Origin of the sequence: Rhizobium sp. SRDI969, assembly GCF_025152725.1 — a bacterium.
In the GTDB taxonomy this organism is placed as follows: domain Bacteria; phylum Pseudomonadota; class Alphaproteobacteria; order Rhizobiales; family Rhizobiaceae; genus Rhizobium; species Rhizobium leguminosarum_I.
This window is the reverse complement of the sequence record NZ_CP104035.1, coordinates 792979-899672: the sequence shown is the minus strand read 5'-3', so window position 1 is coordinate 899672 and position 106694 is coordinate 792979. Positions and strand designations below refer to the sequence as shown.

The following is a 106694-nucleotide window of genomic DNA, read 5'->3' as shown; positions in this document are numbered from 1 at the left end:
TGCGCCGGCATCTGCTCGAGGATCTGGTGCCGGCCGGCGGTCAGGATGATATCCGGCTTTCCGAGGAGATCGAGGCCGACGGTGATCAGCTGCTGGCGAGCGCCTGCGAACATGATCTCGAGGGCATCATCGCCAAGCGTCGGGACGCGCCCTATCGGTCCGGACGTCTCGGCGACTGGGTGAAGATCAAATGCGTCCAAAGCGACAGTTTTGTGATCGTCGGCTATGAGCGATCCACAGTCGCGCGTGCCGGGATCGGTCGGCTTTTGCTGGCCGCGCGCAAGGGAAAGGCGCTGGTCTACGTTGGCGGGGTTGGGACCGGCTTCAATGAGCGGAATGCCTATGAGCTCCGGGAGAAGCTCGACGGCCTTATCACATCGACGCCGGCTGCGGCCGTCGATCGCAAAGAAGCAATTTTCGTGAAGCCAAGGCTGATCGCCGAGATCGAATATCGAGCATGGACAGACGACGGCAAGTTGCGCCATGCTTCATATAAGGGGCTGCGGGAGGAGCAGGATAACGTGATGGTTTACGAGCTATAGGAGAGAGCTTGTCTTGGCATGCCTATCTTGATGAGAGCTACACCCCGGACGGCGATGCTTATGTCATCGGCGGCTGCATCGCTACTAAAACTGACTGGATAGAATTCTCTGAAGAATGGCGTTTGTTCACAGAGCGCTTCGGCCGCATCAATGCGGCTGGAGGTAGATATTTCCATATGACGGAAATGACCCACAGATTGGAAGAAGTTGGGTTTTTCTATTCCGTGATAAGCAAATATGTGCCCGTTTTCATATCTGCACGTTTCAAACGCTCTGAGTTTGATCGCGCAAGAAGACGAATTTACGTCCCTGGTGCGGTTATCGAATGGGACCCTGCCAACTATTACTGGATCGCTTTTCGGTGCCTGATGGATAAATTCCACCTAGAGCGACCGCAGCTGGAAAAGTTGATACCGTTGGATGAGATCGTTCAATTCCATATGGATGACACGTTCGATCGGAAGTCCGTTGAGCGCCTATGGAATGAATACATTATTCATCGCCCGGGTCACATTCGCGATCGGTACGCAGATACCCCAATATTCGAAAATGATAAGAACGTGCCCCCATTGCAGGCCGCCGACTTTTGGGCCTGGTGGGTTCGTGAATGGAGTGACCGGGGCGCTCCACAGCGAATATTGCTTCATGATTTTGAGGAGTTTGCCAAGCCAAGCATTCGCCGATCACCTCGAGTTACAATGGACATAGTGTTCACTGAAGAGCAATTTTTGCCGACTCTTGCTCGAATGGCGAAGAGGCAGTCAGGTAGAGAGGTAATAATTCTGCCTCCATAGGCTTTCCCCGGCAGGGCGCGACGAAACAACGGATACAGCGTTTCAAGCCGTCCCATCCACATCGCCATCTTCATCCAGGGCGTGCACCGGCAGATAGGTGTTCTTCTCCATCCACTCCCGGACGATGTGCCTGATCGTGGCGTTGCGTCATGCCCAATTCGAGGCTCATATGAGATGACGGAGGGTGGTCGCGTGCTTTTGCGGGAACCGGCCGTCGAAGAAAGCCTCCCTGCATAATTCCTCGAATCAAAGTCGATTTTAGAGTATAATTCGCCAGTTTACCTAGAGGGCTGAAACGCCCTTGCGCGCCGCCTCGCGACGCGCGGTGCAGTAGAAGGAAAGATGAGCCAATGAAAAGGTTAGCAATCGTTACCCTATCGCTGGTGACGGCGCTGACAAGCGTCCCGCCGGCCATGGCGTTTCCCACCGTTTCCATACCGAAGATCGAAGCCGCAAAGGCGCAGCCGGTCCAGTACAGACATCACGGCGGCGGCTACGGCCATGGAGGCTACTACGGGCATGGCGGCTACTACGGGCATGGACACCACGGTAGTAACAACGGCTGGGCCTGGGGACTCGGCGGGCTGGCCGCCGGCGCAATCATAGGCGGAATGCTGGCGCAGCCGTATTACGGCCAGGGCTACTACGGTCAGGGCTACTACAATCAGGGCTACTACGGCCAGGGCTACTACGGATCGCCCTATTACGGTGCGCCGCGCTACTACGGCTCGACCCTTTACCGTCCACGCTACTACGCGCCGCGCTATTACAGCCAGGTCTATAGTGGCGGCAACGGACATACGAGCTGGTGCTATGCGCGCTACCGTTCCTACAGGGCTTACGACAACACCTTCCAGCCCTATTACGGTCCGCGGCGTGCGTGCATTTCGCCCTACTGATGATTGCGGGCGTGCTTGGTGACCACCCGGCGTTTTTTCCGGAGCGCCGGTATCGGATTCTTCGCCTTTCCCAAGTGGGATTTGACCGCTGAAGTGTGTGCGAAACTCAGCAGCCTGGCGGTCTTCTGCGTCTGAAGCCGGTGACCACGGCGTGGGTTTGGGTCGGGTTTAGATGAGCGAGTCCACGGCGCCGCCGTCGACTCTCGGCGCTGCACCGGTCGTGACAGACCACCAAGCATCGTCGCAAAAGCGCCGGACACTTTTTCGCGCCCTGCTATGTAGCTCCTCGCACTTCTGGAGGAAGCCCTCGCACAAGGCCGGTCAGTGGCCTAACCTGCATCTCGTCGTCGCCATCGTTCTACCGGCCATTGGTTCCGCCCAAGCTGTCCTTGCGATTTATGAAAGTTTCGGCTTCATCCACCACGCGTTCCTTGACGGCATCATGAGTATCGGACGCAACGTCCACAGCCTTTTGATAGACCTCCGACGCCACCTCTTTACCCTGCGCGGCGACGTCCTGCGCCTGATCGCTGAGGGTGTCTTTGGCGCTGTCTGCGGCTTCCCCGATCCATTCATCCTCAGTGTCAGTGTGCGGCAGCGCCGCGCCGATCGCCGCTCCGACCGCGAAAGCCAGGGCTCCGCCAACCAGCGGCTGGTCGCGGAAATGGGTGAGGATCGCCTCGTTGAGCTTGGTCGTTTGCTCCTGAAGACTGGTCGCCGCCGAAGAGGATCGGCTCGATAGCGAGCTTGCCGCGCCAGACGCACGAGCGGTGAGGTCGCTCGCGGCATTTTTCGCCTGCTCCCATTTCTCCGCCGCCCAGCCGGTTGCCGCGTCGAGCATTGCACCAGTCTCGTCGGCGATCTGATTGATCTGTTTTCCGCTGGCGTCGGCGAAGCCGCGATAGGTCTTGCCTGCCTCGTCGATGAAATGGCCGGCACGCCCCCCTGTTTCGTCGGTCAAGGCTTTCAGCCTCTTGCCGGATTCGTCGGCAAAGTGGCTGTAACGCGCTCCGTTTTCCATGGCCGGCGGACCGATCCTGCGGACCCGGCCGGTCGCCGGATAGAGCGGGTATTCGGGATCCTCCTCCCTCCAGGTCGCCGTATCGCCTGAGGACGGGCTGCCTTTTGCCATGAGCCAGGCGAGGCTCACGCCCATCAGGGCTACCGGCAGAGGGTTCGCCTTGAGGGCGTGGCCAAGATTGCTGACATACTCTCCGCCGCCGCTTGCCTTGGTGTAGGCAATCACCTCGTCGACCAACTGGCCCGGCGACATCCGTTCCTGGATAGCGTCAATCCGGTCCCCGATGCGGCGGCGGTCCTGGTCGATCTCCCGCTGAAGCTCGGCCGATGTTTTCTCCATTGAGTTTTCCATCAGATTTTGTCCTTCACAACATTAACGTCGCGGCGAAGCGAGGTCGCAGTTCGATCCAGTGCCATGTTGTTGCCGCGAAGCGCGGAGAGGCCCCGGGAGACCATTGCCCATGCGATGCCGGCAATGACGATGCCGACGATCAACGAGGCGAGTGCACCGGCGGTGGTTTCGGTAAAACCCTTTGTCACGAGGAAGGCCGCGAGACCGCCGACAAGGGCACTCAGCAGGACGCCGACCGCCCCGATTGCCAGGACCAAACCAAACAGGAGAATCTCCACGCCGTTGAGCGCCTGCGAAAGTTTTTCCGAAGCCTCCGTCTTGGCAAGATCGATTTCCTTGCGGAGCAGGCCCGTGACATCACCAACGAGGCCACTGACGAGTTCGGAGAGAGGTATGTTCTCTGAAGATTTAGCCATTGTTCTCGCCTCCGGTCGTTGCGGTGCCGGGGCGAAGGCCAATCGATGGTTCGCGCGGCGCGGCAGCTGTTTGCCTTTTCGCGGACGCTGTCAGGAACCGGCTTGCGGCCAGGCCTGCAAGTGCGGCGATGCCGAGAAAGGCGAGCGGTTGTTTGCGCCCGAAATCCTCGGTCATGGTGGCGATCTCGCCGATGTCCTTGCCTTCCATCCGCCGAGCGACGGTCTGCACGCTCCGGCCGATTTGCTTGGCGAATCGTCCGACTTCCGCCTGACCGGAGCTTTCCATTTCGGCGCCAGTCTTCTCGAGCGCCATTGCAACACCGCCGACTTGGCGAGCGGCAAAGTTGGTGCGTTCGGACATGACTTCCTTGGCTTTCTCGACGGCGGTGTCGGCGCCTTCCCTGATCGTTTCCCTGGCGGCGGAAACATCCTCGCTCACCTTCGCTTCCAGATCGGAAATGGACGTGCGCGTTCCCGGCGAGAAGCCGGAACCTGGTGATGAGGACGGTGTCTGCGCCGATGCGCTCCGCCCTGCCGGATCTATGAAATCGTTTTGCATGTCTAACCTCCCATTTCGTGTCGGCGATTGCCGAAGCCCCGAACCATGGGTGCCCCGCTTTGTTCCCCGGACGCGCCTGAAACGTTCCTCTTCGGCCCATGATGACATGATGGGGCTCAAAACTGCGATTGTGATGTTCTTAATCTTTGGCAGGCGTGACGATAGACGCCGCGATGTAACGCTCTTCCCTGTCGCCATCGTTGAAGTAGTAGACGGCGAGCAGGGATCCATCGCCGCGTTGTACGAGTTTGGGATAACCGAGATCAGCCGTGCCGCCGTCGCTCCGGATGACCGTCTCGGCGCCCCATGTCCGGCCATCATCGAAACTCATGCGCATCCTGATACCAAATGGCGGATCACGGTGGCCGTAAACGAGCACCAGAACGCCTTCGATCCGCCCGAGCGCCGGCGGGTTGCCATTGCTGCCGGTGTTTTCGACGATGCAGCCTTCCTGCGTCCAGGTCCTCCCTTGGTCACGGGAGGTGAAGGCCTCTATCCAACCCTTGCCACCGCCTCTGCCCATGCAGCGCGTCAGCGTCAGAATGGCGCCTCCGGACAGTGCCGTCGACGCCGGCATGATCGAATAGCCCTCAGGTTCCGGGCCGACAAAACCTTGAAGGATGAAGCTGCGCCCGCCGTCCACGGTGCGCGCGCAGAACACTCTGCCTTCCGTACCGTCGTCTTTGGACGTGCTGAGCGTGAAGAGTGCATCGTTCCTGCCGAGAGGAACGATATCGGTGCGTGCCGAGATCGGAAGGTGCAAACCGGTGAAACGAAACGGACCCTGCCATGTCAGGCACCGATCCCGGCTGATATAGAACCAGCTGACAGCATTGCCCTCTACATCGGTTCTGGCGCACATGACGATCGTCTCGGAGTCGAGAAAGTTCATGGGATCGTCAATCGAGCAGAGGTCTTCACGGACCGACAGACGGGGACGGACCTTGAGCTCGGCGTTCAGATGCTCGTCGGCCGAAAGCGAGAGCCCACCCGGCACGTGGCCGCAGAACGGCTCGTCCATCCATGTCAGTCCGCCGTCGAGGCTGCGTGCCTGCCAGGGTACGAAGGGGTAATTGCGGTCCAATTCGTGCAGCTCGCCCTTCGCCCCGAGTTTGCCGCGCGCGAAGACGACGACCATTTCGTCGCCCCACGACCAGAGACCATAATTTGCCGGCCAGCCTGCGAACTCGCCGCGTCTGCGATAGATTTCAAGATTGCGGAACTGCGTCTCCATGGAGGCTTCCAGACGGTCGGTCAGAGCGTTTCGACTGGAAGTGCCCGCACAAGCAATTCTTCCTGGGCGAGCAACTGTTCGAGTTTGCGCCGGTATTGGCGCCACCAGGCCCGATCGAGACTGTTCACCATCACTTCGATGACGATGACCGTATCTTCTTCAGTGCCCTCGCCATGGGACCAAAAGCCCTTTGCCGGGGAATTGAGGTATGAAGTCGCCCCGCCATGGCGCTCCGTCATCTCGCGCTGAATCATCGCGATAATGTCTTCGATGTCGATCGCCGCGTGCGCCGCTGCCGGAATAAACAACTGTATCAGATGCATGTGGAATTCTCCTCGTCCCGCAAACTTCGGAGGCCCGACGAGGTTCCGGCCCAGCTCGAAATCTGGCGCCTTGCCATAGGGTGGCAGCTCCCCTCGCCGCCGAATTGACGGATATCCGGTTGGAGGACGAGGAAGTGGCGACGGGCGGTCGTTCTCTCGTTAACGGTGTGCACCGGACCGCCGCGGCGATTCATGCGAGCTCCACGAGGCGGTGTCACCTATCTGCGGCGTGCCTTCGACGAACGCATCTGGGCAGCCGTCCGCGTTCTGCGAGCAGTTGGCGACAATTTTGCGATGCCTCGATTACCGTCGTCTCCGATGCCCTTGCCGCGCGGACGAAGAGCTGACCCAAGCAATCGGTGAGTTCCGCCCCTTCGTGAAACCCGGCAGACTTGATCGCGCGCGCCCTGTGAAGGCGCATGCACGACCAGAGCATGATGCCGAAACGTGTGAGCGGTTCTCTGATAACATCATGCTCCAGCTGTCTAATTCAGAACAGGATTCAGATTTGAGGCCGGCCCGGCCTCAAATCATCCTGCTTCAGCGAAAACCGCCGCTGGCAACCAGTCGCTCGCCGGTCAGCCAGCGGGCATCGTCTGAAGCGAGGAAGACGGCAATGTCGGCGATATCGTCCGGCTGGCCGATGCGGCCGAGCGGCGTCTGGGCAACCATGGTCTGCTGCAAATCCGAGCCGATGACGCCAGCCGAGTGGGCGCCCTCAGTCTCGACCATGCCCGGCAGAATGGCGTTGACGCGGATCTTGCGCGGGCCAAGCTCCTTGGCAAGCACGCTGTTGATGCCCTCCACGGCTCCTTTGGTGCCGGTGTAGACGGCCGAGGCCGGCAGCCCCAGGCTGGTGACCACCGAGGAGATGTTGATGACGCTGCCGCCCTCGCCGAGATGTTTGGCCGCCGCCTGGGTGGTCAGGAGAACGCCGAGAACATTGACGTCGAACATGCGGCGATAGTGCTCCTCGGTCACATCGCCGATCGGGGCGAATTCATAGACGCCGGAGTTGTTGACCAGCACGTCGAGCTTGCCGAATTCCTTGATCGCGGCATCGACCAGTCCCTGCGCCTCACCGGCCTTTGAAACATCGCCCTGCACCGCGATGGCCTTGCCGCCGGCCGCGCCGATCGCCTCAACCACGGCGTCTGCTCCCGCCTTGCTCGAAGCATAGTTGACCACCACTTGCGCACCCTCTGCTGCGAGTGCCTTGGCAATCGCAGCGCCAATGCCTTTGGAGGCGCCCGTTACGACAGCGACCTTTCCTGTGAGCTTAGCCATTTCTCGTTCCTTCAGATCTGGATAGCCGCCGGGATTGGCAGGCTTGTTCCATAGTTCGGAAATTCGGAACTATTGATCTCGATGTCAAGGGACGCTATATAAAATTCATGAGACCGCTCTTTCACCCAGACCTGGAGGACATCAAGCCCGAAGCGATCCTCTATGCGCTGTCGGATCCGGAGCGCGTTGCCATTTACGCGAAGCTTGCCGGCGCCGCCGGTGGCGGAACCTGTTCTGCGCTTGCCGATCTCGGCGACCGCATCATTCCCAAATCGTCGCTGTCCAACCATTTCAAAGTGCTGCGCGAGTCCGGGCTGATCCTGAGCGAGCGCCAGGGTGTGGAGATGCGCAACCAAACGCGCTGCGCCGAGCTGGATGAGCGCTTCCCGGGCCTGATCAAGGCCATTCTGACGGCTTACGGCCAACTTCCCGGGGAGCCGAAGACGGACTAGTGCCTGGCCAAGCGTCGCGTCAACCGCAGCTGAATTGCAGCCCTAGGCGCGGCTCCATGGCGGTTCCTGCTGGAACGAACCTTACCTCCTCGCCCCGCCCTCGACCGCTTGTCGCCACCAGCCCGAACCTGCCAAGGTATTTGAGGCCGGCATAATATCTTGACGCGGGTGGCGAGGATGGAATTGCCCCGCTCGCTTCATTCGCTTGTACGTATTCGAAGAGGCGGGGTGCGCCAGGATCGAGTTCCTCGTCAGCGGCATCCGACCCAAAGAATGACAGTCGTTCGGCAAAGGACGTACGTTTTGGAATGTTGCCTTTGTGACAAGTCGTCCAGTAAGCCCCTTGTTCCGGCTGGAATAAATGCAGCCCGTAGCCTGTTCCGAAATAGTAGGTCTTTCCGTCATCGCTGACGTAGGCAACCATCCCGGAATTATATGGTTTTTTCCAAATCTCGGTCCACGCGCTCGATTGCGATGGCCAGATCGCGCCGAACTTTTTAAGGGCAAATCGCTCTTCCATGCCCAAGCCCCATGCGATGCTGTAGGTCAACTGGTAGCCGGCAGGCTCAAGCCGAATTGTAGTCGACCGCGCCATCGCCATATGCCAGACCGCGTAAGCGACACAAACTGCCCCGATCATCGCCAAAACGCGGCGCATCCTGCCCCCTGGAGTTCGTCATCCTTGCAATCTTTAGCTGCAGTCTCGCGTTTCTGGAAACGCTAATCTCCGCCATGACGCTCGATCGATTGGGCGAGATCGAGCCAATGCGGGCGATTGTCCCACCAGTGAACATGATCGGGCGCAGGAAACGCTGGATCGGCGAATGTGCCGCCGGCGATGACAACGGTGCCGGGGAGGTATGTTCCGGACTTCGAGAAGCCGCCGCCACCGCAGACCCGGCAAAAGGCTTTCATCACATCAGGCGTCGTCTCGCCTTGCGGAAACCAAACGGAATAGTCTCCGGAAACGACCCGCACATGTTCCTCCCGGAACCACACATTATGTGCCAGTGCGCTGCCGGATGCACGCTGGCAGCGCGTGCAGGTGCATGTGTGATTGTGGACCGGTTCACCATCGACCTCCAGGGACAGGGCGCCGCAGCTGCATTTGGCATGAAAGACGGGCATTTGGCTCATTCCATGTTGATCAGGCTTTGTCGATCTTACGGTGCCGGAATCGACAGGGTCTATCAAAAATTCAGCATGGCAGCTCGCGGTCATAGAGGTCATTGTGGCCCTCAGACCGAAAGCGGCCTGATTTGACGCGGCGATCCGTGCGCCGGCACGAGCCGTGAAAGCGCCGGGCCTAAGATTCGCGTTGCGATGCGGCCCGCGTCATAGCCGCGTCCTCCATGACGTAGGTCGCATATCGATGGTCGCGGATCAGTGTTATCTTTTGGTCCCTCCATTCGAGCAGCATGAAGTAGGCAGGAGCAGCGGACGGCGCAGCCGAGACCAGCAATATTTCCCTGCCCTCCAGACAAGCCGGTTCGATCCAAACCCGCGGATAATCCGCATAATAGGAAAAGAATCGGCCAACATCCGCCGCACCGGAGACCTGCGGCCGTCGTGCCTGACGAAGCCGAACATCCTCGGCAAGCAGCCTGCGCAGGGCCGTCCAATCCCGCGCGTTGAAGAGCGCTGCGAAATTCAGAACCTCGGCGCTTGGGGGCAGCGGAACTTCGGACTCCCTCTCGGTGATGGATCGCAATCCTGCCCGACCACGTGAGAGATGGGCTTTGACAGCATCGATACTCAGGCCCAACAGCGCGGCGATGTCTGCGATGGGCTCTCCCAGCACATCCTTGAGGATCACCGCGCTACGCTGCGGCACCGGCAATTTGGCATAGTGAGCCAAGGCGATCCGCACCGTGTCCTGCCTTATCAGCGCATCCTCCGGATCAACAGCACTGGCATCCGCCAGATCAAAGGCCGTCTCCAGCGGCTCTGACGGATGGGTACTTCGCTGGCGCAGCGTATCGATGGCGCGATTGTGAACAATGCGAAACAGCCATGGTCGCAGCGGCGTGCCGGACGAGATCGAGCCGACCATCGCGAACGCATTGACCAACGCGTCCTGAATCACGTCCTCGCCGTCGATCACCGAGCCGACCAACCGGGCGGCATAGCGATGCAGTTCCGGGCGAACTGCATCCGCCTCCTTGGCCAGCGCCACGTAGAGTGTGCTCTTCGCTTCTGCTTCGAGGGCAGCTTCATCCATCATTGATGACCGTCACGCCCGTATCTCCACGCACGGCGTAGATCATAGCCTCTTCCAGCGCCGTCTCGCCGATCAGTTCGGCTACCGTATCGCCAAAGCCGCGCGGTGTCATGTCCGGCCAGGCAGCTGCCTGTTCTGCGAATGTCCGGCCCGCCGCCGCAGCATAACCGGAGATTCCGGCGTTGCCCACGCCGGTTCCTGCGAACATCTGCCGGGGAACGATGACCCGGAAACGCAGGCCCAGGCCGAGCTGGGTCGACAAGCCCTCGGCATATTTTGCAATGAACCACTGCGCCCGTTTTGCTCCTGCATAGCCTCCCGATAGCGGCGAGCCTTGCACCGCGGCTCCGCTGGAAACGAGAACGACCAGCCCGCCCGGCGCCATCGGCAACGTCAGAGCGGCCTGGACCCAATGCAGGGCGGCCTTCACATCGACGTTCCAGTTGGTCGTGAACGCCTCCCAGCCAATACGGTCGATACGGTCCATGGGCGGTTCCGCGCCGGCGTTCATGATGACGACATCGGGTCGTGTCTCCGACATGATCCTCTTTGCCGCGTCGGCGCTGGTCGCATCGGCAGCCACAGTCGTGACGGCCAGTTGCTCTCCCACCGCTTGCAAAATCGTCGAGTCGCGCGCCACGACGGTCACATTAGCTGCGCGCGCTACAAAGGCCCCGACCATTCCGAAGCCCAAACCGCGGCTACCACCGACGACAACGATCCGTTTTCCATCCAAATCCATGTTCTTTTCCTCATTCGATCCGACCGCGCAAAGGCAGTCGTAACAAGGACGTTCGAATGAGCTGAAAAGAGTCATTATTTTCGCGCTTGGGCGTGGATAATGAAAAGCTTGACCCGGCGCGACCCAACTCAGACGGATTTCCATCTGTGCCGGCTGCAGTTGCAAATGTGAAATCCCAATTCCTCACCATGCGGACGTTCGGCAGGCCGGCAGGTGCCTAACTTTGGCAGCGACTAATCTTGCTTCAGAAAGTACTGGATGGCGGGGTCGTTTCGGCACCTGGCTAACGGCAGCTGCTGAACTGAATAGATGCGGGTAATGGCTTCTTGATCAGCATCGACGTTCATGCATGCGCACGCGTAGCCGTGGATTGCGAACGTGTACACGTATTCACCTGCAGTCAGGTCCGGAATTTTATCGACGCCTTCAGCCCGGCTTCCGTCGCCTCCGAAAAACATGATCTGCCAGCCTCCCTTGGCATCGTACAGCTCCCACTTTCCCGTGGCCGGATTAGAAAGCCAACCGCAACGCCGTTCAGCCTGTGCAGCCGAAGCTGTACCCAACGCGAGAATGATAACTGATGTCAGAAGTTTCACAGACACTCCGGAGTCGCAAACTGTTAGCCTTGAAGCGGAAGGACAGCATCACAGGTTTCGATTGTGGATAAAAGTGTCGCTTCCACAAGCGTCGATCTGACATTACCGCGATCCGCCCTTCGACAGCAATGCCAACTACAATATCCTGTTTCGATCAACCTGGACCAGGTGCTTGCAGACGACACGAATGGTCGCAAGGATCCAGTTGCCCGTTCCACCGACGACGGAGCTGGCCCAGGCTTTGTCGATGATCGGCGAGATCGAAATCGCTGGTCTTGGCTTAATTCTTGATCACATTGATGTTGACGGTGACGTCCTTGATGGTCCCCTCCCCGTAGGACACCTCACCTTATACATGTCACGTCCAGAATAGCCGCTCCTGGAATTATAGTATTCCGACACGCCGGGAGATTTTCTGGAATTACATTTATTGCGGATACCATCTCTGTAATTGGAAGAAATATTCTCTTTGACGAATTCAACCGAGCCATGCGCGGGGGCTTCTACCAATTTTATGTTGGCTATTGTTGCAGCCGTGCAGTCTTCATTCAAATTGTAGGACTGGCCCATCTTTGTCCGCTCTCCACTCAGGGCCCGATTGTGATCCGCAGAAATAGCGACATCGTCTTTGGTGGTGACGCATCCAGACAGACCTAAAATGATGGAAAGACAGAAATCGAAATAGAGTTTTCTTGCAAAAATCGCGAAGCCCGCATTTTGTTTTTCATCTCTTGGTTTTATTAATAGCGCCGTTCACCTTATCCAAACAGCAGCTCTTTGCAATCTTACGTGCCTGCGGGAGCCACCACCTTCATGGCCTTCTCACCGCGGAAGCAGCCTGCCAGCAAAGCCCGATGGTACAGCGCCCATGCTCGACTTTAGTCCGCTCTATTCGACCCCGCAGATTGCGGCCATCGAACAGTTCATCGATCGGCATTATCCGCTTGCAGGGCCGGTTTCCTGCCGGATGCTGCAACGCGGCTTGAATGATGTGTATCTTGCCCTCGGGAGCAACGGAGAAAGTTACGTGTTCCGGCTTTCTCATCGCCGCGCCCGTGGTCTGGCCGACGTCAAGACCGAAACGGCTTTCCTGGCGCATCTCACGCAATCAGGCGTACCGGTCGCAGCAGCCATCGCGACACGCGAGGGCAGCTTATTCGTCGAGGGACAGGCGCCGGAGGGCGTGCGCCAGGCCGTGCTCTTCCGGGCGATCGAGGGCCGCAAGCCGGATGCGGCGGATGCCGGCGATGCACGGGCCAACGGCAAGACCCTTGCTCTGCTGCACAACGCCGCCGAGACCTTCCAGCCGGACGGAGCGCTCTATCGGCTCGACCTCGAACACTTGCTGCATCGGCCCCTCGCCCGCATATGCGATAGCGGCGTCGTGGAAGACGCCGAAGTCCGCAGCGATCTTGAAGCCATCGCGGCGCGGACCGCACAGGCGATTGAAGCCTTCGCCAATTTGACGTCGACCTATTGCCATGGTGACTGTCACGGTTTCAACGCACGGATCAACGACGCCGGCGAAGCCGTCTTTTTCGACTTCGATGACGGCGGTCCGGGATACCTCGCCTACGACCTGTCGGTGTTTTTGTGGGCGCAAACATCCTTCGGCCGGAGTCGACAGCCATGTGGGACGCCTTCGTCGATGCCTATCGAGCCGTCCGGCCGATCAAGCCCGATGACTTCGAAGCCGCCCACCGCTTCGTGATCGTCCGCCACATCTGGCTGATGGGCGAATACGCCAGCCGGGCACAGGAATGGGGAAGCGAGGCTGTCGGTTGGATTGCCCGGGAAGCAAATTTCCTCAAGACGTGGGAGACCGGGCGATGTGTCGACCGGCTGCTCTGAATTCAGGTCTGCTCGGCAGCGGGAGGATCGGCGGTGCGTCGGCGCTGTCGGCGCAGTCGGCCATCGCTTCGACCTTCGCCCACCCTTGGGGCAGGGTAAAGGAACGCCCGAGAAGGTCGATATAGGGGAACTTGTCAGGGACATCAGCACTTAGGGGCCACCGGCCCCGTCGGCCCTAAGCGGACTTTTTTCGTTATCGAAGGATAAGGTTGTTTTGCGCCTTCTCCTCGCCGTTCTCGGGCAAAGTGGGTCGTCCCAAAATCGGCCATCTATTCCAGATACGGCGTCAGCACATCTTCGATCCACTTCATGAATGCGCGGACTCGGCGCGACAGATTGCTCCGATGTGCTACGATGAGGGATACGGGGAGCGCCCGGCGACGAAAATCGGGCATGATCTCCACAAGCGCTCCGCTCTTAAAGTATTGGCCAATCCCCCAGAGTGGCGCCTGAATCAAGCCAAGGCCGGCGAGGGCAGCGGCGTCGTAAGTCTGCGCACTGTTGACGTGCAGCGCACCTGGCAACGGAAGCGTCGCGTAGCTGTCGCCGTCCGGATATTCCCATCCGGAGTATCCCCTCGATATGAGGCCCGGAAGCCCGGGCCTCATCCTCTGATTTCAACTACGCCGGGTGCGCCGTTACATCTTGCTCATGCCCTTCTCGGCGTTTTCCATATGCGTCACACAAGTTTTGATCTTGTGCGCCTTCATGGCATCCTTCGCCATGGCCACCTGTTTGGTGGCGGCTGTTTTCTTCGTCTGATCGGCCATTGCATCCACCTTGGTCTGCAAGGCCGTTATGGAAGCGTCGTCACATTTCGCCATAGATGCGGCATAGGCGGGCATAGTGCCCGCAGCCGCAAATACGGCTGCGATCAAAATCGATCTCAGCATGTGCATTTCCTCCGAAAGGGCATAATCGCCCCACCCGCAAACGCTTTGGTGGGGAGTGGGTTCCGACCTGCGACAATTAGACCGTGCTGGAGTACTGCGCTGCGTGCGAACGATGGTTCGGGCGGCGACAAGTCTAATCTGCCGAGCAATCGAGTCTAGAAGTCAAATGGTCCCAGAAGGGGTGCCGTAAGAGCAGCCATCAGGCCTGCACCTGCGAGCGCAGCCAGTCCTGAAGCTTGTCCACGGCTTCGGACTTCCGATATCGCGGCTTCACCAGATAGACGTGGGACTGCGCTCTGAGGGCGCCGTCGAAGACTTGCCTCAGCCTGCCCGCCTCGATGTCGGTCGAGACGAAGGCGCGGGTTGCCACGGCGATGCCCTGTCCGGCGATGGCAGCTTCGATCGCGTGCGATGTCTGCGAGAAGCTGATGCCCCGAAACAGCGAGGGATCGCCGCCGCCGAGGAAACGATCGATATATTCGGGCCAGGAATTATGGGCATCGTGAAGCAGCGTGTAGTGTGAGAGTTCTTCGGCGTTCTGCGGCTCGGCTCCCTCGGCGACAAGGCTCGGATTGCAGATGGCAATGATCTCCTGCTCGAACAGCAGTTCGGCGGCAAGGCCTGGGCCGAAGGGAGGGCTGCCATAGCGGACGGCGAGATCGACGCCGTCGACCTGGAAGCTGGAAATGCGGTCTGTCGCCAGGATGTGGAGATCGAGATCGGGATGCCTCGAGGTAAAGTCCGGAAGACGCGGGATCAGCCATCTCGAGGCGAAGGTCGGTGTGGTGCTGACCACCAGTTTGACCGGTTGAGGCTTCAGGTTCGCCATCGCGTTTGCGAGCAATTCGAAGGCGCGCCTGACATCGGCGACGTAGCTTCGCCCCTCGCCCGTCAGCGCCAATGATTTCGGCAGGCGCTCGAACAATGTCACCCCGAGTTCCGCCTCAAGCCCGCGCACATGCTGGGCGACGGCTCCCTGGGTGACGCCGAGCTCTTCGGCCGCGAGCCGGAAGTTCAGATGGCGCGCTGCCACGTCGAAGGCCTTGAGGCCGTTAAGAGAGGGAAGATTGCCGATCAGCATGGACGTTCGATAGTTTTTCTACTGGGACATTTCAGGAAAACTGGTTCGTTCCCGCTTGGGACCCATGATATCCCAGGGATCAATGCCCGGCAACGGGTGCAAACCGAGTAGGGAGAGCGGCGATGGCAGTAGAAAAGGTAGCAATCATTACGGCCGGCGGCAGCGGCATGGGTGCGGAAGCCGCGAGGCGGCTGGCGGCCGATGGCTTCAAGATCGCCATCCTATCCTCGTCGGGCAAGGGCGAGGCGCTTGCGAAAGAACTGGGCGGCATCGGCGTCACCGGCTCGAACCAATCCAACGACGACCTCAAGCGCCTGGTGGACGCATGCATGGAAAAGTGGGGCCGGATCGACGCTCTCGTCAACAGCGCCGGTCACGGTCCGCGTGCGCCGATCACCGAGATCACCGACGAACAGTGGCATACCGGCCTCGACGTCTACCTGATGAACGTCATCCGCTCGGTTCGGCTGGTCACGCCGGTCATGCAGGCGCAGAAGTCGGGCGCAATCGTCAATATCTCCACCGCCTGGGTGTCCGAACCGTCCGCGATGTTCCCGACCTCGGCCGTCTTCCGCGCCGGGCTCGCCGCCTACACCAAGATTTACGCCGATACCTATGCTGGCGACGGCATTCGCATCAACAACGTGCTGCCGGGCTGGATCGACAGCCTGCCGCCGACGGAGGAGCGCCGCGACAGCGTGCCGATGAAGCGCTACGGCACCAGCGCCGAAGTGGCCGCAACGATTTCCTTCCTCATTTCCGAGGGAGCGGGCTATATCACCGGCCAGAGCCTCAGGATCGACGGCGGCCTTACCCGGTCCGTCTGACAGGATCTCTACGCCCAAGGAAAACAGCGATGTGCTTCAACTGGAACGTCAAGGCCGGTGAGATAAAGCACGCGGAGGCGACAGAGTGACCCTCGCCGAGGTCGATGCATCGGCCTGGGCCGAGCTCGAAGGGGCCGCCGCCGACCCGCAGTCGGCCTTCCGCTACCTGAACCTCTGTTCGGTCGACGCCGGCGGCCGGCCGCAAGCCCGCATGGTGGTGCTGAGGCGCGTCGATGCGGCGCGGCGCATCCTGGAAATCCATACGGATGTCAGAAGCCCTAAATGGCTGGAAATATCGGCCAATCCTCGGGTCACCATCCTCGGCTTCGGCCCGCAGCCGAAAGTGCAGCTTCGCCTTCAAGGATCGGCCGAACTCAACGGACCGTCGAGCGAACGCGCGGCCGAGGCCTGGAGCCTGCTGCCGCTGTCGACGCGCAGCACCTATATGGGCGGGCCGCCGGGCGACGACATCGGCGAGCGGCCAGCAAGCGAGGCGGCGGTCGCAGACGCCGATGGACAGGCCTTCTTCGGAGTGCTGATATTCCGGGCCGAGACGCTGGACTGGGTCCAGCTGCGCCACGCCGACAACCGACGCGCAGTCTTTGCCTACGATCATCTCGGCGCGCTGACCTCCTCCGGCTGGGTCAACCCCTGAACGCCGGACGACGTCGAAGCGCCATCGCTTCGTCCGCCACATCCGGCTGATGGGCGAATACGTGGGGCACAGGAATGGGGAAGCCAGACTGTCGGTTGGATTGCCAGGCTGGCGATTTTCCTCAAGACGTGGGAGACCGAGCAATGTGTCGACCACCTGTTTTAAAGCAACGCGCGGCTTAGCCGCTCAGCCTTCAAGCCGAACATGATGCTCCAGCCATGCGACAGCGAAGCTGCAGATCGCGGCCGCATCGACCAGCACCGATCCTGCGTCTCCGACTAGGCCCTGCGCACCCTGCCCGCTGGTGAGAAACGCGCCCACGATCCCGCCGAAATAATCGTCGTCAAGGCCCGGCACGACCGGGTCGCTTGTGTCGAATTCTTCCAGCATCCGCCACACCACGCCGGCCGATGTGGCAAAGGGCGCCTCGTAGCGGCGGAGGCGCTTGTTCGGAATTCGCGCCAGGTGTTCTGCATGGTGGAGCAGGGTCATGGTGTCGAGCGGAGCTCCGGCCATCAGAACCTTGCCGCCTGCCGCCACCAGCCTGCCGAGCGGCGATGTCTCTCCATAGCCGTAATCGAGCGGGTGGTCGGCGGTGAGCCAATCCGCGCGCGCGCCGATCGCCGCGACCGAGGCGCCCGGATTGCCGCTGCGTCTTGCCACCGATGTCGTTCGAATGAATTCGGCGAGCACGCCGTTATCGCGGGCAGCGCGGGAAACAGCCGGATCGAACGGCGCGATATGGGCGCGCCATTCCGGCGGGACGCGGCCATTTTCATCCAGCAACGCATCATAGTCACCGTTCCAGTCGGTATAGGCAACGATGGTGCCGGCGGGGCCCACGGCATCGCGAAGCGCTTCGATCAGTACATCAGGCCCGTTGAGCAGCCGCCCCACCCGCTTCATCGCGGCGTGGACCATGACCATGTCGCCGGCGCGAATGCCGAGACTGTCGAGATCCCTGGCCAGCGAGAGGCGAGTGTGAATGCGCGGAACGATCATCGGCAGATGATCATAGGGGTCGCATGCGAGAGTCAAGCGATCGCGACCCTGCCCTGATACTCACCTTCAGCCGACGACCGCGGTGCAACTGCGTTCGGCCTCGTTGCGGCAGGCGCTACGCACATCTTATTCTGGTGGTCCCGGGTCGCATATAGTCGCGGGGCGTGTGTCACGCTGATTTCACGCGATTTCGATGGTGGATTTTACTAGATTTCTTCACGGCTTCGCCGGCACGATTTGGTGGGACGCATGTCTTCTGGATCGCGTTTCGGAGAGCGCCGGCCGCCGAAATGGCAAAGAGTTTTCGTGCCGATCAAGTATTGTCCTCGAGGGTGGGCGGCGGTCGGTCATTTTCATTGGTCATGCTGCAGTGCAGGAGGCAGCTGAAGATGCAATTTCTGGTCCATTCAAAGACGATCGCCGAACTTGAATATGATAGCGAGACCTGCGTCTTGCGGGTGCTCTACAAAGACGGACGAGTGAGCTCTGTTCCCGATGTCGCTCCCACGCTGGTGATGAAGATCGTCGCGCGGGTTCCCGTCGAGAAATCTCCTTATCTGATGCAGACCGCGATCTGAGACCTCTGCGAAAAGTCACGACCGTCGGAAAGGACGGGTAGCGCCGTTCTGATCCGCAATGAGTCGCCGGCCTGTTTGGAGCGTCGCCACCGCCCGCTTCTGCGGGCATCATGCTTTAGTAAAGTGTCCTTCGGTAGGCTTGTTCCAGGTCTTCGTCCATCTTTCGCATTTCATCCGCGTCCCTCGGCGCCCCTGTCGTCTCATCCAGAATGATCTTCATGAGCGAGGGCATCTCGGTGCGGTCCTGGAAATGATCCGGGCTCCACAAGCGGGACCGTCTGAATGCCTTGGCGCAATGCATGAAAACTTCGCTTACCGTCACGATAATAGCGAGTTTCGGGAGACGATCGGCAACGCTCATGCCAGCCAGCAGTTGAGGATCATTGGTCAGACTTGCTCGCCCGTTGACGCGCAATGTGTCGTCGAAACCGGGGACGAGAAACAACAGCCCGACATTCGGGTTGGCGATGATGTTGCTTAAGGTATCAAGACGATTGTTGCCGGGTCGATCCGGGATCGCCAGGGTGTGCTTGTCAAGAACCTTGACGAACCCCGGAGGGTCGCCGCGAGGACTGACGTCGGCCCTTCCCTCCGAACTCTGCGTGCCGATGCAGAAGAACGGCGAGCGCCGAATGAATTCCTGCGCGTGCTCGCCAAGCGAATTCTGACACTTCACGATTGCCAGGGCGTGGGTCGGCTCGAACAGCGCCCGAAGCGACTGCTCATCGGCGATGGCACATTCTGGATTGAGTTGTAAGGCCGTCATGCTCCCCTCCCGAAGTCCCTCTCATCGCATGGCCGAACTGCAGGTCTGGAATTCAGGCCTCGCAACGCTCGTCTCCGCCCGCAAGCCATGAATATGATGTACGTACCTCAGAAGGTATACATCAGTTGAGATGCAGGATCAATGCGGGATTGAATCGCCGTATTGCAAGGCAAGCCGCGCTGATAGGGGCGGAACAGGCGGAGAATATGAGGTTCGGCCAGCGGCGTGACGTCCGACGTCTGGAACACTTCTTCCATCTTTTCGATCGACGACGACATCCCGATACCGGCGATCGCCCAGGGCCGACGCTTGGTGCTTCGTGAAGGTATCGTCCTTTCGGGTGAGAAGCGGAACCGCCGAACTCTCAGGCGATTTGAGAGCCGGTCGCTCGGCTGGTTTTCACCCCGAAAACCGCTGTCTCCTGTTAAGCCGGGCGGCCGCCACGGCTTGCAGGTCGACGGTGCTCTTGATCGATGTTGCGGATCCTCCAATTCAAAGAGGACGGCATCTCACCTGCTTCACCGATGCTTGCAGCGCCCGCGCCCGGCTTGCAAATCGATCATGGCTCGAGGCTATTTCTAAGAATTTCCGCCAATATTCTTTTTCCGTTCAACTCGCTGACAGACTTCGGGCCTGTCTTATTCCAGGTGTCACATACCGCCGTGCCCGCGTCCCTCCCACCCTTCCAGCTACTGCAGAACGTGTTGCCAGAAATGCGCCACATGCCATCAATTGAGATTACATCTCCGGAATCGAGTTTAACCTGACCATGTGCGGTGCCGTCCTTGAGTACAGAAAGCTCGCCACTATAACCCTCTTTTGGGCCGCCCAGCGCAATCACTTTGCCGTCTGAAAGCAGGGCCTGAAGCTCCTTTCCTATCATCGCGGTAGCAGCAATAGCTTGGGTTCCGAGAAACACCATAGATAGTCCAGTCAGTATAGTTCTGTGCATTTGCCGATTTCTCCCACCGCCGTCAAGCACAGTCTCCGTCCACCATATACGAACTACAAGTCATCTCTTATAATTAGCTATAGTTTGATAGTTTTCAGCAGATATCTTGGAAAGATTAGTCATAAATTATAGTTTTATTGAAAATTTATGATTTGTTGGGGGCCGGATTAGCTGCATCGCGCCTTAGGATGTCAGCGATGCATGGGAAAAGCTGCGACTTTTCCGAGGTCAAGTCCGCCTGATGGGGACCCCAATGAGCCGTTCATATTCGTGCTCTGGGACACCATAGGAGCCGCCGGCCAAGTCCTCCAGCTTGGGCCGGTCCAAAATCCGGATATTCCCCCGCGTCGCCTTGATCGCGTGCACGCCCTCGAGGATGTGGATTTCATTGGTGACGCCTGCACGTCGTACGCCGAGCATAAGCGAGAGGAACTCGTGGGTAAGAGGCAGATCTCTGTCGCGCAGCCGGTCGTGGCACATCAACAGCCATCGGGCCAGCCGCCCGGGCATGGTGTAACGGGCATTGGCAAGGGCGGAATGGGCAAGCTGCAACTCGCAGCAATGCACATATTTGAGCAGCAGGTCGTTGGCCGACGGAACTCGTTGCGCCATGGAAAGAAGTGCGGATACCGGCACCGAAATTCCGTGCCCCTCGACCTGCATGAAGGTCCTGTTTGGCGTTTGATCGACCTTCAGGAACACATGGGCTCCTGCCATGCCCTCATATCCGACATGCCCGACTTCGACGGACTCGTCATCGGAGTTGGTGGCAACAATTGATGCTAAGCCACTCTCAAGGAAGCAGGCGGTCTCACTTGGCACATCAGGCGCGACCAGTTCGAACTGCACCGGAAGCTCGCGCGGCTGCATCGTCGCCTGCAGCAGATCGAATGCTTCAGGCGCAAGTGCTCTGAGAAGAAGGTTTTGGATGTTTGACTGCGAAAAGTCGGCCATGGCCCAGCCTCCGGCGGGATTGAGCCCGATCTCCTGTCGACGTACGGCGAAGCGCCGGCAATGTTTCGCTTATGTGCCAGACCATCTTCACAGGCCAAGAGGCGCCGGTCTTCTGTGCGGTTTTGACATTGCTACAATGCGCCGGATTCTTGCGTAGCAAGGTAGACCTGGTCCACGATCTGGACGGCGGCCGTGAAGGAAAGAACCATGACCGTGACCCCCTGCTCATCGGTGACGTTCATCAGCCATGCCGAGACGTCGGCCTTCTTCAACAGAGCGCCCCTCAGCCGCTCGGCTATGGTCTCAACAGCTTCGCTGCGGGCGCTTTGGAGGTCCGGGTGCTCTGAGCCCACCGTATCCTGAATGGAGATGCCGTCATGAACGTTGAAAAAGTAGCGAGCCATATCTGTTGCTCCTGTACAGGCAAGAGCAACTAATATCTCCCAGCCATCCGCGCCTGGGTCGATGGCGGATGATGATCGATTGTCGCATGTAATCACGTTTTAAAGAAGGCCCGTAAGCCCGAAAGTGCTCGCGCGGCGAGGCGGAGCGTTCATCGGCCGCGCCGGAACTTTTTTTGCTTCCATGCGTTCAGCGGGCGGATCTGAAGGTCTTTCCCCCTAGCCTTCATCGAACCCCTTTCCATGTACGCTCACTAGCCCCGCGTCCAGCGCGGGGCTTTTTTTGACAGCCTGGCTGAACCGGGGGCGCGGGTATCCATTGCGCCTTGAATATCAGCGGTCGCGCAACTGGGTCCCTTTCTCCGCCCGCGCCGCGACGCAGCATTTTACCGATTCCACACGATGGCACAGCGCAGAAATTGCATTTTTTCGTTTTGGGTGGCCGGCCCCTCTTGAACCGCTAATAGCCTGAATTAAATGATTTATGCTGGTAGCCCAATTGGGACCGGCAAAGTCCAGGAGACGCCGGTAGCTCTTGGCGTCTCCTTGTATCCATGTTGCTTCAAAGGAGGATATGGCTATGAGGACAAACCTCGATTTCTCTCCCCTGTTCCGGTCGAGCATCGGCTTTGACCGCATGTTAGGTGCGCTTCAAGCCGGCATCGACACCATCGACAACTGGCCGCCCTACGACATCCTCAAGACGAGCGAGGATGAATACCGCATCGAAATGGCGGTGGCGGGATTCTCCCAGAATGAACTGACGATGACGCAGGAGCAGAACCTGCTCGTGGTTGCGGGCAAGAAGGCGGATAGCGATGACGACGTGCAATATCTTCATCGCAGCGTCGCTCAGCGAAGCTTCCAGCGCCGGTTCGAACTTGCCGACTATGTCAAGGTCGAAAGGGCTGAACTTGTCGACGGACTGTTGATCATCGATCTGAAGCGCGAGATCCCTGAAGAAATGAAGCCGCGCCAGATCGAAATCGGAACCGGCCAGGCCCTTCCGAAGTTCGAGCCCAAGCAGATCGAAGCTGAGACGCAAGCAGCGTAAGCCTCGAAAGGCGCATCGGCGCCGGGCACACCCGGCGCCGATGTGAATGCTTCGCTGCCAATCCAAGAGAAAGGAGAAAAGACATGAGTGTTCGTGATCTCATTCCCTGGAGCGGGAACAACGGCCATCAGGCTCCCAGCCTGTTGCGTGATGATGATCGTGATCCGTTCCTGTCCCTGCATCGCGAGGTGAACCGATTGTTCGACGAGGCATTCCGCGGATTCGGTTCCAACTTTCCGTCGTTGACTGGCCCCAGAGCCTTTGGTGGCGGATGGCCGAGCGTCGAGATCTCCGACAGCGAGAAGGAGATCAAGGTGACGGCCGAGGTGCCTGGCCTTGAGGAAAAGGACATAGAAGTCCTGCTCAATGACGGCGTGCTCACGCTGAAAGGCGAAAAGCAGTCCGAGACGGAGGACAAGGATCGCCACTTCTCCGAGCGCTACTACGGTCGCTTCGAGCGTCGCATTCCGCTCGGTGCCGAGGTCAAGGAAGACGCTATCGACGCCCGCTTCAAAAACGGTGTGTTGACAGTGACCTTGCCGAAGAGTGAGCAGGCGCAGTCGCAAGTCAAGCGGATCGCCATCAAGAGCTAACCAATTGACCCAACCGACGGCCGGCCTTGTGGCGGCCGTCGGCATCCTTCGCCGATAGGGAGGGATATGATGATGGACGTTAACAGAGAGACGCACAACAGAGAGACGAAGAAACCACATACGGCTGTTTCGGCTAGTCGGCCAGCAAACGACAACCAGCGGAAGCCTCTGTCATTCGGCCGCTCGGTATTTCCCGAGGATGCTGTCGCCCGAATCTTCAAGCCATCGCGCTCGGCGATGACGTCAGGCACCCGGCGAACGAAAGACTGGCGGCTCGTCTTCCAGCGCCGTAGCGCACCGTTCATCGAGCCTTTGATGGGCTATACGGGCAGTACCGATACGCTCACGCAGGTTGAGCTGGAATTTCCAACCCTTGAATCAGCAATCCGATATGCGGAGCGCCAGGGGCTGACCTACAGGGTGCAGCGTCAGGCGAGTAGCGCCGCGGCGTCGACAAAGCAGAGAACCCGCCAGCAAACGCGCCGGCCATCTCGTGCCTTCTCCGACGCTGCATTGCAACGGCTCGGTCCCGCCGCATGTCAGAAGATCTGCGGACAGGCACAAGGCCCCGCTTTGCAGACCCACGTCTATGAACCCGCAACATGGCCATCGCCTGCTGACGTTGTCCGAGATCGGACGCTGCAGGCACTGCTTGACCTCGAGCGCAACGTCGAGAGGCGAGATCTTCAGCCGACGATCAACCGAGATGCCGCGTGAGGTGGAGCCATGAACCCATCTATCGTCTTCGATTGCGAGAAGATCCTGCCCAACAGGTTCGCCCTGACTATGGCTGCGGCCGCACGAAGCCGCGCCCTTTATCGAGGGGCGGAGCCGAGGCTGGATCCTTCAGATGCCTGCGTCAGCGAACTCGCGCTGCAGGAGATTGCAAGGGGCTCGTTCACCAGCAGCGAGCTCGCACCCTTTCTGGGCGGACCGGCAGGGACAAAGCGACTTCACTCCGCCGATCCGGCCACTCGCCTTCGCGGCAACGGCGAACGATCGCCGCTGCAGCACCCGTCTCCACGCCACCGGAGGCGGTTCAATGATGATGCAAACAAGAAGGAGAAACGACAATGATGAAGTCTCAGTCTTCGAAGGACCGTGCAGCATTCGATATCATCAATATCGTTGCTGGGCTGGCTCTTTTCCTGTCACCCTGGCTCCTTGGTTTCGCAACCGAGCCATATGCACCGTGGAATGCCTGGATTGTCGGCGCTGCCATCACCGTGATCGCCGCCGCCGCGCTCTTCGCATTTTACGAGGCGGAAGAATGGATCAACCTGGTGCTCGGCGTCTGGTCTGTCGTGGCGCCATGGGTCCTGGGTTTCTCGGCCGTGGCCGCTGCAATGTGGGCACATCTGATTGCCGGCATCGTGGTCGCGGTTTTGGCCGCGGGCAGCATCTGGTTCACTCACAACCACCCGCTGTCGACCACTTGAGGCAAATGCGAGCGGGCCCGGAACTCCGGGCCCGCTTCTTAGTTTGCGTTGCGGCTGGGCGGCATTGACCTCCCGTCAAATCCAAGGAGCAAACCATGTTCGATATCCGCCAGGGATTTCACAGGATTGCCGCGTCAGTCGTGATCGCCTTTGCAGCAATCCTGCTTACGATAGCGCCGGTCACCTCGCAAACCCCGCAATCTGGCACCGCTTCGGCGTCACTTCCATCTCTGGCGCCGATGCTTGAACAAGTCACGCCGGCCGTCGTCAACATCGCGGTCGTCTCCCGCGCACCGTCGCGAGACAATCCTCTCTTCAGCGATCCCACCTTCCGCCGCTACTTCAATCTGCCGCAACAGCAACAACGACCGAGGATGAGTGCAGGATCCGGCGTCATCGTCGACGCCGCCAAAGGATATGTGCTTACCAATCATCACGTCGTCGACGAGGGCAGTGAGATTTCTGTGACGCTGAAGGATGGACGACAGCTTTCGGCCAAATTGATCGGCAGCGACAAGGACACGGACATCGCTCTGTTGCAGGTCAATGCTGCAAACCTTACCGCTATTCAGATCGGGGATTCTCATGCACTCAAAGTCGGTGACTACGTCGTAGCGATTGGCAATCCGTTCGGGCTTGGCCAGACTGTGACCTCAGGCATCGTCAGCGCATTGGGGCGAAGCGGTCTGAATATCGAAGGCTATGAGGACTTCATCCAGACAGATGCCTCGATCAACCCTGGAAACTCAGGTGGTGCCCTGGTGACGCTCGACGGCAAATTGGTCGGCATCAATACTGCAATTCTCAGCCCCGCCGGAGCCAGCGTCGGTATAGGCTTTGCCGTGCCAAGCAGCATGGCGGCGTCGGTCATGAACCAGTTGATCGCGCACGGCAAGGTGGAGCGCGGCGAGCTAGGCATCGGCATCCAGGATCTGACGCCGGAGTTGGCGGAGGCTCTCGGACTCGGTGACCTCCGCGGCGCACTGATCGCCAACGTCGAGTCGGGCTCGCCGGCTGAACGGGCCGGACTGAAGACCGGAGACGTGGTCACCGCAACTGACGGACGCCCGATCGGTGGTGCGACCGACCTCAGGAACCGCATCGGCCTCATGCCTGCCGGCAGCAAGCTAAGCCTCACGGTGAAGCGCGGCGACGAGGAGAAGGTGATCACGGCTACCATTGCGATGGACGATCGGTCATCCGCAACTCTCTCCGGCACGCCGCTCGAGGGCGCTACGATGAGGAATGCTTCTGGCGAAGAGGCGCAGCAAGCCGGAGGTTACGGCGTGGTGATCGAAAAGGTGGCTTCCGGCAGCGCGGCTGCCGGTGCCGGCCTTCAAGCAGGTGACATGATCGTCGCGCTCAATAGAGTTCCGGTCGCTTCCGTCACCGAGTTGCAGCGCAGGATCGCCGAAAAACCTAGCGTATTGGCGCTTGAACTGATCCGTGAGGGTGCGCGACTCCTTCTGGTAATCCGGTAGGAGTAGTCGGCCATGGAGATGAATAGGAAGACGCGGTTCAACATCTGGTACTGGATTATCGCTTTCCTGCTTCTTGCGGCATTTCAGTCCTTTTTCGCGACTACTCACCAGATTGCGCGGATTCCCTACAGCCAGTTCGAGACGGATCTCAAGGAGGGGAAGATCGCCGAGGTTGCCGTTTCCGACAATTTTATCCAAGGCCGGTATAAGGAGCCTCAGAATGAGCGCCCCTTTTTCGTCACGACACGCGTCGAGCCCAATCTGGCCGAGCAGCTCCGGCAATACGGAGTCATCGTGACAGGTCAGATCGAGAGCACATTCCTGCGCGATCTGCTGTCCTGGCTCATCCCGGTGGCGCTCTTTATCGGAGTCTGGATGTTCATGATCAGGCGCATGGGCGGTGGGCTCGGCGGAGGCCTGATGCAGATCGGCAAATCGAAGGCGAAGATCTATGTCCAGACCGACACCGGCGTGACGTTCAAGGACGTCGCCGGCGTCGACGAGGCCAAGGACGAACTGAAGGAGATCGTTGATTTCCTGAAGGACCCGGCGGGTTACGGCCGCCTTGGCGGGCGTATGCCAAAGGGTGTGCTTTTAGTGGGTCCACCTGGAACCGGTAAGACGCTTTTGGCGCGCGCCGTCGCGGGCGAAGCCGGTGTGCCCTTTTTCTCGATCTCCGGGTCGGAGTTCGTGGAAATGTTTGTCGGTATCGGCGCAGCACGGGTCCGGGACCTGTTTGAGCAGGCGCGCGCCAAAGCACCCGCCATCATCTTTATCGATGAGCTTGATGCCCTCGGCCGCGCTCGTGGGATTGGTTCCATGGCTGGCGGGCACGACGAGAAGGAGCAGACGCTGAACCAGCTTCTAGTGGAGCTGGATGGCTTTGATCCCTCCACTGGCCTCGTCTTGCTGGCCGCGACCAACAGACCAGAGATTCTTGATCCCGCTCTGCTGCGGGCCGGTCGTTTCGATCGGCAAGTGCTGGTGGATCGGCCGGACAAGTCGGGCCGACTCCAGATTCTCGGCGTCCACCTTCAGAAAGTGAAGCTCGCGGCGGATGTCTCACCGGAAAAGATCGCCGCGCTCACACCAGGGTTCACCGGCGCCGACCTCGCCAATCTCGTCAACGAGGCAGCCCTGCTCGCCACGCGCCGTCGGGCGGAGGCGGTAACGATGGCCGATTTCAATGACGCCGTCGAACGCATCGTCGCCGGTCTCGAAAAGCGCAATCGGCTGCTCAATCCAAGGGAGCGTGAAATCGTCGCCTATCATGAGATGGGACATGCGCTGGTCGCCATGGCGCTGCCCGGCGTCGATCCGGTGCACAAAGTATCCATCATTCCCAGAGGGGTCGGCGCCCTCGGCTATACCGTCCAGCGTCCACTCGAGGATCGCTTCCTGATGACGCGGGAGGAACTGGAGAACAAGATGGCTGTGCTGCTCGGTGGCCGCGCGGCGGAATGGATCGTCTTTGGCCATCTTTCGACCGGCGCTGCTGACGATCTCGTTAAAGTTGCCGACATTGCCCGCGCGATCGTCACACGCTACGGCATGACCGACAAACTGGGACACGTGGCTCTGGAGAAAGACCGGCGCTCGTTACTGGAGGCTGATCGGCTGTATTACGGTCCGCAGGAACGCGACTATTCCGATGAGACTGCAGCGAGGGTCGACCAGGAGATCCGCCGGATCGTCGACCATGTCTTCGATGGAACGGTGGAGCTCCTCGGACAGCGACGAGAGATACTGGATCGGTCCGCAAGGCTTCTCCTTGAGAAGGAAACTCTCGATGAGCGTGAATTGCAGGCGTTTGTAGAGACCGTTGAACAGCCGGCACGCGGGCGCACAGCATGAATGGCGCCCCGCTTGCCGCGGCAGGATCCGGCTTGCACAGTCGCAACCGCCTCGTCTTTAGACTAAAGCAATTCCGGGAAAAGTGTGAAGCGGTTTTCCGTCCGGAATTGCGTAAAAACAGTCGGATAGAGCGGTTCAGCGCTTCGCTGAACCGCTCTAGGTTGCGCATTGGGGCGACGAATGCTTCAGACCACCGCAGTGGCGAGCGTTCTTATCGGCCAAGGCTCATCGTCGGACGATGACGTGAGTTCCGGGCTGGACCAATTCGTAAAGTTCCTCGACGTCTTGGCGATACATCCGAAAGCAGCCGCTCGATGCGTTGGTGCCGATGGATGAAGGGTCGTTGGTGCCGTGAATGCGCAGCAGTCCATCGGCGAGATAGATGGCCCGCGTTCCGAGTGGATTGGAGGGGCCGGGCCTTACGACAGTCGGAAGCTTCGGGTTCTTCTGGCGCATGCTCGCCGTTGGCCTCCATTCAGGATGCTCCTTTTTGGATACGACCCGCGTGGAGCCGAACCATTGCTTGCCTTCACGACCCACGGCGATCGGATACGCGTACTGCTCGCCCCATGGGGTCGTGTAGTAGAGCGTATGCTGACTCGTCACTATTAAGATCGTGCCTCCCGGGCTTTGTCTTGGCAGCGGCCCGCGATCGGGCAGGTAGTCACGATGGCGAGGAACCGGTTCATAATCTGGGATCGGTGGGTAGAGGCTGTATGGATCGTCATAGACATCGCCACCATAATCGTCATACCCGTCATAAGATCCGTAAACCTGTGCTCTCGCCGCAAAGGCCGTCAGCAAGAGCGCTGCCACAAGAACCAGTACTCTCATTTCGTCGCTATCCGCTCGTTGTACAAGCGTGATTGGGCCCAATTCTGTGGCGGCACTAAGGCCGCGGTGTCCATGTCATGCGCGACCGTTTCTCAGCCCTGACTTCGTGTGAACACGTCGCGGAAGCTGCGGGGCGCTTCGGCCTGCGCAGCTCCACGGGGGCGGCGCAACCAATCACGGTCGCTTTCGACGGATACGGCAGGAGCGCAACGCGCCCCATCGGCCGCTCTGGCCGGCGCCCATCGCCTTCGGTCCTAAATACCCGAGACATTTCGATCGCTGAACCGCCGCAGGTGCAGGGGCACATCTTCTATGTCTGCAAGCTTGCCATGCTTTTTGAGAAAGCGGCTGAAATTCGCCGCCACGACCGACGCGGGAAGCTGGCGATTGGCTGCTTTCCGGCAGGCCTCCAACATTACCTCGTAGGTAATATCGCGTTTCTCCTGTGGCCATTCGTCGAGAAAGTCAAAGACATCGTCAAGCCCAGCGATCTCCTGCACGAAGTACTTTCGTTGCGCGTAGATCGGGTGTTCAAAAGTATCGAGTGCCATCGTTTACCTCCTTTCATGGCATTGAGCGCCCTTGATTTAGGCAACGAATATCGGCTGTTCAAGATCACGGTTTGGCCGAGATCGTCACCGTCGAATGTGTCATCGATACGGTGCGGGACCGGCGCTCACAGCATCATCGAGATCACGAAAAGCCGCCCACCGAGTAGTTCCACCTCGTTGGGTATATCCGCCGGCTCAGGAACCAATTCGTTCGGTGAGAGTAAGGGGCCGGGTGGTGCGGAGGTGAGTTGGACACAGCGACCCTTCGCTGCTTCTGTGCGGCCCACTCCTTCTGTCGCAAATTAGCTGGCCCCGTCGCGCGGGGCTTCTTTTTGGAGGTTGTTTTGAACGCATCGGCGAACATGTGAAGCGAGGGAACTTCTTAAATCAGCCTCAGCTTCTTCCTGGAATCCGAAAGGAAAACTTCAGACATGGCAACACCATCTCGAGGCCGCGCTCAGGACCGCGCACGCGTCGCCAGCGGCCAGGATCACGAAGTGAAGTACGAGGCAATGAAGGAAGGCGCGTCAAAGGACGCGGTAAAGAAGACCGTCAAGGCGGTCGGCAACAGCCGCAAGAAGGTCGAAGACAGACTCGATCATAAGTGATCAGCATGATCTTCTTCACCGGCGACACCCACTTCGGCGACTCTCGCGTCCTTCGCATCGATCGGCGACCCTTCCCTGATATGGTGTCCCACGATGTCGCCCTCATCAGGAACTGGAACCTGATCGTCGGGATCGACGACGAAGTTTGGCATTTGGGCGACTTCATGTCATCGCGGGCGGGCGATTGCGACACGCTCCTCGACAGCCTGCACGGCAGGAAACATCTCATTGTCGGCAACAATGATTCAGAGTCGACGACCGATGCATCGGGCTGGAGCAGCGTCCAGCATTACAAAGAGTTGACCTTGGACGGCTACCATCTGGTGCTGTGCCACTACGCGTTTAGAACCTGGAATAAGATGGGCAAGGGCTCGATCAATCTGCACGGACACTCCCACGGCAGGCTGAAGCCGGTCCCCCGTCAGTTCGATGTCGGCGTCGATGCGCGTGAACTCCAGCCGGTTCGGCTTGACTCTCTGCTTTGCTCGCGCCGCCAAAAGGCTGACGCACGGCGAGCTAAAGTGAACGCGACCCAGGGATCAGTCGTGAAAGAAGGCCGACGCTGAGGCTGGTCCATTTCGGCGCCGGCTACCAGAACGTACGATATCGCTCCGTTCGCATGCGCTCATTTAAATCGTCACAAAACTGCACTATCTTTTTGGTCACACAGATCTTTTGTCATCTCGAACCTGGAGAGACGTCGTCTCTCTGCGCTAGAGAATAGTGGAGCAAACGATGCTGCAATCCCTGATTTCTCTTTCCGACCAGGATGTCGAATGTGTCATCGATACGGTGCGGGATTGGTGCTCACAGCATCATTGCACCATCGATAGCCGTCGCGGCAGACTTGCGCTTACGACCGCCGTGGATCTGATTCAGACGACGGGATTTCGTGAAGCGCTGCCGCTCGAGCTCTCCAAGAGACTTGATGGACCGGTCGCCGAACCGCCCGATGCGCAGTGAAGCAGAGTTGCCGTGCGCGCCTGTCTCACGAGTTCCCGTCTCTGGTGCTGGGTGGCTGCTCCTCCAAGCTCTGCGCTGGCGCCGCTCGAGCAACTGTACGGTTTTGACCGAAACTTCTGAAGCAGATCAAGCGTTAGTGGCCATCTGTGAAGGAGGTGTGCCTTGCTGACGCTGTACTTTCATATCACGCACATGGATGGTTCGGTATTGGACACCGAGGGCCGGGAATTCCCCGACCTTTTTGTTGCAATTGAAGCAGCCAGGGAGAGGCTTCAAGAAATAGTCGCAACGGCTCTTTTGTCCAGAAAGCAAAGAATTCCGCTTGGCATCGCGATCTGCGGCAAGGAAGGCACGATCCTTCGCGAGGTTGCCGTCGATGCCGCCATCACCGAGATCGCGAGAAGCCACCAACCGAGTAGTTCCTCCTTCTTGGGTACATCCGCCGGCTCCGGAACCAATTCGTTCAGTGAGAGTAAGGGGCCGGGCCGTGCGGAGGCAAGTTTGACGCCGCGACCCTTCGCTGCTTCTGTGCGACCCACTCCTTCTGTCGAAAATTACTAGCCCCGCCTCTCGCGCGGGGCTTTCTTTTTGGCGTTGGATTAAACCCGTCATCGCGCATGCGAAGGTGCGAGGGGACTTGTTAAATCAGCCTCGGTTTCTTCCTGGCAACCGAAAGAAAAACTTCAGACATGGCAACACCATCTCGAGGCCGCGCTCAGGACCGCGCACGTCGCTGGCGGCTAAGAGCACGAAGTGAAGTATAAGGCGACGAAAGAAGGCGTGTCAAAAGACGCGATAAAGAAGACCGTCAAGGCGGTCGGCAACAGCCGCAAGAAGGTCGAAGACAAACTCGACCGTAAGTGAACAGCGCCGTTGGACGGTCACTGTGGCACGTCCATGCGGGACGCCCGCGGCTCGTACGTTTCCGTACCCCGTCAGCTGCATCGGACCAAAGTCTATTTTCGGTTGCCCGCAACGAAGTTAGGATGCGGTTTGACTGTTCTGCCTTTTTTGCCCATGCATTTAGACGGCGGTGCTCCCAACGTGAAGGGTTGAGATCTAAACACTCAGCGTCCAACCTATCCGCAGGAACACCGCGACAATCCCAGCGATCACCCATCATCAGAACGACTATAATCAGTGTTCGGCCGAATGAGAGATCTGGAATGTTTTCCTCTTCAGACAAGAATCTGAGGGACGTTCGTCATGTCACCCAGCCGCTGGTTTCAGTGGTCATTCCCGCCTTCAATGCTGCCCGCTTCGTTGAACGTACACTTCGATCTGCCGGGCGCCAGACCTACCGGAACCTGGAAATCATAGTCGTCAATGACGGCTCTACCGATGATACCGCAAAGGTGGTCGAGCAAGTGGCGCTGGAAGATTCGCGGATTCGCCTGCTGTCCACGGCAAATCGCGGCGTTGCCGCAGCAAGGAACACCGGCATCCAGGCATCATCAGGTCGATTTCTGGCATTCCTTGACGCAGACGATCTCTGGCACCAGACAAAAATCGAAAAGCAGGTGAATGCTCTCGAGCGCTTATCCCCACAGTGGGCCGCGGTCTATGTGCTGCATCATATCATCAATCACGACGATGAGATCATTCGCTCCTGCCGGCCCGTTGTCGCCAGAGGATTTATCTACGCCCGGCATCTGACTTTCAAATATGTCGGCAACGGAAGCGCGCTTCTTGTCCGCCGGGATGTCGCGCTCGAGATTGGCGGGTTTGACGGCTCCTATGCAGCAGCAGGAATTGGCGGCTGCGAAGACCTCGATTTCGAGCTCAAGCTGGCTGCGCGCTATCATGTCGAAGTCATCCCCGAACGCCTGGTTGGATACAGGCAGTATCCCGGCAACATGTCGTCCAATCACCTGCAAATGGGCCAAAGCGCTCTGGAAGTTGTCAGGCGTTCGCTGGCCGCAAATGCTCCGCTTCCAAAATACGCAATGAAAAGCGCAACCAACGCTACCCAGAAGTATGCATTTTGGGAATTTCAACAAGCCAGGGACACCTATCTGTCACTTGTGACCATTTGGTCGATATCACGACGCGAGCCATATTTCGTGGTTCGACTTGTACTCGATAAATGCCTGCGCCTGATACAACGCTGTCTTCGTCTCGTGACCACAACAGCAAACGGTCAAGCTCCACCGCGAATGAACAGGCCGAAATTCGACCCGCAAATTGCCCCTTCCCCCGTCGAACGACCGGACGAGACCGCGCAATTTCGACGACACCTGATGCGGCTGACGGAGGTGGATGCCAAGCTGAGCTCAATCCTTGAGCCTCTAGCGAACGGGTTCGCTCCGGTGGCTATAAATCACAAGTCCCTTCTCCGCAGCCGGACGCGAAAAGCGGACATTTGAGCCGGCATCCCAGCGGTGGTTTCGTGGAGGCCAGAGGGCGGCCGTTGCAAGCCGCCCGCAGCATACTTTCGATTATTTCGCCATTGCAGCTCTAGCCGCCTCGATTTGCGCCTTGACGGCGTCGAGGTTGAAGCTCGCGCCTTTCTGCATCGGCGGGAATTCGATGGCCGTTTCCGCCAGCTTGCCGACTTCCTGCTGGACAAACACGAAGCGCCAGAATTCGAACATGAACCATTCGTTGAAGTAGCCCTGTGCGCCGTCCAGCGTTCCGTTTGCCGGCGTGCCCAGCCGTTCGAAGGGATCGAGGCGCAGGTTCGTGATCGAGGGCGCGTCGACATGGTCCTTGGCTCCGAGCCAGCCATTCGGCTGCTCGATAAAGCGATACTTGTAGTCATCGATACGCACTGCGCCCAGCGTGCTTTCGCCAAAATAGAAGATCTCGTGGCGCTTCGACGGGCCTTTGCCAGTGAGCAGATCCAGCTGGTTGTAGCCGTCGAGATGGTTCTTATAGGTCCGGTCGCCGATCTGCTTTCCCTTCAACAGTTCGTCCGTGATGTTCGGATTTCCGGCAGCGGCCACGAAAGTCGGCAGCCAGTCTAGTCCGGAGATCAGGCCATTCTCCACAGTTCCGGCAGGAATCTGGCCTGGCCAGCGAATAAATGCCGGCACGCGGAAGCCGCCCTCGTAGATCGTACCCTTCTGCCCTCGAAAGGGTGTGTTGCCGCCATCCGGCCACGTGAATGTCTCCGTGCCGTTGTCGGTGGTGAACAGGACGATGGTGTTGTCGTCGACGCCTAGATCCTTGAGCTTCTGCATCACCAAGCCGACGTCGTCGTCAAGTTGAGCCATGCCGGCTTCCTGGAGCGACCAGCCATTCGCCGCAGTCCGCAGCGCCTCATATTTGGGCGAGAGATGAGTGATGACGTGCATGCGCGTCGGATTGAGCCACAGGAAGAAAGGCTTGTTCTCCGCCTTGGCCTTTTCCACAAACTTCAAGGCTTGGTCGCGGATCTCGTCGTCCACCGTTTCCATCCGTTTCGGATAGAGCGTGCCGGCGTCTTCGATTCTCTGCTTGCCGACCTTCCCCCAGCGCGCGTCTACGGTCGCGTCGTCTGTTGTCGTTGCCCAGCTATGGACCATGTTGCGCGGCCCGACCTTGTCCAGCAAGTCCTGCGGGTAGTTGGGATGCGCGGGATCTTCCATCGCGTCGAGGTGATAGAGATATCCGAAGAACTCGTCGAACCCGTGAACCGTCGGCAGGAATTCGTTGAGGTCGCCAAGATGGTTCTTGCCGAACTGGCCGGTGGCATAACCCATGTCCTTGAGGGCAGTCGCCAACGTCACCGCTTCCGCCGGTATGCCGGTCTTGGCGCCTGCCTGCCCGACGGTGGTCATGCCGGTACGGATCGGAAGCTCGCCTGTGATGAAGTTCGCCCGGCCCGCCGTGCAACTCGCCTCGGCGTAATAGTCGGAGAACAGCATGCCCTCGGCGGCGATCTTGTCGAGGTTCGGCGTACGGCCGGCCATCAAGCCGCGGTGATATGCACCGATGTTCCACATGCCGATGTCGTCGCCCATGACGACGACGATATTGGGCTTTTGCGCTTCTTGTGCCTGCGCCGGGACAAGCGCGCCCCAGAGAACGGCCGAAGCAGCCAATGCTCCGATGCCGTAGATGATCTTGCGATACATGTGACTCCTCCGTTGTGATTTCCGGCCGAACGATGACCCATCCGAACGCACGGCAGCAAAATTCAACGAGCGCCGCAGTCGCGTATTCACTCTGAATTCAATCGAAACAACTGGAGCAATTTCAGTTCCGGACGGTCGTCAAGTGGGACCGCACCGCCCGAGCGTGAGGTCCGTTGGTTTGCGAAAGGAGGCTCACGGCGCGCAACCTACCAAACGGCGTTCCGCCGCGATATTGTACCTTGGGGCAGCCGTGGCCGTTCTGGAATTTCTTGAAAGGAAACAGACATCTCTTTCAACGCTCGCTATTCGCGTGCCGATAGCAGGAGCGTTGGCGGTAGAGCAGGTCGGCTGAATTCGTGTGATTTGACACAAGAATAGACAAGTGATCGGGGCGAAGCCGTGACTGCGGACGCGTGCCCGGCGGGCCGCCACCAATTTTCCTAGTTTCGCCTCAATTGATGTTGGCCCATCGTTGCCATTCCAAATGGCCCCGATGCTCGACATCGATCACGAGATTTACCGTGAAGGTACCATCGGCCGAGCGCCTCCCTTTACCTCGCAAGGCGGGTTCTCCCGCTGGCACTGATCGATAAATCATCAGGGAGGTTTTGACTGGAACTCAGCGACATCGCTAAAACCTCCCTGATGTCCTTTCAACAAGGATCAGGAGAATCTAAGCCGGATCGGGCCGAAGGAAAGTCGGACTTAAGTCCGGCTGGCGACGTCAGGAGACGCTGCTCATATGTCATGCGAAGTAAGGTGAAGGTCCGTGGAGGGGCGGATAGGAGGAGAATATGAAGTTCGGCCCCGATCACACCAATCACGAAGAGCGCTGCTCGCAAGGCCACAGTTCGGCGTCGACCATCGCGACGATCGAAGCGGTGCTTTCCGCCGATCCGGATATCGACAGCAGTGCGATCGAGATCAGGATGCTCGGTCCTGTCGTCCTGCTCGAAGGCTATATAAGCAACGCCGCAGACCGCGAGAAAGCCATCTCGCTTGCTGCGATGATCGTCGGCGAAGAGAACGTCCAGGACCGGATGCTGAGCCGTTTTCCCCCGCAGTAGACAACCGAATCCTGCCGATAGGACGAAGGTCTGAGCAAACCCCGGCATGAAGTCCCACGTCAGGAACACTTCCTCCATCTTTCGGTTTGGCTGCGCAGCGGAACCAACCGCATCCAAGGAGGAAAACAGATGAATACCAAACTAGTAGGAATCGCCGCCGGCATCCTGTTGGCATCGACGTCAGCCTTTGCGCAGTCGTCGACGGTCACGGGCGCAGCAGGCGGCGCTGCAGCGGGTGCAGCCGTTGGTGGCCCGGTCGGTGCTGCTGTCGGCGGCATCGCCGGCGGCGTGGCAGGCAGCGCCATCGAACCGCCGCCGCAGAAGGTGGTGACCTATGTTCAGCAGGCTCCCGCCCCGACCAAGCGCGTCGTGGTCAAGGAGAAGGTCGTCGTCGGACAACCTCTGCCGGAGACCGTGGTCGTCACGCCAGTTCCCGATGACCCCAAATATGCATACGCGATCGTCAATGATGAGCGTGTGATCGTCGAACCTTCCTCCCGGAAGGTCATCCAGGTCATTCAGTGACCTTCGGGCGGCTTCGGCCGCCCTTACGATAATTAGGGCATGCATGCAAACGCATGAGAATGCGGGATGGAATCGCGTGCCCGAAACCTCGGAGATTGATCATGAAAAGCAAGCATCTCACCATGCTCCTGGCGGCGCTGTCACTCAGTGTCTCTCCACTTGCTACATTGCCCGCCGCAGCCCAACAGAACACAAAGAGCGGCGGCCAGGCCCAATCCGGTTCACAGACCGGTACGGATGCCGGTTCGCAGTCCGGCTCCAAGACCACCGGCACCGACTGCACCCCCGACGCGTCGGGAGCCTGCCCACAAGGCAAGGACCAGTCATCGCAGCAGAAATCCGGCCAGGGCTCGGACATGAAAAAGAGCGCCGGGCAGCCTTCGAACGATAATTCTTCGACGAGCGGAACTGCCTCCACCAAGTCTTCGACAGAAGCCAAACCCGGATCGCAAGACGCCGGCGGCGCCACCACGACCGAACAGAAGCCCGCCGCCAAGTCCGGCAGCACCGATACAAGCGGCTCAGCCACCTCAGGCACGAACAGCAGCACGCAAAATGCCAAGCCTGCGGAGGGCTCCGGCAACGCCGCCACCACGAAGCAGCCGACCGACCAGAACTCTTCGACGACGAACAAGAGCTCTTCCGAAACCAACGTCAACAACAACACCACGACGAACAATCAGACGTCCAAGACCAACGTCAACATTTCCGTCGAACAGCAGACTGAAATTCGAACAGCGGTGAAGGAGGTCCATGTTGCGCCGGTGAAGGAAGTGAATTTCACGGTCTCCGTCGGAACGAAGATCCCGAAGAAGGTTCGTCTCGAACCACTGCCGCCCCGCATCGTGAAGATCGTTCCGCAGTATGAAGACTACCGCTTCTTCATCCTTGCGGATGGCCGGATCATCATCGTCGATCCCGATACTCTCGAGATTGTCTACATCATCGAGGCCTAGATCCGTTCAGCTTTTCATCGAACCGCAGAACCGCTCAACCTCTCTCTCGCCGCAACTCCGGACGGAAAACCGCTTCGCACTTTTCCTGGAATTGCTTTAGTAGACATGTCCCGGCGGCGCCTTGCGCGCCGCCGGAATCCCCGGGGGGAGCAATCAGGCGGCGGATGGGCGTGCCGCCCGTCTCCGCCTGCAATTCATGGATATGATCGACGCACATCAGAAGATGCGCCGGCGACAGAGTTACAGTCGCGACCGGCTTAGAGTATTTCCGTTATTCTTCGAATCGCGAAAATACTCTATCTCTTTGTTTTCACGCAATTCCCGACGCAAAAAAAGCTATGCACTTTTGCTGGATTGCTCTAGCCGCGACGCCATCGCCCGTGCAATTTCCGCAGGGGCTTCGTCAGGAATGGCGAAGACGGAGCTGACGTTGATCTCGCAGAGAACGTAGGTGTCGTTGCCTGCAGCGTCTGGTGGCCCGTAAAGGAAATCGGCGTCCCAGATGATTGGCAACGACGCTGCTTCGATCCCAAGCGTCGACATCATTTCCGGCGTCCACTCGCTTTCCATCCTTGTCCTCAAGGTCTGGAACGGTTCTGCGGATGCTGGATGCATCATGCGTGGGCCGGGCTGAAGTGGTTCCCCACCAGGTCCTGACGGTGGCGTCACCAGCGCCTTGACCAACTGTTGTCCGAAGCCGACGACCCTGCTTCCAGACATGTAGCAGCGGATCATGCCCTCGGGCAGACGGGACTGAAACGGCTGATCGATGATGCAGCCGCCCTCGGTGAAGTAGGTGTCGCAGCGGGAAATGAAGTCTGAAAGATCGATGGTTTCAGGGACACTGCTTGATTTCGCTTCCAGCACACTGATCAAGGTCCCACCGCCGCGTGGGGCTCCGGTGAATTCGACCTTCCAGATACCTTGTCCGCCGTTGCCGCGGTTTTGCTTCAACACGCGCGGTCCGGCGGCCAGGAAGGTTGGAACGAACGCCTGGCGGAAGTCCGCGCCGGTGCGATAGAGACGTGTGTCGACGCCCCAGCCGATATGCCTGGTCTCGTAGAGCACTTCCTTGACCCCCATCTTGAGGATCACGTCCGGATGCGCACTTACAAATCGGCCGGCTTTCGCCACCTGCCGCAGAAGCGGATCGAGGATCTCTCTCGTCTTCCCATCATCGAGCGGGTTCACCCAGACAAGCACGGCGTCGACGGCAAGGAGCTGTTCGAGGACCTCGTCGGCGAACTCTTCGTCGAAGACGGCCGGCTCCGGCGCAAAGCCGACTGCCGCGAGTTCTTCGAAGATCCGGTGGAAGCGGTTGTTCTGCGGCGTCGCCGCGCACCGGGCATCCCGGTCGCCGCGCCAGATGATGGCAATCCTTGGGGGCGAGTTCGTCATGGATGCACCTCCAACGACAGGCGATAGGCGAAGGCGCCTTGACCGAGTTTGCGTCCCTGCTGACAGCAGACGTCGATCAGCCTCTGGGCGCCTGATGTACCGACGATCAGATTCAGCTTGTCAGGTGTGATTTCAAGAAATGACGGCATGGCGCGTCCTCCGTTGATGCGGGTTCAAGGACGCGATTCTTCGGCCTTAGCCTCGTGGGGCGATCGCTGCCCCATGAGCCAAAACTCTCAAAGCAGGATCGCCCTGTCAAGCAGGCCGGCAAGCGAAGGCGCGGCCGAGGCCCGGAGCTTGCTGCCGCGATCGCCGCGCACCACCTAGATAGGCGGGCCGCCGGGCCATGAAATCGGCCAGCGAGGGTAGGATCGCAGACGCCGATGGACGGGCCTTCTTCGGCCGAGCCGAAACGCTGGACTGGTTCCAGCTGCGCCATGCCGACAACCGACGCGCAGTCTTTGCCTACGACCGTCTGGGCGCGCTGACCTCCTCCCGCTGGATCAATCCCTGAACGCCGGACGACCAAGCGTGAGCGCCAACCCGAAAACGCGATGAAGGCGGCCGGTTTGCGAGGCCGCCTCCTGTTTGATCAGGCCGTCCGCCTGACCATTCTCGCCACAGCGATGAGGATACAGGCTCCGATGAAGCCCGCGATGAGATAACCCAGCCATCCGCCAAGGACGACGCCGAAGAGCGACAGGATAAAGTTGGCGACGATGGCGCCGACAATACCCAGAATGATATTCATCAGCACGCCCATGTTGCTCTTCATGAGCAATTCGGCGAGCCAGCCGGCAATGCCGCCGATGACGATTGCGGCGATCCAGCCGATACCTGCACTTTCCATAGCAATTCCCCCTTGTGAATGATGAGCGGCCGGCGCGGGCAATCAGATCTCGCAGATCCAAGTTAAACCGATTGCCAAGCGACAAGACTGTAAATCTTTCCCGCGCCAGTTGGTTCCATAAGCACCCAAGCGCTCGCGTGCCCCTCCCCGATCTGCTTCAGGTCATTTGTCGGCTGCCGGCCAATCGTTCGCAGGCTCCTCTATGACGGCAACATCGTCGTCGGCAGGGTCGGGGTCGCGCTCAAGGGCTGCTCGCAGATTGGCGATCTCCTTGATGATCGCATAGAAGACGTCCTGCTGCCTGGCCCCGGCCACAACGCAGTCGTCGACGAGATGCTCCAGCTTGGCGCGAAGCCCGACCTTCCAATTATTTTTGCTCATGACCTTTTCCTCCTCTGATCGATCCACACGGAGCATGGTCGCTCAGCTGTTCCACCGCCTTTGCAAGTCCGGCATTTATCTCGAGCCCGAGACCATACCAAAACCATTCCCTAAAAGTCCGCGGCTTCCCGGTCCAGCTCGGCATATTTTCCGCTGTGCGCGGAGCGGATTTGCGCCAACAGCAGACATTGCCGACATCGCAAAACCGTCCTTTCTGCGACGTTGCAACAGTCAGGAAAACAAGTGTGTCGCTTCAATCGGGAACTTCGGCTTCCCGAACCTTTAGAATACGGTCGATAAGACCCCATTCCAAGGCTTCTTCCGCCGTCATGAAGCGGTCGCGATCCATCCCGCGCTCGAAGTCTTGATAGGAGCGTCCGCAATGCTCCGCGTAGAGCCGCGTCATGCGCTGCTTGGTCTTCAGAATTTCTTCGGCATGAATCAGCATGTCGGAAGCCTGCCCTTGGAAGCCACCCGATGGCTGGTGAATGAGGATACTGGCATTGGGCAAAGCAGCTCTTCCGCCGGCCTCGCCTGCCATCAGCAGGAACGATCCCATGGAACGGGCTGTCCCCATGCAAAGCGTATGAACCGGCGCGCGGATAAAGCGCATGGTGTCGTACATGGCGAGGCCGCTGGTCACGGCGCCGCCGGGAGAATTGATGTAGAGATTAATCGGTTTCTTTGGATTCTCGGCCTCAAGAAACAGTAACTGGGCGCAGACCAGAGCGGAAACGGTATCGTTGACCTCGCCGTTGAGGAAGATGATGCGTTCGCGCAGAAGGCGGGAGTAAATGTCAAAGGACCGCTCCCCTCTGCTGGATTGTTCTATGACCATAGGGACGAGTTGCATCGCTTCGCGCATCGGCGAACTCCAATCTTCCAGAAATCAAAGGGGAGAGCTTGCCGCGTCAGGCGGCGAGCATGAGGGCCGGAGCGTTGCTGTTCGCGGCCGTTTTCGCCATCCGGTCAAGCTTCGTGTCGGTAAGCTCGTGGATAATGCGCAGGCGGGTGCCGCCGGTCGCGTTCGGGACGATCGTGAACGTCACCGTGCTTTCAAGGAAGGGTGGAGCGTCGTCGCGCAGGCTATAACGGACTTCCTCGCCAGGTGTGATCGTGGCCGGGGCGGGATCGGCTAAAGCGTCTTTCGGCAACCAGTTTTCCCGAAATTCCGGAATGCTGATTGCCCGCCAGACCTTTTGCGGCGGTTCATCCAGATCGAACTCCAGTTCGATGCCGTCTTTCTGCTCCTTGGCCTTTTGATCGTTCATTGGTCCATATCCTTCAGCAAGACCTTGAGAGCTTCGATGCGGGCAGGCCAGTAGGCGCGATATTTCGCCAACCATTGTGCGATCAGAGCCAGCCCGTCCGGATCGACTTCGTAGTTCACGAAACGCCCCTGCCGTTCTTCCCTCACGAGCTTTGCGCTCCGCAAAACCGAGAGGTGTTGCGACATTGCCGGCTGGCTGATCTCCATGCCCTCACGCAGGGCACTGGCGTTCATGCCGCCCGCCGCCAGCTTCTCGAAGATCGCACGGCGGGTCGGGTCGGCCAAGGCTCGGAAAATGTCATTCTCGATCATGCAAACACATAAGCACACACTTATGCGATTCGCAAGTCTGTTTCTCGATGGCTTTTCCGTTGTCGCCCGTCCCTTCGCTCGACTTTCGCCCTTGGCAGATCACAAATGCTCCGCCAGCAGACCTGCCGCCAAGGCATGGAAAGCCTCGACCGCCTTTGGCATCACGCTCTCTGGGTCTTCGCTGGCGGCGATCCAGAGGGCGGCATTGAGGGCCGCGCCGCTCAGCAATCGGGCGGCCGCCTCCGGGTCGAGCGGCTTGAGCATGCCTTGAGCGATCAGGCGCGCAACGGTGCTCCTGGTCACCTGCAGGCAATTGTTCTGGCTCGGCCACTGCGAGGGATCGCCCAGCACCGCAGGTCCGTCGAGCAGAACGATGCGCTGGACTTCCGGATTGAGCGCCATCTCGATATAGGCCGCACCCTCGGCGAGCAGGCCCTGCCAATCGCTGCCTGCGCGCGCCCCGATCTCTTGCGCGCGCACCGCCATCTCCGTGTCGATCTGATCGACCACCGCCGCCAGCAGCCCGCGTTTGTCTCCGAAATTGTGGTAGAGCGCGCCGCGTGTCAGCCCGACGTCGGCCGTCAACTCGTCCATCGATGCTGCGGCGTAGCCCTTTTCCGCAAAAGCCTTTCGCGCCGCCGCGATCAATTTGACGCGGTTTTCCTGCATCGTTTCGCTGCGTTTCCTGGCCATGCGATCCCTCAATTTCAGATACGGATCGTATATGGACTTGACATATGATGCGTATCTCATACATTTCACATGCGACACGTATATCAAACTGGGCGTGAGATGTGAAGCGATACGTCGCGCTCAACGGTCGTTGTCAACAATGAAGAGAGATCAGAATGACCCAACGCGAAGCAATCTTTCCGGCCGACAGGCACGCTCTTTACGAAAAGCACGGGTATTCCGCCGCGATCCGATCCGGTGATCTGCTGTTTGTGTCCGGACAGGTCGGCAGCCGTTCGGACGGGACTCCCGAACACGATTTCGAAAGCCAGGTGCGGCTTGCCTTCGAAAACCTGAAGGCGACGCTGAGTGCCGCCGGCGCAACGCTGGATGATCTCGTCGACGTCACCAGCTTCCACACAGACCCCGAAAACCAGTTCGGAACGATCATGGCGGTCAAGCAGGAGATGTTCAGCAAGCCGCCCTACCCTAATTGGACCGCCATCGGCGTCAACTGGCTCGCCGGCTTCGACTTCGAGATCAAGGTCATTGCCCGTATTCCGGGCAGTCACTGACATCGGCGGGCCGCATCCGTCGCCGCACGAAGCGCCCGGCAGAAGAGCGGCCCCGCCCTGCCACCTCCTGACCATTAGACAGTATCACAACTTTAGATTTAAAGATCCGATCTCACTCTCAGAAGCCTCCTGCAGGCGTGGCATGGATCACCGGATGTCCTTTCCATTGTTGTCTGCTTGCATTGGCCCGGCACGATAGAGAATAGTCCGACAGGCCGCCTGCCTTGCCATATATATATAGAAAAATCAAGCACATATTCTCCGGGAACAAAGATCGCCTCTGCGTGTTTTGACCGCAAGGATCTTCATCTGATCCGCAAAGTGGAGGAACCACGTATGAAGAAGATCGCCTTTGCGGCGACCATTCTCTGCGCGTCTACAGTTGCAGCCCTTGCCCAGACAACACCGGCTCCACCTGCGGATGGAGATATATCTGCGGTTGTATTCCCAGACACCAAAAATCCGACTGCGCCCGTTGAGGGCGCCAACAGCCTTACCGAAGCTCAGGCGAAGGATCGTATTGCGGAAGCGGGTTACACCGAAGTCAAGAATCTCAAGCTCGACGACAATGGGATCTGGATGGCCTGCGGCATGAAGGACGGGAAAGCCGTCTCCGCCCTCGATTATCGAGGCAACATCGTCGCCAGGTAGCCCAAGGAGAAGCATCATGAGAACTGTAACCGGAGTTTTCGACGACTATTCGGACGCTCGCTCCGCCGTCACCAAATTGGAAGCGGCAGGTATTCCCTCGAACGACATCAGTATCGTCTCCAACCAGGCTGGCCGGGTCCATCGCTCCGGCGTTGCCGAGGATGCAGCGATCGGCGCCGGCATCGGCGCTGCCGTCGGTGGCGCCGGCGGCCTGCTCACCGGACTGGCCCTGATGGCCATTCCTGGTGTCGGAGCGGCGGTTGCCGCAGGCTGGCTCGCCGTGACTGCGGCCGGGGCTGTCGCCGGCGCCGTCACTGGCGGTGCGGTTGGTGGCCTGATCGGCGCCCTCACCGACTCGGGTGTTTCGCAAGACGATGCCCACCTCTATGCCGAAGGTGTCCGCCGTGGCGGCAGCCTGGTCACGGCCAAGGTCGACGACGCCCGCGCCTCCGAGGCGCAGGCCATCCTCAAGGGTTCGAACCGGGTCGACCCGGTCGGCGCCGGCGTGCCTATAACGAGCAGGGATGGACCCGGTTCGACGACGCGCCCGATCGCTGCTCCCCCGAGCAGATCGCGCAAGAGCGCGACCGGTATCGGCGGACAGCCGTTTAATCGGCCTTGAGTTCAACCCTCCTTGCACCTCGCGAGGAGAGTTGGCTGTCGGCCAGAGCACGCGAAACCGTCCCTATGCCGGCCCAAGGGAAGCTCTTGCGATGGAGTTTGCGGACGTTTGCCGCCTCCCTCGAGATTTGAGCAGGTTTGCGAAGATTTCAGATTTTCGAAGGGCCAAAAGAGCGTGCCGCCAAGGCCGAGGGTTTCGCCCGTGCTGAGCTGGCAGCTACCGCGGCCGGAGAGCCACTATATCGCGCCTGCTGGTACCAACCCGTCAAGAAATTCTTCGACGAGCGTGGCGGGGCTCCGGTTCCTATCCTGCTTATGAGCAAGACGTTCTGATCTTCAGATTTGGCGGCCGCAGCGCCGATGTTCTTATTATGTTCACGTGCGCGATGGAGTCAATAATCCTCCATTTCTTTTTAAGGGCGGCTGACGTCGTGGCAGCATGGACGGCGGTTGCGGCCCCTCAGCTAAGCCAACAATTCCAACGCTGCGGATCAAGAGCAACCGGGTTGATGATTTCGGGGCCGGTGTTCTTCAGGCTGTCAACGCCCGTTCCGGTCGGCCACATGGTCATAAGCTCCGCCGGGTATGGCTTCATCAGGTCGGATGGATTTGGATCAGGAGATAGCCAGCGTTCATAATCCTTTTGACGGAGGATGACGGGCATTCGTTTACTGATGTTCGCCATCAACTCATTCGACGGGCAGGTGATGACAGCGAAGGTGCGGATATCGATGCCAGCCGGGTGACGCCAGACCTCCCAAATGCCGGCAAGAGCGAACAGAACGTCGGTCTTCATCGCGACAGCATAAGGTTGTTTGTCCCGGCCGCTGGCGTACTTCCACTCAAAGAAGCCATTGACTGGGATCAGGCAGCGGCGCGACCGATAGGCAGGTCCGGAAAGTCCATGCGTGGCAATGTTTTCGCAGCGAATATTGATCAATGGGAGACGCCGGTCGCTCGGTTTCATCAATGCGGGCACCAGGCCCCATACCGCCATTGCAAAGACCGGCGCCATGATATCCGTCTCCGGCCCTGCGTCTTGGATGATGATCGCGTAGACCAGCCGCGGCGCGCCGTTATATCGAGGGATGCGGTCAACCAAGCCGTCAAGGTCGCCTTGTCCGGCGAAAGCGAACCTACGCGCAAGCTCGTGAAGCGATTCCTTGATATAAACGCGACTACACATTCGACCATGCCATTGGGAACTACTTATTTAGATGTAATCCTGCCTCGGCAGGTCAAGGCAACAGAACCGTTCCCGTGCGGAACCGAACAATCGATACCCAATCCGGGGCAATTGCTTTTTAAGAAGTTGCTGATGAAGTGGGAGGATCCGCCCCGTAATATTCCCTGTAATTCCGGAACCTGGTGTCAAACAACATCTGGCTTACAGGGCAGTCGCAAGCAGCTGGCGGCGCTCGCCGGCACGGAATGCTCGCTATGCTTCCGCTCCATGGTCCTCTTTTTGTGAATGGACCGGACCGGGCGCGAAGCGGTCGTCTACCTCGAGATCGCTAAACGACAGCTACGGACTGAAGGCGATCTAAATCCGGCTCGAGTCCTTGCGCGCCGCAAGGAGGGTTGTCCGTCGGCCAGAGGACGCTAGACGTGCGGACGTTTGCCGCCTCCCTCACCGCGTCGAATTGCCGGTTTCTTCGCTGACGCCGACCCGGTGACGATACACCATTTCCCAGCCTTTCCAGCCGTTGAACAGCAGCAGCGCAACGGCGATCAAAGACAGCGCCAGCCCGGTCGGCACGATGAAATCAGGGCCCTGTACGACCCGACGCCAAAGGCTGACGGCCTCGATCAGAACGAGGACGATGTTGCCGATCATGTGAAACCACGCAGCCCGCAAGCTGCGGATGCGGCTATCGCCGAAGAAGTCGGTCAATCCGGCGAGTGCCGCCAGTGCTGCCATGACGAGGCCGGCCGCCAGCATCCAGTTCGACGCCGCCGGCCAGAACGGGTCGCCGGACTGGCTGTGAAGGATATCGGTGACAAGCGTTCCGACGAAGAAGGCGACCGGGAACGGGATCAACATGGGATGGATCGGATGGCCGGCGATGCTCAACGTGCTTTTCGGGTTCATGTGCTCGCTCCGACGTGCTCAGCTTATGCGCTGTGAAAACAAACGGCGGCATGTTCGGTTCCCGGCTCGTCGGGGATGAAGGCAATTTCGAGCAGGTTCGCAAAGGCTTCAGGTTTTCCAGGGCTTATCGCTCATGACAATGACTTTGAGATCACGACTGAACCGCGATCGGGATCACGGCTGGCCGCGATCGGGATCACCGACCCACGGGCCTGACGTCCTTCTGCTTGATCGTGTCAATGCCGGAGGCAGCTTCTGGGCTACCGCGCGACGATGGCATGCGGTCTGCCGGGGCGCGCGACCGGACGAACCACCTCAGATTCGGCCGGTCGATCAGCCGCTGGTACGCCTGCTCGGGGGACCCCATAGCAGCCGCCGGCGATCTCGATCGGCTTGTCGCGATCCAGGATGCGGACGTTGCCGCAGGGTCTTGGTGGGAGAGCGATCGCAATCTACAATCGATTATTGCCGACCGATTCAGCCAAGAGGCTGTAGAGCGGCTTTGCGGCATGTCACCTGCAAATGCTCTGGATCACTTATGTCGAGCTGGTCCCATGGTACCAATTTCTTGCTGCCAGGTCCTGCCGCCCCCAGGGCGGTCAGAACGGCGCGGCCAATGGCCAGGGCGGACAGCCGTTCAAAAAGGCCGTAAGCACCGAGGTGATACTCGAGGACATAAAAATTTTCGCCGCGCGCTTCGGCCCTGACCTCTTCCACACGCCCGACAGGCTTGCCGTCAAGGTCGTAGACCTGTTTGCCCAGAAGCAGCTCGAGCTGGACCTCTTTCATGATTGCCCTCCCGGTATCCGGTTGATCACGTGCTGCTCCAGCCATTCCTGGCATCGCCCCAACGGCGTCACGCGTCGATCCACGTCCACTTCGATGTCGACACCCACGTCTCTCACTTTTGCCCATGGCACACGAAAAATCTCGGCCGCACCCTCTGCGCCTGCGGCCCTGCGAATCCAAAGCATCCAGCGATAGGGCCGGCGGCCCAGCCGCCGCGACAGCGTCAAACTGCCCATCTCAATGAACGCGACCTCGGGCGCGTTCCCATCAGACAGGGACAGGACGATCCCGTCTGCCTTACCGATACGATTTTGCTCTTTGTCAACCATTTGCTTGTCAAGAACGTCGCGGATCAGAAGCATATCATCCTCCGAATATTTGCAACGGAATGGTTATGAGAGCGACGATAAACGAGAGGCCGATGATGACCAGCACGGCAGTGTTACTGATCCATCCATTGCCATGATCGCCGACATAATTCCGATCGTTCATCAAAAACAAAAACGGAACCACGCCAAAGGGCAAGGCCAAGGCCGTGATCGCCATCGAAAAAATAGTGAGTTGGAGAGGATCGACCCCAATCGCGATCGGCATGAAGGCAACTGCGATGAAACCCGTATAGACGAGCGAGAAGGCCGGGTTGGTCCTCGGCTTGGCGTCTTCCGACCAGTTCCAGCCGAAACCCTGGGCAACCAGATAGGCCTGACCGAGGCTAGCTTCCAGCGCGGCGCCCAAGCAGGTGATGCCAAGCGAGGCTGCAAACAGGTAAAAACCCCATTTGCCCAAAGCCGGAGTCAAGATCGGCGCAATTTGGTCATACCCTTCGATGTCGGTGATGCCGCGCGGCGGGTAGGCGAGTGCCGCCACGATCAAGATTGCGGCTGCGATGACGGCGCCAAAGCTCATGCCGAGCGTCGAGATTACGCGATTGGCGCCAAAGAAGCTCTTGTCCCATTTTTCTTCGATTGCGCCTGACGAGTAGAACAGGAACAGGAACGGAGCGATGACGGCACCGAGAATGCTGACGGCAATGAATCCATAGTGCAGCGGCTGTTTGTCCGGCAGCGTCGGCACCAGACCTTTGGCCACCTCCAGCCAGGGCGGATCCATGACGAATACCCCGACCACGAAGCACAGCGCTACCAGGCCCAGTATAGCGACGCCGTCCTCGATCATGCCGAACGTGCCCTTCCAGAGCAGAAGCCACACGATGAAGGCGACAGGCAAGGCCCACCACTGATAGTCCACGCCACTGACGAACTGCAATGCCAGGGTAACGCCGCCGATCTCCGACGCCAGGACGAGAAGATTGACGATCGAAACGATCAGCAGCGTGAGCAGAAAATAGTTCGATCCAAATCGCTCTCTCATTCCATCCGCAACGGTGTGGTGGCTGGCGATGGCAAATCGCCCGGACATTTCGATCAGGAAAATGAGGCAGACTGTACCAATGGCAATGGCCCAAAGCAGGCTGAATCCATATGCTGCGCCGGCCTGGGCCGAGGTCGCAATCTGACCGGTTTCGATAAACCCTCCGACGCTGGTTACGATTCCAAGTGATATCTGAAGCAGCTTTTTCATCCGCCCGCTCCAAGGGTCGAACGCTGTTCGGCCTGATAGCGGTGGAGCTCGGCGATGTGCTGGTGCCCCTGTTCAAGGCGGCCATGGCCAATCTCGTCATGCGCCGCAGAGATCAATCCATTCAGCATGACGACGGCAGCTCTGGCGTGGGCGGTTCGCGCCGTTTGCGGCAGCTGTGATGCGATATCGGAGATCTCCGTCTGGCATTTCTCGACTGCGAGATCGGTGAAACCTTCTGGAACATTTTTAGCGATGCGGGCATCGAGGATCATTTCGGCGCTGGCACTCCAGGAGAGGATCTGCTGCATTTGCTTATCGAACCGCTCATTCTCGTTCGTGCAGGAGACGAGGGACAGCGATAGAAACGCCGATAAAGCTATTTTCCAAAATGGAGGAAACCTGCCTCGCCTCTTATGCCGCGAAAGTTGTGACATCGAAGCTTTTGCAACGTCGGTAGAGCTGCTCCGCAACAAACACAGGATCAAAATGCATCTCCTCACTGCAAACAAGGCAATGTCATAAAAATTCGATCATCAACTAACCCGCTATCGATCGTCTAAGTTCCAATTTGTGCGCAAGCGCAGGGGGCACCTTTGGGTGGGGCCGCCGAGCAGATGCTGCGGAGGTTGCCGAACTAAGCGGTCGTGAGAACGCGTACATCTCCCTTGCGACCCACGACGTCTACGACGACCTGTCGGCCGGATCGGCGAATGGCGACGTCAGCGGATCCGGAGCCAACCATAAGATGCCGCAGGGTGATCTCATCCAGGAATGCCGGCAGGCGCGGCTGGTTGAAGCTGATCTGTGAGGCGTTCGGGTCGAAATCCAGGCCGAGGCACGATTGCAGCAACGACAAAGGCGCTGAGGCGGCCCAGGCCTGCGGCGAGCACGCCACGGGATAGAAGGTCGGTCCATGCGACCGCCGTTGGGAAAAACCGCAGAACAGCTCGGGAAGCCCGCGTAAATCGATATAGGTCGAGGCTGCGAACAGACCTTCAAAGATCTGCGCTGCCGCGGGCTTGAAGCCGTAGCGCGCAAGCCCCATGGCGATCAGACTATTGTCGTGCGGCCAGATCGAGCCGTTGTGGTAGCTCATCGGGTTGTAGCGCGCCTCGGTGGCGGGAATAGTGCGAATGCCCCAGCCGCAGAAGGACGAGGCGTTCATCAAGGTGCGAACCACCTGTTCGGCTCTTTCGGGGTAGGCAATGCCGGTCATGAGAGCATGGCCGGCATTCGAAGAGCGAACCCGGCAGGCTCGCTTGTCTCCGTCCAGCGCCAGCACGAACGTACCGAGTTCCTCGTCGAAGAAACGGAGGTCGAAAGCACGCCGGAGCGCCTCTGCCTTCGCCAGCAATTTCGCCGCGCGCTCGGGCCGGTGGAGCCGGCGGAATATCTCCGCGCCCGCTTGCCACGCGCCATAGACATATGCCTGTACCTCGGCAATCGCGATCGGTCCCTTGGCGAGTGTCCCGTCCGCATGAAAGACCGAATCGTGGCTGTCCTTCCAGGCCTGGTTGATCAAGCCCTCCAAGGTCTGGCGCCCGTATTCGACGAAGCCGTCATCGTCGCGGTCGCCATATTCGTCGATCCAGGTCAGCGCCGCCTCGATATGCGGCAGAAGCTGATGAAGGGTCGCCGTGTCACCGGTGCGGTCCAGGTAGCTCCCCGCCAGCATGACAAACAGCGGGGTCGAATCGACGCTGCCGTAGTAACGGCGGAACGGAACTTCCCCCAGCTCGGCCATTTCACCGAAGCGAACCTCATGGAGGATCTTGCCGGGTTCGGCATCCGAAGCGGGATTGATCTCGGTCGCCTGGTTGGCGGCGAGATGGCGAAGTACCCCCTTTGCGATGGCTGGATCCAGCCAGAGCGTCTGCAGCGCGGTGATGATCGCATCGCGGCCGAACACCGTGCTGAACCACGGCGTCCCGGCATAAGGGTACGGCCCTTCAGGCGTGTCGGTGATCAACATGTAAAGGTCGGACACGCTTCGCCGCGCAAGCTGATTGAAGATCTGGTTGGAACTCGAGACTGATGCCGTCCTTGCCATCGACGATCGCAATGCCCGTCGAGCATCGCGCATGGCGAGGAAAAAGCCGTTGACGCGGCGATCCTTGTCCGAACGGTCGCAGTCGATCTCGATGAAGATCGAGCGACTGCCGCGCGCGCTCAAGTGGAGGTCGTAGACCGCCAGATCCGGTGCGAGTTCATCGGGAGCCGGATCGAACGAGACGCGGGTTGTCCGTGTTTTTCCATCGAGGCCGATATAGGACAGAAGGACGCTTCCATCTTCGATGACGGCCGGCAGGCTACGGCCTCTTTTTGCCCGCACGGTGCCTCGCACTTCGAAGAGGTCGGCAAAGTCCGAAAAGAATTGCAGCTTCATCCGCAGGTGATGATCGCTGTCGTCATAGTTCGTCACTGCCAGGCGCTCATAACAACGCCCCGCCCATAGAAAGCGTGTCCTTCGAATATGGATGAGATCATGCTCGAGACGCAGCTTTCCATCTTTGCCAAGGAAGTCCGGGTTTGTGAGATCGCAGGTGAGCGTGGCGTTGTCGTCGCGCAATGTCGACGACAGCAGCATCGGACGCCTATCCTCGAGCGTCAGGTAGAGATGCGAAAGATATCGCGTGTCGCGGTGAAAGAGCCCGTCGGGACTTCCTGGTCCGGAAAGAGCATCGCCATTGTGGTCGAAGACCGCGAATGTATCGCCATGCTTCAGTGTACGTGGTTGCCGTTCCTGCAGTGACGCGGCAGCGGGAATGAAGAACTGTGCTATCGGCGCCACTTGTTTCATTGCGGCGGGATTTGGATTGCCGCCTGCCGATGTCGTCATTGTCGCCTCCGGTTTTTATGCCACAACCTGGCCAATGGATATCTCAGGGTTCGGGCGCCGGCGGTGCGCGGCTTTTGCGCAAAATCCGTGCAGCTGGCCGTAGACCGCGAGATAGTCTCTTGCCATACGTCCCGCAGTAAAGCGTCGCTCGAAGTTCGCCCGCACCTTGCGTCGATCAAGCTGCAGTGCCCATTCGACGTTCTCGACAGCTTCGGCAACGGTATCGACCAAAATTCCCGAGATCCCGTCGTCGATCACCTCCGGGACCGAGCCGCAGCGGAAGGCCAGAACCGGTGTGCCGCAGGCCATCGCCTCGATCATCACAAGCCCGAAGGGCTCAGGCCAGTCGATCGGGAAAAGCAACGCGCCGGCATTGCCCAGGAAGTCCGCCTTCTGATGATCGTTGATCTCGCCGATGAACTCAACGTTCGGATGGCTCATCACCATCGGCTGAATTGCCGTTTCCCAATAATGTTTGTCGGCATTGTCGATCTTGGCGGCGATCTTCAGCGGCATGCCGACCTTGGCGGCGATTTCAATCGCCCGGTCAGGCCGCTTCTCCGGAGCGATCCGTCCGAGGAACGCGAGGTAACCGCCCGCCGGCTTTTCCGTGAAAGACAGGAGGCTAGCGGGCAGGCCGTGATAGACCGTCCCCAACCAGTTGACCGGCGGCATTGGGTGGCGTTGGTCATTGGAGACCGATACCAGGGGAATATCCGGAAACGCCTTGTAGAAAGGCCAGAGATCAGGCAGGTCGAGCCGCCCATGCAGCGTTGTTACGGTGCGGTCGGCAAAATGTCGGATCAGCGGGAAATGCAGCAGATCGACATGAAAATGCAGGACATCGAATTCGGGCGCGCGCCTGCGGATTTCCTCAAGCATAAGGATCTGGTGCGGCAGGTGGTCCTTGATGGCGGGATTTAGCCTCAGGGCAACGTTCGAGCACGGCACGAGGCGGGCATCGGTAACGGAATCACCGCTGGCAAACAGCGTCACATCGTGGCCTTGGGCCACCAGCTCTTCGGTAAGATACGAAACAATCCGCTCGGTTCCCCCGTATAATTTCGGCGGAACACTTTCTGCAAGCGGGGCAATCTGAGCGATCTTCATCGGCAAAATCTCCTCAGGTGAGCAGAGAGTCGACCGCAAAAATCGGGGCCGCATACTAAAAGGCATGCGGCAGTTGAATCCTAAATTTGCAACGGCTGCTTCCTGCGTCCTCCTTTCCAGTAGGCCTTCCCAGTCCCATCAGGACTTCATTTTGCCGAACTCAGCGAGCGTGTTTTGGTTCCGGCGCAATGGCTCGCTAGCTGGTCTTCTTCCGCAACAGCGCGTCGCTTTCGCAGGCAGCCGCCGACGTCGTCTTCGAAGTGTGGTCATTGCGAACGCAGGGAGCCCGGTCGAACCGCTCGGCAATTGCGGATGGCTCCAGGGCGTTGAACGCCTACCAGGACATCTAGCTGGGCGACGCGCGCCCCTCGGGCCTCCCTGGGCCGTGGCTATCACCTTCGGTACTAGATCTCTGAGACATTTCGATCGCTGACCCGCCGCAGGTGCGGGGGCACGTCTTCTATGTCTGCGAGCTTGCCATGCGTTCTGAGAAAGCGACTGAAATTCGCCGCGACGACCGACGCGGGAAGTTGACGGTTGGCGGCTTTCTGGCAGGCGTCCAACATCACCTCATAGGTGACATCGCGTTTCTCCTCCGGCCATTCGTCAAGAAAATCAAAAAGATCGTCAAGCCCGGCGATCTCTTGCACGAAGTACTTCCGTTGCGCGTAAATCGGGTGTTCAAAAGTATCAAGTGCCATCGTTTACCTCCTTTCATGGCGTGAGTGCCGCTGATTTAGGCAACGGAATTCCGCTCTTCAAGATCGCGGTTTGGCTGAGATCGTCACCGGGGATGGCTTTCGTGCTGGCATCGATGATGTGCTACGCGAACTGTGGCAAGTCGTCGTGTATATCGTACCACTCGGCCTTCGAGGCGACGAAGTAATGCGCGGTCGGCGGCGCTGGCAGCGGCGTATCGAGCGTCCCCAGCCGCAAGCGCACGACATCCGGCACCGCATCGCGGCGACTGATGATGGGCGAACCGCAGTTGGAACAGAAGAGGCGATGAACGCCTTGCGAAGAATCGAATGCCTTCAGCGCCGACTCGCCCTCAATGATGACGAAGTCGCTGGTCGCGACGGGCGCATTGCTCGCGAATGCGGTAGCGGTCGCCTTGCGACAACGCGAACAATGGCAATAGATCGCCGCACCTAGCTCGCCGCGAACTTCGTATTTCACTGTGCCACAGAGACAGCTGCCTTTATGCATAAGAGCTCCCGTCATCCGCCATCACGGCGTGAAATTTAGTCTGAGGACTTCATGATGTCTTCTTATCGCTCACGCGGACCCGGTGCGGTTTCGGGCTACGATTTCATCGTGAGTAAGGCTGCCGCCTTTGTCCATGAAGACCTTGATCAGGGCGTCGCGGTTGCCCGCCGAGCGGTTCTGATCAGCTTTTTCGAGTGCCGTTTGCAGCTCGTCAGCAGACAGTTCCGTGCAATAGGCAGGCGTGCCTGGCTGTTGTCGCCACGAGGTCGCGAGACCCCCGGCATCGAGAGCGTCGAAGCCCGTCGCCTCTACCAGTTGCATGACAATCGACTTCTTTTCGAGGTCATCACCCGCTACCGGAAGGGCGATGCGGCCGGGTTGCGACATGTCTACGCCTTTTTCCGCGAGCGTCGCAGAAAGCACCGCATTCCAGGCTTTAACGATCGGTCGGTTGATCTGCTCGCTGACCCAGACCGCTTCCGGTTTGCCACCATCGACGTCGGCGATCGCTCCGTCACGGAACGGGTAGTAATTGGACGTATCTACGACAACGACGTTCTCGGGAACATTTGCGAATAAATCGGCAAGATCGCGATGAGCCGAAAACGGGACGGAAAGGATCACAATATCCACCCCCGCCACGGCATCTTGCTTGGTCGTTGCCGTCGCACCAACTTTCGCTGCAAGCTCGCGAATAGATTCCGGGCTCTTGGAATTGGCAAGCTTGATCTCGTGCCCAGCGGCCGCGAGCTTTCGCGCCAGCGTCGCGCCGATGTTCCCTGCGCCGATAATTCCGATCTTCATAACATTTCCTTTGCTGCGAATATTGGATTCAACGCACTCCAACGGAGACGTGGGAAGCCGCGACCTCAAGCGACGATGGCGCCGGGTCGCCTACCCCACCACCTTACGAACTCCGGGTTCGGACGACGAGATCAACGCATCTTCCAGCAACACTCTGGCTGCATCGCGGTTTGCCTCCACAATAGCAGGATCGCGCGTCGATTGTGCGATCACGATCGCGCCTTGGAAGAGCGACAGGATCTGGATCACGGCTCTTTCGGGATTGCTCAATGCCAAGGGCTCGATGAGTGACGCAACAAATTCATGCAAGCCCCTGAAATACCCGGCGATGGTCGCCTGTACGTCTGGGGAATTGGCCTCCGGTCCGAACTCGGCCAACCCCTTTACGAATGGGCAGCCGCGGAAAGAAGGCGCGCGGAACGGTTCCTCCATCGCGTCAAAAATAGCGAGGACACGCTCCAGCGGCGACAGCCCGGCTCTTTCAGTCGAGGTTGCGAGCATCTGAAACCAGGTGTCCGTTTTGTAACGCAAATAGGTAGCGATCAGGTCGGCCTTCGATGGAAAGTGTTTGTAGAACGTCATCTTCGCCACGCCGCTTTCGGCAATGATGCGGTCGATCCCGACAGAGTGGATGCTGAACCGGTAAAACAGGTCCGATGCCGTCTTTAATATTCGTTCTCGCGGGGAAAGCGCATTAAGCGGTTGTCCCTCCACATCCACAAATTCAAGCACGCTGCGCGTTGGCATCTTCCATCACCTCAGATTCATTGTCCGCTTATAGACAGACTATTCTGTCAACTTTGTGATTGCAAGTACATACAGGTCTGTCTATATGGTGCGACGCCCCTTGGATTTCATGGAAAGGACTTAGGATGAGCGGAAAAGTCGTTGTTGTAACAGGCGCGAGCAGTGGTTTTGGGAAACTCACGGTATTGGAGCTTGCAAGGCGGGGCCATACGGTGGTTGCGACCATGCGGGACGTCGAAGGGCGAAACGCCCAGGTGCGGAGCGATCTTATCGACGCGGCGAAAGCTGAAGGGCATGTGCTGCAAGTCCTTGACATGGACGTTGCCAACGAGGCGTCGGTCAATTCCACGATCGACCAGGTCGTCAAGCAGCACGGAAAGATCGATGCCCTGATCAACAATGCCGGAATAATGCCCGTCGGGGTCACGGAAGCCTATACTGTCGCCGACGTCGAACGGCTATTTGCGGTCAATTTCTTCGGCGCCGTGCGGACCGACCGCGCCGTTCTGCCGCATATGCGTGCCGCCGGCAGCGGGTTGCTCGTTCATGTGACATCGCTGATGGGTCGGGTGGTATTTCCGTTCTTCGGCACCTACTCCGCGAGCAAGTTCGCGCTCGAAGCGCTTGCCGAAGCCTATCGGTACGAGCTGAAGGGATTTGGAATCGATTCCGTCATCGTCGAGCCGGGGCCGTTCCCCAGCAACCTCATCTCATCGAGCCCGGAGCCGTCCGACCAGGCCGTGCTTGCATCCTACGGCGAGGTCGCGGCGATCCCGGGTCAGATCAAGGCCCACGCCAACGACGGACATGACGAGGCTAATCCGCCGCGGCCCCAGATGGTTGCCGATGCCATCGCACGGCTGGTCGAGGCCACGGAACGGCGTCCGTTGCGCACGGTCGTCATGCCTGAGGGCATGGATCTCGGTGTCCAGCGGCTGAACGATTCGGTAAGCCCAATTCAGAACGACCTGCTCAGCGCGCTCGGCATGTCGAGCGTGATCTGAGACTCTGGGGTTGGCGGGTGGTGCCACCTGCCGCCCTTTGAGGGGTCTCCGGACGGACCCGTTTGCGACGCCGCATACCGGCAAGGTTTGTGGCACTTTCTGCGTAACCAGTCGCGGCCGTGATTGCCCTTTCGCCAGACACGTGTCGGCATCGGCTTTGCTTGTTCGTCTTTACACCGTGGCTCCACTCGATGGGCCAAGGCGGCGCAGAACGACAGGAGGCCGAAATGAACAGGGCAAGGGTTCGGTTGGAAGGCCGGGGGCTGGTCGAATGCCCAAGATGGCATGACGGCGAACTGTGGTTCGCGGATTGGACAAGCGGCGAAATCCTGGCCTTCAGCGAGCACGGAACTGTCAGAGTGGCGACAACCGCCAAAGCCCCGCCCCTGTCATTCGACTTCGGACCACAGGGCGACATGTACGTCATCGCGTCCGGGGCATCGCATTTGCTGCGGTTCAACGGCTCCGGACTGGAAGAGTTCGCCGAGTTGCGAGCGAATGGCTGGAACGAGATCGTGATCGATCCGCAAGGCCGGATCTACGTCAACGGCCCGGCGATCCTGCTGATACATCCAGACGGGACGGTCGAAACACAAGCGGAAGGCTTTCAGTTTCCGAACGGAATGGCTCTCTCTGCGGACGGGCGCACACTGGTTTGCGCCGAAAGCTGGGCGAAACGGCTGACATCGTTTGATGTCGCCGCCGACGGGCAACTCTCCCATCGAAGAGTTTGGGCCGATCTTCCCGGGCCGCCCGATGGCATATGCTTCGACGCTGAAGGCGCGATCTGGTACGCCGACGTCCCCAATGCCTACTGCCGCAGGGTTCGTGAAGGCGGCGCGCTCCTCGATGAAGTGAAGCTCGATCGCGGCGCATTCGCCTGCCTGCTGGGCGGACCTGATCGAACCACCCTCTACATTACTGCCGCCAGATGGTTCGGGATGGACAAGATGGACCAGATGGGCGGAACTGGCCAGCTCTTGTCCGTCGAGGTCGAGACGGCCGGCGCGGGTTGGCCTCACGGGTAGTCGGCATGTGGTAGCCGCATCGGGACACAAGATCGGATCGTAGCGCGCTCCAGAAGAGGCCCTTGCGATCGAGTTTGTGAAAGCTGTCACCGCGGCTCAACTGGCCCTCGTCCGGTAGGCATGAATTGATTCCGCCAAGGCTTTCTCCTTGGCGCTCGCGGCCGTGAAGCGACCAACCATCAGACCGACTGCAATGTCACACCAGCTAGAGAACCATGGCAAGGCGAACCACAGCACCGCAAGAGCCGGGATTGAAAAGAGAGCCAAGATCGTTTCGCCGAGCTGGCCGCTGTTCTCGAGCAATAGAATAATCGGGAAAAGAATCGACGACGGAGCGATCCCCCACCAGAAACAGAGCATAAATCCGATCGGATAGATAGCCAGGCAAGGCGCCCGCTTCGCCAAGGCGAGTGCCCAGAGTTCGCTGCGATGGCGGTAATAGGTGATCCGCTGCCAAAGATTACCCATCTCACCGAACCCGTATCGCGTTGTGCGGACGTCACCAATCTACGCTGCTTTATCGTAACCGGTGTTGTGACCCCACCTTGTCCGCTGTCGCCAGATCTGTGATCGAGTTTCCATGGACGAGCGACAAGGAGTTTCTCCATGGACCCTACATTGGAGGTTCTCACGACGCGGCGGGGCCGACGTGAGGCTCATCGCCAATTTCACTGAGGAGAGGAAAGGACGCGATCACGTTCAGCGACTTGACGGGTCTGGACCGGCCAAAGAGTGTAGTCGCCGCCGAGTTCGCGATTGGCATGGAGCGGCCAGTTGGGATCGTTGAGCGCGCCCCGCGCTAAAGCTATAAAATCTGTATCGCCGTTCTCAATGAACGCTTCGGCTTCAAAGGCATCGCCCAATAGTCCGATTGCGATAGTCGGGATACCGGCGCCTTGTTTTACCGCCTTAGCGAAGGGGACTTGATAGGCTGGAGCGGACCTAATGCGGCCCTGAGCAAAGCCGCCGCTAGAGCAATCGATAGCATCAACACCACGTGCCTTCAGTTCCGCGGCCAGGGCAACGCTGTCGTCCACCTGCCAGCCGTCGGCATTGTTGTCACTGACCGAGAGGCGAACGAAGAGCGGTTTTTCGGCTGGCCACACGCTGCGGACGGCTTCGGTGACTTCCAGAACCAGCCGCATTCGATTTAATCGGCTACCGCCATATTCATCAGTTCGATGGTTGGCGAGCGGCGACAGAAATTGATTGAGCAGGTAACCATGCGCGGCATGGATTTCAACCGTGTCAAAGCCTGCCTGGTTGGCGCGCGTAGCAGCAGCCGCGAATCCGTCGACCACACGGCGGATGCCGTCTCTGTCGAGGGCTTTGGGGACCTGATAGTCAGCGTTGGTTGGGTCGTTCGATTGTGCGCTCGGACCTACGGGAATCCAGTGCTCGAAGCCAACGGCGCGGCGCTGCTCTTCTGTTGCGGGCTGATCTGCCTTATCCCGCCAAACCGGCGTCGAGGCTTTGCGGCCTGCATGGCTAAGTTGAATGCCCACGGCGGCACCCTGGCCGTGCAGGAAATTCACGATCCGGGCAAGCGGGGCAATGTGCTCGTCCTTCCATAGACCGAGGTCGGCGTACGAAATGCGCCCTTCGGGCAGGACCCCTGTGGCCTCAACCAGAACCAAGCCGAAGCCTCCCATTCCGAAGCGCCCTAGATGTACATAGTGCCATTCATTGGCAAAGCCATCCTGAGCCGAATACTGGCACATCGGGGAAACGACTGTGCGGTTGCGCAGCGTGACACCACGCAGGGTGATCGGTGAAAAGAGCTTGGACATGAGGGCCGCCAGATACAATTGGAAGGAAAATACGCGGCTAGATGCGCATCACTAAGCTGCCTTGGCAACCCCCGATACGCAGATGCAGCTCGCCCGGCCAAGTCACGTTGGCACGCTATTAGTTGGCGACCGTCGCCATCGACTAACGTCCGCTGTTGGCGCATTCTTGCCACCAATGTTGTAGCGGCATTTTTCGGAATGGCCAGCCGAGCTTGGTCAATGTGCGCGGAAAACACCGCTTACGCTTTATCTTGCAAGCAAAATGGAAGGAGCAGCGTTAACAAACGCTCGAAAAGGTTGAGGATGTCACGGAGGCCCGCAGGCGCAGGCGGAATTGCGTCGTCAGGGATTGGAACGCGAAATCTTACCAATCCGTAAGTTGTCGCCAGGCCATCCTCTCGGCTAAATCTCGCCCCAGGCATGCCGGGAACGATCGGACTGATGCGAATCCTGCTTATCGAGGACGACCGGAAAACATCCGATTATATCGCCAAGGGCTTTTCCGAGGCCGGCCATGTCTGTGACGTGTTCGGCGACGGCCGCGATGGGCTGTTTCAGGCGCAGCGCGAGGCCTATGACGTCATCGTCGTCGATCGCATGCTGCCGGGCCTCGATGGGCTGGCGATCGTGCGTTCGCTTCGGGCGGCCAAGGTCGGCACACCGGCGCTGTTCCTGACATCGGTCGGCGGCGTCGACGATCGGGTCGAGGGGCTGGAGGCGGGCGGCGACGATTATCTGGTCAAACCCTTTGCCTTTTCCGAGCTGATGGCGCGCGTCAATGCGCTCGGCCGCCGGCCGCCGGTGCAGGAGCAGAGGACGGTGCTGAAGGTGGCCGATCTCGAGCTCGATTTGATCCGGCGGGAGGCCCGCCGCGCCGGCCAGGTGATCGAGCTGCAGCCGCGCGAATTCACCCTGCTCGAGGTGCTGATGCGCGGCGAAGGCCGGGTCATCACCAAGACGATGCTGCTGGAGCGGGTCTGGGACTTCCACTTCGATCCGAAGACCAGCGTCGTCGAGACCCATATCAGCCGCCTCAGGGCCAAGGTCGACAAGCCGTTCCAGGCCCAGCTTCTGCACACGGTCCGCAACACCGGATACAGCCTGCATGCGCCTCGCTAGAGTAATTCCAGGAAAATGCGAAGCGGTTTTCCGTCCGGAATTGCGTAAAAACAGAAAGTTAGAGCGCTTCTGCGTTTCCGTGAAAAGCTGAACCGCTCTAGAACAGGAAAATCTCAAATCCTTCGCAATTTGAAGAGCAAGAGCATGATGTCCTCCGAAAACCGCGCACACTTTTCGGCATCTAGCCTGCGCAGGAGCACGCCGTTCCGGCTTGCAGTGACCTTCGGCGTGCTCTTCGTCGTCGCCTTCGTCCTGAGCGGCGCGATCATCTATCACATGCTGCGGCTCGGCCTCGTGCGCGATCTCGAACAGTCGCTGGGCGAAATGAATTCGTTGATCGTCTCGACCTACGAGCCCAATGATCCCGAGGACCTGATCAATACGCTGAACAATTATGCGAACTTCCAGTCGACCTCCGACGGGCTTTATTCGCTGACGGATGCAGGCGGGCGCAAACTTGCCGGCAATTTCGCCGCCCCCCGCATCCCGAACGGCGTCTATACCGTCACCTCAGGCGATGTCGGGCTGAAGGGCCATGAGCGCTACCGGATGCAGGTCTCGACCATCGGCCCCTACAGCCTGGTGGTGGCGGAAAACTTCAACGATGTCGACGAGATGCTGCGGATCGTGCTGGTGAGCTTCGAATGGGCCGCCGCGATCGTCGTCGCGACCGCGATCGGAGGCGGCGTCTTCCTCGCCTTCCGGGCCCAGGCACGGCTGGACGGGGTCGCACATACCATGAACCATGTCTCCCACGGCGCGCTCGACGCCCGCATTCCGATCACCGGCAACGGCGACGACCTCGATACGGTGGCGATCCAGATCAATGCGGCGCTGGAGCGGCTGCAGAGACTGGTCGAGAGCATGCGGCAGGTGAGCGCCGATATCGCCCACGATCTGAAGACGCCGCTCAACAGGCTGCGCCTGACGCTGGATGCCGCGGTGGCCGGAAACGACCAGCAGGCGGATGTTTCGGCGCTGCTTGACGAAGCCAGACACGAGAGCGACCGGATCAACGCCACCTTCGAGGCGCTGCTGCGCATTTCCCAGATCGAGGCCGGCGCCCGCAAAGAGCGTTTCCAGGCGACCGATCTCGACGCCGTACTTGCCGTGATTTCCGAGGTCTATGTCGACGTCGCCGAAGACGCGCAGATGGCGTTGACGATCGCCGAACGCTGTCCGGCGCTCATCCGGGGCGACCGCGATCTCTTGACGCAGATGATCGCCAACCTGGTGGAGAACGCCATCAACCATTGCCCGGCCGGAACCGGCATCACGGTTTCGCTCCGCCGCCAGGACGGCCGCGCCATCGTCTCGGTCGCCGATAGCGGCCCCGGCATTCCCGCCGACGAGAGGGACAAGGTTTTCCGGCGCCTCTACCGGGTCGACAAGAGCCGCGCGACGCCGGGAAGCGGCCTCGGGCTCAGCCTCGTCAAGGCGATCGCCGACCTGCATTCGGCTGAGATCGGCATGGCGGACAATCATCCCGGCCTCGTCGTTTCGATCGGCTTCCCGTTGGTACCGGCCGCAAGTCCTAACCTCTCATCCGCCATGCCGCGAGCCGGCTGAAGCGGGCGGCAAAGCGGCGCAGCTCGGCGGCGGCGCGATATGGCATCACGCTCCACGGCCGGCGGCGGCCAAGCCGGTAGGCCGAGAGCCCTGACTGGATCTGGGAACAGGGATCCGCCCTTTGGCTGACCGGCAGCGGATCGACGAAGCAGGCGCAAAGCCCATCGTCGAACTCCAGATCGAAGGCGAGGTCATAGGGCAGGCGCATGGGGACAAGCACACCGGCAATCCAGCCTGCTGCCTTGCGGTTGATCAGATAGGCGCCGGACCCCTTTTCGCGGGTGAGCGCGATGGCAAGCGAGCGCGACGCAGTCAGCGGCTCCACCTTGTGCTTTTTCCCGGAATTGACGGTGGACAGACGCAGGATGTCCCAGCGCGCCTGGTGCTTGAGGGCGGCTTCGAGCAGCTCGGCCAGGTCGTCATCAAAATCGAGATCGTCTTCCAGAATGAGGGCGAACTCGGCATGGCTGCCGAGGAACCGCTTGGCGCATTCGACGTGGCTCAGATAACAGCCGATCTCGAAAGGGTTCGGCCGGCGGCCGTGCCGGCTGAGATAGGCTGCTTCGTCGAAGCCTGGATGCGGCAGGCTCAGCCCTGCCCCATCGACCGCCGCGACGCGCTCGAAGGCAAGGCCGAAGCTTGCCAGCAGGCGTTCCATTCGGAACCTGCGCAAGGGCGCACGATCGAGATTGATCAGGTAGGTGTTCACCCGCAGGCTGACCGGATGAAGGGCCGGCATAAGGGCGGCAGGTGCGGCGCGCATGTTCATGAGAGAGCTGACCTCGATTTGGCAATGATGGCGCCAAGCTGCGCTCCAAACCTCACGGGGACCTCGCTGGGACTATACATTTTGGTAAAGTGCGGCGGTCGGGCGGACGGGCGGCATTCTTACGGATTGGTATGATCCCGGCAAAGAACGCGTAAGAATACCGCGCTACCAGCTCTCCTGCGGTATGCAGTGGACGCCTCCCTTCCCGCGATCGAAACGACAACCACCGCGCCTTCGATGACGACAGCGACCCACTGCCTGCCGTGCCAGATGACCCTTGGCTTGAGCAAGCCGCTCAGCGCCCCCACTCTCAAACCCGACGGAGACCAACGATGAAACCACGTGCCAGACTGTTGCCGCTTTTTACCGGAGCCGCCATCGCCTGCTCGGCCGGAGCAAGCTTTGCCGCCACGAGCGTGATCAATGTCACGGAAGATGGAGAAGGCGGTGGGGCGATGTCGCTGAAGCTCGACCCGCCAACGGTCAAAGCCGGCCCCGCGACCTTCGCAGTCCATAATGATGCGATGACGGAGCAGCATGAAATGGTCGTCGTTCGCCTGAAATCTCCGGACCTGCCTATTCCGGTCAACGCTGCCAAAAACCGCGTCGATGAATCGAAGCTGAAAAGCCTGGGCGAGGTTTCCGATCTGAAGCCGGGCGCCAGCGGCAAGCTGAATACCAAGCTGGCGCCGGGCACCTATCTACTCTTCTGCAACATGAAGGGCCACTACGAAGCCGGGATGGAAGCCAGGCTGACGGTGACGCCGTAGGGGCGGGCGACTGCCTTTTGCAGCACCCTTGCTGGACCTTCTTCCCCACTCGGCGGCGAGCGGCCCCTCGCCGCCGAGACAGGTATCCCGCCTCCAGCGCATCGGCCCGAAAAAATGCGAGACCTTGAGAATCTCCGGCCTGAGCGAACGGGAAAGCGCGCTTGCGGATCTTGGCTGCTAAATGACGGCGCTGCCGTTCGGGCCGATATACTCGGTCTTGAACCCATTCTTTCGGACTTCGCGCAGGAAGGAATTCGCATGTGACAGATCGATGAGGGTTTCCGGGTCGCAAAGTTCAAGATGGTTGGCGCGCAACCAGTACGATCCGCGGGTACTCACCACCCTCACCTGCCAGCCGCCTCCGTCCTGCTTCTGCAGCCGGAAGTCGGGAACCTTGCCATCCGGGATAACGGGATTGCCTGCCGACAGGTTTTTGGTGGCTGGCGGGGTGGCCGCTCTCGTCGCATGTCGCATCGGATGCTCCTTGGATTTTCTGGTGCGGTGATCTCGATCTCTTGGCTATGCTCTTTTTGCTGGTGCCCTTGGGTGCCGCAGACGCGTGACCTGGCGGCGAACAAACGGGTAATGGCTCGCTTTGAGACAGTCTTTGCGCTGGATCAAACTGTTGGATTTTTTACGGACTGCCGTCTGCCTCGGCCGTTCTCTTCTGAATGGCGTCGGTGACGTCTTCCACCTGGTGAAGCAGGTAGAGAAGGCGACCCTGGGCATCGAAGATGGGACTGTTCACCGGCTTCCAGAATTTGGTCACGAAGAGGCCGCTGGCGTCCCGGACATCATACCGTTGGATGTGCATGGCATTGGGAACGCCTTCCTCCGCGGCATGTTTGAGCGATGCATGGAGATTGCTCACCCCGTCTGCCTCTTCGTCCGAAGGCTTGTCGGGAAAGACGTCGAACATGCAGCTTCCTGCGATCTTGGCGGCGGACGTCAGAGTGGCCTTTTCGTAGGCGGTATTGATGTCGACAATGTGCAGCCCCTTGCGCGGGTCCAGCAGGAGGTGGGGGATTGAAGAGTGCTCGAACGAGTCGCGGAAGATTCGCCGCTGCACTTCCGCATGCAACGGATCGATCTCCGCCTCGAAGCCATCCGCGGCTTCGAGGATCGCCAGGTTTCTGACAGCCCGCGAGAGCATGACCTTGAGCACGTGGGTATCGTGCTCGTTCCGCTGCTCCAGCAGCAGCGTGCGAAACCGGCCGATATTTTGCCTGAGAATGAACCGTTGCACAGCAACCTCCCTCAGGCTCTGTTCGCGTCACCCATCTCGTCTTGATTGGCAAGGCGAGTGTCCTATGGCCTTCGGTCGTCGCGCCAGCGTAAGATACCGCGCGGCATCGGCCACTCAAACCGACGTTCCCCGCAGCAAAGCCATGTCCTCGGATGGCGGCAGACCGAACTGCCGAGCATAATCCCGACTGAACATGTTTAAGCTCGCACAAACCAACGCACCGAGCTTGGGGCCCGAGCTCAAACTTTGCCGGCGAAGCAATCTCTGCCATTTTGCAGGTCGATCGATCAAGCTCCTGGCTTCCCCGAACAGTCTTCGCAAAGGGAAAGATATCGTGGCCGAGAATGATTATGATGCCTTCGCCGCGGCTTATGATGCCGATAACGAGGTCAATGCCTGGAATGCCTATTACGAGCGGCCGGCCATTCTTGCGCTGGTTGGCGACGTCGCCGGGCTTTCCGTGCTCGATGCGGGATGCGGCGGCGGGGCGCATGCAGCGGCGCTGATCGAGCGCGGGGCTGTGGTGACCGGGATCGACGCCAGTGCGGGCATGCTTGAGATCGCGCAACGTCGGCTGGAAGGGCGGGCGCGGCTGCTATCGGCCGATCTCAACGAAGCATTGCCATTTGCGGACAAGGCTTTCGATCTGATCCTTACCTCGCTTGTCATGCATTACCTGCCCGACTGGTCGAGGCCGCTTTCGGAATTCCACCGGCTGCTGCCCGAAGGCGGACGCCTGGTTTTTTCCACCCACCATCCCTTCATGGATCACGCCTCGACCGGCCGCGACAATTATTTCGAGACCTACAGCTTCGATGAGACCTGGCAGCGCGCCGGAAAACATATCGCCATGCGCTTCTGGCATCGGCCGCTGCATGCCATGTTCGATGCGCTGAAGTCGGCCGGATTCCAGATCGATATCGTCAGCGAGCCCCAGCCCGATCCGCGCGCCCGCACGCTTTTCCCGCAGGCCTATCAGAGCCTGACGACCAAGCCGCGGTTCCTGTTCTTCTCGGTGGTGAAAGCATGACGACGGGTGCCGGCGTTGGGGTCTCTTGACTCCATCGGGCGTAGTGTTCCGATCCATATGGTTGTCTGAATGGGAGCTGCCTGCGTTGATCATCGCCCTCCGGCAGCTATTGATCCATACCAAATCGCAAGATCGGTCGAGCGCGACATATGCGGAAGGGCCTAGCTGGTGCGGTCAAAGTCGAAACCGAGAAAGGCAGCCCGAAAATTCTCGCGCTTGGACAGGATAGTGCGCCAGCTCAAATCTGACTGGAAGCCTTCGATGCAAAGCTTCTCAAATAAACGGTGATCATCATCTACCGGAAAGCCCTACTCGGTGTCGTGATAGGGCATGAACTCCGGAGCGGCTGCGCACCAGCGGCAATGCGGCTGCCCATCCGGGCCGAAGATCGTCGCGCTCATTTTCTCACGCCCTGAGAAAGGCCAAGCGGTCGTCGGTTCGGCCCGGTGCAATTTCAAGAATGTCCGCGCTTACGACACCCCCCACAACGAAAGGATCTTGCTGGAGGCGTATTTCGAGATCGGCGCGGGATGTGTTGTGGGCGAGAACCGCTCCGCCCGCACTTTGCTGAAGGCTTCCGGTAAGGAGGAAGATACCATCGTCAAAGCCCTGTTTGATCCAGGCATTATGCCCTTCCATAAGGGCGGAGGCTCGGGCCTTGTTGGCGGAGAATTTAAGTGTAACGACGAACATACAGGGGCCCTTCAGGAATTCTGGATGGAAACGGATTCGGGATGATCGGATAGATTGGGTCGCTGCACTGCCAACCATAGGCACATATCGTCGACTTCACGGCGGATGAAGGCTTCGTCGCGGAAGGCGGTCGCGAGTGCGGCCACACCCTGGCTTCGCATCAGGATGTGCATGGCAAGCGCGTCGGCATCGGTCTCACGGCCAATTGCGGCGAACTGGCGCGAAAGCCAATTGCGAAACAGAGTGAAAAGCTTGGTCGCCTCGTCCTTGGCAGTGTGGTCGAGTTTGGCGAGTTCGTTGCAAAGCGTGCCGACTGGGCAGCCAAAGGCCATGATCTTTGTCTGGTTCATGATGAGCATGTGGATGAAGCTTCTGATTCGTTCGCCGGGAGCTTCAGCCCCAGCCTCCCACGCATCTAGCATCGCCTTGGTCTTTGAAAGACGATGGGCGATCACCGCATCGAGAATCTCGTCTTTCGTCTTGAAGTGATAGTAGAAATTGCCTCGCGAAAGTCCGACGACTGCCGCAATGTCGGCGAAGGACGTCGCCTCGAATCCTCGCTCATAAAAGAGCTTGTCTGCAGCCTCAACAATCTGCAGTCGTGTGGTCGCTGCCCCCAAGTGCCCGGTTCTCCATTGCCATTGCCCAGCGAGTAGGACAAATGCCCTACGAAACTCTTTAGGACAATCGACCTAAAGACGTCAAGGGTGGGCCTGAGAGGTGACGGGATTCCTGCCTTCCGGAAGATAGGGATTGTCGTTGCAAATGGCTCAAGTGTCTAGCATGTCCCACTCGCCGCCGCTTTCATCCCATTCTCAACACTTTCAGGGCGTCAGGTGAGTTGAGCGAGGATAGCGTCGACGACACTTGGGACGGTACCCGTCGTGTCGATATTGATGCCGATGGGAAGATATTCCCGGGTATGATGGTAGCGGAGCACCAGCGCCCGCTCGGCCGGCTCGAAGCCCGGCTCATTCGGCCGCCCATCCAATCGTCGGTTCAAGGTCTCAACGTCTATATCGAGCACGAAAACCTTGTCGAAAAGGTCCAGGAATTTGTGGAAATTGCGCGAGCCGCCACAGAAGAAGGTGGCAGGATGGGTGGTGTCGGCAGCAATAGCGCGGACCTTGTCGACAGGCCAGATCCAGTGGGCGTATCCCCAAACGATGCGGTCCGCGCCTGCGGGTGGTCCTGCGAGTGCCTGGCCCGTCTCGGGGTCGCCGACATAGGCCAAGACCCGGTCACCATGAACGACATGGCAGCCCCGCCGCTCCAGTTCGGTAGCGACAGACGTTTTCCCAGTGCCGGAACCGCCTTCGATCAGATAGTTCTTGATTCCCATAGGCGCTGCTTATCATGGCCTTCGATCTGGTGAGAAGACACTCTACCTGGGAACGCTTAGTTCCAATCCATCGTCACCCATTGACGTGAACGGTTTTCACCCCAATAGGGTCAGGCCAGCCAGACGACAACAGGAGTGTAATCGTGAGCGAACCGACCGTAGCAGATGCAACAAACCGCATTTATGAGTCGCTGCAGGCGGACAATGCCGAAATCGACGTGCATATCGCGGTGCTCAAGGCAGCGCTGACGCGGGCGGGTTTGAAAGAGGCGGTATTCGACCCGGCTCGGCTCGTGCAGAATAACCGTTCCGGCAGGAAGCGAATGCAGGCCTACTTTCGCCAGCGCGGTGTCATGGTGAAATTCTCAGCCTAGCCTTCCAGCCGACTGTATTCACCCTCAGTGGGGGCAATGGCGTCGACGCGAATGAAGGTTGCGTCGAAGTTAACCTGCCTCGTGTTGCCGTGGCCGAGGGGGCTGCCTGCCCTTCCCGACACTCGGGGCGGGTGGACCATGAGAGTTGACCGAATGTGGGCTCGCTGGAATAATCAGCCGAGCAGCGTGACGTCGGGGTATCTGCGACACTGCGGTTCGTGCTCACCCCGTTGATATTCCTGTGGGGGAGTCCTCGATGTCTGTCGTTTACAGGCCAGCCCGGGCGGAGGATTTGGCCGCCACCGACGTGCTGGTGGTCGCCAGCATCAACGAACTCACCATCCGACATGGCTTCGGCCCCATGGCGATGCCAAGCCCTCCCAGCTTCCAGCTGTTTTCGCTTGAGGACGACCCCGGCGGTCTATGGATCGCGGAGAACGGCAGCGACATCGTCGGATTCGCCTGGAGCTGGGCGTGTGGTGAGCTTTGGTTCCTTGCCCAGCTGTTTGTCGAACCGGCGCAACAGGGTCAAGGCATCGGCAATGAGCTGATGAGACGAACCATGGAGCACGCCCGAAAATCAAGCGCAGCCCATCGGGCGCTGATAACGTTCTCCTTCAATCGTGGCTCGCAAGGTCTCTATATCCGGCATGGCCTCTTCCCCAAAATGCCGATCTATTTCGTCGGCTTCATGACGGTTCCTGTTTTCTTCGGCGTCTGCCGAGCTGTGAGCGAAAGTGATCACATCGCACTCGTCCCTCGACAATTGGCAGAGCGCTTGGCGGATCTTTTCGGGCTCTCCCTCTATAACGCTCCCATGCCGCTTCCGCCGGCCCTCATCGTCGGCGTGTGGCACAAGCGCGCGACAGGGAATCCCGCCCATCGTTGGATTCGGAACCTGATCGCCGAGATATTGCTGCCACTTAATATCGGCGAGCAGCCCCTGCCAAATGAAGTGCGCTGACGGTGCTTTCCCGCGTCGATCGGCAAGAACGTGCCCATGCGGTTTCGACGACGGAGTGATAGGTGCAGGACCTAGACTGAGCTGTCAAAAAGTGACGTCGTCCGTGATTGTAAGGACTGATCGGCGCCGCCGTCATGCCGTACCTCGTCTGACGCCGAATGGTACTGCGTCCTCCGCAGGATCGGTAGCGGGAGGCATCACCCCTGGACGGCGTGTTGGAACAGGATGCCCGTCACGATGGCCGGCAGGGCCAGCCACCGGCGGTCCATCGTGGCCGCCAGAACAGTTCCCGTCAATGCCAATGTCGATGCGTTCGCCTCGAGCGTTCGTTCGATGTCCCACTCCCGGTCGAGTTCCGCCAGCCTGGATCCGATCTGGTGGGATGAGTCTCGTAGTAGGCGAGCCTCTCCTCCACCTGCCAGCGCAGGCGTCGGTTGATCTCGTTGGATGTGGGCGCTGACCAAGTTTGCTGTCGCGGCCATGGCAATCCGTAAGCGGTGTTTAGACCGCACCTTTCGGATCAGTGCGTGATTGCTTAAAGTTGCGCCGCGATGATTGGGCGAGCGTCGATGAATGAGAGCGGCGAAATTTCCGACATGGGGGAAATGATTTGAACGAGACTCAACAACTGTGGGAATGGCGCGAGAAGATCGCAAATCTCTACTACGAGGTACGTTCTAGCCCGGACGTGGCTGCTGCTTGGGGGCTTTGGTGCGCCACCCGTTCGACCCTGTTTCGCGACCATCCTCAGTCGCCAATTGACCCGGCGGACCGCAAGACGTTCGAAGGGCCGACGACATTTTCTTATGATCCCTCGTTGCGCTTGACGGTACAGCTTGTCCCGGTAACGCCGGAACGGATAACCGTCGCAACAGGAGTGGATGGTGACCTGTCGATGCATGCGTTCTCTCGTACAACGGGGCTGGAGGCCAGATTGGGCGGCGAATTAACTCTTTACTGGATTGAGGGGTACGGCGGTGGCGTGTTCCTGCCGTTTGTCGATGCGACCTCAGGAACCGAGACGTATGGTGGTGGCCGATATCTCCTCGACACCATCAAGGGAGCGGATCTCGGAGTCGTCCGTTCAGGCGGCGCACTGGTGCTCGATTTCAATTTTTCCTATTTTCCTTCGTGCGCCTATTCTTCCCGTTATGTCTGTCCACTAGCGCCATCGGGCAATCGACTGAAAGGCGCAGTGAGAGCCGGAGAACGGCTACCTGTCTCGAAACGATAAGCGCAGGGGGCAGAAGCCTGAAACTTCGTCGCCGGGCATTAGAAGTCCCCCTCTCGTTAGCGCTGTTTGCCTGCCGAGCCCTGCCTTTCCTAGCGACCGCTTGAACTTGATTGAGCTGGGATTTGCCGTGACATAGCGGACTCCGCCCGCGTTAAACGTGAAGCTGTTTTCTTCGCACATTGACCAAGCGGTAGGCCGTTCAGAAAACTACTGCTGCGACATCGATGGCAACAATGCGCCAAGAGCAGTCGCACAGCGAGAGTCCCATCAGCGGCCACGATGACCCGTTGCGGACAACTCCTAACGCGACTATCCAGATGATCTCCTTTGAGGTGACGAGGGTCGTTTGAATGGACAGTCAGGATTCGGCGGTCGCAAAACTGGATGCCTGCCGCCACATATTCCTTGCCAAACTCGGGACCGGGCCTTCGCTCGACCTTCGTATTTTTGTTGTGGAAGCCCGCGTCCAAGATGAACTTGTTTCGGTTAGGCCCGGTGACAGAGACTTGGAAGCGATTTTTGCGGAGGCGCATCCTATCATGACAAAGGAGGGATACGACGCCTTTACAATCATATTTGAGAGTTACGTTTGCTTTTCGGTTAGGAACGAGACTTACGCAATTCCCGAAAATGTTGAGGATTATTCGCACCGCTTACGTACGCACGAACAATCCGCTTTTTTGGATTTTGTGTCGAAGGGCACTTGGGCGTCGTCGGACCATCCAGGACCATTCGTGCATTAAATTTGCGAGGATCATGTAATTGATGTTGCGTGCAATTCTGAGCCGATAATCGAGCATCGAATTGTGACAGCCGATGATTTGTAAGCTCGTATTGAGAAAGTTGAACGATGGCCTCCCACTCAAGGTGAACCTCAGCATCATAGAGGTCCGCAACGGGCCGGAAGCAGACTTCAGTCGCTCGTTCGAAGTTCCACGGCATAAGCTGATTTACCCGGCTAGACTTTCCGAAACGATCTGCGCCTTGACGTCGTCCGGCCAATGCCGATTCACCTCACGTCCAGACTTCCTGGTCGGTTGCAACCGAGGCCACCACACTGCCGTCGACATGCATATGTTTATCACACGAAGGGTCTTACTTCTCTTCGAGATGCCCGCTGCCGTTTAACAAATGCGCTGCACAAATACCAAACTAGATAGGTCGCTAGAATGGCTAGCTGCTGCAACAAGATGGCGACGACGACTATAAACTGATCCAATCCGTCATAAGAGTCGTCGCCTACATCGATGATATCTGGCGTGAACGTCACTCTGTCGCATAGGTATACTGGCAGGACGACCCAGATGACCGCCAAAAAATGCAATGTCTTCCCGCAACGTGGCCATGTGCGGCCAGCGATAAAAGCCACGAGCGGAGCTGCGAAGTTGCTCATAAATATGATGGCGAACGCGAGTTCAGGCTTGATCATCGAAAATTGATCCTCCCGGCGTGCTGCGGCGCAAGAGAGGCTCTGGCCTTTCGCGCTCCATAGACGTCTCTGTCCATAGAATTTTCTATCCAAGAGACTGAGTGGCTGAATGGCTGTCACGCGCTATCAATCATCGCATTCCATATCAGTAATGTCGCCAGCCAGGACTTCAGCGTGCTCGGACAGAACACCACATTGTCGAGAAGCATCGCCAATTCGGGGTCGCTGTCAAAAAGCTGTTCCTGTTTGGCTTTCAACTTGCCGATATAGAACTGATGAATATGCAATGATCCGGCCATTTGGGCGAGGCTTGGCATGCTGATGCTCCCATTTAGTGATTCCGGAAGGTTCGCCCAGCATAGCGCCTGTCGGGCATTCCCGTTGACCGCTCCATCTTCATCGACATCGTCCGCCGGTAGAAAATTCCGGTATATCGTATCTGCATCAGCACGAACTGGCTCCACTCGGAGCCAGGAGTAGCCCTTACCTACCAAGCGACCAGGGGCGGGTTGGAGATTGCTAATGACCCGGTACTCGGGATTGCAGGGCATCCTGATTGTCAGGGGCTGCGCCGAATGCTACCGCAGGTGTACAAGTGTTTATGACGAGGGTGCATTCATGAACCGATTGATCGTCTTCCTTGCGGTTGCGCTTTCGACTGGCACCGCGCATGCGAGCGGGCTTCCTTTTTTCCCCAACACGAACGTCCCCGGACTACACCGCGAAGCTGGTTGTGCGCGACACATTAGATGGGAAGGACAACTGGCGGCTCGTGCAGCATCACAACGGCTGGACGCACGTCGAGGAGACACAAGGTGACGAGACACATATCTGGTATGGGCACTTCTTTCAGAACGTTGTTTTGTCAACAGGCAAGAAAGAAGGAGAGGAGATCAAGCGCTTCAATATCAGGCAAGTCGAGCCATCGTATGACTACCTCGGCATCAAGCAAGTCAAGGAAACGAACGATGTGGAGACAGTGGGCGGCGAGGAGTGTCGCTGGCTTCAAATAGTTCGACACGATCCGCCAAGCCCTATTTGGATGACCTGCTTGACCAGCGACGGAATAGAGGTCGCAACCAAGGTTCTCTTTTCCAAGGGTAAATTGATGTCCGAGGCGCGTCTGACCGAGATCAAGCGAGGTCCGGTCCCGGAGGCCGAAGTGTTGCCGCCAAGACAGCTTTTTGACGCAAGCACGTGGCTCAAGCCGCTGCGTACCTACCCGGATCACCCTCCAAGTGCTGTCGACTTCGAGGCGAAGTTGGTTACGAGGGCGTCAGACAATCCGTCGATAGACAAGTCTTCTGAGGTGAGGCTGTTGCGACATTATCCATGGTGGTTTCGTCGGCGTGAGGGCAAGGACGGGTCAATCCGGATCGAGGTTTGGAACGAGCTTGAGAACCAGGGTGTTGTCTATTCGTCGTCGAAGATGGAACGCAGAATTGTCGGTGGTCGCTCTTCGCTGGATGCGAAGCGTCCCTTCTCTCGATTCAGCAGCCAAACAGGAATGGAAAATCTGGGTGAGCAAGGCCAGTTTCTTGGCGAAAATTGCATATGGTATAACCTAACGCCGAATATGGCCGGTTCAAGTCACAAGCAGTGCATCACGTCCGACGGTATTCCGTTGAAGGACGAGCAGTGGTACGGCAGGAGCGCAGTGGAGAGCTTCGACACGGTGGCGTTTACGCGTCGACCCGTCGACATCGGCGAAATGCAGCCGCCTCGCGAATACCTCGATCCGTCAGCGTGGGGATTTGTGCTGCACTAGCGCGGGGCAGCAGTCCCGATCTTCTCGATGACGCTAACGCATCACGGTGAGATCATCTGATGACAAATGATGGCTGATCAATGACGCTGACTCTGTCCCTGAGGTCATTGGTGCAGATGCGTAGGGGCGGCGGCTGAGGTATCCCAGGTGTGGCTGGAGGCCGAGAAACTTCCCTGTTCCGTAGCCTTGCGGGCAAGCCGTGAGCCGATAGCAGCGGAGGAACTGCACCCGCAGCGATGGCGGTCAGGCTCAGTGGTCTTCACTCCCTACAGGTGTGTTGGTTGGAAATGAGGGCTGCCCGGAGTTTCTAAGGAACAAGACCGGTCACGTCCGACGGAAATGGCCGTATCCAATCCGGTGGTTGGATCCGCAACAAGCTGAAAAACCTCGATCGGGAGGGTAGTTTCCCCCTCTGATTTGTGCCGTTCCATTAACGTTGTGCGGCGAAGTTGAGCATATTGCAAGTTGCTTCATGACGACGCTGTCTCAATTTTTTCGGCAATCCCTCCTTTTCGTGGGAATCACAGGGCCAGCACAAACTTCTGTGCCTCGCCTTGACGATATAAAGATATATATTATATTAGATTATATATTGAATTTTCACCCGGGGCCAATGATGTCCATTACAACGATATCCGAGAATTTTTGCGTCTCGCCGCAGCCAAGTGTCGAGGACATCCGGTCGCTCCGCGGCCAAGGGTTCAAGACACTCATCAACAACCGGCCGGACAACGAGGATACGTCTCAGCCGAACACGCGAGTCGAAAGACAGGAAGCGAAGCACTGCGACCTGTCCTATGCGTTCATTCCCGTCACGGCCGACACGATCACCGAGGCGGACGTTCGTGCCTTCCAGCGGGCCGTCGATGAATCGGACGGACCCGTTCTCGCACATTGCCAGACCGGTAGGCGCGCGCTTAACCTCTATCTGATTGGAGAGGTTCTGGACGGCAGCATGTCTGTCGAAGAGGTCGTCGAATTCGGACGCAGCCGCGGCTTCGACACCGGCGCCGCCGCAGCCTGGCTCAAGCAACATGCTGCCCGCAGGCCGCAGGTGAAGGGCTTCTTCGACAAGCGCACCTGGAGCGTCCAGTATGTGGTTTCCGATCCGGTGACCCGCAAGTGCGCTATCGTCGATCCGGTACTCGACTTCGACGAGAAGTCCGGAGCGACGGCGACCATCAACGCGGACGCGATCCTCGACTACATCCGCGACAACGGGCTGACGGTCGAGTGGATCCTCGACACCCACCCCCATGCCGACCACTTCTCCGCCGCCCATTATCTGCAAGAGCAGACCGGCGCACAAACGGCGATCGGCGAGCGCGTCGTTGATGTCCAGAAGCTGTGGAAGGGCATCTACAACTGGCCTGAGCTTGCCACCGACGGCTCGCAATGGGACCGGCTGTTTGCCCATGGCGAGACCTTCGCGGTCGGCTCGATCGATGCCAAAGTGCTTTTCTCTCCGGGACACACGCTCGCCTCGATTACCTATGTAATCGGCGACGCGGCCTTCGTGCACGACACGCTCTTCATGCCCGACAGCGGCACGGCGCGCGCCGACTTCCCCGGCGGCGACGCGCGCGTCCTGTGGAAATCGATCCAGGAGATCCTCGCGCTCCCGGACGAGACGCGGATCTTCACGGGTCACGACTACCAGCCAGAGGGTCGGCCACCTCGATGGGAAAGCACGGTGGCCGAGCAGAAGAAGTCCAACCCGCATCTCGCCGGCGTGGACGAGGAAGAATTCGTTGCGCTACGGACGAAGCGCGACAAGACGCTGCCTATGCCAAAGCTCATCCTGCATGCCCTGCAGGTGAACATCCGCGGCGGGCGCCTGCCGGAGCCGGAAGCCAACGGCAAGCGCTACCTCAAGTTTCCCCTCGATGCATTGCAGGGAGCGGCATGGGAATGACCAGCGATCTGAAGGCGATGATGAAGGTGGGGCTTTCCCCCGCCGAGATGGCCGGCCGGGCCGGAAAGGTGGCGAACCTCATGAAGACGCTGTCCCATCCGGCGCGCCTGATGATCGTCTGCACGCTCGTGGAAGGCGAGCATTCGGTCGGGGAGCTTGAAGAGAAGATCGATGTCCACCAGCCGCATCTGTCGCAGCATCTGACCGTGCTGCGTGGCTCCGGGATTGTCGAAACGCGGCGGGAGGGGAAGCAGATCTTCTATCGCCTGACGGAGGAGAAGGCCGCCCAACTGGTTGTCGCCCTCTATGACATCTTCTGCGTCGGCCAAGGCGAATGAACACCTATCTTCCATCTTTGGCCGGGGGCATCCTAATCGGCACCTCCACGGTAATGCTCCTGCTCCTCAACGGCCGCATTGCCGGGATCAGCGGGATCGTCGGGCGTCTTGCCCAAGGCATCGGCTTGAGCGCCAATCTCGCCTTTGTGCTCGGGCTGCTGCTTGGGCCGTTCACCTACCTGCTGGCGTTCGGCGGCTGGCCGGCTGTTCAGATCACCACGGGCTGGCCGCTGATCGTCGTCGCGGGGCTGCTCGTCGGCTTCGGCTCGCGCATGGGATCGGGCTGCACCAGCGGCCACGGCGTGCTTGGGCTTGCCCGCCTGTCGCCGCGGTCGATGGTGGCGGTCGCCACGTTCCTGACGGCCGGCGTTATCGCCGTCGCAACTCTGCGAGGCCTCGGGCTATGAACCGGAACATTTTCCAATTCGTGGCCGCTCTCGCCTCGGGTATCGTCTTCGGCTTCGGCCTGTCCCTGTCCGGCATGCTGAACCCGGTCCGGGTCCAAGGCTTCCTCAACGTGTTCGGCGCCTGGGATCCGAGCCTTGCCTTCGTTCTCGGCGGCGCGATCGTTGTCGCATTCACCGGCATCCAGATCATGACACGGATGAAGCGTCCCGCCTTCGACGACAGCTTCCACGTGCCGACGAACCGTCGGATCGATGCTCCGCTGGTCGTTGGTTCGGCCTTGTTCGGCCTGGGCTGGGGGATCGGTGGCTTCTGTCCCGGCCCGGCCGTCGCATCCCTATCGGTCGGCCTTCCTCAGACGTTCCTGTTCGTCATCGCGATGCTGGTCGGGATGAGCTTGCATGACAGAGTATGGAGCAGACGGACGTGAGCACCGTCATTTTGGCGGCCGTTGGCTCCGGCGGAATCGTCGGCTTCATGCTCGGCCTGCTCGGCGGCGGCGGGTCCATCCTGGCGACGCCGCTGCTCCTCTACGTGGTTGGCGTGACCCAGCCGCATATCGCGATCGGAACGGGTGCGCTTGCGGTCTCCGTCAATGCCTTTGCAAACTTCGCAAGCCACGCGATCAAGGGGCACGTCTGGTGGCGCTGCGCAGCCGTCTTCTCCGCGCTCGGCGTGATCGGCGCCCTCGGCGGCTCCAGCCTCGGCAAGGCGATGGATGGAGATAGCCTGATATTCCTGTTCGGCGTCCTGATGGCGGTTGTCGGCGCTCTGATGCTGAAGCCCAGGAAGGCGGTGACGGTAGAGTGCCGTCCGGTCGACCTCAGGATGTGCCTTGCCACCGCCGCCGTGGCACTCGCCGCCGGCGCTGCATCCGGCTTCTTCGGCATCGGCGGGGGCTTCCTGATCGTTCCCGGCCTCATGCTGGCAACGGGCATGCCGATGATCAACGCGATCGGCACATCGCTCCTCTCCGTCGGTGCGTTCGGACTGGCGACGGCCTTGAACTATACCAGTTCGGGCTTGGTGGACTGGTGGCTTGCCGCCGAATTCATCGGCGGCGGCATCGGCGGCGGCGTACTCGGCATGCTGCTCGCCACCCGGCTCAGCGCCTACAAGAACATTCTCAACCGCCTGTTCGCAGCGCTGATCTTCGCGGTCGCGGGTTACATCCTGTATCGGAACTGGGGGAGGCTAATGGCTGGCTGAGCGCGCAGTGCAGACGGCTACAGGTCGATCCCCAAGCCTTGCGCGCAGCACTCAGTTGCCCGCTTGTTGCGTTGCATTGTGCTCGCAGCGGAGTGTCTCCTGACGTGAAGAGTTTCGGGCACCGGCAGGGCTACGAGAAGCAGTTGCAGGCCTTTCCGCGCCCGTGCCGGTTTCCGGTGGCATGGCGAGCTTTCACGAACTCGTGATAGCGACTGGTGTAACGAATGTCGGGGAGATTGCGAACCTGAATATGCGCTCAACGAGAGCGTCCATTCATCATCGGGAGTACGCAATGTCCATCAAATCCACCATCAACTCCGTCGTCCTCGCCGGCGCTGTCACCACCGCCCTTGCTTCGATGGCCGGCGCCGCACCGCTCACCAAAGCCGAGGGTGCTGCTGCAATGGCCGCTCACAAGGAAAAATGCTTCGGCGTTGCCCTGAAGGGCCAGAATGATTGTGCAGCCGGCCCCGGCACCTCCTGCCAGGGGACATCGACAGTCGACTTCCAGGGCGATTCCTGGAAGTTCGTACGGGGCGGCACCTGCACCTCCATCGTCCTGCCGAACGGCAAGCACGGCACGCTGAAGGCAATGTAATTTCTACACGCGACAGCGATGACAATGAGGGGGCGGAGAGACGCCATGACCACCGATCGAATTTCAACGACCGCGTCTGCGGCAACTGCTCTCCGCTTTCCCCGCCATCCGATCGAGGGGCTCGCGGGGACGAGCTTCAAGCACGAGCATTTTGCCGCCATAGCCGCGGAGCGGCCTCATCGCGGGTTCTTCGAAGTCCATGCCGAGAATTATATGGGGGCCGGCGGGCCGCCGCATCGTATTCTCGAACAGATCCGCCGTGACAATCCGGTGTCGCTCCACGGCGTGTGCATGTCGATCGGCGGACCTCAGCCGCTCGACCGGGCCCATCTTGAACGTTTCCGCTCTCTCGTCGAACGCTACGAACCAGCTCTGGTGTCCGAGCACCTGGCCTGGTCGACGCATCGGACGACCTTCCTCAACGACCTCCTTCCTCTTCCCTACACACGAGAAAGCCTGGCGCGGGTTTGCGAGCATATCGAGGAGGTGCAGGAGACCATCAGACGCCCGATCCTTCTGGAGAACCCGTCCACCTATGTGACGTTCCGCCAATCGACGATGAGCGAGACCGAGTTCATCGGCGCCATCGTCCGGCGCACCGGCTGCGGTCTTCTGCTCGACGTCAACAATGTATTCGTCTCCGCCACCAATCACGGGTTTTCAGCGCTCGACTATCTGTCCGATTTTCCCATTGCTGCGGTTGGTGAGATCCATCTCGCAGGCCACGCCGAGCAGACTGACGACGAGGACGAGCTGCTGCTGATCGATAGCCATGACGGTCCGGTCGCCGATGCCGTCTGGAAGCTTTACGAGATCGTCATCGGCCGTGGTGGCCCCATTCCAACGCTCATCGAGTGGGACAGCAACATACCCGATTGGCCGATACTGCGTGGCGAGGCCCTCGCAGCGCAGGCGATCATGGATCACCATGGTTCCATCGCGTTGCAGGATCAAAGTCATGTTGCGGCTTGATCCCCCATCTCTTGGCATAGAGCCCCTGACTTATGCTGCGGATTTTGCGCCGGCCCTGACCAACCCGGACGCTGGGACGCCCGACGGCGTTGTCGGGCCAAACGGCAAGGGTGCGATCAAACGCTACAACGTCTACCGCAACAACGTCACCGTCAGTCTGATCGATGCCCTCGCCGGGATTTTCCCGGCGGTGCAACGCCTGACGGGGGCGGAGTTTTTCCGCGCCATGGCGCGCTTTCACCTGCGCGCCACGCCACCGGCATCGCCGCTTCTCTTCGAATATGGCCGGGATTTTCCCGCTTTCATCGAAGATTACGAATATGCCCGGTCCTTGCCCTGGGTTGCCGACGTCGCCCGGATCGAACGGGCTTGGCTGGACGCCTACCATGCAACCGATGTCGAGCCGCTTGCCGCTGATGCTCTTGCTTCCGTTCCGCCGGACCGTCTCGGTGAATTGGTCTTTGCAGCGCATCCGGCAACGAGGATCGTTCGGTCGGACTATCCGGCGCTGACGATCTTTGCCGCCAATCGCGGTGACGGCCCCATAAGCCCGATCGAAGTGGTCGACCCGGAAGATGCGCTTGTAACCCGGCCGGATATGGAGGTGGCGGTGCGTCATCTTCCTTTGGGCGGCGCAGAGTTCCTGATTTCCCTCATTGCCGGCGAACCGCTTGGTGTCGCCGCAGCCAAGGCCATCGACGCTTGTCCGTCGTTCGACATCGCGGCCAGCTTGACCGGCATGATCGAAGCGGGGGTATTTTGCGGCATCACTCTCGGAGACGCATCATGATATCGACCACCCAACAGACTTCGATCAGAGCCAGGTTTCAGCCGATCGTGACACTTGTGGAGATGGCACAGAGACTGGTTCGGGCCTTTGCGCAGCCGAGCATCGTTCAGGCGGTTGTCCGCCTCGCTCTGGCCGTGCCCTTTTGGAAGTCGGGCATTCTGAAGTGGGATGGCTTCCTGCAATTGAACGACACGGCGATCACACTGTTCACCGACGAATTCATGCTCCATCTGCCGGGCGGTCCCTATGCCTATCCGGCGCCAGTCACCATGGCCTTCCTGTCCGGCGCTGCCGAGATCACCTTTCCGATCTTGCTGGTTCTGGGTTTCGCTACCCGGTTTACGGCGACCGGCCTGCTGTTCATGACGTTGATCGTCGAGATCACGGTGCCGGACGGATGGCCGATCCACATTACCTGGGCTGCGATGGCGCTGTCGCTCATGGCATGGGGGCCGGGAAAACTGTCGATCGACCATTGGCTTGCACATTGGTTTGGCCGCCGGGCTGCCTGATCCAGCTCTGCGGCAGAGGACGGCTTCGCAGCTTCCTGAAAGCAGATCTTGCTGGCGATCACGCTGGAGGTCGTCGTTGCGCCGGCACTGGCTATTGCTCATCCCTCGAGCAAACGGCGGCAACCGATTCAAGATCGGACAGTGATCACCGTCATTGTACGACACCGGCCTTGCGTAGCCCCTCCACGACGAGCTCGAAATCGGCGGGGTTCTTAAATGGCAGGACTTTGCGACGGTATTCCAGGGAGTAGTCGGGATTGACGCGCATCACCTCTTGCCACGTCGCGCGAGCCTCTTCGAAACGGCCGAGGTGCCCGTAACAGGCGGCCAGAAGCGCGCGCGAGACATCGGTGACGGGGTTGCGGCTGACGCGCCGCAGCAATAGTTCGACGGCCTCTTCGTACCTTCGCAGTTGAAACAAGGCCAAGGCCTGAAAGTGAAGAACAATATCCGGAAAATACGGGTTCAGGACCCTCGCCCGATCGAAATAGGCGAGTGCCTCCTCAGGTCTGCCTGAATAGATGAGTGCCTCGCCGAGGCTGACCTGCCCTTCGGCGAAGTTCGGATTGAGGACGATCGCACGCTCGACCTCGCTGATGGCTCCATCGTGCTGTCGCGAGTAGAGCTTGACCATACCGAGCGCCCAGTGCGCCACGGGATCGCTATCATCCCGCGCTACCGCCAGCGTCGCCGCCGCTTCGGCTTGCTCGACCGAGCGCTGCGGTAACGCGCTCCACCGGTTCAGGTAGTCGAGCCCATGGGTCAGGGCGAGGAAGGCGTGCGCCGAGGCGAAGTTCGGGTCCAGTTCGATGGCACGTTGCAAAAGGTCGCGGGCGTCGCTGTTCGTTTGCCTCGTCAGCCGGTGCCACAGCTCCCGGCCGCGCAGGAAGCAGTCATATGCCTCGGGGTGCCGGGTCTGCCCCGGCGCAAGTCTTTGCCGGTCGCCCTCTGTCAGGTTGACCGCCAGCGCATCGACGATCTGCTGGGTGACATCGTCCTGAACCGCGAATATGTCGGTGAGGTCGCGATCGAACCGCTCCGCCCATAGATGCCCGCCGGTGGTCGCGTCGATGAGCTGCGCGGTGATGCGTACCCTGTTTCCCGACTTGCGTACGCTGCCCTCGAGGACATGCCGCACGCCGAGCTTCGTGCCCACCTCCTGCACTTGGACGTTCTTGCCCTTGAAAGTGAACGACGAATTGCGAGCGATGACGAAGAGCTGCGACAGCTTCGATAGCGCCGTGATGATGTCTTCCGAGATGCCGTCGGCGAAGTAGTCCTGTTCGGCGTCACCGCTCATGTTGGCGAAGGGCAGGACGGCGATCGACAGCTTCGGCGGCGCTGCCGTCGCCGGTTGGCTCGTCGCGGTTTCCGAGGCCGCGGCTGACTTGGTCGCTGCGCTGCCGACTTGCAGCGAATAGACCCGGATCGGCTCGGCGATGTTCTTGAGCTGCGTGCTGCCGAGATCGTTGACCGAGAGGTCGAGCCTCGCCTTGACCTGGCGATAGGCATCCTCGGACAGGCAGATCGCGCCCGCCGCGGCGACGCCCTCCAATCGCGAGGCGATGTTGACGCCGTCGCCCATCAGATCGCCGTCGCTTTCCTCGACGACGTCGCCCAAATGGATACCGATCCGGAACTCGATGCGACGGTCCTGCGGGACGCCGTGATTGCGCTCCACCATGCCGTTCTGCACCTCGATGGCGCAGCGCACGGCGTCCACCACGCTGCGGAACTCGACCAGCGCACCATCGCCGGTGCGCTTCACCACGCGGCCATGGTGCACGGCGATCGTCGGATCGATGAGATCGCTGCGCAGTGTCCGCAATCTCGCCAGGGTGAGGTCCTCGTCGGCGCCCGCAAGGCGGCTGTACCCGACCACGTCCGCGGCCAGGATTGCAGCCAGCTTTCGGTTCTCGCTCATGGCGCTGTCTCCCGACGTCCAAGATAACAGGGAGACAGAGGGCAAGAAAGAACTTTCAGCCGCTGCTCAGAGCGATCCTGGTGAGATCGCGCTGGCCACGGCTGATGTGGACGCAGCTGGTGGTGCAGCCTCATGCAACGACGGCTCCGTGATGCTGCCGGCCGCCCAACGCGGTCGTTCCGAAAGCCCACTCAGGGTCAGGTCACGACGATCTCCGCACCCGCCCGAATGTCCGCCACCCATGCGCTCCGTCTTGACCCCCGGGCAGAGCGGTCCTACAAGACAGACCATGGCAACACACCTCTGATTGGCCGCGCCTTGCGGCCTTGAGCGAAGCGCAGTCCTGCACGACACCGCGGGGCCACTTCCCCTTGCCAAGCCAAAATCAGAGATTTTCCAATGCCCACGCTCTACCTCACTTGCGGTCTTCCCGGTTCGGGGAAGACGTCGCTTGCCAAGATCATCGAACATGAAGCATCTGCCCTCCGTCTGACCGGTGACGACTGGATGCACAGGCTTTACCCCGGCATCTCCACGCCGGAAGCCGAAACTGGCCCGTGCCGAGGCAGAGTCGAGAGCCTGCAATGGCAGATCGCTCTGCGTGCCATCAGGCTTCAATGCAACGTTGTCGTCGATTGGGGCGTGTGGTCACGGGCAGAACGCGATACCTGCCGGGAGGAAGCGCGCGCAGCCGGTGCCCGCGTCGTCCTCTGCTTCCTCGATGTTCCCTTTGATAGGCTTTGGGACCGGGTCTGCCGGCGAAACGCCGAGCTTCCAGCGGGCAGGTTTCACATTTCGCGGGCGGACCTGCTCAGGTGGTGCAAGCTGTTCGAGCCGCCAACTGCCGAGGAGCTGGCGCTTTACGACCGGCAAACCCATCCAGCCATCATGGGTCTTGGATGAAACGCCACGGCGTTGGGTAGGCGGGTCCGGACCAGCTCGCTCGTGAGGACAGCCAGCCACTCGACTCGGTCATTCCGCATTCACAAGGTCACGGCCTACCTCCTTCGAGGTAATTGCAACTTTCGGTAAAGGCACTATGGTCCGAGGTAGCAGTGCCGGTCATGGTGTCGTCGTCATCGCCGTGATTTTCCGGGGATGGACGACGACAAGCCCCAGAGTGCCGTGCGTCCTTTCGGACGCTCCAACATATTGAATCCACGCATCGTGCTTTCCGAAAATCCATTCCGATTTTCCGGCCGATGCCATGGCCGTCAACACGCCTCCAGCATCTCACCTGAACCGCCGCCTTTGGCTTCGAACCGACTGTTGTCGATGAGGACATGATGATGATCAAACGTGCAATATCGCTCACGGTAGGACTTCTTGTCGGTCTTTCCCTTTCAGGGGCCGCTTTTGCTCAGGAAGCGATTTCGGAGCAGGAGGCGCATGACATCGGTGTGGACGCCTACGTCTACTTTTATCCGCTGCTGTCGATGGACGTCACCCGCAAGCAGTTCACCAATGTCGAGCCCGGCAAGGAGTTTGGCAAAGGGCCGATGAATATGTTCGTGAACGTTCCGGAATATCCTCCCGCCGATTTCAAAGGCGTCGTGCGTTCGAATTTCGATACGCTTTACTCCATTGCGTGGCTGGACCTTACCAAGGAGCCGTTGGTCATTTCCGCGCCGGATACGGCCGGACGATATTATCTCCTGCCGATGCTCGACATGTGGACAGATGTCTTCGCATCGCCGGGCTGGCGGACGACGGGAACGGCGGCAGGCAACTTTCTCGTCACGCCGCCCGGTTGGGCGGGGACGGTTCCGGACGGCGTGACGCGGCTTGCCGCGCCGACCCCTTATGTCTGGATCATCGGGCGCACCAAGACGGACGGACCTGCGGATTACGCTGCCGTGCATGCCATTCAAGCAGGCTACACGGTCTCGCCGCTGTCTGACTGGGGCAAGGCGGCCCAGCCGGTCACGGCCAAGATCGACCCGAGCGTCGATATGAAAACGCCGCCGAAGATTCAGGTCGATACCATGGCGGCGGCGACATACTTCACCTACGCTGCCGAACTGCTGAAGCTGCACCCGCCCCACATGACCGACCAGCCGATCATCGCCCGGATGAAACGCATCGGCATCGAGCCCGGCAAGAGCTTCGACTTCGATAAGCTCGCCCCCGCCGTCAAGAAGGCGCTGGAGGATGTGCCCGAAGCAGCCCAGCAGCTGATGGCGTGGAAGGTGCCGACCCTTTCGCGCGTTGCGAATGGCTGGTCGATGAATACCGACACCATGGGCGTCTACGGAAATTACTACCTGAAGCGGGCGATCGTCACGCAATTCGGGCTCGGCGCCAATCTTCCTGAAGACGCGATCTACCCGCTGAACCTCGCCGACGAAACCGGCAAGCCGCTCGATGGCGCCAACAAGTACATGATTCACTTCGAGAAGGGAGCAACGCCGCCGGTGAACGCTTTCTGGTCGATCACCCTCTACGACGCGGAAGGTTTCCAGGTGGCAAGCGTGCTCAACCGGTTTGCGGCCAGCAGCTGGATGCCGTTCAAGATCAATGCCGACGGCTCTCTCGACATCTATTTCCAGAACGAGAGCCCCGGCAAAGACAAGGAAGCCAACTGGCTGCCCGCACCCAAGGGGCCGTTCAACCTCACCATGCGTCTCTACAGCCCAAAGGCCGAAGCCCTCACCGGCAAATGGAATCCCCCTCCGATCACCAAGGTTCAGGGTTTGCCGAGCTTAGCCGCTCAGTGACGGGCCTCCCAATAGCTTTGCCAGAGGTCGAGCCTGAGTTTGAGCGGATCTTCTCCGAACGTCACGCCGTGATTGGTGAAGTCGATGACCCTGTGGACGAAGGGGTCGTGGTGAGGCCATTTTGGCCGTGAGCCTCCATTGGGGTCACCGCTCGTTGCAAATTCGACCCAGTAAGCACTCGCCAATGTGGCCATCGCCCAGTCGGCAGGCGTCACCTTGTCTTTCACCAGTGCGTCTGGAATGTCGAACGTAAACGGAATTTCGAAGCCGTGCTGAGTGCCTTTCCATGCCGGATCGTTGCGGAGAGCCTCGGCGACATAGGAGAAACGATACCACCACGTCGGCTGACCGGCGCGGATCATCTCGTCAGCGAGGTGGCGGGATGGTTCGACAAGCGTTTTGTCGGCCAGAACCTGCTGCTTCAACTCATCGAGGGTTTGTTGGCCGATGGGATCGTAGAGGGTGCGGGCTTCGGTGGCATGCTTCCCGAACAGCGCGAAGAGATCGTCTTTCGTCGCGGCCTGACCGATACCGAGATCCCGATCATTTGCCCCAACGATGACCGGAACCGGCGCTTGACGGCCGGCCGCAAAAGCCGCTTCTGGCGTTTCGAGCAAAAACCGTCCGTCAACAATCGCGCCTGAGATGCCGATGACGGGCTTGCCTGTCGACATCCCCGCCAGCACCTCTTGTGCCGATGCACCTTCGGTCAGCTTTTCCGCTGGCAGCGCCCGAAGGGCCGTGAGAGCCTCGGCATCGCTTCCATTGATTCCGAGGGAAGCCGCATAGTCCAACGCAGTTTTCTCTGCTTCTTTCAATGTTGACAAAGGCGTGCTCTCAGCACGCGCGGTCGGCAGACCCGGTGATTGTAGAATGGCGCCCCGGAAAAGCCCCCGTGACAACGGCGATATCATGTGCGCCATCACCGAGCCGCCACCGGCCGACTCTCCGAATATCGTCACTTTCTTCGGATCGCCGCCGAAGGCTTCGATATTTTTCTGGACCCATTTCAAGGCTGCAAGCTGGTCCATGTAACCATAGTTGCCGACGGGCTCGTCAGGGGATTCCTTCATCAGTGCAGGATGGGCAAGATAACCCAGCCGGCCCATGCGGTAGTTCATGCTGACGAACACAACTCTCTGGGCGGCCAGCTGCCCACCGGGATATTGAGGGGTATTTCCATGGGCAAGAGCGCCGCCGTAAATCCAAACCATCACTGGCAGCGGCGTCCGGGGACGCTTGACGGGTGTCCAGACATTGAGGGTCAAACAATCCTCTGACTTCGGCAGGTCGTCGGTCTGCATGCAGGACGGGCCGAAATTGCGGGCATCCTTGGTACCGCTCCATGCCTTCATTGGTCTCGGATTACGCCATCTCAGATCGCCAACCGGCGGCGCCGCATAGGGTATGCCTTTGAAGCTGACGACCGTGCCCGACTTCTCACCCTTCAGCATTCCGCTGTCGATCGTAACGGTGTCGTCTGCCGCACCCAATCGCGGCGCGACCGTCAGCTGACACGATGCGACGGCCAAAAAGAGCAGGAACGTGCGACTGCTGTCCACAAACACTGCACTCTCCAACGCCAAGTTGAGACAGTTTGGGTGCAAAATACTCTGATGGAGCGGCAACGAAAAGGGTCGGTCAGACGTCGACCAGGGGCCGCCATCGGTGGATAGCTGCCGTAGCGCTCCATAGAGCAGACGACGGAAGGCACTCCATTAACCGCATATAAAGCTTTTGAAGCCACGCCTATTATTTTTTCGGCGGGTGGATCATGAAGACGTGGATGACGAAAGCCTTGCTGTTGATGTTAGGGTTGGCATTGTCCATGTCGGGCGTGCTGCTCCGACCTTTCTGGTTATCCGAATGGGGGCCGATCACCTTCATCTTCCTGGTGTGGCTGGTCATGTCGGTTGTTTTCGGCTGGGCAGGAAAAGGCAAACCATACTCGATCCGCTTCGGGCTCATCGTCGGCAGCGGCATCGCCCTGACGTTTCTCGCAACATTCTACACCAACTCCTATGTCGGCATCGGCCTGTTGCTCGCGCTCATTTATCTGGGCGTCAAGACGAAGTTCTTTGAACGGCGGTGGGCCGAGTAGCTCCGGCGTCAACCGGACATGGACCCGCGGCGTTTTGGATACGAGCAGGGGATGTCATCTCATGCGGCAGTCCCGCACAGAGATCGCCGCCTGCCCCTTGTATCTGCATGTTAGATTTTATGTGCGATGGAAGCGATTGAGCCTCTGGCTGGGTGGCCACCCAGCCAGAGGCGTGACGAAGTCGCCCGTTTCCCCCTCCGGTTACAACCGTGGATGAGCCTGGGATCTTCGTCATCGTCACGTACGACCGAATAGTCGCTTGGCTTCAACCGCACGCACAAGGCAGGTTACCGTGAACAGAGTTATATGTGGAGTGGATGTTTCGAAGGACTGGCTGGATGCGTTTATCCGCCCGTCCGGGGTTTTTGAGCGTTTCAGCAACGATGCGGCCGGCATCGGTGCGCTGGCTGCGCTCTGCCGGGAGCAGGGTGTCGAGCTCGTCGTCATGGAGGCGTCGGGCGGCTACGAGCGTTCGGCCTTCCTGCTGTTGTGGGAGTTGGGGATCGCCTGCGCGCTTGCCAATCCGCGCCATGTGCGCCGCTTTGCCGAGGCCATGGGCTTTCTGGAAAAGACCGACCGGATCGATGCGGCGATGATCGCCCATTATGCCGAGGCCAGGCGGCTGTCTGCCCTGCCGCCGCCGAAAGCCGCGCAGCTGCGGCTGTCGGCGCTGATGACGCGGCTGTCTCAGGTCACCAGCGATCTGACCGTCCAGAGGCAGCGCCGCAGTGCTGCCCGCGATCAGCAGAGTGTGGCAAGCCTCGACGAAGTGATCGCGCTTCTGGTGCGCCAGAGCCGCACCCTTGAGGGCGAGATTGCCTCGATGATCGACGACGATCCGCTCTGGGCCTGCCTCAACCAAGCCTTTCGCTCGATCAAGGGGGTGGCGGACCGTACCGTTGCCCGGCTGATGGCCGAACTGCCCGAAATCGGCCGAATCTCCAACAAGGCGATCGTCAAACTGGCCGGCCTGGCGCCGATTGCCAACGATAGCGGCAAACGCAGCGGACCCCGGCCGGTGCGCCGCGGGCGCTCCGGACCGCGTGGCATCCTGTTCCTGGTCGCCGCCACCGCGGCCAGGTACGATCCGCATTTGGCTGCCTTCAGGCAAAGGTTGCAGAGCGCTGGCAAGCCAAAAATGGTTATCCGCATTGCGCTCGCCCGAAAACTGCTGGTCATTCTCAATGCAAAAGCACGGGATGCGCGAAGAGAATTCGAATGCGCAACTTGACAACCCAGATAGTCGCTCATCCGCCCTACGGGCACCTTCTCCCCGTAAACGGGGCGAAGGGGATATGCCGCAACCTCTCCGCCCCTCTCTGGCGTCTCGTATGGCACGTCCCCTCTCCCCGTCAGAACGCGGAGAGGGTTAGGGTGAGGGGCAACCCTCGGCGTGGCGCGCCGTGAGAAGGCATTCACACCCTTCACCTCGTCAACCACCCCTCGCCCCCCGCAAAGCCGTCAATCCCCGCCGCAGCCACAGCAATTGCTGCGGCGGCATCTGGCGCAAATGGTCGTAGTCCATCACCGTGACGTTATAGACCATGCTGCGCACCTGCGGCCCATCCGGGCAGCGGAGCAGGATGCCCTGCAGGGCCATCATGCGGTTGCTGGCTTTGCGGGCGCGGTCGGCGAAGGATTCGGTCTGCTCGCCTTCATGGCCTTTGACGGAGAACAGCGATTGCGCCCGCGGGCTCGGGGCCGGGATGCCTGTGGTCTTGTGGTAGCGGGCGATCGCCTCGGCATAGTCGTCGCCGGCCTCGCACTGCTCGGCGGTGATCAGGCCGTCGAGGAACATGCGGCCGAGGGTGTAGCCGGCAAAGGGGCTTTTGACCGTCTCGTCATCAACCGTCCGGCCGAAGCCATGGATGCGCCTGCGGGCTGAGATCGCGACGCTGATATTGTCCTTCTCGGTTTCGAAGGGCTTGATCTTGCCGCCGGGAAAACGCTCGACATTTTCCTTGCGGGGCCGGCCGGCGCCCTTGTTGACCCGTCCTGTCTTCACCTTGGTGGCCTTGCCGCCCATGCTGATGGTCCTTCTATCGAATGATGCCGTTTCTGAATGCCGCGGCGACCAGCGCCGTTTCCTTGAAGACGCCGAGCTTCATCTTGGCGTTGGCGATGTGGGTGTTCACGGTGATCGGCGAAATGCCGAGAATGGTGCCGATCTCGGCGGCGGTCTTGCCCGCCGCCATCCAGCGGATCACTTCGGTTTCGCGCGGGGTGACCTGGCTCATGGGTCCGCAGGCCCATCGATGCTGGGCACGCGCGGCATCGTCACATGCGCGCCCGACAGGGTCACACGCGTCACGCGGTTGGGGTGGCGGATCGGCTGGACCGGCGGGTCCGCCTTCGGCTGCGGATGCCAGGTGTCTTGCCTCGAGGGGAACCTGTCGCGGTTTCGATGCGCCATGTTGATGACGGTGTTCTTCTTCGAGCCGAACAGGTTGGCGATCTCTCTGGCCGACAGCCCTTCCTTCCAGAGCTTTTCCGCCTTGACGATCTTGTCTTCCGTCCAAAAGGTGATGGTCACTTGGTGGCCTCCTGTGCATCGCGTGCGGCGCGGGCGATGATCGGGTTGTCGGGAAACATGCGGGCGAGCTCCCGCTTGGCGTTGCGGCTGCCATTGGCCGCATCACGCAGCAGCTGCATCTTGTAGGCCGGCACTTTCGGCCGCGGCACCTCGGGCTCGGCTTCCAGGCGCGGCCGGCGCTCGGCCTCGATCGCCGCCTGCTGATGGCGGCACTCTTCGGCAAAGCTGGCACTGCTCGGGGCAAAGGCGCGGTTATGGTCCCTCACCTTTCCGGAGATGAAGCGTTTGGCGGCCCCCCAGACCGCCTCTGCCGGCAGGCCCTCGACGGCGACGAGATAGGCGCGGATCTGCATGTCGGGATCAGTGCCTGCGGATGCCGGGAAGCCAGAAAGCATCCCCGAAATGATCTTCACCAGAGGGGAAATCTCGTGCGGCATCCACTGCTGTCCTTCTCGTGCTGCTGTTGATCGACCCGGCTTCCCTCGCCTTCTCCTTGAGGTACCAGTCGCATTTGATTGCCTGCCAGCCGCGGAAGATCTGCATCTCGGCGGCGCCGACCGGATCGCCGGTCATCAGATATTCCCTGGCCTGCATCCGCGCGGCATAGACCGTCAGCGGCTTCTTCAGCGTGCGCTTGCGATGCTCGATGATCGCTGCCGCCAGTTCCTCGCCCAGCACCGGGCGGAGGATTTCCATGATCTCCTCACTCACCGTGTCCTTAGCCATGCGATGTCCCTTTCGCGCTTGAGGTGGCCTCTTCAAATCCGCAGCCTCCGCCGCCCGCCGGCAAAATTGACCGGGGCGCCGGGCCCGGCGGTGCGGCGTGCAAACCGCCGGATCTCTGAGCCGGCGTGGTGCTGCTGGGTGGTGTCGCCCTTTTCGGCGCTTCGGAGCCGGTGGATCTCGGTTTCCACCGAGGGCACCGACACCCCAAGGATGGCAGCGATTTCGATATAGTCCCGGCCGGTGCGGAAGAGTTCGAGCGCGTTCATATCAGTGCTTTGATGCGCCGGCGCGGCCTCGGCCTGGAAGCTCATCGCTTGATCCTTCTTTCCGATTTCGAACGCGGCTCGCCGTTCCCGCCGGAGCGGGGCTAGCCTCGTGCTTCATTTTCAAATTCATCGATGACGACCGGAGCTGGCTCTTGGGCGAGCAAAGGCTCCGGTCGTCTGCCAGGCCGCCGCCTGGGTGGGCACGGCATCGCCGCGCCCGGTGGGCACGACACAGTCGCGCCCGGTGGGCGCGACAGAGTCGCGCCCGGGATGCTGGCGTCGCCGAGGGAGGGCAACGACGCCAGCGGCCGATAGCCGTCAGGGAGGGGCTGGGCTATCGGGGTTGGGGATCGGCAGAGCGCCGGGCGGGATGATCGTTTCCCACATCTCTTCCGGGCTGGTCGGCCGGCCGCAATTCTCGCAGTGGCGCTCGATCACCTCGGCAATCGACAGCGCCTTGCCGCACATCGGGCAGCCGCTGTAGCGGGCGGCTGTTGCGGTGGAGATGGTCATATCGATTCCACCTCCCGGTTGGCGTTCAGCACCTGCTGCAGGGCCTTGGCGAGAAAAGGGATATCCTCGTTGCGAACTGATATCACCGACATCCGCCCTCCCCTTGGCCCTTGCGGCCGGTGAATGACGACGCCGGTCGGCATGACGTCCATGGCGAGCCGCTCTTCGCTTGAGATGGTGAACCTCATGCCCTGGTCTCCCCCGCCGCGGGACGCGGCGCGCAGGCCGGTAAAGCCCGAAAGGCTGATCGGTTGTTGATGATGTCGCTGTATGTCATGGCGAATAGGGTACAATTAATACCCGATATGTCAAGCGCATTAGGGCATGACATGTACCTTATTTTAGGGTATTTTTTATATCATGTTGAAAGAGCAGGAACAATTTGAGCGCGAAGAACGCGCAAAGCGCCTCATCATGGCCCGAAAGAATGCGGGCTTTGCCGGGCCGAAGGCGATCGTCGATCGGTTCGGCTGGAATGCCAATGTCTACAAGGCGCATGAGTCGGGCCGCAATGGCTTCGGCATTGCCGATGCGAAGAAATATGCCCGCGCTTTCAAGGTCAATCTCAACTGGCTGCAGTTCGGCGCCGGCAACGCGCTCGATCCGGATGAGCTGCCCGCCTCCGTCGCCGATGTCCCAAAAATCTCCTGGGTCAGCGCCGGACAGCTGAGCGAGCAGGCGCCGATCACCGATTTTTCGGAATTCCCGACGGTCGCCGCCCTCGATCTGCCCGATGGCGAATGGATCGCGCTCGAGGTCGAAGGCAATTCGATGAACAAGATCTCGCCGCCGGGCTCAATCATCTTCGTCAATCTGCGCGACAAGCGCCTGGCGCCGAACGCGCTTTATGTCGTCGCCGACGAGACGGGGGCCGCAACCTACAAGCGCTATCGCCCGAATGACGACCCGCCCTTCCAGCCCGCTTCCTACGAAGACGTGCCGCCACCGGAATTCCAGGGCGCCGTCACCATCGTCGGCCGCGTCCGCCGGTCGATCATCGAGATGTGAGGTTCCATGCCGGGCGCGCTCGACGATCTCACCGTTTTGTGTGTACTACCGGCACCCGTGTGCGCACATCACCAAGCTGCCGGGCAGATCAGCAGAAGATAACATTGGAGGGGAAATGCTTGCTTTTATGGGAACATGGCCGGCGCCGGTTGTTTACGGCTTGGTTGGGGGGATATTCGGAGCGATCGGCGCGGCTGTCGGCCATCTGGCGGCCAAGCGATTTCCGAATGCGAGAACGATCATTGTTGTTCTGTTTCTTGCCAGCTCAAGCCAAGTCACCAAACTGATCGTCATTCCCAGAATCCAGAATGACGAGGCGAACGCTAATCTGCCGCAGAAGATAGACGCCATTACCACTCTTGAGCGCATCTCTGTCGAGGGGAAGACGGTCCGATATTTTTACCGTCTGAGCGATTCCCTCCCTTTAACGGATGGAGCGGTTATGAAATCAGGCATTGCCCCGTCCGTGTGCTCTTTCTGGAAGCCGAAGCTTGATTCGGGCGAGGCCGAACTCGCCGTCTACAACTACGCCTTCAAGGATGGGCAGTCGAGTTTCGACCTGAGGGCAAGCGATTGCCAATAACGTCGCGACGTCAGGTCGTCCGTTAAAGAATATCTCGATGATTCAAACGTCGTACAAAGGGTAAAAGATGCTAAAACCGACTTCGCGAACCGCAGAATCTGGTTCTATATCGTGACCTTTGCGGTGTTTCTCCTGGCGTTCAGCGCCGCGCGGGAGATCTATGGTCTTTAGGATTTCGCTCTGAACCTTGCCGGATGGCATCCAGACCCGCCTCGATCACTTCGTCGGTGATTTCGATTTCGTTGCGCATGGCCGACCTCCTTTTTTCTCTTAGCTTCATACTCCAGCTTCAGTTCTCACTCCTCTCTCTTAGGCTTGGGAGGAGAAGGTTCCTGAAGGCTGGTGAGGGAGGGTTCCGGCCAAAGCTTCCCCCTACCCCATGAGCAAAGCCCATGAAGCCGGGAGAGCATTGGCCAAGTCCTGAAGGCCGGAGCCGGGATGGGACACGTGCCAGAGGGGCCATTCGCTTCGCCCTCGTCCTGATTTTCTGACAGCGCACTTAAGGACTTTCGCTTCCCGCGCCGCTGGGCTTCGTCAGCTCGGGAGTTGCACCCGGTCGCCCAATCACTGGCCCCAGACATAAACCTACGATTCGTACCTCGTCAATCACTGAGGTATTTTTTATACCTCTCATCATTGACGTGATAGGGTATTATATATACCTTTCTCCTCAAGCCGATCAAATGGGCGAGAGGACAGGCAATGCAGCACATCCGCAATATCGAGACCGAGGAAAGCAGGCGGGATGCCCGCTGGAATGGCGCACAGACGATCGGCGACTGCCGCGCCTATATGGCAATCGAGGCCCAGCGCATGGGCGCGCTCGGCTTTGCGTTCCTCCGCCGTCCCGAACATTTAATCCGCGGCCCGTCCTGGCTGCGCGGGGCGGCGGCTTCCGTCGAGGAGCATTACCGCTACGCCCGCGAGATCATGGGCATCGCCAACAACGATCAATTCTACGCCTGAGGGGAACGGAGATGCCCGCTGCCAAGCTTACACCTGCTTCAACCGAGAGCCCTTCCCTTCCTGCGGCCCCACTGGCCGGAGCAAACAAAAAGACTCGCGCCAAGGGCCGCGTCACCGCCGGGGCACCCGATCTGCTGACGGCGCTGGTGGAGGCCGAACGCTTTTTCGATGGCAGCGACGATCGCGGCTGCCCGCTTCACCAGAAGATCCTCGCCGCCATCGACACGGTGAAAAGCGGCGCAGCATGAGCGATTGCCTGATCAAGGCCTTTTCCGGCTGCGCCTGCCCGCCCGACGAATGCGCTGAAAAGCCCACCACCCCGACGCCGGTCACCTTCGTCTCGTGGCGGACCCAGGCCATCGCCTGCCTCGCCTTCGGCTTCCTCGCCGCGATCATCTCGACCGTCTGGATGGAGACGCAGTTCAAAACCCGGGATCTGCGAAACCAGGAGCAGGTATCATGGAAGTGAGCCAGGGCTTTTGCCAAACACCACGGATCAGGAGCTGAACTTGATGTCGCTCGCCTTGGCCGCGGTAATGAATGCGCGGCGCACCTGCTCCGGCCCGGCCGCATCATTGAACACATCAAGCACAAGCCGCTCGGCCACCTTGGCCGCCGGCGTCTGCTCGGGCCAGTCATTCAGCAAGGTGTTCCCCGCCTGAACGACATTGTAGACGGTTCTGGTCTTCCCATTGATGGTGATTTTCACCGGCTTGAAGCTTCGTCGCTTGCTCATGATGCAGCCCCCTCACGCTGGACACGCGACTCAACGAATCACTTCGGGACTCGTTCCGGTTAAAAGGCAACCCGGCAATAATATTGTGATGCGTTCTAGTTTCGGCAGTCAAGCCGGCTCGTATTGTGGTGGGGCGAGTTTGAAGGGGCTGATCTTAGCAGCGTTCAATTCAGGATAAACCTTCGCCCATCGTGACAGAACTGGCGCCAAGAATGAATCACCTATCGCAAATGCCGCCAACAAATTTCCGCCATTTCCATCGATGCCTGTAGCTTCAGAAATAGCTCGCTCCAGGCTCACCGCCGTTTTGCCAGTAGCCTCCTTTACGTTGACGCCACCAAAATCTATCTTACCCTCCTTCTCCATCACAAGCATTTGGGCCAGCAAGTAGCCCATTCGAACGCCACCGGGAGGGTGATCTGAATCGAACAAAGTTTCGATCTCAAAAGGTGCGTGATCGAACCCGCGTATGATTGCTAAGACGGCGAATACATAACTCTGAAGTCGTTTTTCAACCCGTTTGCCTTCATCCCCAGTATCGATTTGGTCAATTGAAAGACGTCGTGTTAATGCGCCCTGCACGCAGAATAGGTTCGCAAAGCAGTCGGCGTCCATCTCGAGCGCTTGATGGGTAATGTTTTCGTTGCGGTCAGCCTCGAGATCATATTCGAGAATATACGTTACACCATTTACAGTCTTTCCCAGCGCAAGGTGGCCGTTTACGATGTGACCAAGCTCATGCAGGACGAGCCATTCAAGCGCAGTAGAATCTAGCTGGTTACGAAACTCGTTTAACTTCGTGCCTAGATCTAATATGGGAAGTAGCGAAAGAGCGGCGTAAGCCTCGAACGTGTCACCCATTGGCGAGGTAAGCTGATTTTTGGAGACGGGGAAATCTGCAGAAAAAAACTCTGCAGAGACTGACGTACTCAGAATCCGAGATATACTTGCCGACGTCCTGATTGCCGCAGCAAGCCAAATCATTATGCAATACTCATCTTCGCCTAGACGTATGGCACAGGCTTGGAAATCTCTTCCCTTGTCCATCACCAAACAGACGTGAATCTTCGCGGAAAGCTGCATGTCGCTTTCGCGCCATCTTAAAAAGGCTTTGACCAATCCGGGTTATCGGGTCATCGCGCTGTTCAACTAGAACCCATGCCTCATCATATCCAATGATGGCGAGAGTAGCGTTAATCTCGTCTATTGCCCGTAGTGGAAGGTCGGTCAGCATTAGTCCTCCGCTGGCGTTCATTGCCCTACCGGAATCGGTAATTCACCTTATGGATGTACCATTGCCGGTTCCGGGCGAACCTAAATCGTCGCCACAACGTCAGCGATAGCTTTCTTTTTTGCAAGTCGTTATATGAGATCCGAGGGTCTGGCCTTTGCACGCAATATCCCTTCACGATGCTCGCTCAACCGTTTCAAACGCCCTCTCTCGTCGTCGCTTTAGTGCCATCGTCAAACGATTCCGGCTATCTTTAGAACGTGAGAGGGCGAGCACCCTTGGAAAATCCTCCTCTTGATTTCGTCGACGCCAATGTCTATTTTGACCATATATGGTCATTTAAGATGGGAGACTTTAATGTCGACAATCAGCGTGGCAGAAGCAAAGGCGGGTTTCGCCGGTCTGGTGGATGAAGCGGCAAGCGGAGAGTTCGTGACAATCACGCGGCACGGAAAGCCCGCTGCCGTGCTTGTTTCGGTCGAAGCGGCCGAGGCGGCGAAAAGGGCTTTGAGGAAGCCACGGCCGAATTTCGGGGATTTTCTGCTGACGTTTCCCGGTGGGGTCGAGCTGGAGCGGAACCGATCGAAAATGCGGGATATCGATCTGTGACCGCCTATCTTCTCGACACCAACATCATTTCGAAGTTCGCGCCGGGCAAGGTGGCGCCGTCCGATCCGGTGCGGGCATGGTTTCGTGATCAAGGCGACGCCGATGCTCTCTTTCTGTCGGCTCTATCAGTCGCGGAGATCGAGAAGGGAATGCGGAGCCTTCACCGTCGCGGCGGAATCGAGCGGGCAAAGCGCCTTTCGGCATGGCTGGACTCCATCACCGACAGTTTCGGCGATCGGATATTGCCGATGGATACCGTTGTCGCGCGCATCGTCGGCGCCCTGGAAGATGACGCCGAGCGCCAGGGCCGTCATCCCGGCCTCGGCGATCTCATCATCGCGGCGACCGCGCGCGCCTATGACCTCACTGTCATTACGGAAAACCTGCGGCATTTCCAGCCGCTTGATGTCTCTGTCGATCTTCCCGCCGCGTTCCGGTCGGAATGATCCGAAGATTTCCGACGGCGGTTGGAATAAACTCAGGCATGACGGTTTGAAGATATTTGTCAAACGTGTTGCGGATGGTGAGATCACAGTCGGCGGCTGAGATCGCAGCACAGCGCCGCAAGTTCCATCGGCCCGCGGCTTCTCGGTCTTGCGGTTCAAGGCGATCCGGCGACCGCCCGTTCAAGCGGTCCCCGATTCAGCTATTTGGCCACGTGCCAAACTCCCCCAACGCCATCGCCCTTGACTTCACCGGCTTTCTTATCCTCGACATAGGTGTAGAGCGGCTTGCCCTCGTAGGCCCACATCTCTTTGCCATCCGCAGCTTTGACCAGAGTCCATTCGCCTTCTGCCTTGGCCTTGGCTCCGGCGTGGAACGCCGGCCACTTCTTCAGGCAATCCTTATCGCAGTTGGATTTGCCGTTTGTATCTTTGTCGAAGGTGTAAAGGACCATGCCTTTTTCAGTAGCCAGGACCTTGCCCATTTTCGTGTCCACCATCTTGGCAGGCTCGGCCGCAAAAGCGGATCCGGCTAAAGCAGTTAACGCGCCTATCGCAATCAATATCGTTCTCATGACTTTTCTCCCATTCGGCAGCGCCGGCGGAATGCCGGCAGTACCCGATCTAACTGGCAAAAACGCCCGACTATGAAAGCAGTTCCATCCACGGGGGACGAATACGACAGGCCAGCAATGGTTATAACGTCTGCGAGGGGCCAATGACGGTTATTGGCGGCAACGTGTTCCCATAGCTGCGGCCGTCATCTTCCGGCTCTGATTAGTGAGATCTGACCCCAGATGGAGGCACTCGTTGCTGGTCAGCCAGCGCCAGAGGTTTCCGCGTCCATCTGACCGGACCGGGGCCCAAGGCGCTCCGTCAGGTTCTGGAGGAGCCTATCCCGGGCGGAGTTCTGGACGAGATCGATGGCCAGGGTCAGGGCGCGGCGGCCTTCGTTGCTATCGATCTCACAGCGGTTCTTTGTACACCACTGCCGAACCGCAGTGATGACCATTCGATCTCTTGATCGGACAAGGTAATGAGGGACTGAAGCATTTCGATGCCTCCAAAATCCGAGAGCGCCTACGGTCCGCCAAGAGATGAAACCGGTCGCTAAAGCGCGTCGCGATCTTTCAGATTCGCTTGTCGCGCTTTAGGTCTTTGTTTTTACGCATTTCGTTGTCGCAAAACCGCTGCACACTTTTGCGCGACATGCTTTAGTGATGAGCAGTGGACGTCGCTGCGTTGACCTGCACCGAATAGGGGCTGTCAAACCTGGTGATCAGCAGCGTAGCCAGTTCCTCCGGCGTCCTGTGCCCTTGGCTATAAAGATCGGCAGCCGCGCTGCAGAGCAATTGCGTTGCTCGTTCCGTCGGCGTGACATGATTATGCCGGTACCAGGTCCGAATAGCCTCCGTAAGCACGTTCACGTCTTTCGTCCGGAGCGAGAGATTGAAATCGATCATATCATCCTCCTACGCCTTGCCGCTCCGGGTTAATCTTGAGTTCAAGCTCACGCTAAAAAATTTAAGCCATTGGCTCCTCGCTGCCAACTATCAGTGCGGTTGCGCACAGTGGCCGCAAGGGCATCGGCATAGATGACGAAAGCATGCCCGATACTGTTGATTTGAAACCTGCTGAACGGCAAAATAAGCGACTTATCCTGCCGGGCTTTGAAGGATTTCGAATGCCACGCTTCTACTTCAATATCCTGTCGGAAGCCGGGTCGCTCGAAGACTGGGAAGGAACCGAGCTTCCTGATTTGGACGCCGCTCGCATGGAAGCGGTGCGTGATGCTCGCGCATTGATGAGCAGTGCTGTGCTGCTTGGATATGACATTGGGTCAAGAAGCATCGAGATCAGAAATGAAGCAGGCGATATCCTGCTCGTGTTGCCCTTTTCGGAAGCGATTAAGCGAATGGGCTGATCTACCTGGCGCGGAGCGGAAGACCCAGCACCTTTTCATATTCGCGCTCCGGCACTCCATAGCAGCCACCGGCAATTTCGATCAATTTTTCCCTGTCCAGTATTCGCACGTTTCCGCGGGTCGATCGGATCGCGTGGACGCCCTCAAGGACGTGTAGTTCATTGGTGACGCCGGAACGCCGGACGCCGAGCATCAATGCCAGAAATTCATGGGTAATGGCCAGGTTGTTGCCTTCAAGGCGGTCGTGACACATCAGGATCCACCGAGCCAGCCGTTCATGCATATTGTAGCGGGCGTTCGCGAGCGCCGAATGGGCAAGCTGCAGCACGGTTGTGTGAACATAGCGAAGGAAGAAATCCTTCATCTCGGGATCATCGGCGAGCGCGCGCTGAAACGTCTCCATCGGCACCATAATTCCCGACCCTGCGACTTGCATGAAGGTGCGCGTGGGGGTGGTCTCTACTGCCAGGACGACGTGCATCCCGGATACGCCTTCGCGCCCGATATGGCCAATTTCCACCACTTCTTCGTCGATGCTGCTGACAACCATGGATGCCAGGCCTCTTTCCAAGAAGCAGACATGCGTGGTCGGCACGTCGTGATCGACAAGAGCATGCCGTAATGGCAGGTCGACGCGCGACATCCCTTCCGAGAGGCGTGCGAAGCGTTCCGCGCTCAACATTTTCAGCAGGGTATTTTCGACAGTCGATTGGTCAATGTGAGTCATAGCGGCTCCGCATGGGAGCTTGGATGTCAAAACCAAACGCCTGTGAGTTGGTGAAAAACTACGGGACGGCCGTTGGTTTGGCCATAGGTCCCGGGGAAGTGTGCGTTTATGACAAAACCGCACATAAGCCGCTGAAATTGTTGATGATCAGCGGCGATAAACCGGCAGCGGTCTTTCGATACCGGCCAAAGACCCTAGCACATTTTGCCTCGGCATGCGCGCTCATTGCGAAAGGACGAGCGATTCACAAAATAAATATCTGCCTTTTGCGGATCGTTGCTAAAAGCCGCAATCAATCTCGCCAGCCAAGTCGGCGGCAATGGGCTTCGGCGGTCAGGACCGCCGCCTTTCGGTCAACGTAAGGACCTGGCAGATAGACCGTGACGCCGCGGAAACTGACGATCACCGCCTTTGTCACGCTATCGAAGACGATAGCCATATCCCGCTCGTAAGCCATTTGATTTCCTGACGACGCTTACTCCATCGAAATGTGCTCTTATTCGAATGAAACAAGGTGCCGACTGCAATCCTTCAGGCGCGGGGCTTTTCACGGCTTGTGACGAAGCGGCGGAACGACTGATGCGACCGGCGATCTATCGACCGATTGGTGCGGAATCGCACAGGAACTCTTCCGACTATCCGTCGTTTGGCCACAAGGATCGCACAGGTGCCCCCTCTTGTGACGGGGCCGTACGCCAACCCTTCCTTCCTGTGCGGTCCGTCCGTTCCCAATTTGCCCCGTTTCGGCGGGGCTTCTTTTTGATCCATAGCGCGCAAGGCGCGAGGACGGCCAGGGACGCGGCAGGGTTTGGCGATGATGCCCCACGCTGGTTCTGCGCCTCACGATGAAATCCTGGGGAATTTTTGGCTGAGATCAGCAGAATCGAAAAACCCCGCCGGAGCGGGGCTTCAGACTGGTCGGAGTGGAGTGATTCGAACACTCGACCCCCACGTCCCGAACGTGGTGCGCTACCAGACTGCGCTACACTCCGTGACCAGCGGCGCTTCTATAGAACAGCCTATCTGGTTGCACAAGCACCAAATTCCAAAAAGCCGGCGGAAATTTTGACGGGGTTGTGACAGGTCGGGAGGTCGGCGGCTGCAGCAAAAGACACACCTGCCGCAAATCGAACTTAAGTCTCAATGGGGCAATTTTCTTTTGCCGGGTTCCGCGCTAAAGGGCAGACGGGACAGGCGAAACCGCTCACGGGGGCGGCTTGCCAGCCAATGCGCTAGAGATCAGGGACGACACGATGAATTTCCGCATGATGACCGCGGCCGGGCTTGCCATTGCGCTTGCCGGATGCACGACCATTCCTTCCGCCGGCAATCCGATCGAGGCCCGCTGGGTGGGCAAATCGGCCGGGGTCTTCTTTGCCGCCTACGGGCCGCCGATCAGCGACAGCGAGCAAGGATCGAGCACCATCTATACCTGGCGGGGCGGCTACAAGACCGTGCGCATCCCGGCGAAATATGCCGAAGGCGCCGATGGCAAGCGCGGCAAGCAGATCGCGTCGGCCCGCACCGCCTATCTGCGCTGCCAGGCCGAAATCACCACCAACTCCGATTACACCATCCGCGACATCCGCACCGTCGCCGACATCCCCGGCGTCAACGGCCCGTCCTATTGCGCAGAGTTTCTGGCGCCCGAACAGAAGTAACGGACGGTTTGTCGAAGAGGCGAAGACAGGCGGCCCGGGTGCCGCCTGTTATGCTGCTGACGACGTCTCGGCGCGGGGCCGCTGCTTTCTGGTTTGTGCCGGGGGCCGCCCCTCATCCGGCTGCCGCCACCTTTGCCAGGGTCGAGCCACGTGTCTCGCCCCGTCCTCCGGACCCCCGCTCGCGGGGCGAAGGGGATATGCCGCAACCTCTCGATTCCCTCTTCTCCCCTCGGGGAGAAGGTGCCCGTAGGGCGGATGAGGGGGCCGGCGACGCCGGTCTTTCCAACAACAGCATGTGAGTTCCACACCGCCCGCGTCGTCTCAGTCGCCGGATAGGTTGTTACGAGAGGGGTGTGCCGTGTGGCCCCCTCATCCGCCTGCCGGCACCTTCTCCCCGAGGGGAGAAGAGATTTGCGGCAATCGCTCGGTTCACACAGCCTCTCATGGGCACCGGGCGCCTGCGGCAGCCGGAGACGCAAGGTTGCGTCATCGCGCCGATCAAAAATTGGGCTGGTCCTAGACTCTTGAACGGTCCGCTGTCGCCCACAATATCATTTCGATCAGGATCATTGGTGGCGTGAAAGGAGGAAAAAATGCCGCTGAACGATGTCCCATGGGTTCGGCCGGTGAGACTCCGGTTGCAGTGCGGTTTGGAGCGCGCCTTCACAAGCGTCTACGACGCCCTGGATTTTCTCGAGAACGAGTGGCCGCTGCGTCATGGAGAGCGCCATGATCGGGCGGTGAAGACGTGTCGCGGCGCCCTCAACGGCATCATACCGAGCATGGTCGCGCGGGAGGCTTTTGTCGCAGCCTGCCTCGAAGCCGGCATGCCGACGGTGCTGGCCCCCTGGAAGACCAAGCCCGCCGCGCATCCGCCCAGGCCGGCGCGTCAGGTTGGCGACCGATATCAAAGACGCCACGCACATTGACGCGAGGAGAGCGCGAGCAAAGCTCAGGATGTCAGCGAAGATTCCGATGAGGCGTTCGAATTGGCGCTCGCGCCTAAAACGTCAGCCGCAGTTGCGGTTCCGCGGCCGGTGCTCGTCCTTCCAGCGAGGAGAGGGTGACGCCGAGCAGCCGTATGCCCTTTCGCGGCGGAAAGATCGGCGCGAGCAGCAGGTTGACCAGATCCTCGAGGTCGGCGATTGCCGGCAGGGGTGTCAGAACCGTCTTGCTGCGCGTGATCTGGCTGAAGTCGGCATATTTCACCTTGAGCGTCACTGTCTTGGCGGCAATGCCGTTGGCCTCGCAGTAAGCCCACACCTTTTCGATCAGCGGCTGGAGCCCTTCGCGAGCAGGCTCCAAGGCGTGGAGGTCCTCTGAGAAGGTATCTTCGGCGCCGACGGATTTGCGCACCCGGTCGGGCTTGACCTGGCGCTCGTCGATGCCGCGGGCGATGCCGTAAAAATAGGGGCCCGACTTGCCGAAATGCTCGACGAGGAACTCCAGTGTCTTCTCCTTGAGATCGGCGCCTGTGTCGATCCCGAGTTGATGCATCTTCTCAGTGGTTGCCGGTCCGACGCCATGGAATTTCCGGACGGGAAGCTGCTCGACGAAGGCCGGCCCGTTCTTCGGCGTGATCACAGCCTGGCCGTTCGGCTTGTTGAGGTCACTTGCCATCTTGGCAAGGAACTTGTTGTAGGAAATCCCGGCCGACGCGTCGAGGCCGGTGACTTGCTTGATCTTGGCGCGGATCTCCAGAGCCACCTCGGTGGCGATCGTCATGCCCTTCAGATTTTGCGTCACATCGAGATAGGCCTCGTCGAGCGACAGCGGCTCGATCAGCGGCGTGTATTCGGCAAAGATCTCGCGGATCTGCTGCGACACCGCCTTGTAGACGGCAAAGCGCGGCGGCACGAAGATCAGGTCAGGACATTTGCGCTTGGCGGTCACAGACGGCATTGCCGAGTGAACACCGAATTTGCGGGCCTCATAGCTCGCCGCCGCCACCACACCCCGGGCGGCCGACCCGCCGACGGCAATCGGTTTGCCGCGCAAGTCCGCATTATCGCGCTGCTCGACCGACGCATAAAAAGCATCCATGTCGACATGGACGATTTTCCGGATGGGGGGTGAGCTTGTCTCGTTCATGGCGGCTTCAGCGATCGCGATGGGATCGGCCTCTGAAATTGCGCGCCGAAACAAAAACAGAACATAGCAGGCTTGGAATGCGATATCAACGATTCCAATCGGCGGCCGGGACCGCCGTCGAAACTACCAGCCGCCCAAGGCGTTCTCATCGTGTGGACATCGATATCAGGAGGCAGCCAATGGCGGACGATAGCACGACCACGATCCGAGCCAGGTTCGAAACACGCGAAGCCGCCGACCTGGCGGTCGAACATCTGGTTCAGCAGCATGGGATTTCGAGGCCCGACATCTTTATCCAGTCGGCAAGCGACCGGAACAGCGCCGGCTCGGCGCCATCGGGCGGGGATGCCTCTCATGACGATGGCGCCCGTCGCGATGCGCCACTCGAAGGCGAGATCGAGGTCTCGGTGGATATCGCATCCAGACAGGTCGCCGCCGTCCAGCGCAGTCTCCGAGCTGCCGGCGCAGTGCGTGTATCGAGCCGCTAGCGTGGCCGATAATCTCTCGAAATCCGCGCCGAGCGCAATTTCAAGACGACCAGCCGCGCGACGAAATCGTCCTGGCCTCACGATGACGGGCTGTTCTTCCAGGTCAGCGCAAAGACGCGCAGCCAGTTGTCGAAAGCGATTTCGACAGGGTCTGCCTGTCGATCCTGCGGGGGATCACCGCGCCGGCGCCCGTCTCAAGACCCCTCCCCAACCCCTCCCCACAAGGGGGAGGGGCTAACGTGCCGCACTGCTTCACGTGACCCCGCATCGTACCAAACTAACGGTAACAGCCGGCAGGACCTCTCCTTTGGTCGCCGCCGGGACCACGGCTTGGCCCCTCCCCCTTGTGGGGAGGGGTTGGGGAGGGGTCTTGCAACGCGCCTGCAACAATTCCGGTTTGCGCCTGAGGCCTGCCACACGACGCCTACGCCGCCTCCCCCGGCTGCACCGCACTTTCCGCCAACTTCCGCGCCGCGACGAAATCGACCTTGCCGGAACCCAGCACCGGTACCTTGCCGATATTGACCTCGGCCGGCACCATCATGTCCATGGCGCCTTTGGATTTGGCGAAGGCGAGGAATTCGGCGCGGGTGGCGGTCGGGGCGTCGGTGAGCAGCACCAGCCGTTCGCCCTTCTTGGCGTCGGGCAGCGAGGAGACGACCGACAGCGCGCCCGGCCAGAGTTCGGCGGCGAGCGTCTCGACGGCGGCGAGCGAGATCATTTCGCCGCCGATCTTGGCGAAGCGCTTGGCGCGGCCGCGGATCTTGACGAAGCCGTCCTCGTCTATGGTGACGATATCGCCGGTGTCGTGCCAGCCGTCGGCGAGCGGCTCGAGCACGCCGGGCTTTTCGGCGCGGAGGTAACCGGCCATGACATTGGCGCCGCGCACATGCAGCCTTCCGCCCTCATCGATGCCGGGCACCGGTTCGAGCTTCCATTCCATGCCGGGCAGGATTTTGCCGACCGTGCCCGACTTGTTGTACATCGGCGTGTTGATGGAAATGACCGGCGCCGTCTCGGTGACGCCATAGCCTTCGAGGATGCGCAGGCCGAATTTTTCCATATAGGTCTGGCGGGTCGCGGCCTTCACCGGCTCGGCGCCGGAGAAGATATAGCGGATCGAGCGGAAATCGTAGGGATGCGCCGTCCTGGCATAGCCGTTGAGGAAGGTGTCGGTGCCGAAGATGATCGTGGCGTTGGAGACATAGATCAGCTCCGGCACGATGCGGTAATGCAGCGGCGACGGATAGAAATAAACCGGCACGCCCGAGATCAGCGGCAGCACCGTGCCGGCCGTCAGCCCGAAGGAATGGAACACCGGCAGGATGTTGAACACCTTGTCGCCGCTGTGGAAATCGATGCGGGCGGCGGCCTGGGCGGCATTCGACAAGATATTGCGGTGGGTGAGCACCACGCCCTTCGGCGTGCCTTCGGAGCCCGAGGTGAAGAGGATGACGGCGGGATCGTCCGGCCGGCGCTTGACCAGCGGCTGGCTCTTGCGGAGAAGACCGATGATCTTGTCCTTGAATGAGATTTCAGCCCGGAGATCGTCGAGCCAGACGATCGTCACCTGCTTTTCCATCTCCTCGATCACGGCACCGAGCTTCGCCTGGGTGACGAAGGCGCGCGAGGTCAGCACATGCTTGACTTCAGCCGCCTTGCAGGCGGAGAGGATATTGGCGGCACCGGCGGTAAAGTTCAGCATGGCCGGCACCTTGCCTGCCGTCATCACGCCAAGAAGGGTGGCGGCGGCGCCATTGGCATTCGGCAGCATGACGCCGAGGTTGGTTTCCGGGAACATCGTGCGAAATTTGGCGCCGAGCACGGCAGCACCGGTGAGCAGCTTGCCATAGGTCAGCCGGCCGGTGACCGGATCTTCGACGGCAAGCTTTTTCATGCCGAATTCGTGGCCCGCCCGGATGACGCGATCGAGCACTGTCGACGAGGTATCGGCGGTCTGGAACAAGAGGTTCGACATCACCTGGTAGAGGGCAGCCCCTGCCGCCGTGCGGCGCTTGCGGCCTTTCAGCTCCGGCGGCACTTCGAGCTTCACCGGCTCGAGAATGGTGACCTTGACCTTGGGGAACAGCCGGCGGCGGATCTTGCCGTTGTCGAGATAGGAGAGATAGCTCTTCTCCAGCCCGTCGATCTTCACCGGCACGACCATCGAGCCGGTCTTGTCGGCGACCATGGCCGCACCATCATAGACCTTCATCAGCGTGCCGGTCACCGTCAGGCGACCCTCGGGGAAGATGCCGATCGGATTGCCGTCCTGCACCACCTTGATCAGCGAACGCGTCGCCATCGGCTTTGTCGGGTCGAGCGGCAGGAATTTGCACATCTTCAGGAAAGGACGCACCCACCAGGCCTGGGCGATCTTGTAATCGACGGCAAAGGTGGGCTCTTCCTCGGTGATGGCAAGCGCCAAGGCGCCGTCGAGCAGGCTGACATGGTTGAGCGCAATGATCGGCGCGCGGCCGGCCTTCTTGATATTTTCGAGCCCTTCGACCTCGAGGCGCATGAAGGCGCGGAACAGGATCGAGATGAAATCGCGGAAGGGATTGGTCGGCAGCGTCTTCAGCATCAGCCAGGCAACGGCGAAATTGATGATGCCGAGGCCGATCAGGATCTGAGGGATGGAAGCGCCCATCGCCTGGACGGCGGCAACGAGGCCGAGGCCGACGGTGATGAACAGGGCAGACAGCACATTGGCGGCACCGATGACGCGGGCGCGGCGGTCCTCATGCGCCCAGGTCTGCAGCGCGGCGAAGGTCGGCACGGCGATGAAGGCGCCCGAGATCGCCATGCCGGCGAGATCGATGGCGACGCGGATGGTATTCTGGCCAGTGAAGAAGCCGGCGATCGTCGTTGCATGGCTCACCGAAGCCAGGCCCCAGAGGTTCCAGGCGAGATCGAGGCTGAAGAGGCCGAGCAGCGCCGTGCCGACAGGGGCCGGCAGCAGCACGATGCGGCCCGACGACATCCAGGCGGCAATCGCCGATCCGACGGCGACGGCGATGGCAAAGACCGTGAGATAGGCCGGCACGACGATCTCGGAGCCGCCGAGCAGCTCGGTCACCATGGTCGGCAGGATGGACAGCACGAAGGCGCCGACCAGCCAGAACCAGCAATTCATCAGCGCCGAACGCCACAGGCGTTTATCGGCGCGGATTTCTTTGACGAGGGTGTAGCTGGAGCGGATGACATTGCGGTCGATCTGAAGATCCGGCGCCTTGGAGCCGGTGGCCGGGATCATGCGGCTGGCCAGCCAGCAGAGCACCGACAGCCCCATCATCAT

The 106694-nt window shown here is 59.6% G+C and carries 130 protein-coding genes, 1 tRNA gene and 10 pseudogenes (2 of these 141 only partly in view); 64 read left to right on the top strand and 77 right to left on the bottom strand.

The genetic code is table 11. The features are described 5' to 3' along the window. Both ligD and N2A41_RS04490 read left to right on the top strand, forming a co-directional pair. A protein-coding gene (gene ligD / locus N2A41_RS04495) for a non-homologous end-joining DNA ligase (protein ID WP_170278683.1) crosses the window boundary here: on the top strand, nt 1-542 show its 3' portion. Its footprint begins 502 nt before the window's first position; 542 of the gene's 1044 nt are visible here — the last part of the coding sequence; the start codon falls outside the window, past its left edge; its stop codon occupies nt 540-542. 8 nt (nt 543-550) lie between these two features. Continuing rightward, nucleotides 551-1336, top strand: a complete 786-nt coding sequence (locus N2A41_RS04490) for a DUF3800 domain-containing protein (RefSeq protein WP_170278682.1) — start codon at nt 551-553, stop codon at nt 1334-1336. A 42-nt stretch (nt 1337-1378) separates the two neighbouring features. On the opposite strand, the pseudogene N2A41_RS04485 reads toward N2A41_RS04490, so the two are convergent. Continuing rightward, nucleotides 1379-1483: pseudogene (locus N2A41_RS04485) on the bottom strand (CopG family transcriptional regulator); the annotation flags it as partial. 203 nt (nt 1484-1686) lie between these two features. Here N2A41_RS04485 and N2A41_RS04480 point away from each other — a divergent pair. After that, complete coding sequence (locus tag N2A41_RS04480; RefSeq protein WP_162119048.1) at nt 1687-2235, top strand: BA14K family protein; 549 nt, start codon at nt 1687-1689, stop codon at nt 2233-2235. Between the two features lie 358 nt (nt 2236-2593). Here N2A41_RS04480 and N2A41_RS04475 read toward each other — a convergent pair whose 3' ends face one another. The 6 genes from N2A41_RS04475 to N2A41_RS04450 all read right to left on the bottom strand — a co-directional run bounded on the left by N2A41_RS04475 (nt 2594) and on the right by N2A41_RS04450 (nt 7426). Next, complete coding sequence (locus tag N2A41_RS04475; RefSeq protein ID WP_017963333.1) at nt 2594-3607, bottom strand: DUF3618 domain-containing protein; 1014 nt, start codon at nt 3605-3607, stop codon at nt 2594-2596. Further along, entirely contained in the window at nt 3607-4023 is a 417-nt protein-coding gene (locus tag N2A41_RS04470; protein WP_170278680.1) for a phage holin family protein, read from the bottom strand. Before N2A41_RS04470 ends, N2A41_RS04475 begins: the two co-directional genes overlap by 1 nt. Continuing rightward, nucleotides 4016-4582 (bottom strand): nutrient deprivation-induced protein, encoded by a 567-nt coding sequence (locus N2A41_RS04465; RefSeq protein WP_260110369.1) that lies wholly within the window; start codon nt 4580-4582, stop codon nt 4016-4018. The genes N2A41_RS04470 and N2A41_RS04465 overlap by 8 nt, the downstream gene beginning before the upstream one ends. 139 nt (nt 4583-4721) lie before the next feature. Next, a complete protein-coding gene (locus N2A41_RS04460; protein WP_260110368.1) occupies nt 4722-5816 on the bottom strand; it encodes a sialidase family protein in 1095 nt (364 codons plus the stop codon). Between the two features lie 20 nt (nt 5817-5836). Continuing rightward, nucleotides 5837-6139 (bottom strand): hypothetical protein, encoded by a 303-nt coding sequence (locus tag N2A41_RS04455; RefSeq protein WP_170257808.1) that lies wholly within the window; start codon nt 6137-6139, stop codon nt 5837-5839. 540 nt (nt 6140-6679) lie between these two features. Then, nucleotides 6680-7426 carry a glucose 1-dehydrogenase gene (locus tag N2A41_RS04450; RefSeq protein ID WP_170281635.1) on the bottom strand — a complete coding sequence of 249 codons (747 nt, stop codon included), beginning with the start codon at nt 7424-7426 and terminating at the stop codon, nt 6680-6682. A gap of 107 nt (nt 7427-7533) precedes the next feature. Between N2A41_RS04450 and N2A41_RS04445 the strand changes: the two genes are divergently transcribed. Then, the gene (locus N2A41_RS04445) at nt 7534-7878 is read left to right on the top strand and encodes an ArsR/SmtB family transcription factor (protein ID WP_017963327.1); all 345 of its coding nucleotides are present in this window, start codon (nt 7534-7536) and stop codon (nt 7876-7878) included. Between the two features lie 19 nt (nt 7879-7897). On the opposite strand, the gene N2A41_RS04440 is transcribed toward N2A41_RS04445, so the two are convergent. From N2A41_RS04440 to N2A41_RS04420, 5 genes are all read right to left on the bottom strand, one after another. Beyond that, complete coding sequence (locus N2A41_RS04440) at nt 7898-8536, bottom strand: hypothetical protein (RefSeq protein WP_260110367.1); 639 nt, start codon at nt 8534-8536, stop codon at nt 7898-7900. A gap of 62 nt (nt 8537-8598) precedes the next feature. Then, nucleotides 8599-9006: a GFA family protein gene (locus N2A41_RS04435; protein WP_170257811.1), complete on the bottom strand. Its 408-nt coding sequence runs from the start codon at nt 9004-9006 to the stop codon at nt 8599-8601. A 178-nt stretch (nt 9007-9184) separates the two neighbouring features. After that, on the bottom strand, nt 9185-10102 hold the full coding sequence (locus N2A41_RS04430; RefSeq protein WP_260110366.1) for an RNA polymerase sigma factor: 918 nt from the start codon (nt 10100-10102) through the stop codon (nt 9185-9187). Then, nucleotides 10092-10841, bottom strand: a complete 750-nt coding sequence (locus N2A41_RS04425; RefSeq protein ID WP_162119639.1) for an SDR family NAD(P)-dependent oxidoreductase — start codon at nt 10839-10841, stop codon at nt 10092-10094. Before N2A41_RS04425 ends, N2A41_RS04430 begins: the two co-directional genes overlap by 11 nt. A gap of 233 nt (nt 10842-11074) precedes the next feature. Further along, nucleotides 11075-11437: a DUF4087 domain-containing protein gene (locus tag N2A41_RS04420; protein ID WP_170278673.1), complete on the bottom strand. Its 363-nt coding sequence runs from the start codon at nt 11435-11437 to the stop codon at nt 11075-11077. Between the two features lie 868 nt (nt 11438-12305). Here N2A41_RS04420 and N2A41_RS04415 point away from each other — a divergent pair. Further along, nucleotides 12306-13288, top strand: a pseudogene (locus tag N2A41_RS04415) (phosphotransferase enzyme family protein). Between the two features lie 269 nt (nt 13289-13557). Here the strand turns inward: N2A41_RS04415 and N2A41_RS04410 are convergent. The 3 genes from N2A41_RS04410 to N2A41_RS04400 form a co-directional block, all read right to left on the bottom strand. After that, a complete protein-coding gene (locus N2A41_RS04410; RefSeq protein WP_246731092.1) occupies nt 13558-13896 on the bottom strand; it encodes a LysR substrate-binding domain-containing protein in 339 nt (112 codons plus the stop codon). A 30-nt stretch (nt 13897-13926) separates the two neighbouring features. Further along, nucleotides 13927-14181, bottom strand: a complete 255-nt coding sequence (locus N2A41_RS04405) for a hypothetical protein (protein ID WP_246709952.1) — start codon at nt 14179-14181, stop codon at nt 13927-13929. Between the two features lie 199 nt (nt 14182-14380). Beyond that, nucleotides 14381-15262: a LysR substrate-binding domain-containing protein gene (locus N2A41_RS04400; protein WP_260110365.1), complete on the bottom strand. Its 882-nt coding sequence runs from the start codon at nt 15260-15262 to the stop codon at nt 14381-14383. A gap of 122 nt (nt 15263-15384) precedes the next feature. Between N2A41_RS04400 and N2A41_RS04395 the strand changes: the two genes are divergently transcribed. From N2A41_RS04395 to N2A41_RS33410, 3 genes and pseudogenes are all read left to right on the top strand, one after another. Beyond that, on the top strand, nt 15385-16089 hold the full coding sequence (locus tag N2A41_RS04395; RefSeq protein WP_170278672.1) for an SDR family oxidoreductase: 705 nt from the start codon (nt 15385-15387) through the stop codon (nt 16087-16089). An 85-nt stretch (nt 16090-16174) separates the two neighbouring features. Then, nucleotides 16175-16744, top strand: a complete 570-nt coding sequence (locus tag N2A41_RS04390) for a pyridoxamine 5'-phosphate oxidase family protein (protein ID WP_170278671.1) — start codon at nt 16175-16177, stop codon at nt 16742-16744. Then, nucleotides 16745-16909 (top strand): annotated as a pseudogene (locus N2A41_RS33410) (kinase); the annotation flags it as partial. A gap of 21 nt (nt 16910-16930) precedes the next feature. Here N2A41_RS33410 and aac(3) read toward each other — a convergent pair. Continuing rightward, nucleotides 16931-17746, bottom strand: a complete 816-nt coding sequence (aac(3), locus tag N2A41_RS04385) for an aminoglycoside 3-N-acetyltransferase (RefSeq protein ID WP_026154049.1) — start codon at nt 17744-17746, stop codon at nt 16931-16933. 389 nt (nt 17747-18135) lie between these two features. On the opposite strand from aac(3), the gene N2A41_RS04380 reads away from it, so the two are divergent. After that, nucleotides 18136-18324, top strand: a complete 189-nt coding sequence (locus tag N2A41_RS04380) for a hypothetical protein (protein WP_017959409.1) — start codon at nt 18136-18138, stop codon at nt 18322-18324. Nucleotides 18325-18439: 115 nt separating this feature from the next. Here the strand turns inward: N2A41_RS04380 and N2A41_RS04375 are convergent, their stop codons facing one another. From N2A41_RS04375 to N2A41_RS04355, 5 genes are all read right to left on the bottom strand, one after another. Continuing rightward, the gene (locus tag N2A41_RS04375) at nt 18440-19090 is read right to left on the bottom strand and encodes a pyridoxamine 5'-phosphate oxidase family protein (protein ID WP_170278670.1); all 651 of its coding nucleotides are present in this window, start codon (nt 19088-19090) and stop codon (nt 18440-18442) included. Nucleotides 19091-19197: 107 nt separating this feature from the next. Further along, entirely contained in the window at nt 19198-19347 is a 150-nt protein-coding gene (locus tag N2A41_RS04370; protein WP_157386315.1) for a hypothetical protein, read from the bottom strand. A 302-nt stretch (nt 19348-19649) separates the two neighbouring features. Then, on the bottom strand, nt 19650-20042 hold the full coding sequence (locus tag N2A41_RS04365) for a hypothetical protein (protein WP_017963310.1): 393 nt from the start codon (nt 20040-20042) through the stop codon (nt 19650-19652). A 228-nt stretch (nt 20043-20270) separates the two neighbouring features. Then, nucleotides 20271-20996, bottom strand: coding sequence for a Crp/Fnr family transcriptional regulator (locus tag N2A41_RS04360; RefSeq protein ID WP_170278668.1), 726 nt, complete (start codon nt 20994-20996; stop codon nt 20271-20273). A gap of 131 nt (nt 20997-21127) precedes the next feature. Further along, complete coding sequence (locus tag N2A41_RS04355; RefSeq protein ID WP_017963308.1) at nt 21128-21400, bottom strand: DUF6894 family protein; 273 nt, start codon at nt 21398-21400, stop codon at nt 21128-21130. 577 nt (nt 21401-21977) lie between these two features. On the opposite strand from N2A41_RS04355, the gene N2A41_RS04350 reads away from it, so the two are divergent. The 7 genes from N2A41_RS04350 to ftsH all read left to right on the top strand — a co-directional run bounded on the left by N2A41_RS04350 (nt 21978) and on the right by ftsH (nt 27818). Further along, nucleotides 21978-22451, top strand: a complete 474-nt coding sequence (locus N2A41_RS04350) for an Hsp20 family protein (RefSeq protein ID WP_170278667.1) — start codon at nt 21978-21980, stop codon at nt 22449-22451. A gap of 83 nt (nt 22452-22534) precedes the next feature. Beyond that, nucleotides 22535-23044, top strand: a complete 510-nt coding sequence (locus N2A41_RS04345) for an Hsp20/alpha crystallin family protein (protein WP_170278666.1) — start codon at nt 22535-22537, stop codon at nt 23042-23044. Nucleotides 23045-23113: 69 nt separating this feature from the next. Continuing rightward, nucleotides 23114-23761, top strand: coding sequence for an ETC complex I subunit (locus N2A41_RS04340; RefSeq protein ID WP_260111107.1), 648 nt, complete (start codon nt 23114-23116; stop codon nt 23759-23761). A gap of 9 nt (nt 23762-23770) precedes the next feature. Beyond that, nucleotides 23771-24121 carry a DNA-directed RNA polymerase subunit omega gene (locus N2A41_RS04335; RefSeq protein ID WP_222387789.1) on the top strand — a complete coding sequence of 117 codons (351 nt, stop codon included), beginning with the start codon at nt 23771-23773 and terminating at the stop codon, nt 24119-24121. Then, entirely contained in the window at nt 24118-24483 is a 366-nt protein-coding gene (locus tag N2A41_RS04330) for an SPW repeat protein (RefSeq protein WP_260110364.1), read from the top strand. Before N2A41_RS04335 ends, N2A41_RS04330 begins: the two co-directional genes overlap by 4 nt. A gap of 95 nt (nt 24484-24578) precedes the next feature. Further along, nucleotides 24579-25964: a Do family serine endopeptidase gene (locus N2A41_RS04325; RefSeq protein ID WP_170281624.1), complete on the top strand. Its 1386-nt coding sequence runs from the start codon at nt 24579-24581 to the stop codon at nt 25962-25964. A 12-nt stretch (nt 25965-25976) separates the two neighbouring features. Continuing rightward, complete coding sequence (gene ftsH, locus N2A41_RS04320; protein WP_170261917.1) at nt 25977-27818, top strand: ATP-dependent zinc metalloprotease FtsH; 1842 nt, start codon at nt 25977-25979, stop codon at nt 27816-27818. Between the two features lie 225 nt (nt 27819-28043). On the opposite strand, the gene N2A41_RS04315 is transcribed toward ftsH, so the two are convergent. Together N2A41_RS04315 and N2A41_RS04310 are read right to left on the bottom strand one after the other, a co-directional pair. Next, nucleotides 28044-28652, bottom strand: coding sequence for a L,D-transpeptidase (locus N2A41_RS04315; RefSeq protein WP_260110363.1), 609 nt, complete (start codon nt 28650-28652; stop codon nt 28044-28046). Nucleotides 28653-28906: 254 nt separating this feature from the next. Beyond that, nucleotides 28907-29203 (bottom strand): DUF982 domain-containing protein, encoded by a 297-nt coding sequence (locus N2A41_RS04310; RefSeq protein ID WP_017963299.1) that lies wholly within the window; start codon nt 29201-29203, stop codon nt 28907-28909. Nucleotides 29204-29634: 431 nt separating this feature from the next. On the opposite strand from N2A41_RS04310, the gene N2A41_RS04305 reads away from it, so the two are divergent. The 6 genes and pseudogenes from N2A41_RS04305 (at nt 29635) to N2A41_RS04280 (ending at nt 33140) form a co-directional block, all read left to right on the top strand. Further along, nucleotides 29635-29811 carry a DUF3606 domain-containing protein gene (locus N2A41_RS04305; RefSeq protein ID WP_162118182.1) on the top strand — a complete coding sequence of 59 codons (177 nt, stop codon included), beginning with the start codon at nt 29635-29637 and terminating at the stop codon, nt 29809-29811. Nucleotides 29812-29816: 5 nt separating this feature from the next. Further along, entirely contained in the window at nt 29817-30377 is a 561-nt protein-coding gene (locus N2A41_RS04300; RefSeq protein ID WP_260110362.1) for a hydrolase, read from the top strand. Between the two features lie 169 nt (nt 30378-30546). Beyond that, on the top strand, nt 30547-30774 hold the full coding sequence (locus tag N2A41_RS04295) for a hypothetical protein (RefSeq protein ID WP_260110361.1): 228 nt from the start codon (nt 30547-30549) through the stop codon (nt 30772-30774). A 162-nt stretch (nt 30775-30936) separates the two neighbouring features. Then, nucleotides 30937-31335, top strand: coding sequence for a DUF6894 family protein (locus tag N2A41_RS04290; RefSeq protein ID WP_170278663.1), 399 nt, complete (start codon nt 30937-30939; stop codon nt 31333-31335). A 128-nt stretch (nt 31336-31463) separates the two neighbouring features. Next, nucleotides 31464-31638, top strand: a pseudogene (locus tag N2A41_RS04285) (DUF3606 domain-containing protein). A 302-nt stretch (nt 31639-31940) separates the two neighbouring features. Then, nucleotides 31941-33140, top strand: coding sequence for a glycosyltransferase family 2 protein (locus N2A41_RS04280; protein WP_260110360.1), 1200 nt, complete (start codon nt 31941-31943; stop codon nt 33138-33140). Between the two features lie 72 nt (nt 33141-33212). Here the strand turns inward: N2A41_RS04280 and N2A41_RS04275 are convergent, their stop codons facing one another. After that, entirely contained in the window at nt 33213-34832 is a 1620-nt protein-coding gene (locus tag N2A41_RS04275) for an arylsulfatase (protein ID WP_260110359.1), read from the bottom strand. A 794-nt stretch (nt 34833-35626) separates the two neighbouring features. On the opposite strand from N2A41_RS04275, the gene N2A41_RS04270 reads away from it, so the two are divergent. The 3 genes from N2A41_RS04270 to N2A41_RS04260 all read left to right on the top strand — a co-directional run bounded on the left by N2A41_RS04270 (nt 35627) and on the right by N2A41_RS04260 (nt 37380). Then, entirely contained in the window at nt 35627-35899 is a 273-nt protein-coding gene (locus tag N2A41_RS04270; RefSeq protein WP_170278662.1) for a BON domain-containing protein, read from the top strand. Between the two features lie 129 nt (nt 35900-36028). Beyond that, nucleotides 36029-36424, top strand: coding sequence for a DUF1236 domain-containing protein (locus N2A41_RS04265; RefSeq protein WP_017963291.1), 396 nt, complete (start codon nt 36029-36031; stop codon nt 36422-36424). Between the two features lie 101 nt (nt 36425-36525). After that, complete coding sequence (locus tag N2A41_RS04260) at nt 36526-37380, top strand: DUF1236 domain-containing protein (protein WP_260110358.1); 855 nt, start codon at nt 36526-36528, stop codon at nt 37378-37380. 336 nt (nt 37381-37716) lie between these two features. On the opposite strand, the gene N2A41_RS04255 is transcribed toward N2A41_RS04260, so the two are convergent. Beyond that, nucleotides 37717-38778 (bottom strand): Cj0069 family protein, encoded by a 1062-nt coding sequence (locus N2A41_RS04255; RefSeq protein WP_260110357.1) that lies wholly within the window; start codon nt 38776-38778, stop codon nt 37717-37719. After that, nucleotides 38775-38927: a hypothetical protein gene (locus N2A41_RS04250; protein ID WP_260110356.1), complete on the bottom strand. Its 153-nt coding sequence runs from the start codon at nt 38925-38927 to the stop codon at nt 38775-38777. The genes N2A41_RS04255 and N2A41_RS04250 overlap by 4 nt, the downstream gene beginning before the upstream one ends. A 115-nt stretch (nt 38928-39042) precedes the next feature. Here N2A41_RS04250 and N2A41_RS04245 point away from each other — a divergent pair. Beyond that, nucleotides 39043-39292, top strand: a pseudogene (locus N2A41_RS04245) (pyridoxamine 5'-phosphate oxidase family protein); the annotation flags it as partial. Between the two features lie 78 nt (nt 39293-39370). On the opposite strand, the gene N2A41_RS04240 reads toward N2A41_RS04245, so the two are convergent. The 6 genes from N2A41_RS04240 to N2A41_RS04215 all read right to left on the bottom strand — a co-directional run bounded on the left by N2A41_RS04240 (nt 39371) and on the right by N2A41_RS04215 (nt 42284). Next, complete coding sequence (locus N2A41_RS04240; RefSeq protein ID WP_017963287.1) at nt 39371-39628, bottom strand: GlsB/YeaQ/YmgE family stress response membrane protein; 258 nt, start codon at nt 39626-39628, stop codon at nt 39371-39373. A gap of 162 nt (nt 39629-39790) precedes the next feature. After that, the gene (locus N2A41_RS04235; RefSeq protein ID WP_260110355.1) at nt 39791-40009 is read right to left on the bottom strand and encodes a hypothetical protein; all 219 of its coding nucleotides are present in this window, start codon (nt 40007-40009) and stop codon (nt 39791-39793) included. A 253-nt stretch (nt 40010-40262) separates the two neighbouring features. Continuing rightward, nucleotides 40263-40874, bottom strand: a complete 612-nt coding sequence (locus tag N2A41_RS04230) for an ATP-dependent Clp protease proteolytic subunit (RefSeq protein WP_260110354.1) — start codon at nt 40872-40874, stop codon at nt 40263-40265. A 46-nt stretch (nt 40875-40920) separates the two neighbouring features. Further along, nucleotides 40921-41280: an SRPBCC family protein gene (locus N2A41_RS04225; protein WP_170278659.1), complete on the bottom strand. Its 360-nt coding sequence runs from the start codon at nt 41278-41280 to the stop codon at nt 40921-40923. Beyond that, on the bottom strand, nt 41277-41591 hold the full coding sequence (locus tag N2A41_RS04220; protein ID WP_003557361.1) for an ArsR/SmtB family transcription factor: 315 nt from the start codon (nt 41589-41591) through the stop codon (nt 41277-41279). Before N2A41_RS04220 ends, N2A41_RS04225 begins: the two co-directional genes overlap by 4 nt. Nucleotides 41592-41690: 99 nt before the next feature. Further along, entirely contained in the window at nt 41691-42284 is a 594-nt protein-coding gene (locus N2A41_RS04215; RefSeq protein WP_170257828.1) for a TetR/AcrR family transcriptional regulator, read from the bottom strand. 155 nt (nt 42285-42439) lie between these two features. On the opposite strand from N2A41_RS04215, the gene N2A41_RS04210 reads away from it, so the two are divergent. The 3 genes and pseudogenes from N2A41_RS04210 (at nt 42440) to N2A41_RS04200 (ending at nt 44101) form a co-directional block, all read left to right on the top strand. After that, complete coding sequence (locus tag N2A41_RS04210) at nt 42440-42838, top strand: RidA family protein (RefSeq protein WP_260110353.1); 399 nt, start codon at nt 42440-42442, stop codon at nt 42836-42838. A 336-nt stretch (nt 42839-43174) separates the two neighbouring features. Then, entirely contained in the window at nt 43175-43489 is a 315-nt protein-coding gene (locus tag N2A41_RS04205) for a PepSY domain-containing protein (protein WP_260110352.1), read from the top strand. Between the two features lie 16 nt (nt 43490-43505). After that, nucleotides 43506-44101, top strand: a pseudogene (locus N2A41_RS04200) (general stress protein). A 469-nt stretch (nt 44102-44570) separates the two neighbouring features. Here N2A41_RS04200 and N2A41_RS04195 read toward each other — a convergent pair. From N2A41_RS04195 to N2A41_RS04140, 13 genes and pseudogenes are all read right to left on the bottom strand, one after another. Further along, nucleotides 44571-45296, bottom strand: a complete 726-nt coding sequence (locus tag N2A41_RS04195) for an SOS response-associated peptidase (RefSeq protein WP_260110351.1) — start codon at nt 45294-45296, stop codon at nt 44571-44573. A 444-nt stretch (nt 45297-45740) separates the two neighbouring features. Continuing rightward, nucleotides 45741-46202, bottom strand: a complete 462-nt coding sequence (locus N2A41_RS04190; protein WP_162118194.1) for a DUF2231 domain-containing protein — start codon at nt 46200-46202, stop codon at nt 45741-45743. A gap of 322 nt (nt 46203-46524) precedes the next feature. Next, a pseudogene (locus N2A41_RS33405) lies at nt 46525-46624 on the bottom strand (Crp/Fnr family transcriptional regulator); the annotation flags it as partial. A 55-nt stretch (nt 46625-46679) separates the two neighbouring features. Then, nucleotides 46680-46991: a PRC-barrel domain-containing protein gene (locus N2A41_RS04185; protein WP_222387348.1), complete on the bottom strand. Its 312-nt coding sequence runs from the start codon at nt 46989-46991 to the stop codon at nt 46680-46682. Then, the gene (locus N2A41_RS04180; protein ID WP_222387349.1) at nt 46988-47353 is read right to left on the bottom strand and encodes a hypothetical protein; all 366 of its coding nucleotides are present in this window, start codon (nt 47351-47353) and stop codon (nt 46988-46990) included. Before N2A41_RS04180 ends, N2A41_RS04185 begins: the two co-directional genes overlap by 4 nt. 1 nt (nt 47354) lies before the next feature. Continuing rightward, nucleotides 47355-48572: an Nramp family divalent metal transporter gene (locus tag N2A41_RS04175; protein WP_170261928.1), complete on the bottom strand. Its 1218-nt coding sequence runs from the start codon at nt 48570-48572 to the stop codon at nt 47355-47357. After that, entirely contained in the window at nt 48569-49006 is a 438-nt protein-coding gene (locus N2A41_RS04170) for a hypothetical protein (protein WP_170257832.1), read from the bottom strand. The genes N2A41_RS04175 and N2A41_RS04170 overlap by 4 nt, the downstream gene beginning before the upstream one ends. Nucleotides 49007-49206: 200 nt before the next feature. Next, nucleotides 49207-51411 carry an amylo-alpha-1,6-glucosidase gene (locus N2A41_RS04165; RefSeq protein ID WP_170278649.1) on the bottom strand — a complete coding sequence of 735 codons (2205 nt, stop codon included), beginning with the start codon at nt 51409-51411 and terminating at the stop codon, nt 49207-49209. Between the two features lie 15 nt (nt 51412-51426). After that, the gene (locus tag N2A41_RS04160) at nt 51427-52521 is read right to left on the bottom strand and encodes a glycosyltransferase family 4 protein (RefSeq protein WP_170278648.1); all 1095 of its coding nucleotides are present in this window, start codon (nt 52519-52521) and stop codon (nt 51427-51429) included. A gap of 404 nt (nt 52522-52925) precedes the next feature. Then, entirely contained in the window at nt 52926-53222 is a 297-nt protein-coding gene (locus tag N2A41_RS04155; RefSeq protein ID WP_017963265.1) for a DUF982 domain-containing protein, read from the bottom strand. Nucleotides 53223-53343: 121 nt separating this feature from the next. Further along, nucleotides 53344-53730, bottom strand: a complete 387-nt coding sequence (locus N2A41_RS04150; protein WP_017963264.1) for a GFA family protein — start codon at nt 53728-53730, stop codon at nt 53344-53346. Nucleotides 53731-53799: 69 nt separating this feature from the next. Then, nucleotides 53800-54534, bottom strand: coding sequence for an NADPH-dependent F420 reductase (locus N2A41_RS04145; protein WP_260110350.1), 735 nt, complete (start codon nt 54532-54534; stop codon nt 53800-53802). 90 nt (nt 54535-54624) lie between these two features. Next, a complete protein-coding gene (locus N2A41_RS04140) occupies nt 54625-55281 on the bottom strand; it encodes a TetR/AcrR family transcriptional regulator (protein ID WP_170278646.1) in 657 nt (218 codons plus the stop codon). 125 nt (nt 55282-55406) lie between these two features. Here N2A41_RS04140 and N2A41_RS04135 point away from each other — a divergent pair, with 125 nt between their 5' ends. Continuing rightward, nucleotides 55407-56285 carry an SDR family oxidoreductase gene (locus N2A41_RS04135; protein ID WP_260110349.1) on the top strand — a complete coding sequence of 293 codons (879 nt, stop codon included), beginning with the start codon at nt 55407-55409 and terminating at the stop codon, nt 56283-56285. A 227-nt stretch (nt 56286-56512) separates the two neighbouring features. Further along, nucleotides 56513-57313 (top strand): SMP-30/gluconolactonase/LRE family protein, encoded by an 801-nt coding sequence (locus N2A41_RS04130; RefSeq protein WP_260111106.1) that lies wholly within the window; start codon nt 56513-56515, stop codon nt 57311-57313. 96 nt (nt 57314-57409) lie between these two features. On the opposite strand, the gene N2A41_RS04125 is transcribed toward N2A41_RS04130, so the two are convergent. Both N2A41_RS04125 and N2A41_RS04120 read right to left on the bottom strand, forming a co-directional pair. Further along, complete coding sequence (locus tag N2A41_RS04125) at nt 57410-57781, bottom strand: hypothetical protein (protein WP_260110348.1); 372 nt, start codon at nt 57779-57781, stop codon at nt 57410-57412. A 200-nt stretch (nt 57782-57981) separates the two neighbouring features. Beyond that, on the bottom strand, nt 57982-59103 hold the full coding sequence (locus tag N2A41_RS04120) for an NADH:flavin oxidoreductase/NADH oxidase (protein WP_260110347.1): 1122 nt from the start codon (nt 59101-59103) through the stop codon (nt 57982-57984). A gap of 441 nt (nt 59104-59544) precedes the next feature. Here N2A41_RS04120 and N2A41_RS04115 point away from each other — a divergent pair, with 441 nt between their 5' ends. Together N2A41_RS04115 and N2A41_RS04110 are read left to right on the top strand one after the other, a co-directional pair. Continuing rightward, nucleotides 59545-60222, top strand: coding sequence for a winged helix-turn-helix domain-containing protein (locus N2A41_RS04115; RefSeq protein WP_026154042.1), 678 nt, complete (start codon nt 59545-59547; stop codon nt 60220-60222). Nucleotides 60223-60366: 144 nt separating this feature from the next. Then, complete coding sequence (locus N2A41_RS04110; protein ID WP_222387356.1) at nt 60367-61791, top strand: HAMP domain-containing sensor histidine kinase; 1425 nt, start codon at nt 60367-60369, stop codon at nt 61789-61791. On the opposite strand, the gene N2A41_RS04105 is transcribed toward N2A41_RS04110, so the two are convergent. Continuing rightward, nucleotides 61757-62560 carry a glycosyltransferase family 25 protein gene (locus N2A41_RS04105; RefSeq protein ID WP_222295556.1) on the bottom strand — a complete coding sequence of 268 codons (804 nt, stop codon included), beginning with the start codon at nt 62558-62560 and terminating at the stop codon, nt 61757-61759. The genes N2A41_RS04110 and N2A41_RS04105 overlap by 35 nt on opposite strands. Nucleotides 62561-62892: 332 nt before the next feature. Between N2A41_RS04105 and N2A41_RS04100 the strand changes: the two genes are divergently transcribed. Next, on the top strand, nt 62893-63330 hold the full coding sequence (locus N2A41_RS04100; protein ID WP_260110346.1) for a copper resistance protein: 438 nt from the start codon (nt 62893-62895) through the stop codon (nt 63328-63330). A 177-nt stretch (nt 63331-63507) separates the two neighbouring features. On the opposite strand, the gene N2A41_RS04095 is transcribed toward N2A41_RS04100, so the two are convergent. Both N2A41_RS04095 and N2A41_RS04090 read right to left on the bottom strand, forming a co-directional pair. Continuing rightward, complete coding sequence (locus N2A41_RS04095) at nt 63508-63804, bottom strand: hypothetical protein (RefSeq protein ID WP_170261939.1); 297 nt, start codon at nt 63802-63804, stop codon at nt 63508-63510. 160 nt (nt 63805-63964) lie between these two features. After that, complete coding sequence (locus N2A41_RS04090) at nt 63965-64576, bottom strand: PAS domain-containing protein (protein ID WP_260110345.1); 612 nt, start codon at nt 64574-64576, stop codon at nt 63965-63967. A 334-nt stretch (nt 64577-64910) separates the two neighbouring features. Here N2A41_RS04090 and N2A41_RS04085 point away from each other — a divergent pair, with 334 nt between their 5' ends. After that, nucleotides 64911-65606 carry a class I SAM-dependent methyltransferase gene (locus N2A41_RS04085; RefSeq protein WP_170261940.1) on the top strand — a complete coding sequence of 232 codons (696 nt, stop codon included), beginning with the start codon at nt 64911-64913 and terminating at the stop codon, nt 65604-65606. A 170-nt stretch (nt 65607-65776) separates the two neighbouring features. On the opposite strand, the pseudogene N2A41_RS04080 reads toward N2A41_RS04085, so the two are convergent. The 4 genes and pseudogenes from N2A41_RS04080 to N2A41_RS04065 form a co-directional block, all read right to left on the bottom strand. Further along, nucleotides 65777-66007, bottom strand: a pseudogene (locus N2A41_RS04080) (DNA-3-methyladenine glycosylase I); the annotation flags it as partial. Nucleotides 66008-66011: 4 nt separating this feature from the next. Next, nucleotides 66012-66299: a YciI family protein gene (locus tag N2A41_RS04075; protein WP_017963250.1), complete on the bottom strand. Its 288-nt coding sequence runs from the start codon at nt 66297-66299 to the stop codon at nt 66012-66014. An 11-nt stretch (nt 66300-66310) separates the two neighbouring features. Next, complete coding sequence (locus N2A41_RS04070; RefSeq protein WP_222387359.1) at nt 66311-66919, bottom strand: TetR/AcrR family transcriptional regulator; 609 nt, start codon at nt 66917-66919, stop codon at nt 66311-66313. Nucleotides 66920-67131: 212 nt separating this feature from the next. Further along, a complete protein-coding gene (locus N2A41_RS04065) occupies nt 67132-67641 on the bottom strand; it encodes an AAA family ATPase (RefSeq protein WP_222387360.1) in 510 nt (169 codons plus the stop codon). Between the two features lie 140 nt (nt 67642-67781). Between N2A41_RS04065 and N2A41_RS04060 the strand changes: the two genes are divergently transcribed. Both N2A41_RS04060 and N2A41_RS04055 read left to right on the top strand, forming a co-directional pair. Continuing rightward, nucleotides 67782-68015 (top strand): hypothetical protein, encoded by a 234-nt coding sequence (locus N2A41_RS04060; protein WP_222387375.1) that lies wholly within the window; start codon nt 67782-67784, stop codon nt 68013-68015. Between the two features lie 256 nt (nt 68016-68271). After that, nucleotides 68272-68979 (top strand): GNAT family N-acetyltransferase, encoded by a 708-nt coding sequence (locus N2A41_RS04055; RefSeq protein WP_222387362.1) that lies wholly within the window; start codon nt 68272-68274, stop codon nt 68977-68979. A 197-nt stretch (nt 68980-69176) separates the two neighbouring features. Here N2A41_RS04055 and N2A41_RS04050 read toward each other — a convergent pair whose 3' ends face one another. Then, nucleotides 69177-69461 (bottom strand): hypothetical protein, encoded by a 285-nt coding sequence (locus N2A41_RS04050; protein ID WP_260110344.1) that lies wholly within the window; start codon nt 69459-69461, stop codon nt 69177-69179. Nucleotides 69462-69589: 128 nt separating this feature from the next. Between N2A41_RS04050 and N2A41_RS04045 the strand changes: the two genes are divergently transcribed. Beyond that, on the top strand, nt 69590-70213 hold the full coding sequence (locus tag N2A41_RS04045; protein ID WP_222387363.1) for a DUF1684 domain-containing protein: 624 nt from the start codon (nt 69590-69592) through the stop codon (nt 70211-70213). Between the two features lie 350 nt (nt 70214-70563). Continuing rightward, nucleotides 70564-70956 (top strand): hypothetical protein, encoded by a 393-nt coding sequence (locus N2A41_RS04040; protein WP_222387364.1) that lies wholly within the window; start codon nt 70564-70566, stop codon nt 70954-70956. A gap of 338 nt (nt 70957-71294) precedes the next feature. On the opposite strand, the gene N2A41_RS04035 is transcribed toward N2A41_RS04040, so the two are convergent. Together N2A41_RS04035 and N2A41_RS04030 are read right to left on the bottom strand one after the other, a co-directional pair. Further along, nucleotides 71295-71642 (bottom strand): hypothetical protein, encoded by a 348-nt coding sequence (locus N2A41_RS04035; RefSeq protein ID WP_222387365.1) that lies wholly within the window; start codon nt 71640-71642, stop codon nt 71295-71297. Between the two features lie 116 nt (nt 71643-71758). Continuing rightward, the gene (locus N2A41_RS04030; protein WP_245268333.1) at nt 71759-71959 is read right to left on the bottom strand and encodes a hypothetical protein; all 201 of its coding nucleotides are present in this window, start codon (nt 71957-71959) and stop codon (nt 71759-71761) included. A gap of 310 nt (nt 71960-72269) precedes the next feature. On the opposite strand from N2A41_RS04030, the pseudogene N2A41_RS04025 reads away from it, so the two are divergent. From N2A41_RS04025 to N2A41_RS03980, 10 genes and pseudogenes are all read left to right on the top strand, one after another. After that, nucleotides 72270-73410: pseudogene (locus N2A41_RS04025) on the top strand (hypothetical protein). A gap of 616 nt (nt 73411-74026) precedes the next feature. Next, on the top strand, nt 74027-75325 hold the full coding sequence (gene blh / locus N2A41_RS04020; protein WP_260111105.1) for a bifunctional sulfur transferase/dioxygenase Blh: 1299 nt from the start codon (nt 74027-74029) through the stop codon (nt 75323-75325). Further along, nucleotides 75316-75663: a sulfite-sensing transcriptional repressor BigR gene (bigR, locus tag N2A41_RS04015; protein WP_222387366.1), complete on the top strand. Its 348-nt coding sequence runs from the start codon at nt 75316-75318 to the stop codon at nt 75661-75663. The genes blh and bigR overlap by 10 nt, the downstream gene beginning before the upstream one ends. Further along, entirely contained in the window at nt 75660-76070 is a 411-nt protein-coding gene (locus tag N2A41_RS04010) for a YeeE/YedE family protein (RefSeq protein WP_222387367.1), read from the top strand. The genes bigR and N2A41_RS04010 overlap by 4 nt, the downstream gene beginning before the upstream one ends. After that, nucleotides 76067-76498, top strand: coding sequence for a YeeE/YedE family protein (locus tag N2A41_RS04005; protein ID WP_260110343.1), 432 nt, complete (start codon nt 76067-76069; stop codon nt 76496-76498). The genes N2A41_RS04010 and N2A41_RS04005 overlap by 4 nt, the downstream gene beginning before the upstream one ends. Beyond that, nucleotides 76480-77277 carry a sulfite exporter TauE/SafE family protein gene (locus N2A41_RS04000; protein WP_222387368.1) on the top strand — a complete coding sequence of 266 codons (798 nt, stop codon included), beginning with the start codon at nt 76480-76482 and terminating at the stop codon, nt 77275-77277. Before N2A41_RS04005 ends, N2A41_RS04000 begins: the two co-directional genes overlap by 19 nt. A 292-nt stretch (nt 77278-77569) precedes the next feature. Continuing rightward, nucleotides 77570-77875 carry a BufA1 family periplasmic bufferin-type metallophore gene (locus N2A41_RS03995; RefSeq protein WP_170261952.1) on the top strand — a complete coding sequence of 102 codons (306 nt, stop codon included), beginning with the start codon at nt 77570-77572 and terminating at the stop codon, nt 77873-77875. A 45-nt stretch (nt 77876-77920) separates the two neighbouring features. Continuing rightward, nucleotides 77921-78847, top strand: a complete 927-nt coding sequence (gene bufB / locus N2A41_RS03990) for an MNIO family bufferin maturase (RefSeq protein WP_170261953.1) — start codon at nt 77921-77923, stop codon at nt 78845-78847. Further along, on the top strand, nt 78834-79637 hold the full coding sequence (locus N2A41_RS03985; protein ID WP_260110342.1) for an HvfC/BufC N-terminal domain-containing protein: 804 nt from the start codon (nt 78834-78836) through the stop codon (nt 79635-79637). The genes bufB and N2A41_RS03985 overlap by 14 nt, the downstream gene beginning before the upstream one ends. Beyond that, nucleotides 79634-80149: a DoxX family protein gene (locus N2A41_RS03980; protein ID WP_260110341.1), complete on the top strand. Its 516-nt coding sequence runs from the start codon at nt 79634-79636 to the stop codon at nt 80147-80149. The genes N2A41_RS03985 and N2A41_RS03980 overlap by 4 nt, the downstream gene beginning before the upstream one ends. Before the next feature lie 151 nt (nt 80150-80300). On the opposite strand, the gene N2A41_RS03975 is transcribed toward N2A41_RS03980, so the two are convergent. After that, nucleotides 80301-82073 (bottom strand): adenylate/guanylate cyclase domain-containing protein, encoded by a 1773-nt coding sequence (locus N2A41_RS03975; protein ID WP_222387371.1) that lies wholly within the window; start codon nt 82071-82073, stop codon nt 80301-80303. A 399-nt stretch (nt 82074-82472) separates the two neighbouring features. Between N2A41_RS03975 and N2A41_RS03970 the strand changes: the two genes are divergently transcribed. Continuing rightward, a complete protein-coding gene (locus tag N2A41_RS03970; protein ID WP_260110339.1) occupies nt 82473-82976 on the top strand; it encodes an AAA family ATPase in 504 nt (167 codons plus the stop codon). 386 nt (nt 82977-83362) lie between these two features. Beyond that, on the top strand, nt 83363-84790 hold the full coding sequence (locus N2A41_RS03965) for a DUF1254 domain-containing protein (RefSeq protein WP_222387373.1): 1428 nt from the start codon (nt 83363-83365) through the stop codon (nt 84788-84790). On the opposite strand, the gene N2A41_RS03960 is transcribed toward N2A41_RS03965, so the two are convergent. Beyond that, complete coding sequence (locus N2A41_RS03960; protein ID WP_260110337.1) at nt 84784-86358, bottom strand: carboxylesterase/lipase family protein; 1575 nt, start codon at nt 86356-86358, stop codon at nt 84784-84786. The genes N2A41_RS03965 and N2A41_RS03960 overlap by 7 nt on opposite strands. Nucleotides 86359-86564: 206 nt before the next feature. Here N2A41_RS03960 and N2A41_RS03955 point away from each other — a divergent pair, with 206 nt between their 5' ends. Both N2A41_RS03955 and N2A41_RS03950 read left to right on the top strand, forming a co-directional pair. Continuing rightward, nucleotides 86565-86891, top strand: coding sequence for a hypothetical protein (locus tag N2A41_RS03955; RefSeq protein WP_260110336.1), 327 nt, complete (start codon nt 86565-86567; stop codon nt 86889-86891). A 292-nt stretch (nt 86892-87183) separates the two neighbouring features. Beyond that, nucleotides 87184-88122: an IS110 family transposase gene (locus tag N2A41_RS03950; protein WP_260110335.1), complete on the top strand. Its 939-nt coding sequence runs from the start codon at nt 87184-87186 to the stop codon at nt 88120-88122. A gap of 201 nt (nt 88123-88323) precedes the next feature. On the opposite strand, the gene N2A41_RS03945 is transcribed toward N2A41_RS03950, so the two are convergent. From N2A41_RS03945 to N2A41_RS03910, 8 genes are all read right to left on the bottom strand, one after another. Then, entirely contained in the window at nt 88324-88917 is a 594-nt protein-coding gene (locus N2A41_RS03945; protein WP_260110334.1) for a hypothetical protein, read from the bottom strand. Between the two features lie 13 nt (nt 88918-88930). Next, nucleotides 88931-89128, bottom strand: a complete 198-nt coding sequence (locus tag N2A41_RS03940; RefSeq protein ID WP_017963229.1) for a response regulator transcription factor — start codon at nt 89126-89128, stop codon at nt 88931-88933. Continuing rightward, nucleotides 89125-89424, bottom strand: a complete 300-nt coding sequence (locus tag N2A41_RS03935) for a GcrA family cell cycle regulator (protein ID WP_170263545.1) — start codon at nt 89422-89424, stop codon at nt 89125-89127. Before N2A41_RS03935 ends, N2A41_RS03940 begins: the two co-directional genes overlap by 4 nt. Further along, nucleotides 89421-89819 (bottom strand): hypothetical protein, encoded by a 399-nt coding sequence (locus tag N2A41_RS03930; protein ID WP_260111104.1) that lies wholly within the window; start codon nt 89817-89819, stop codon nt 89421-89423. Before N2A41_RS03930 ends, N2A41_RS03935 begins: the two co-directional genes overlap by 4 nt. Continuing rightward, nucleotides 89785-90150: a hypothetical protein gene (locus N2A41_RS03925; protein ID WP_260057516.1), complete on the bottom strand. Its 366-nt coding sequence runs from the start codon at nt 90148-90150 to the stop codon at nt 89785-89787. Before N2A41_RS03925 ends, N2A41_RS03930 begins: the two co-directional genes overlap by 35 nt. A 32-nt stretch (nt 90151-90182) precedes the next feature. Continuing rightward, the gene (locus N2A41_RS03920; protein WP_260110333.1) at nt 90183-90461 is read right to left on the bottom strand and encodes a sigma-70 region 4 domain-containing protein; all 279 of its coding nucleotides are present in this window, start codon (nt 90459-90461) and stop codon (nt 90183-90185) included. A 273-nt stretch (nt 90462-90734) separates the two neighbouring features. Then, nucleotides 90735-90929, bottom strand: coding sequence for a hypothetical protein (locus N2A41_RS03915; protein ID WP_260110332.1), 195 nt, complete (start codon nt 90927-90929; stop codon nt 90735-90737). Beyond that, nucleotides 90926-91117 (bottom strand): hypothetical protein, encoded by a 192-nt coding sequence (locus N2A41_RS03910; protein WP_018495302.1) that lies wholly within the window; start codon nt 91115-91117, stop codon nt 90926-90928. The genes N2A41_RS03915 and N2A41_RS03910 overlap by 4 nt, the downstream gene beginning before the upstream one ends. 172 nt (nt 91118-91289) lie before the next feature. Here N2A41_RS03910 and N2A41_RS03905 point away from each other — a divergent pair, with 172 nt between their 5' ends. The 5 genes from N2A41_RS03905 (at nt 91290) to N2A41_RS03885 (ending at nt 93955) form a co-directional block, all read left to right on the top strand. Further along, a complete protein-coding gene (locus N2A41_RS03905) occupies nt 91290-91937 on the top strand; it encodes a S24 family peptidase (RefSeq protein WP_222387769.1) in 648 nt (215 codons plus the stop codon). A gap of 115 nt (nt 91938-92052) precedes the next feature. Then, nucleotides 92053-92520 (top strand): hypothetical protein, encoded by a 468-nt coding sequence (locus N2A41_RS03900; protein WP_027668505.1) that lies wholly within the window; start codon nt 92053-92055, stop codon nt 92518-92520. 702 nt (nt 92521-93222) lie between these two features. Next, complete coding sequence (locus tag N2A41_RS03895) at nt 93223-93486, top strand: hypothetical protein (RefSeq protein ID WP_017963219.1); 264 nt, start codon at nt 93223-93225, stop codon at nt 93484-93486. Nucleotides 93487-93497: 11 nt separating this feature from the next. Continuing rightward, the gene (locus tag N2A41_RS03890; RefSeq protein ID WP_017963218.1) at nt 93498-93734 is read left to right on the top strand and encodes a hypothetical protein; all 237 of its coding nucleotides are present in this window, start codon (nt 93498-93500) and stop codon (nt 93732-93734) included. Further along, entirely contained in the window at nt 93731-93955 is a 225-nt protein-coding gene (locus N2A41_RS03885) for a hypothetical protein (protein ID WP_017963217.1), read from the top strand. The genes N2A41_RS03890 and N2A41_RS03885 overlap by 4 nt, the downstream gene beginning before the upstream one ends. A gap of 27 nt (nt 93956-93982) precedes the next feature. Here the strand turns inward: N2A41_RS03885 and N2A41_RS03880 are convergent, their stop codons facing one another. Both N2A41_RS03880 and N2A41_RS03875 read right to left on the bottom strand, forming a co-directional pair. Further along, nucleotides 93983-94222 carry a DUF982 domain-containing protein gene (locus N2A41_RS03880; RefSeq protein WP_003546088.1) on the bottom strand — a complete coding sequence of 80 codons (240 nt, stop codon included), beginning with the start codon at nt 94220-94222 and terminating at the stop codon, nt 93983-93985. Nucleotides 94223-94330: 108 nt separating this feature from the next. Beyond that, nucleotides 94331-95305 carry a hypothetical protein gene (locus tag N2A41_RS03875; protein WP_260110331.1) on the bottom strand — a complete coding sequence of 325 codons (975 nt, stop codon included), beginning with the start codon at nt 95303-95305 and terminating at the stop codon, nt 94331-94333. Nucleotides 95306-95810: 505 nt separating this feature from the next. Here N2A41_RS03875 and N2A41_RS03870 point away from each other — a divergent pair. Both N2A41_RS03870 and N2A41_RS03865 read left to right on the top strand, forming a co-directional pair. Then, entirely contained in the window at nt 95811-96062 is a 252-nt protein-coding gene (locus tag N2A41_RS03870) for a type II toxin-antitoxin system Phd/YefM family antitoxin (RefSeq protein ID WP_260110330.1), read from the top strand. Next, nucleotides 96059-96508: a type II toxin-antitoxin system VapC family toxin gene (locus tag N2A41_RS03865; RefSeq protein ID WP_017963214.1), complete on the top strand. Its 450-nt coding sequence runs from the start codon at nt 96059-96061 to the stop codon at nt 96506-96508. The genes N2A41_RS03870 and N2A41_RS03865 overlap by 4 nt, the downstream gene beginning before the upstream one ends. A 200-nt stretch (nt 96509-96708) precedes the next feature. Here N2A41_RS03865 and N2A41_RS03860 read toward each other — a convergent pair whose 3' ends face one another. The 3 genes and pseudogenes from N2A41_RS03860 to N2A41_RS03850 form a co-directional block, all read right to left on the bottom strand. Next, a complete protein-coding gene (locus N2A41_RS03860; RefSeq protein ID WP_170263528.1) occupies nt 96709-97080 on the bottom strand; it encodes a COG4315 family predicted lipoprotein in 372 nt (123 codons plus the stop codon). Nucleotides 97081-97322: 242 nt separating this feature from the next. Beyond that, nucleotides 97323-97558, bottom strand: a pseudogene (locus N2A41_RS03855) (hypothetical protein). Nucleotides 97559-97719: 161 nt separating this feature from the next. Beyond that, a complete protein-coding gene (locus N2A41_RS03850; protein WP_162118251.1) occupies nt 97720-97968 on the bottom strand; it encodes a hypothetical protein in 249 nt (82 codons plus the stop codon). A gap of 221 nt (nt 97969-98189) precedes the next feature. Between N2A41_RS03850 and N2A41_RS03845 the strand changes: the two genes are divergently transcribed. Further along, on the top strand, nt 98190-98429 hold the full coding sequence (locus N2A41_RS03845; RefSeq protein WP_017963210.1) for a DUF6894 family protein: 240 nt from the start codon (nt 98190-98192) through the stop codon (nt 98427-98429). Nucleotide 98430: 1 nt separating this feature from the next. Here the strand turns inward: N2A41_RS03845 and N2A41_RS03840 are convergent, their stop codons facing one another. The 3 genes from N2A41_RS03840 to N2A41_RS03830 all read right to left on the bottom strand — a co-directional run bounded on the left by N2A41_RS03840 (nt 98431) and on the right by N2A41_RS03830 (nt 100148). Then, complete coding sequence (locus N2A41_RS03840; protein WP_222295582.1) at nt 98431-99156, bottom strand: Crp/Fnr family transcriptional regulator; 726 nt, start codon at nt 99154-99156, stop codon at nt 98431-98433. Nucleotides 99157-99448: 292 nt separating this feature from the next. Continuing rightward, nucleotides 99449-99613 carry a hypothetical protein gene (locus tag N2A41_RS03835; RefSeq protein ID WP_170257879.1) on the bottom strand — a complete coding sequence of 55 codons (165 nt, stop codon included), beginning with the start codon at nt 99611-99613 and terminating at the stop codon, nt 99449-99451. A 458-nt stretch (nt 99614-100071) separates the two neighbouring features. Then, nucleotides 100072-100148 (bottom strand) — tRNA-Pro (locus tag N2A41_RS03830). Nucleotides 100149-100409: 261 nt separating this feature from the next. Here N2A41_RS03830 and N2A41_RS03825 point away from each other — a divergent pair. Next, complete coding sequence (locus tag N2A41_RS03825; protein WP_017963207.1) at nt 100410-100817, top strand: hypothetical protein; 408 nt, start codon at nt 100410-100412, stop codon at nt 100815-100817. A 593-nt stretch (nt 100818-101410) separates the two neighbouring features. Continuing rightward, on the top strand, nt 101411-101746 hold the full coding sequence (locus tag N2A41_RS03820) for a DUF982 domain-containing protein (RefSeq protein ID WP_222253738.1): 336 nt from the start codon (nt 101411-101413) through the stop codon (nt 101744-101746). A gap of 73 nt (nt 101747-101819) precedes the next feature. Here N2A41_RS03820 and dinB read toward each other — a convergent pair whose 3' ends face one another. After that, entirely contained in the window at nt 101820-102908 is a 1089-nt protein-coding gene (gene dinB, locus N2A41_RS03815; RefSeq protein WP_260110329.1) for a DNA polymerase IV, read from the bottom strand. Nucleotides 102909-103087: 179 nt separating this feature from the next. On the opposite strand from dinB, the gene N2A41_RS03810 reads away from it, so the two are divergent. Further along, nucleotides 103088-103396, top strand: a complete 309-nt coding sequence (locus N2A41_RS03810) for a hypothetical protein (protein WP_162118256.1) — start codon at nt 103088-103090, stop codon at nt 103394-103396. A gap of 424 nt (nt 103397-103820) precedes the next feature. Here the strand turns inward: N2A41_RS03810 and N2A41_RS03805 are convergent, their stop codons facing one another. After that, nucleotides 103821-106694, bottom strand: partial view of an acyl-[ACP]--phospholipid O-acyltransferase gene (locus N2A41_RS03805; protein WP_260110328.1) — the 3' portion only. 522 nt of this gene lie beyond the right edge of the window; 2874 of the gene's 3396 nt are visible here — the last part of the coding sequence; its start codon lies off the right edge, out of view; it ends in the stop codon at nt 103821-103823.

Bases quoted from the DNA above. Each gene is read 5' to 3' on its own strand.
- N2A41_RS04480 (WP_162119048.1), top strand. From the start codon at position 1,687: ATGAAAAGGTTAGCAATCGTTACCCTATCGCTGGTGACGGCGCTGACA.
- N2A41_RS04475 (WP_017963333.1), bottom strand. From the start codon at position 3,607: ATGGAAAACTCAATGGAGAAAACATCGGCCGAGCTTCAGCGGGAGATC.
- N2A41_RS04470 (WP_170278680.1), bottom strand. From the start codon at position 4,023: ATGGCTAAATCTTCAGAGAACATACCTCTCTCCGAACTCGTCAGTGGC.
- N2A41_RS04465 (WP_260110369.1), bottom strand. From the start codon at position 4,582: ATGCAAAACGATTTCATAGATCCGGCAGGGCGGAGCGCATCGGCGCAG.
- N2A41_RS04460 (WP_260110368.1), bottom strand. From the start codon at position 5,816: ATGGAGACGCAGTTCCGCAATCTTGAAATCTATCGCAGACGCGGCGAG.
- N2A41_RS04455 (WP_170257808.1), bottom strand. From the start codon at position 6,139: ATGCATCTGATACAGTTGTTTATTCCGGCAGCGGCGCACGCGGCGATC.
- N2A41_RS04450 (WP_170281635.1), bottom strand. From the start codon at position 7,426: ATGGCTAAGCTCACAGGAAAGGTCGCTGTCGTAACGGGCGCCTCCAAA.
- N2A41_RS04445 (WP_017963327.1), top strand. From the start codon at position 7,534: ATGAGACCGCTCTTTCACCCAGACCTGGAGGACATCAAGCCCGAAGCG.
- N2A41_RS04440 (WP_260110367.1), bottom strand. From the start codon at position 8,536: ATGCGCCGCGTTTTGGCGATGATCGGGGCAGTTTGTGTCGCTTACGCG.
- N2A41_RS04435 (WP_170257811.1), bottom strand. From the start codon at position 9,006: ATGCCCGTCTTTCATGCCAAATGCAGCTGCGGCGCCCTGTCCCTGGAG.
- N2A41_RS04430 (WP_260110366.1), bottom strand. From the start codon at position 10,102: ATGATGGATGAAGCTGCCCTCGAAGCAGAAGCGAAGAGCACACTCTAC.
- N2A41_RS04425 (WP_162119639.1), bottom strand. From the start codon at position 10,841: ATGGATTTGGATGGAAAACGGATCGTTGTCGTCGGTGGTAGCCGCGGT.
- N2A41_RS04410 (WP_246731092.1), bottom strand. From the start codon at position 13,896: ATGAGGCCCGGGCTTCCGGGCCTCATATCGAGGGGATACTCCGGATGG.
- N2A41_RS04405 (WP_246709952.1), bottom strand. From the start codon at position 14,181: ATGCTGAGATCGATTTTGATCGCAGCCGTATTTGCGGCTGCGGGCACT.
- N2A41_RS04400 (WP_260110365.1), bottom strand. From the start codon at position 15,262: ATGCTGATCGGCAATCTTCCCTCTCTTAACGGCCTCAAGGCCTTCGAC.
- N2A41_RS04395 (WP_170278672.1), top strand. From the start codon at position 15,385: ATGGCAGTAGAAAAGGTAGCAATCATTACGGCCGGCGGCAGCGGCATG.
- N2A41_RS04380 (WP_017959409.1), top strand. From the start codon at position 18,136: ATGCAATTTCTGGTCCATTCAAAGACGATCGCCGAACTTGAATATGAT.
- N2A41_RS04375 (WP_170278670.1), bottom strand. From the start codon at position 19,090: ATGACGGCCTTACAACTCAATCCAGAATGTGCCATCGCCGATGAGCAG.
- N2A41_RS04370 (WP_157386315.1), bottom strand. From the start codon at position 19,347: ATGGAAGAAGTGTTCCAGACGTCGGACGTCACGCCGCTGGCCGAACCT.
- N2A41_RS04365 (WP_017963310.1), bottom strand. From the start codon at position 20,042: ATGCACAGAACTATACTGACTGGACTATCTATGGTGTTTCTCGGAACC.
- N2A41_RS04360 (WP_170278668.1), bottom strand. From the start codon at position 20,996: ATGGCCGACTTTTCGCAGTCAAACATCCAAAACCTTCTTCTCAGAGCA.
- N2A41_RS04355 (WP_017963308.1), bottom strand. From the start codon at position 21,400: ATGGCTCGCTACTTTTTCAACGTTCATGACGGCATCTCCATTCAGGAT.
- N2A41_RS04350 (WP_170278667.1), top strand. From the start codon at position 21,978: ATGAGGACAAACCTCGATTTCTCTCCCCTGTTCCGGTCGAGCATCGGC.
- N2A41_RS04345 (WP_170278666.1), top strand. From the start codon at position 22,535: ATGAGTGTTCGTGATCTCATTCCCTGGAGCGGGAACAACGGCCATCAG.
- N2A41_RS04340 (WP_260111107.1), top strand. From the start codon at position 23,114: ATGATGGACGTTAACAGAGAGACGCACAACAGAGAGACGAAGAAACCA.
- N2A41_RS04335 (WP_222387789.1), top strand. From the start codon at position 23,771: ATGAACCCATCTATCGTCTTCGATTGCGAGAAGATCCTGCCCAACAGG.
- N2A41_RS04330 (WP_260110364.1), top strand. From the start codon at position 24,118: ATGATGAAGTCTCAGTCTTCGAAGGACCGTGCAGCATTCGATATCATC.
- N2A41_RS04325 (WP_170281624.1), top strand. From the start codon at position 24,579: ATGTTCGATATCCGCCAGGGATTTCACAGGATTGCCGCGTCAGTCGTG.
- ftsH (WP_170261917.1), top strand. From the start codon at position 25,977: ATGGAGATGAATAGGAAGACGCGGTTCAACATCTGGTACTGGATTATC.
- N2A41_RS04315 (WP_260110363.1), bottom strand. From the start codon at position 28,652: ATGAGAGTACTGGTTCTTGTGGCAGCGCTCTTGCTGACGGCCTTTGCG.
- N2A41_RS04310 (WP_017963299.1), bottom strand. From the start codon at position 29,203: ATGGCACTCGATACTTTTGAACACCCGATCTACGCGCAACGAAAGTAC.
- N2A41_RS04305 (WP_162118182.1), top strand. From the start codon at position 29,635: ATGGCAACACCATCTCGAGGCCGCGCTCAGGACCGCGCACGCGTCGCC.
- N2A41_RS04300 (WP_260110362.1), top strand. From the start codon at position 29,817: ATGATCTTCTTCACCGGCGACACCCACTTCGGCGACTCTCGCGTCCTT.
- N2A41_RS04295 (WP_260110361.1), top strand. From the start codon at position 30,547: ATGCTGCAATCCCTGATTTCTCTTTCCGACCAGGATGTCGAATGTGTC.
- N2A41_RS04280 (WP_260110360.1), top strand. From the start codon at position 31,941: ATGTTTTCCTCTTCAGACAAGAATCTGAGGGACGTTCGTCATGTCACC.
- N2A41_RS04275 (WP_260110359.1), bottom strand. From the start codon at position 34,832: ATGTATCGCAAGATCATCTACGGCATCGGAGCATTGGCTGCTTCGGCC.
- N2A41_RS04270 (WP_170278662.1), top strand. From the start codon at position 35,627: ATGAAGTTCGGCCCCGATCACACCAATCACGAAGAGCGCTGCTCGCAA.
- N2A41_RS04265 (WP_017963291.1), top strand. From the start codon at position 36,029: ATGAATACCAAACTAGTAGGAATCGCCGCCGGCATCCTGTTGGCATCG.
- N2A41_RS04260 (WP_260110358.1), top strand. From the start codon at position 36,526: ATGAAAAGCAAGCATCTCACCATGCTCCTGGCGGCGCTGTCACTCAGT.
- N2A41_RS04255 (WP_260110357.1), bottom strand. From the start codon at position 38,778: ATGACGAACTCGCCCCCAAGGATTGCCATCATCTGGCGCGGCGACCGG.
- N2A41_RS04250 (WP_260110356.1), bottom strand. From the start codon at position 38,927: ATGCCGTCATTTCTTGAAATCACACCTGACAAGCTGAATCTGATCGTC.
- N2A41_RS04240 (WP_017963287.1), bottom strand. From the start codon at position 39,628: ATGGAAAGTGCAGGTATCGGCTGGATCGCCGCAATCGTCATCGGCGGC.
- N2A41_RS04235 (WP_260110355.1), bottom strand. From the start codon at position 40,009: ATGAGCAAAAATAATTGGAAGGTCGGGCTTCGCGCCAAGCTGGAGCAT.
- N2A41_RS04230 (WP_260110354.1), bottom strand. From the start codon at position 40,874: ATGCGCGAAGCGATGCAACTCGTCCCTATGGTCATAGAACAATCCAGC.
- N2A41_RS04225 (WP_170278659.1), bottom strand. From the start codon at position 41,280: ATGAACGATCAAAAGGCCAAGGAGCAGAAAGACGGCATCGAACTGGAG.
- N2A41_RS04220 (WP_003557361.1), bottom strand. From the start codon at position 41,591: ATGATCGAGAATGACATTTTCCGAGCCTTGGCCGACCCGACCCGCCGT.
- N2A41_RS04215 (WP_170257828.1), bottom strand. From the start codon at position 42,284: ATGGCCAGGAAACGCAGCGAAACGATGCAGGAAAACCGCGTCAAATTG.
- N2A41_RS04210 (WP_260110353.1), top strand. From the start codon at position 42,440: ATGACCCAACGCGAAGCAATCTTTCCGGCCGACAGGCACGCTCTTTAC.
- N2A41_RS04205 (WP_260110352.1), top strand. From the start codon at position 43,175: ATGAAGAAGATCGCCTTTGCGGCGACCATTCTCTGCGCGTCTACAGTT.
- N2A41_RS04195 (WP_260110351.1), bottom strand. From the start codon at position 45,296: ATGTGTAGTCGCGTTTATATCAAGGAATCGCTTCACGAGCTTGCGCGT.
- N2A41_RS04190 (WP_162118194.1), bottom strand. From the start codon at position 46,202: ATGAACCCGAAAAGCACGTTGAGCATCGCCGGCCATCCGATCCATCCC.
- N2A41_RS04185 (WP_222387348.1), bottom strand. From the start codon at position 46,991: ATGAAAGAGGTCCAGCTCGAGCTGCTTCTGGGCAAACAGGTCTACGAC.
- N2A41_RS04180 (WP_222387349.1), bottom strand. From the start codon at position 47,353: ATGCTTCTGATCCGCGACGTTCTTGACAAGCAAATGGTTGACAAAGAG.
- N2A41_RS04175 (WP_170261928.1), bottom strand. From the start codon at position 48,572: ATGAAAAAGCTGCTTCAGATATCACTTGGAATCGTAACCAGCGTCGGA.
- N2A41_RS04170 (WP_170257832.1), bottom strand. From the start codon at position 49,006: ATGTCACAACTTTCGCGGCATAAGAGGCGAGGCAGGTTTCCTCCATTT.
- N2A41_RS04165 (WP_170278649.1), bottom strand. From the start codon at position 51,411: ATGACGACATCGGCAGGCGGCAATCCAAATCCCGCCGCAATGAAACAA.
- N2A41_RS04160 (WP_170278648.1), bottom strand. From the start codon at position 52,521: ATGAAGATCGCTCAGATTGCCCCGCTTGCAGAAAGTGTTCCGCCGAAA.
- N2A41_RS04155 (WP_017963265.1), bottom strand. From the start codon at position 53,222: ATGGCACTTGATACTTTTGAACACCCGATTTACGCGCAACGGAAGTAC.
- N2A41_RS04150 (WP_017963264.1), bottom strand. From the start codon at position 53,730: ATGCATAAAGGCAGCTGTCTCTGTGGCACAGTGAAATACGAAGTTCGC.
- N2A41_RS04145 (WP_260110350.1), bottom strand. From the start codon at position 54,534: ATGAAGATCGGAATTATCGGCGCAGGGAACATCGGCGCGACGCTGGCG.
- N2A41_RS04140 (WP_170278646.1), bottom strand. From the start codon at position 55,281: ATGCCAACGCGCAGCGTGCTTGAATTTGTGGATGTGGAGGGACAACCG.
- N2A41_RS04135 (WP_260110349.1), top strand. From the start codon at position 55,407: ATGAGCGGAAAAGTCGTTGTTGTAACAGGCGCGAGCAGTGGTTTTGGG.
- N2A41_RS04130 (WP_260111106.1), top strand. From the start codon at position 56,513: ATGAACAGGGCAAGGGTTCGGTTGGAAGGCCGGGGGCTGGTCGAATGC.
- N2A41_RS04125 (WP_260110348.1), bottom strand. From the start codon at position 57,781: ATGGGTAATCTTTGGCAGCGGATCACCTATTACCGCCATCGCAGCGAA.
- N2A41_RS04120 (WP_260110347.1), bottom strand. From the start codon at position 59,103: ATGTCCAAGCTCTTTTCACCGATCACCCTGCGTGGTGTCACGCTGCGC.
- N2A41_RS04115 (WP_026154042.1), top strand. From the start codon at position 59,545: ATGCGAATCCTGCTTATCGAGGACGACCGGAAAACATCCGATTATATC.
- N2A41_RS04110 (WP_222387356.1), top strand. From the start codon at position 60,367: ATGATGTCCTCCGAAAACCGCGCACACTTTTCGGCATCTAGCCTGCGC.
- N2A41_RS04105 (WP_222295556.1), bottom strand. From the start codon at position 62,560: ATGAACATGCGCGCCGCACCTGCCGCCCTTATGCCGGCCCTTCATCCG.
- N2A41_RS04100 (WP_260110346.1), top strand. From the start codon at position 62,893: ATGAAACCACGTGCCAGACTGTTGCCGCTTTTTACCGGAGCCGCCATC.
- N2A41_RS04095 (WP_170261939.1), bottom strand. From the start codon at position 63,804: ATGCGACATGCGACGAGAGCGGCCACCCCGCCAGCCACCAAAAACCTG.
- N2A41_RS04075 (WP_017963250.1), bottom strand. From the start codon at position 66,299: ATGTTCGTCGTTACACTTAAATTCTCCGCCAACAAGGCCCGAGCCTCC.
- N2A41_RS04065 (WP_222387360.1), bottom strand. From the start codon at position 67,641: ATGGGAATCAAGAACTATCTGATCGAAGGCGGTTCCGGCACTGGGAAA.
- N2A41_RS04055 (WP_222387362.1), top strand. From the start codon at position 68,272: ATGTCTGTCGTTTACAGGCCAGCCCGGGCGGAGGATTTGGCCGCCACC.
- N2A41_RS04050 (WP_260110344.1), bottom strand. From the start codon at position 69,461: ATGGCCGCGACAGCAAACTTGGTCAGCGCCCACATCCAACGAGATCAA.
- N2A41_RS04040 (WP_222387364.1), top strand. From the start codon at position 70,564: ATGGACAGTCAGGATTCGGCGGTCGCAAAACTGGATGCCTGCCGCCAC.
- N2A41_RS04035 (WP_222387365.1), bottom strand. From the start codon at position 71,642: ATGATCAAGCCTGAACTCGCGTTCGCCATCATATTTATGAGCAACTTC.
- N2A41_RS04030 (WP_245268333.1), bottom strand. From the start codon at position 71,959: ATGCCAAGCCTCGCCCAAATGGCCGGATCATTGCATATTCATCAGTTC.
- blh (WP_260111105.1), top strand. From the start codon at position 74,027: ATGTCCATTACAACGATATCCGAGAATTTTTGCGTCTCGCCGCAGCCA.
- bigR (WP_222387366.1), top strand. From the start codon at position 75,316: ATGGGAATGACCAGCGATCTGAAGGCGATGATGAAGGTGGGGCTTTCC.
- N2A41_RS04010 (WP_222387367.1), top strand. From the start codon at position 75,660: ATGAACACCTATCTTCCATCTTTGGCCGGGGGCATCCTAATCGGCACC.
- N2A41_RS04005 (WP_260110343.1), top strand. From the start codon at position 76,067: ATGAACCGGAACATTTTCCAATTCGTGGCCGCTCTCGCCTCGGGTATC.
- N2A41_RS04000 (WP_222387368.1), top strand. From the start codon at position 76,480: ATGGAGCAGACGGACGTGAGCACCGTCATTTTGGCGGCCGTTGGCTCC.
- N2A41_RS03995 (WP_170261952.1), top strand. From the start codon at position 77,570: ATGTCCATCAAATCCACCATCAACTCCGTCGTCCTCGCCGGCGCTGTC.
- bufB (WP_170261953.1), top strand. From the start codon at position 77,921: ATGACCACCGATCGAATTTCAACGACCGCGTCTGCGGCAACTGCTCTC.
- N2A41_RS03985 (WP_260110342.1), top strand. From the start codon at position 78,834: ATGTTGCGGCTTGATCCCCCATCTCTTGGCATAGAGCCCCTGACTTAT.
- N2A41_RS03980 (WP_260110341.1), top strand. From the start codon at position 79,634: ATGATATCGACCACCCAACAGACTTCGATCAGAGCCAGGTTTCAGCCG.
- N2A41_RS03975 (WP_222387371.1), bottom strand. From the start codon at position 82,073: ATGAGCGAGAACCGAAAGCTGGCTGCAATCCTGGCCGCGGACGTGGTC.
- N2A41_RS03970 (WP_260110339.1), top strand. From the start codon at position 82,473: ATGCCCACGCTCTACCTCACTTGCGGTCTTCCCGGTTCGGGGAAGACG.
- N2A41_RS03965 (WP_222387373.1), top strand. From the start codon at position 83,363: ATGATCAAACGTGCAATATCGCTCACGGTAGGACTTCTTGTCGGTCTT.
- N2A41_RS03955 (WP_260110336.1), top strand. From the start codon at position 86,565: ATGAAGACGTGGATGACGAAAGCCTTGCTGTTGATGTTAGGGTTGGCA.
- N2A41_RS03945 (WP_260110334.1), bottom strand. From the start codon at position 88,917: ATGGGCGGCAAGGCCACCAAGGTGAAGACAGGACGGGTCAACAAGGGC.
- N2A41_RS03940 (WP_017963229.1), bottom strand. From the start codon at position 89,128: ATGAGCCAGGTCACCCCGCGCGAAACCGAAGTGATCCGCTGGATGGCG.
- N2A41_RS03930 (WP_260111104.1), bottom strand. From the start codon at position 89,819: ATGCTTTCTGGCTTCCCGGCATCCGCAGGCACTGATCCCGACATGCAG.
- N2A41_RS03925 (WP_260057516.1), bottom strand. From the start codon at position 90,150: ATGGCTAAGGACACGGTGAGTGAGGAGATCATGGAAATCCTCCGCCCG.
- N2A41_RS03920 (WP_260110333.1), bottom strand. From the start codon at position 90,461: ATGAGCTTCCAGGCCGAGGCCGCGCCGGCGCATCAAAGCACTGATATG.
- N2A41_RS03915 (WP_260110332.1), bottom strand. From the start codon at position 90,929: ATGACCATCTCCACCGCAACAGCCGCCCGCTACAGCGGCTGCCCGATG.
- N2A41_RS03910 (WP_018495302.1), bottom strand. From the start codon at position 91,117: ATGAGGTTCACCATCTCAAGCGAAGAGCGGCTCGCCATGGACGTCATG.
- N2A41_RS03905 (WP_222387769.1), top strand. From the start codon at position 91,290: ATGTTGAAAGAGCAGGAACAATTTGAGCGCGAAGAACGCGCAAAGCGC.
- N2A41_RS03900 (WP_027668505.1), top strand. From the start codon at position 92,053: ATGCTTGCTTTTATGGGAACATGGCCGGCGCCGGTTGTTTACGGCTTG.
- N2A41_RS03895 (WP_017963219.1), top strand. From the start codon at position 93,223: ATGCAGCACATCCGCAATATCGAGACCGAGGAAAGCAGGCGGGATGCC.
- N2A41_RS03890 (WP_017963218.1), top strand. From the start codon at position 93,498: ATGCCCGCTGCCAAGCTTACACCTGCTTCAACCGAGAGCCCTTCCCTT.
- N2A41_RS03885 (WP_017963217.1), top strand. From the start codon at position 93,731: ATGAGCGATTGCCTGATCAAGGCCTTTTCCGGCTGCGCCTGCCCGCCC.
- N2A41_RS03880 (WP_003546088.1), bottom strand. From the start codon at position 94,222: ATGAGCAAGCGACGAAGCTTCAAGCCGGTGAAAATCACCATCAATGGG.
- N2A41_RS03875 (WP_260110331.1), bottom strand. From the start codon at position 95,305: ATGCAGCTTTCCGCGAAGATTCACGTCTGTTTGGTGATGGACAAGGGA.
- N2A41_RS03870 (WP_260110330.1), top strand. From the start codon at position 95,811: ATGTCGACAATCAGCGTGGCAGAAGCAAAGGCGGGTTTCGCCGGTCTG.
- N2A41_RS03860 (WP_170263528.1), bottom strand. From the start codon at position 97,080: ATGAGAACGATATTGATTGCGATAGGCGCGTTAACTGCTTTAGCCGGA.
- N2A41_RS03850 (WP_162118251.1), bottom strand. From the start codon at position 97,968: ATGATCGATTTCAATCTCTCGCTCCGGACGAAAGACGTGAACGTGCTT.
- N2A41_RS03845 (WP_017963210.1), top strand. From the start codon at position 98,190: ATGCCACGCTTCTACTTCAATATCCTGTCGGAAGCCGGGTCGCTCGAA.
- N2A41_RS03840 (WP_222295582.1), bottom strand. From the start codon at position 99,156: ATGACTCACATTGACCAATCGACTGTCGAAAATACCCTGCTGAAAATG.
- N2A41_RS03835 (WP_170257879.1), bottom strand. From the start codon at position 99,613: ATGGCTTACGAGCGGGATATGGCTATCGTCTTCGATAGCGTGACAAAG.
- N2A41_RS03825 (WP_017963207.1), top strand. From the start codon at position 100,410: ATGAATTTCCGCATGATGACCGCGGCCGGGCTTGCCATTGCGCTTGCC.
- N2A41_RS03820 (WP_222253738.1), top strand. From the start codon at position 101,411: ATGCCGCTGAACGATGTCCCATGGGTTCGGCCGGTGAGACTCCGGTTG.
- dinB (WP_260110329.1), bottom strand. From the start codon at position 102,908: ATGAACGAGACAAGCTCACCCCCCATCCGGAAAATCGTCCATGTCGAC.
- N2A41_RS03810 (WP_162118256.1), top strand. From the start codon at position 103,088: ATGGCGGACGATAGCACGACCACGATCCGAGCCAGGTTCGAAACACGC.